Source organism: Streptomyces albus subsp. albus, from assembly GCF_000725885.1.
GTDB classification, from domain to species: domain Bacteria; phylum Actinomycetota; class Actinomycetes; order Streptomycetales; family Streptomycetaceae; genus Streptomyces; species Streptomyces albus.
Map to the genome: position 1 here is coordinate 114,806 of NZ_JODR01000003.1, position 114,133 is coordinate 228,938.

Genomic DNA, 114,133 nt, shown 5'->3' on the forward strand with positions numbered 1-114,133 from the left:
CCAGCCTTACGCCCACGTCCAGCCAGACCCGCAGCCGGTGGGTGTCCTCGCGCACGCCCAGTTCCCGGGCGACGGTCTCCGCGTCGGCGGGCTGCCGCTCCAGCAGCCGCAGCAGGCCGCTGCCCACCGCGCCCGCCAGGAAGGACGCCCGGTACACCGGCATCGCCAGGCGCCGGCCGAGTGACAGCAGCAGCCGGATGCGCGAGTCGCCGGCCACCTTGACCAGGGTCCGCAGCTGGGCGGCCGGCGAGGAGGTGCGGGCGGGTGACGGCGCGTTCATCGAGGGGTCCTCCCGGACGGCTGGGTGGGGTGCGGCCGGAGCCGGTCGCAGACCTCGCGCATCAGGTGCAGCAGGCGGGCGCTGGACGGTCCGTGCAGGAAGAAGTGGTCGCCCGGCAGGTGGAGGCGGGTGAAGGGCCCGGCGCAGCAGGTGTGCCAGGCGTCCACCTGGGCGGCGGTGGCGATCGGGTCGTCGGTCGCGGAGACGGCGGTGACGGGGCAGCGGAGCGGGGCCCGGGGCCGCGCGCGGTACTGCTCGCAGGCACGCAGGTCGGCGCGGAGGGCGGGCAGCCGGCGCCGGAAGTAGGCGTCGGCCGTGCCGCCGCCCGCGCCGAACCCGCCGAGTCCGCCGATGACGGCCCGCAGCTCCTCGTCGGGCAGCAGATGGTCTCGCCGGTCGCCGTACAGCTGCGGGGCGCGGCTGCCGGAGACCACCAGGTGCAGCGGTTCCCCGGCGCCGCGGCGGCGCAGCTCCAGGGCCGTCTCGTAGGCGACGAGGGCGCCCATGCTGTGCCCGAACAGGGCGTAGCCGTGCCGGGTCAGCCCGTGCTCCTGGAGGGCGTCGGCCAGGTCGTGGACGAGGGGGGCCAGCGCGCTGTAGGGGGCTTCCCGCAGGCGCAGTCCGCGCCCGGGCAGCAGCACCGGGACGACGGTCGCACGGGTGCCGAGCCGCTGCTGCCAGCCGTGGAAGACCGAGGGGGTGCCGCCGGCGTACGGCAGGCAGATCAGCGGCACCGTGCCGTCCTGCCGCGCCGCGGTGGCGGCGCCTGGCAGGCCGGGGAACCACGGGCCGGGGCGCCGGTGGTCGCCGGGTGCGGGACGGGTCGGGGTGTCGGGCACGTGTGTTCCCCCGTCAGCCCCGGCCGGGGTCGGCGGCCAGGGCACGGTAGTCGGTCTTGCCGTTGGCGTTGCGCGGCATCCGCTCCAGCCGCACCGCGGAGTGCGGGACCATGTAGGCGGGCAGATGCCGCGCGCAGTGCTGTTTGAGGGCGAGCAGACCGGGCGGTGCCGCGCCCTCCCGCAGCGTGTAATGCAGCACCAGCCGGGCGTCGCCGCCGGTGCCCCGCACGACCACCGCGGCGTCCTGGATGCCGGGATGGCGGAGTGCGGCGGCCTCGATCTCGCCGAGTTCCAGCCGGTAGCCGTTGAGCTTGACCATGCGGTCCTTGCGCCCGTGGTAGACGAGCAGCCCGTCCTGGATGCTGACGACGTCCCCGGTGGGGTGTTCGCCCGCGCGGTGGTGTGCGGCGGCCGGCTCGTGCTCGCGACGCCAGTAGCCGGGGGTGACGCAGTCCCCCGCGACGACGAGTTCGCCGGGCACGCCCTCGGCGGTGATCTCGCCGCCGTCCTCGGCGACCACTCGGAGGCGTGCCCCGGTGACGGGCCGTCCGATGGGCAGCTGTGTACGGGAGGCGGCCAGGTCCTCCGGGCGCACCCGGTGGTAGGTGCACACGTTGGTCTCGGTGGGGCCGTACAGGTTGTACAGGGCCGTGCCGGAGGGCAGCCGCGCGGCCAGCTCCCGCAGCCCGGGCAGGGGGAAGGGCTCGCCCGCGAAGAGCACGTACCGCAGGCTCCGGGCGGTCTCGCGGGTCAGCGCGTCGGAACGGGTGAGCAGCGCCAGGACCGAGGGCACCGAGTACCAGACGGTGACGCCGTGTTCGCGGATGCCCCGGGCCAGCGCGGTCACGTCCCGGGCCTCCGCGTCCTCGACGACCCACACGGCGGCGCCGGCCGACAGCGCGGTGAACAGGTCGAAGGTGGACAGGTCGAAGTTGAAGGAGGCGTGGTTGGAGAACACGTCCCGCGGTCCGACGTCGAACTCGTCGCGCGCCCAGCCGATGAAGGAGGTCAGATTGCGGTGGGAGATCCGCACGCCCTTGGGCACCCCGGTGGAGCCGGAGGTGTACAGCAGCGCGGCGAGTGCGTCCGGGTGGGGCGCGGCGGCGGCTGCCGGGGCGCTCCCCGGGGCGGCGTCGGTGAACGCGGAGAACGTGTGGACCGGCACGCCCGCCGGGAGGTCGGCCGGCGGCGGCTCGGCGTCCGCGACGACGACCGCGCGCAGCGAAGCGGGCAGTCCGGCCGCGCACAGCGCCGCAAGGCGGCGGCCGTCGGTGAACAGGACGACGGACTCGGCGTCGTGCAGGACGGTGCGCACCCGGGCCACCGGCTGGTTGCCGTCCAGCGGCACATAGGCGCAGCCCGCGCGCAGGGCACCGAGGACGGCTTCGACGTAGCGCGGCTGCTTGTCCATCCACACGGCCGCCCGGTCGCCGGGTGCGGCGCCCAGGCGGTCGAGTGCGGCGGCCAGCGCGCGGACGCGTTCGGCCAGCACGCCGTACGTCACCCGTTCCCGGCCCAGCAGCGCCGGCCGGGCGGCCTGCTCGGCGGTGAGCGGCTCGGGCAGCCCGAGCCGCAGCGGGGCGGTGCGGCGGGGCGTCACAGTGGTGGCGGTGGCGGTGGTGTCCGTCATTCCCGGGCCCCTCACTCACCGGCTCCGGGGTGCAGCACACCCGTCTCGCGGCCCGCCTCGACGAAGATGCCGGCGGCCTCGCGCAGGTCCTCGGGCGTGTGCTCGCTGGTGACGCTGACCCGCAGCCGCGCGTCGCCCAGCGGTACGCCGGGGAAGACCACCGTCTGGCAGAACAGGCCCCGCCTGCGCACCGCGCGGCCGAACTCCATGGCGCGGCGCTCGTCGCCCACGACGAGGGGCAGGATCGCGCTGTCGGAGCGCTCCAGGTCGAAGCCGGCCTCGCGGAGCAGCTCGCGCAGCAGGCGGATGTTCGACCACAGCCGCTCCAGCCGCTCCGGTTCCCGCTCCAGCACGTCGAGGGAGGCGATCAGCCCGGCGGCCACCCCGGCGGGGATGTTGGCGGCGAACACATAGGAGTTGGCGTAGAAGCGGAGGTAGTCGATGACCTCCTCGTCACCGACGACGAACCCGCCCATGCCGGCCAGTGCCTTGCTCATGGTGCCCAGTTCCAGGTCGACCCGGCCCTTGAGCCCGAAGTGCTCGGCGGTGCCCGAACCGGTGGCACCCAGCACCCCGGTGGCGTGCGCGTCGTCCACCAGCACCCGGGCGCCGTACTCCTCGGCCAGCCGCACGATCCCGGGCAGGTCGCAGATGTCCCCGTGCATGCTGAACACACCGTCGACCACGACGAGTCTGCCCAGGACACCCGAGCCGGGCTCGGCACAGCGCCGCAGGACCCGCTCCAGATCCTCCATGTCGTTGTGCCGGAAGATCTTGCGGGTGCCGCCGGAGAGCTTGCAGCCGTCCACGATGCTCATGTGGTTGAGCCTGTCGACGACCAGCGCGTCGTAGCTCTTGACCAGTCCGGAGATGACGCCCAGGTTCGCCGAGTAGCCGCCGGGGAAGACGGCGCAGGCCGGGCGCTTCTTGAAGGCGGCCAGCCGCCGCTCCAGCTCCTTGTGCAGCTGGTTGGTGCCGCCGATGATGCGGGAGCCGGTGTGGGTGGCACCGTAGGAGCGCGTCGCTTCGCAGACGGCCTCGACGACCTCGGGATGGTTGGCCAGACCGAGGTAGTTGTTGGACGCGAAGTGCAGGAACTCCCGCTCGCGGCCCTCCAGTTCGTCGAATACGACCGCCTTGTTGGTGCTGCGCGCCCGCATCGGCATGCCGTACCAGTAGAGCCGGTCCTCCTCCCGCTTGCGGCGGTAGGCGGCGAAGGAGCGGGCCTTGGCGAACAGGTCCGGGTCGCGTTCCTCCAGGAAGTCCTTCATGGAGCGCGGGTCCCAGGTGCCGGCCCCGGTCCCGTCGGCCGTGCCGTGGACGGCGCGGAGCGCGTCGAGTTCGGCGGCGAGCTTGCGCAGGGTGGTGGCGGTGACCTCTCCCGTCACGCTGTCGGGCAGCCCGAACGCGTCGGCCACCTCACCCGTGAGGGAGGTGAGGACCACCGAGTCGACGCCCAGTTCGCTCTCCAGGTCGGCGTCCGGGTCGAGCTGGTGGCGTGCGTAGTGGGTGTGCCGCATCGCCGCTTCGACGACGGCCTCCAGGAGCGCGTCTCCTTCGGCCTCCGGAGGGTGGGGGGCCGCGGTGCCGGTGTCCGCGCCGGTGCCGGCGGGCGGGCCGTCGCCGACGGCCTCCCGCACGGCGTCGATCAGCGGGCGCAGCGTGGTGAACTCGCCGGTGGGCCGTTCGGCGAGGCCGAAGTGGTCCTGCACGGAGCCCAGCACGGTCTCCAGGACGATCGAGTCGATGCCCAGCTCGCCCTCGAGGTCGGCGTCCAAGGAGAGCGTGCCGAGGTCGTACAGCGTGTGCTCGGCGACGATCCGCAGCACCTGCTCCTCCACCGGACCGGTCCCCTGCCCGGTCCCGGGCCTGCTGTCGGGTCCGGTCCCGGTACGGCCCGTCATCGCACGCCCTCCTGCTCCGCGCGCAGCCGGTCCACCAGCGCCGCCATGGCGTGCACGGTCGCGAAGTTCTCCGGGGAGACCTCCGGCAGGGGCACGGTGATGCGGAACTCGTCCTGCAGATGGTGCACGAGGTCGAAGATTCCCGCCGAATCGATGATGTTCAGCTCGGTCAAGGGCGTTTCGCTGTCCAGTCCTTCGCTGTCGCCGTCCAGCAGAACCGTGGCGATGTGATTGATGATCGACTGCTCCGTATTCATGGGCGTTCTTGACCGTCCTTGACTCGGAATTCTGGGAATCGCCGCAGCAACAGCCATCGGCCGGTACTCACTCGAAAAGCAGCGGATTCGCGTGCAATACGATGCCACCGGCGGCTTGCACGCCGCTGAGACGGGAATGACAACCGGCTGTCGCTGCCGCACCTTTCCGGCCACACCCCCTGTGACCTGCATCGGGACAGAACCCTTACCGCTGTTCGGACACGGTACGGGGTGGACACGGCGAAGGCCGCTCGGGTAAACAGGCCCTCGTCACTTGCTTCCCTGCTCACTCGCTCGAACTGGTCGACGGCCGCTTCGACGCGGCACGCCCAGCGTGCGGACATCCGAGTGGATCTGTTTTCCGACGCCCCCTCACCCACATTTTTCGGCGTAACCACTCGGCACACCATCGGACCGATTCGGGGGTCGCCACCTCATGCACTCCACAGCGGAGCCGAGCGGCACGACGGAAAAGAACACGGAAACGGCCGGAGAGCCCGTGGCGATCGTGGGGATCGCCGCTCTGCACCCCGAGGCCGGAAACCTCACCGACTTCTGGCGGTTGCTGACCGGCGGCCCGCACGACGCGAACGTCGCGGACGACGCCGACGACGCCGACGACTCGGCCGCCGAGGACGGCGCCGGCCCCGCGGACGGCAGGGACGGCCAAGGCCGCCCGGACACCGTGGGCGGCACCGGCGGCGCGGACAGCGAGGTGCCCGGTCCCGGGCTGGACGGGGTGAGGATCGACGTCGCCCGCTTCCGCATCCCGCCGGCCCAGGCCGGGGCGATGGCACGCCTCCAGCTGCTGATGCTGGAGGCGGCCCGCCGCTGCCTGGAGGACGCCGGCGGCGCGGACCGCGCCCTGGACCGGGACCGCACCGACGTCGTCGTCGGCACCTGCTTCGGACTGGACCGGCAGTACGCCAACGCGCTGCGCGTCGAAGGCCGCCGCTACGCCCGCGAACTGCGGCGGGCCGCCGCCGGCTCGTCCGATCCCCGTACGCGGGAGAACGCCGCGCAGGCCGAGGAGGAGCTGCGCTCGGTGCTGCGCCGGCGGCTGGGTGCCTCCCCGCACGACCGGGTCGGGGAGATGGCCAGCACCATCCCCGCACGGATCGCCTCGGCGTTCCGGCTGCGCGGACGCACCCTCGCTCTGGAGTCCTCCGACGCGACCTCCTTCGTCGCCCTCGCGCACGCGCTGACCGCGCTGCGGGCCGGCGCCTGCGACGCGGTGCTGGTGGTGACCGGGCAGCGCCGGGAGAGCCCGCTGCTGGAGCGCACCCTGGCCGCCAAGGGGCTGGAGCACGGGCTGGGCGAGGGAGTCGGGGCCCTGCTGCTCAAACGGCTGGGCACCGCCGAGCGGGACGGCGACCGCATCCACGCACTGGTGCGCGGCTGTTCCCTCACGCACGAGGCGCGGCCCGGCCCGTTCGGCCGCTCCACCTCCGCCGTACGGCACCGTGCCAACCTGCGGCAGGCCCTGCGCGAGGCCGGCCGGGGCGCGCCCGTCCAGTACGTGGAGCACGCCACTCCGCCTCCCGCCTGGCCCCTTCCGGGCGGCGGCACGGCCGGGCCCGCACGCGGGGAGCTCTCCGCGGACTCCCCCGACGGCTCCCCCGACGAGACCGGCCCGGACCCCCTGATCGGGCCCCTGCCCGCGGCTCCCTCCGCCGAGGGAGCCCCGGCGCAGCCCGGTTCCGCGTGCCCGCACGCGGCGGAGCCTGGTGCGGGCCCCGGCCCCGTACCGTTCGTACGCCGTACGGCCGACCGGCTGGGGCACACCCTGGCCAACGCAGGGGTGGCGGCCGTCAGCACGGTGGCGCTGGCGCTGCGGCACCGCACCGTGCCGGCCGCCTCGCCGGACGCCGGGGCCGTGCCGTGGCCCGCACCCGAGGGCGGGGCACCCCGTCGCGCGGTGGTGGCCGGCTCCTCACTCACGGGGACGGTGTGCCACGTGGTGCTGGAGGAGTACCGGCCCAGGAGGGCCCGGCCCCATGTGCCCGCCCGGCCGGCCGTCGCGGAGCCGGTCGCCGTGGTGGCGCTGGGCGGGCGGTTCGCGGGGGCGCCGGACGCCGGGGCGTTCTGGCGCACCGTGCTGTCCGGGCGGGACGCCTTCGCCCCGTTCGACGAGAACGTGCTGGACAGGGACCTGTTCCACGCGCCCGGGGCGCTCAGCCTCGACAGCAGCTACACCGACCGGGGCGCCGCTGTGCGGGTGCCCGCCACCCCGCCGGCCGGGGTGCGCATGGACCCGGCGCGGTACGCGGCGCTGGACGCGGCACAGCGGCTGGCGCTGACGGTCGCCGCCGAACTGTTCGGACGGCGCTCCCCGGGCGAGGCGGGGCTGAGGGGCCGCCCGGGAATGGTGGCGCTGGGCAGCACTCTGGGGCTGGGCCGGGACCGGCAGGCGCACACCCTCGCGTCCCTCCCCCGCCTGGACGCCGCCGCGTCGGAACTGACCGCGCTCAAGCATCTGTCGCCCCAGGAGTCGGCCCGCCTGCTCGCCCAGGTGCACCGGCGGTATCCGGAGCAGGCCGCCCTCGTCACACCCACCCTGTTCGACGAGGCGCTGGCCAGCGGCAGCGCGGCGCTGATCGCCGGCCAGTTCGGGCTGGACGCGGTTCCGGTGGCGGTGGAGGCGGCCTGCGCCTCGTCGCTGGCGGCACTGGACCTCGCGGTCGGTGCGCTGCGTTCGGGCGCGGTGGACTACGCGGTGGCCGGCGGGGTGGAACTGCCCTGCAACGAGCGGGACCTGGTGCTGTGCTCGGCACTGGGCCTGCTGTCGCACGACCGCATCACCCCGTTCGACGAGGCGGCCGACGGTTTCACACCCGGTGACGGCTGCGCGCTCTTCCTCCTCAAGCGGCTGTCCGACGCCCGCCGGGACGGCGACGAGGTGCTCGGCGTGGTCCGCGGCATCGGCGGGTCCAACGACGCGAAATCGCTGATCGCGCCGGACGCGGACGGTCAGGTCCGGGCCATGCGCCAGGCGTTCGGGCAGGTGGACTTCGCGCCCGCCGACGTGGACTACCTGGAGGCGCACGGCACCGGCACCAAGGTCGGCGACCGGGTGGAGATCACCGCCACCGGTGAGGTGTACGGCGGCCCCCGCCGCTCACGCCCGCTGGACATCGGTTCGGCCAAGTCCTTCTTCGGCCACACCTTCGCCGCGGCGGGCGGCGCCGGTCTGCTGCGCGCACTGCTGGCGATGCGGGCGGGGAAGCTGCCGCCCAACGCCAACCTCGACCGGCTCAACCCCGCCCTGCGGCTGTCGGACATCCCCGCGACGGTCTCGACCCGCGCGGGCGTCTGGCCCCGCCCGGAGGGCCGGCCCCGCAGGGCCGGGGTCAGCTCCTTCGGGACCGGGGGCATCAACTACCACCTGCTCATCGAGGAAGACCTCCCGCACTCACGGACGGACTCCGCATGAACTTCGCTCTCGATCCGGAAACCGAAGAGATGTGCACGGCGCTCTCGGGATTCGCCCGGCACAAGCTGGACCCGCCCGAGCGCTTCGACCCGGACGAGTTCCGGCAGCGCTGGCTGCTGGCCGGCCGGCAGGGCGTGGTGGGCACCACCGTTCCCGAGGAGTACGGGGGGCTGGGTGCGGGCGCGGTGACCGCGGCGGCGCTGATGGAAGCCCTGGGCAGCGGCTGCCGGGACACGGGCTTCACCTTCTCCGTGGGCGCGCACCTGTTCGCCTGCGTCATGCCGATCGTCGAGTTCGGCACCGAGGAGCAGAAGCGGCGGTGGCTGCCGGCCCTCGCCTCCGGCGAGCGCATCGCCGCGCACGGCATCACCGAACCGGAGGCCGGATCGGACGCGTTGGGCATCCGTACCCGCGCGGTCCGTGACGGCGACCACTACGTGCTGAACGGTGAGAAGTGCTTCACGACCAACTCACCCGTCGCGGACGTCTTCGTCATCCAGGCGGTGACCCGGCCCGGCGGGGGCTTCTTCGGCCTGTCGACGTTCCTGGTGGAGGCCGGCACGCCCGGACTGTCGGTCGGGCCGCACTACGACAAGGTGGGGCTGCGCGGCTCGCCGATGGCGGACGTCCACCTGGCGGACGTGCGGGTCCCGGCCGACCGGATGCTCGGCTCGGAAGGCGTGGGCGCCAGCGTGTTCACCGCGTCGATGAAGTGGGAGCGCACCTGTCTGTTCGCCGGGTACCTGGGCGCGATGCGCAGGGTGCTGGAGTCGACGACGGAGTACGCCAGGGAGCGGCGCCAGTTCGGCGCGCCCATCGGCAGCTTCCAGGCGGTCGGCCACCGCATCGTGGACATGCTTCTGCGGCTGGAGTCCGCGCGGCTGCTGCTGTTCAAGGCCGCCGCCGGGATCGACGCCGGCTCCCAGGACGAGGTGGCGCCTGCCCTCGCCAAGCTGGCGGTCAGCGAGGCGGCTGTCCAGCTGGGACTGGACGCGGTCCAGGTGCGCGGCGCTTTGGGCATCCTCGACGGCGAGGCGGAGACGCTGCTGCGGGACGCGCTGCCGTCGCGGATCTTCTCGGGCACCAACGACATCCAGAAGAACAACATCGCCCGCGCGCTGGGCCTCTCCCGCCGCTGAGCGGGGCCCGCGCCCCTGCCCTCACCCTTCCCTCACCAGAGAGCCATTCGCCCGCTCAGGAAACGCGTTCCCCCGGCGGGAGCGCTCCCCTCCGTCAGGAAGAAGGTCACACATGGAGTGCGTCGTCCACCGCATCCGGCTGCGCGAGGCGGCCGAGCACGAGCGGTTCGAGAAGTGGGTGCGGGAGGTGGACTACGCGGCCTGTCCGCAGCTGCCCAGTGTGGTCTCCTTCTCCGTTCATCGGGTCTCGCTCGCGGCGGACGCGCCCGTGCACTACTTCGAGGTCATCCAGGTGACGTCACAGGCCGCCTTCGCGGCGGACGCGGCCGGGGACGTCTTCCGCGGTCTGGAGGCGGAGTTCGGCACGATGGCCGAGGTCGTGGACGAACTGGCCGGCGAGCGTGTCGGCGCGGGGTACGCCGCCGGCTGAACCGCGGCCCGCCCGCCGCCGGCACAGCGGCCAGGGCCCCGACCCGGGATGGCGGATTCCGGGTCGGGGCCCTGACGTGTGCCCGTGCGGGCCGGGGAAGGGAGCGGCCGACGCCGCTCAGGCGGCTGTCAGCAGCAGCACCGCGTTCTGCCCGCCGAAGCCGAAGGAGTTGCTGACGGCGGCCCGCACCTCGCCCTCGCGGGGCGCCTTGGCCACCACGTCGATCTCCGCCTGCGGGTCCTGGCTGTCCAGGTTCGCGGTCGGCGGGACGAGTCCGTGCTCGACCGTCAGCGCGGTGAGGGCCGCCTCGATGGCCCCGGCCGCGCCCAGCGCGTGCCCGAGCACTCCCTTGACCGAGGTCACCGAAGGCCGCTCCCCCAGCACACGGCGGACCAGCCGGGCCTCCGTCACATCGTTGAGCGGTGTGGAGGTGCCGTGCGCGTTGACGTGGTCGATGTCCTGCGGGCCCAGGTCCGCGTCGGCCAGTGCGGCGCGCAGGGCCAGTTCGGCGCCGGCGCCCTCGGGGTCGGGCGCGGTGGGGTGGTGGGCGTCCGCCGAGGCGCCGTAGCCGCTCACCCGGGCCCGGACACGGGCGCCCCGCGCGCGGGCGTCCTCGGGGCGTTCCAGCACCAGTACGGCGGCGCCCTCGGCGAGGACGAAGCCGTCCCGCTGCGCGTCGAAGGGGCGGGAGGCGCCGGTGATGTCGTCGTGGCGGGCGGACAGTGCTCCCATCTGGCTGAAGCCGGTGGCGAGGGAGGGTGTCATGCACGCCTCCGTGCCGCCGGTCACGACCACGTCGCAGGCGCCGCTGCGCAGCAGTTCACGGGCGGTCCCCACGGCGGTGGTACCCGAGGCGCAGGCGGTGGCGGTGACCAGGTTGGGGCCGCGGGCGCCGAGTTCCAGCGCGATGTGCCCGGCGGACATGTTCGGGGCGAGCAGGGGGATGAGGAGCGGCGACACCCGCTCGGGGCCCTGCTCGCGCAGCACGTCGTACTGCTTCTCCCAGCTCGCGGCGCCGCCCAGGCCGCAGCCGAGCACCACCCCCACCCGGGCGCCGTCCCAGGTGTCCGTGTCGAGCCCGGCGTCGGCAACGGCCTCGGCGGCGGCCACGAGGGCGAACTGGTTGCACCGGTCCAGCCGCCACGCCTTGCGCCGGCCGATGAGTGCGGCACCGTCGAAGCCGGGCACCGGGCAGCCGAACCGGGCCGGTACCGCCGCCAGACCGGGCACCTGGGCCGCCGCGGTGCCGGCGGCCTCGCACACGCGCTCCCAGCAGACCGCGGTGCCCACTCCGGCGGCCGTCACCATGCCCACTCCGGTGACGGCCGCGTCGAACGGTTCGCGCGGAGTGCCGGGCATCAGACGCCCACCAGCTTGGACTCGATGACCTTGGCGGCCCGGGCCATGGTGTCCTCCGGGCCCAGCTCGTCGTCGCCGACGGAGACGCCGAACTCCTGCTGCACGGCGAGCGTCAGCTCGACCAGGGCCAGCGAGTCGAACTCCAGGTGGGTGAAGGTGTGGTCGGGCTCCACCTCGTCGGCGCCGATGCCGAAGCCGCTCAGCAGGCCCACGAAACGCTCGTACACATCGCTCATCGTCTTCACTCCGTAGCTTCGGGTCGGTCGTGCGTGCATGCGGTCGGTCGGGGGACGGCGGGCCGGGTGCGCGCCGGGCCGCGGTGCGCGGGGCGGCACGGCGGCCCGCCGGGGTCAGTGCGGGCTGATGCCGGGCCAGTTCAAGGCGGCGGCGCCCCAGGTGAGGCCGCCGCCGAAGGCGCAGGTCACCACGCGGTCGCCGGGGCGCAGCGCACCGCCGGCGGCGGCGTCGGCGAGGGCGAGCGGCACGGAGGCGGCGGCGGTGTTCCCCACCCGGTCCAGGTGCACGTGGCAGCGGGACCGGGGCAGTCCCAGCAGATCGGCGACGGCGTAGAGGATCCGCACGTTCGCCTGGTGCGCGACCAGCAGGTCGATGCCCTCGACGCCCCAGCCGCGGCGCTCCGCCACCTGTCGGGAGGCCGCGGCCATCCGCTCCACGGCGTTGCGGAAGACCTTCTTGCCCTCCATCCGGAAGTACGGGTCGCTCAGGTGGGCGGTCCCGGGCCGCACCGGGTCGCGGGAGCCGCCGGAGGGCACCCGGATCAGGTCGGCGCCGGTGCCGTCGCTGGCGAGCACGAGGGGGCCGAGCGCGCCGGGTTCGTCGGCGGTGCCGGCCCGCAGCACGACGGCTCCGGCGCCGTCGCCGAAGAGGGCGCGGGTGGAGCGGTCGGCCGGGTCGAGGATGCGCGAGTAGGTGTCGGCCCCTACGACCAGTACGGTGCCGGCCAGGCCGGCCGCCAGGAATCCGGCGCCGGTGGCCAGCGCGTACAGGAATCCGGTGCACACCGCCCCCACGTCGAGGGCGGGGACGGTGCCGAGTCCGAGTTCGGCGGCGATCAGCGGCGCGGTGGCCGGGCACGGCCGGTCGGGTGTGGTGGTGGCCAGGATCAGCGCGTCGGCGTGGTCCGTGCCGGCGGATTTGAGCGCCCGCCGGGCGGCCTCCACGGCCAGGTCGGAGGTCGCGGTACCGGGTTCGGCCACGTGGCGGCGCCCGATGCCGGTGCGGGTGCGGATCCAGGTGTCGGAGGTATCCAGTCCGCGGCTCAGCTCCTCGTTGGTGACGATCCGTGGGGGCAGCCAGCCGCCCAGACCGCACAGGACGGGTGTGGGAGGGTGCGCAGACGCCATCGCGGTTCCCCTCAGCGGTCCACGGCCGCCGGCGTCCGGCCGGGCTCCTCGTCACCGGCGCTCTGGTCGTCGGCGACCGACCGGGCGTCGGCGAACATGCCGCGCACCACACAGGCGATGGTCTCCTTGATGACCCGCTCGGCCACCGGGTCGAGGATGCCCGCGAGGCTGGGGATGCCGAAGTCGAAGCCGGCGCGGAAGGTGATCCGCGATCCTCCGCCGTCCCGCGCGGTGACGCGCCATTCGCCGGTGAAGTCCTCGAAGTCGCCGTCCTGCTGGGCGAAGACGATGGTGCCGGCCTCCGGGTCGGCGTGGTCGGTCTCGGTCCAGCGCAGGATGCCGTTGCGGAAGTACACCTCCCAGTCGCTGCTGTCCCCGTGGGTCACCACTGCGCGGATGTCGGGCGCCAGCTGCGGGTAGCGGTCGAAGGCGCGGACCGCGTCGAACGCCTCCCGCGGTGCGGTGCCCGGAAGGTCCATCGTCAACTGAACGCTACGCATGTGCGGTACCGCCTTGCTGGGTCGGGAGGGAACGGGCTGCCTGCGCGCGGCAGGCACGGTCGAACGCCTCGCACAGGAACTCCTCGTCGGAGGGGGTCAGGACGGCCGGCGGGGTGAAGCGCAGCACCATGTGCGAGTTGAGGGAGTGGTTGGCGATGACGCCCTGCTCGATCAGTTCGATGAGCAGTTCCCCGGCCGGTCCGGGTTCGGTGAACTCGACGCCGATGAGCAGGCCGCGTCCGCGTACCTCGCGCACCAGCCCGGCCAGGTGGGTGTGGGCGATACGGCGCAGTTCGGGCAGCAGCCGCTCCCCCAGCTCGTGGGCACGGCCGACCAGACCGTCCTCCTCGGTGGCGGCGAGCGCGCCGCGTACCGCGGCCATGGCCAGGGGGGTGCCGGAGAAGGTGGAGGTGTGCAGGTAGGGGTCCTTGTCGAAGGCGGCGAACGCCTCCGGGGTGGCCACCAGCGCGGAGACGGGCAGCACTCCGCCGCCCAGCCCCTTGCCGGTGAGCAGGATGTCGGGGGTGACGCCTTCGCGGTCGGCACCCCACCAGGTGCCCAGCCGTCCCAGGCCGGTCTGGATCTCGTCGAGGACGAAGAGGGCCCCGTGGCGGCGGCACAGCCGCTCCACGTCCTTGAGGTAGCCGTCCGGCGGGACGATCACCCCGGCCTCGCCCTGCACCGGTTCCAGCACGACGCAGGCCCGGCCGGCGGGCAGGGTCCGCAGCATCTCCTCCAGGGCCGCCGCGTCGCCGTAGGGGACGTGATCGACGCCGGGCAGCAGCGGGCGGAACGGCTCCTGGAAGACGTCCTTGCCGGTGAGGCTGAGGGCGCCGGTGGTCTTGCCGTGGTAGCCCTGGTGGGCGGCCACCAGCCGGTCGCGGCCCAGGGTGCGGGCCAGTTTGATCGCCGCCTCGACGGCCTCGGCCCCGCCGCAGGCGAAGTGGACCCGCTCCAGTCCTCGCGGGGTGCGGGCGACCAGCGCCTCGGCGGCCCGGGCGGCCTGCGGTTCCAGGAAGAGCCGGGTGGCCACCGGGTGCCTGGCCAGTTGCGCCTCGACGTGCCGGACGACGGTCGGGTGCCGGGCGCCCATCAGGAAGACGCCGTAGCCGCCGCAGTTGAGGAAGCGGCGGCCCTGTTCCCCGGTGACCCAGGCCCCTTCGGACTCCAGCTCGACGTGCTTGCCGAACAGCTCGCCGAGGGTGGCCCGGCCCTTGCTCATGGTGGTGCGGTAGAGCCGGATCAGGGTGTCCGCGTCGTCCTGGGTCCCGGCGGGAGCGGCGGCGGCCGGGGCGGAGGCGGGTGCGGAGGTCGGGACGGTCGTCACGAGGCGGCTCCGTGGGAGGGGCGGGCGTCGGCGGCACCGGCGTCGCGGGGCTCGCTCGCGTCCGCGTCGCCGAACAGGGCCCGCCAGGCGCCGAACACCGCGTCCCGGGGCCGTGAACCGCTGCTGATGCTGACGCCCTGGATGTGGGAGGTGCGCAGGATCGGGTAGTTGGCCTCGCCGAAGACGCCTCCGGTCAGTCCGGTGCCGCCGTGGGTGGGCAGGCACGGCAGGAAGCCGATGTGCGAGTCGTTCACCTTCAGCAGGCCGCCGTTGCGGACCCGCGCGGTGAAGTGCTCGACGACGGCGGGGTCGCGGGCCCACAGCGAGTTGCGCAGCCCGTAGGCGTTGGAGTCGACGAACTCGGTGAACAGCCGCAGCAGTTCCTCGTCGGAGGCGGGTTCGGCGACGACGACGGGCAGCAGCGGGAAGAACGTCTCGTGACGTACGGCGTCCATCTCGCGTGCCCCGGCCAGGCCCCGGACCACCAGGACGGTGGGTTCCAGGAAGATGCCGTACGGGTCGCGTGTACCGTCCAGCTGCATCGCGTGCCCGCCGCACAGCACTTCGGCGCCCTTGGCGCGGGCGTCCTCCAGGCACTGGAAGAATTTCTCGTTACGCAGCACGGGGGTGAGCAGGACGTCGGGGTCCCCGGGCCGGCCGGGCCGTATGTGGCGTACCTGCCGGGTGAGTTCGTCCAGCAGCGCGGGCGCGACGTCAGGGTGCACCAGCACCTGATTGGGAATCATGCACAGCTGTCCGGAGCCGTAGAAACTCTCGGTCAGTGCTTCCGCGGCGAGTGCCGCGTCGGCGTCCTTCCAGACCGTCACCACGTCGTTCCCGGCCAGTTCGAGGATCGGTTTCTTGCCGTGTTCGACGCAGCGCTTTTCGAAGGCGATTCCGTTCTCGCTGCTGCCGAAGTAGATGATGTCGTCCACTTCGGGGCTCTCCAGCCAGGTGTTGAGCATCGGCGCGGGATCGCCGCACACCACGTTGAGCACCCCGGCCGGTGCGCCGAGTTCCTCCAGTACCGGAACGACGATCTCCTGGAGCACGTACATCACTCCGAGCGGGCCGCTGCGCGGTGCCCGCACCACCAGCGAGTTGCCGGCCATCAGGGAGGTGACGCCGAGGACGGCGCTGGAGAGCGGGGCGTTCTGCGGAGGGTTGAGGCAGACCACACCGTCCGGCTGCCTGCGCACCTGGAGCCGGCGCTCGCCGTGGGTGAACTCCTGGAGCATCCGCGAGCGGTAGAAGGCGACCGATTCGGGACCGAAGGCGTCCAGCATGCCGGAGACCTGCCAGCGCGCGAGGGGCAGCGGGTGCCCTTCCTGGACGAGCACCCGGGCGATGTCCCGGGCCCGGTCGGCCAGCCGGACGCGGAGCAGTTCCGCGAACCGGACGAGACGGGTGTCCAGTGGCACCGCACACCATTCGGGAGCGGCGGCAGCGGCTGCCTTGACAGCCAGTTCGACGGTTTCCCGGTCCGCCTTTGCGACTTTCCCGACGATGGCGGGCGGCAGTTCCCCGGGTGCGGTCCTGCCCTGCTCCAATTGCCGTTTCAGTCGCAGGCTCGCGAAGACGTCGTCGAGCAGTGACTCGGAATCCAGTACGTAGACCCAGTCGCTTCCGCTCACCTGCTTGCCGTTGACATATGAGTGGTAGGTGCGCGGCGGTTCCGGTTTTCCGGGCCCTGCGGACCGCCACTCGGTTTGCGTACTGGAATCATCCGTACTGCGCACGCCGCTCCCCTTGCGTGTAAGGACTCCGGTCTTCCGGGTGCACCGGCCGAAACGGGACGCGGAATATATTTCCAGTGCTTCCTGATAGGGCACTGAAATCTCGATGACGTCCGGTTCCCGCCCCTTTCCCGGAGGGCGGCCGGAGAGCGAAGGGGACGGCGGCAGGGCAGCGGCCGGACGCGCCCGGCAAGCCGGTCAGCGTCGGCCGTCGGCCGTCGGCCGTCGCTGACCGGTCACCCGGCGTCGGCGCGTGGAGCGGACAGCGGCGGCCGGGGTGACACGGTCCGCCCCGACTGTTATTTTGGTCGCGTGACTAACTTAGTCGTCCGAGCAAGTCGGTGGAGCCGCGCCGGGGCACCGCCCGCACCCCGCGCCCTCGCACCCGCCGCGCCCGGGCGCCCCGCAGCCCGGCACGCGCGAGGCCGGGTGCGCGACCGGCGGAACCGGCCGCGCACCCGGCCTCGGCACGGCGCGCACGGCCCGCCGGCCGTGCGCCACCCCTCACGCCATCAGACTCGGCTCCTGGCGCAGGATCTCCGACAGCCGTGCCTGCATGCCCGGACCCGGCTCCAGCCCGAGGTCGTCGGACAGCTGCCGGCGCACCCTGTGGTAGGCCCCGATGGCGTCCGCCTGCCTGCCGCAGCGGTAGAGCGCCAGCATCAGCTGCTCGCAGAAGCGTTCCCGCAGCGGATAGCGGGTGAGCAGCTGTTCCAGTTCGGGCACCACCTCGCGGTGCTGCCCCAGGGCGGACCTGGCCTCGATGAGCAACTCCCGGGCGATCAGCCGCATCTCCTCCAGGTGGGCGGCGGCTGTGCGGCAGGCGATGCCCTGGCCGGCGTCCGAGAGGGCGGCGCCGCGCCACATCCGCAGCGCACCGGTGAGCTGGGGGATGCAGGCTTCGGGATCGGTCCTCACCCGGCTCCCGAGGTGTTCGACGATCCGCGTGAAGCGGACGGCGTCGATGTTCTCCGCGTCGAGGTCGAGGATGTAGCCGGAACTGGAGGTGCGGATCAGCTCCCGCGCGTACGGGCTCCTGGTCTGCTGCACCAGGGTGCGCCGCAGCCGGGCGATGTGCCCCTGGAGCGTGTTGGCGGCGGTGCGCGGCGGGTTCTCGCCCCACAACTCGTCCAGCAGCTTCTCCCCGGGTACGACCGCGCCTGGGCTCAGGGCGAGGGTGGCGACGATGGCCCTGAGCTTCTCGCCGGGCACCTGCACCGATCCCTCACCGTGCCGGATCCGCAGCGGTCCCAGTATCTCGATGAGCACTCTTCTCCCCGTTCGTCCGTGTCGTGCTGGAGGGGGGCGCGACGCCGTGCGCGGTACGCGTGGGGCGCGGCCTCCCTCATTGAGTTGTGCGAGGCGGGTGGTCGGTTGACAGCGGCGTTCCAGTCGGGCTCCAGCAAGCCACCACCGCGGCCCGGCACACTGGTCGGGCAGGTCGCACCACCCCGCCGGGCCGGGCCGGGAGGCGGTGCGGTCGCAGCACCCCGTGCGGTCAGGAGGCGCGGTGGGCGGCGTGCCGGCCCAGCACCCACAGCCCCACCGTGGCGCACAGCACGAAGGCCGCCCAGACCAGCAGCGTCAGCACCAGACGGCGCCGGCGCTCGCGGCGCTGCCACTCCCCCAGCACACTGTCGAAGGAGCGGTCTACGGGCGGCACTTGCTCCGCGGCCACCTCCAGCGCCTGTTTGAGCCCGTGCACCGTGCGGTCCCTCACCGAGTTCACCTGCGTGCCTCCATGGCCTGTGTGAGGGCGGCGATCCCCCGCGCGGTGTGCGTTTTGACCGAGCCCGCCGAGATGCCCATCGTCGCCGCTATCTCCCTCTCCTGAAGCCCCAGCCAGTGCCGCAGCACCAGTGCCTCGCGCTGCCGGGCGGGCAGGCGCCGCAGGGCTCTTAACAGCGCCCGCTGGTCGTCCCGGAGCAGGGCCGAACTCTCGGCGGAGGCCACCCACTCCGTGCGGGTCACCGCGTTCCGGCGGACGACCTGGAGGTGCCGTATCCGCATGCGGGTCAGATTGCAGACGATCGAGCGCAGGTACGCCTCGGCCTTCTGCGGCGAGCGCAGCTTCCACCACTCCCGGTACATCTGGTAGAAGGCCTCGGCGACGATGTTCTCGGGGTCGTCGGCACCGAGCAGCGCGGCCAGCCTGAGCATGCGCGTGTACCGCTCTTCGAAGAGTTTCGCCAGTTGCCCTTCGCGGGTCGCCTCCGCGTTTTCCGGCCGGGCGCTCTCCTTTCGCCTCCCGTACTCGGCCGGCGACAGCCGCGCCGCGCGGAACACCTCGGCATGGACATGCGGCCTGGCTGATTCCATGAGCAGTTCGCTCCCCCGTGGCCGATTATTGATCGTTGAAACACAAGCGGGGCGGCGGCCTGGTCAACTCCCTGAACCTCGCCCTGCGTCAATCAAATATCTCAGCAATCACCCGTGACGCAAGGAAAATTACTCGTAACCACCGGTATACCGTCGGGGAAGCCGAACGCCGACACCCTGTCGAAGCGCAGCTCATGGCAGCCGCTGACAGTAGAACGCCGCCATGCTTTCGAAGCCTTCGGCACTTACCGCCCGTACCCCCGGAAGGGGGTACGGGGAAAGCACCGGGAAAAGACAGCGACCGCGCTGGGGAAAAAGAAAAACCGCTCAGTAAGTTTTTTCGCGCGACGGCCCCGCGCGGCCCGGTGGGACCCCCGGTCCGCTCCCGCTGCCGGACGGCGGGAACAACCGGCAGCGCGGTGGCCGCCGTCCGCCTCGCCGAGGGCGCACCCGCGGCAGCCCTTCACCCGCCCGGGGAGGGCACACGGCGCCGCCGAACGCACCGGCCCGGGGGCCGTCCCTCAGGCGGCGCGGACCCGGCGGACCACCGGCGACCGCACCGTGCGGGCCGCCGCCGTACCGGCAGGCGGCCCGCACATCCGGTACGGCCGCCGCCACACCCCCTGCGGGCGCAGCGAGAAACCATGCTCCTCCCAGAACCGCCGCCACCAGGGTCGCGATCACGGCGCTCTCAGCCATCAACCCATCCGTCGCTCATAGCGGAACGCTCCGTCCACTGATGTGTTGCGCCCGCGGGCGGCCGGGAGGACACGGATCCAAAGATTCTTCCGTTTCTCCCACTCCCCCGGCCGCCGGCGGTCGCGACGGAAGGGTGCGGCTACGGGGCGAGCGGACCGACGGTCTCGGCCTGCTGCCCGTTCGCACGCTCCCCGTCCGGCAGGGGCCGGGCCGGCGGCAGCGCGTGCGCCGGGTCGTGCACCTCGCCGACGAGCATCTCCAGCACGTCCTCCAGCGCTGCCACCCCCACCACCCGGCCCGCGTCGTCGGAGACGGCGGCCAGGTGCGAGGCGCCGGCCCGCATGGCGGTCAGCGCGTCGTCCAGCGGGGTGCGGGCCCGCAGCGTCGTCATGGGCCGCCACAGCCGGCGCGGCACCGGGCGGTCGCTCTCCTCCAGGTCGAGCACGTCCTTGACGTGCAGATAGCCGAGGAAGCCGCCGTCGCCGGCGCGTACCGGGAAGCGCGAGAACCCGGTGCGTACCGTCAGTTCCTCCACTTCGCGCGGCGTCACGCCCGGCCCCACGGTGACCAGCCCGGTGGTGGGCAGCATCACGTCGGTCAGCGGGCGGGACCCCAGCTCCAGCGCGTCCGCGAGCCGTTCGTGCTCGTCCGCCTCCAGCAGCCCGGCCTGCCGCGAGTCGGCGACCAGCCGGTTGAGCTGCTCGCTGGTGAACACCGCCGCCACCTCGTCCTTCGGTTCGACACGGAAGAGCCGCAGCACGACGGTGGCGCACGCGCCCAGCGCCACCGTCACCGGACGCGTGAGCCGGGCGAAGGCGACCAGCGTGGGCCCCAGCCACAGGGCGGTGCGTTCGGGCGCCGCCATGGCGAGGTTCTTGGGCACCATCTCCCCCACCACCAGGTGGAAGAAGACGACCACGGCCAGCGCGACGACGTACCCGGCCGGATGCACGAGGGCCTGCGGCATCCGCACGGCGTGGAAGACGGGCTCCAGGAGATGGGCCACCGTCGGCTCGGCCACCGCGCCCAGCGTCAGCGAGCACACCGTGATGCCGAACTGGGCGGCGGCCATCATCTGCGGCAGCGTCTCCAGCCCGCGCAGCACCCGCCGGGCGCGGGCGGAGCCCTCGGCCGCGAGGGGTTCGATCTGGCTGCGGCGCACCGAGACGAGGGCGAACTCGGCGCCGACGAAGAAGCCGTTGCCGAGCACCAGCACCGCGGCGAACAGCAGTTGCAGCACGCTCATCGGGCCGCCGCCTCCATGTCGCGGGCGGCCCGCGGGGCTTCGCCCTGTGCTCGGTGCGGGGCGGTGATGCGGACCCGCTCGGCGCGGTGGTGCGCCACGTGCCGTACCCGCAGCTCCCATTCCTGACCGCCGGGCGCCCTCAGCCGCACCGTGTCGCCCGGTGCGGGGATGCGGCCGAGCAGGTCGGCGACGAGCCCCGCCACCGTCTCGTACGGTCCCTCGGGCACCTCCAGCCCGATGCGGCGCAGTTCACCGACCCGGCAGCTGCCGTCCGCCTCCCAGCAGGGGCGGCCGTCCGCTTCGGGCGCCGCGGGGGCCAGTTCGGGCAGTTCGTCGTAGAGCTGCCCGTCGTGCTCGTCGCGCACCTCCCCGACGATCTCCTCCACGATGTCCTCCAGCGTCACGACGCCCGCCGTCCCGCCGTACTCGTCGACGACCACGGCGATGGGCTGTTCACTGCGCAGCCGCGCCAGCAGCGGTCGCACCGGGAGAGTCTGCGGCACCAGCAGCGGCGGCACCGCCACGCGGGCGACGGTGGTGTGCAGACGGCGTTCGGCGGGCACCGACAGGGCGTCCTTGAGGTGCACCATGCCGGTGACCTCGTCGAGCGTCGTGCGGTAGACGGGGAAGCGCGACAGACCGGTGGCGCGGCTGAGGTTGAGCACGTCCTGCGCGGTCGCCCGCGCCTGCAGGGCGCTGACGCGGACCCTGGGGGTCATCACCTGCTGCGCCGTCAGCTCGCCCAGTGCCAGGGTCCGTACGAACAGGTCGGCGGTGTCCTGTTCGAGGGCGCCGGCGCGGGCCGAGTGCCGGGCCAGCGAGACGAGTTCGCCGGGGGTGCGGGCCGAGGCCAGTTCGTCGGCGGGCTGCACCCCGAAGAGGCGGACCATCCGGTTGGCAGCCGCGTTCAGCGCCGCGATGACGGGCCGGAAGAGCCGGGAGAAGAGACGTTGGGGGCCCGCCACGAACCGGGCGACGGCCAGCGGACGGGAGACCGCCCAGTTCTTGGGGACCAGTTCGCCGACGACCATCTGCACGGCCGCGGCGATCAGCATGCCCGCGGCGACGGCGATGCCGTGGACCGCGCCGGGCGGCAGTCCGCAGGCGGTCAGCGGTGCGTCCAGCAGCCGGGCGAGGGCCGGCTCGGCGAGCATGCCGGTGACGAGGGAGGTGAGAGTGATGCCCAGTTGGGTGCCCGACAGCTGGAAGGACAGCTCACGCAGGGCGCGGACGACGGCGCGGGCCTTGCGGTCACCCTGCGCGGCGGCCCGCTCGGCCTCGGGTTTCTCGACGGTGACGAGCCCGAACTCCGCGGCGACGAAGAAGCCGTTGGCGAGGATCAGCAGAAAGGCAACGCCGAGCAGCAGGAGCGGGAGGGTCATGCCGCGCCCCCCGCGGTGGGGAACGCGGCGCACGTACTACAGGACGATCCGTCCATCGCTGGAGGTGGTCACTCCTCGGTTCGCAGGTGCCCGCGAGAGCGCGGGGCGGCTCCGGCCTGTGGAGCCGGTGGGAACAGAGTAGACACTGCCCCTCACCCCGCGAAGACGCGCGGCACCGCGCCGGGGTTCACGTCCGGCTCAGCGCGCCGCCCCGCCGTGGGCCTCCTGCCGGGGGCCGCCCTCGTCGACGAGGGACCGCAGGGCGCGGGCGTGCGCGAGCGCCTGCTGTTTGGCGATGCCGGGCTGGATGCCCATGGCGGGCAGGCTGGTGCCGTCCGACAGGTCGAGCGAGACCCACGGGTCGCCGGGGCGCAACCGCACTCCGAGGACCTGCGCCCAGGCGAGGCGGCGTTTGGTGGTCAGGTTGACGACGGTGATCCCGTCGGCGTCGGCCGTCACCCTCGGCCGGCTCAGCAGCACGAGGACGGCGAGGAACACGGCGCCGGTGAAGACGAAGCTGGCGCGTTCACCGCCGCCCATGTCGAGCATCAGCGCGACGACGGTGAGGGCCACGAACACCGTGAACCCCGCCGTCAGCAGCACCACACGGGTGTGGGTGGGACGGAAGGTGACGGGCAGCGCGGGCGGACGTGAGCTGTCGGTCATGAGCTTGGCTCCGGTCACAGACGGCAGGCGTGGATGCCGGTGGTGAGGATGGCGCGGGCGCCCAGGTCGTACAGATCGTCCATGATCCGCTGGGCGTCGGTGGTGCGCACCATGGAACGGACGGCCACCCAGCCCTGGTCGTGCAGCGGGGAGATGGTCGGCGACTCCAGCCCGGGGGTGAGGGCGACGGCCTCCTCCAGGTGCTCGGCGCGGATGTCGTAGTCCATCATCACGTAGCTGCGGGCGACCAGGACGCCCTGGAGGCGGCGGAGGAACTGCTGCACCTTCGGCGACTGCTCCTCGGTGCCGCTGCGCCGCACGACGACGGCCTCCGACTCCAGGATCGGCTCGCCGACGACCTCCAGACCGGCGTTGCGCAGCGAGGTGCCGGTCTCCACGACGTCGGCGATGACCTGCGCGACACCCAGTTCGATGGCCGTCTCGACGGCGCCGTCCAGGTGCACGACGGAGGCGTCGATGCCCTTGTCCGCCAGATGCTTGGCCACCAGCCCCTCGTAGGAGGTGGCGACGGTCAGCCCGTTCAGGTCGGCCGGCGAGGAGATGGTGCCCGGCTTGGCCGCGAAGCGGAAGGTGGAGCGGGCGAAGCCCAGCGGCAGCAGCTCCTCGGCCCGGGCCCCCGAGTCCAGCAGCAGGTCCCGGCCGGTGATGCCGATGTCGAGCCGCCCGGAGCTGACGTAGATCGCGATGTCGCGGGGGCGCAGGTAGAAGAACTCGACCTCGTTCTCCGGGTCCACCAGGACGAGTTCCTTGGACGCCTTGCGCTGCTGGTACCCGGCCTCATGCAGCATCTCCCCGGCAGGGCCGGAGAGGGAACCCTTGTTGGGGACGGCGATGCGCAGCATGAAGAGGCTTCCTTCGGTCAGTCGTGCGGTGAGGTCGGGGCTGGTGAGCGGCCTTGGCGGCGCTCAGAGGTGAGCGTATACGTCGTCCAGGGCGATGCCCTTGGCCGCCATGAGGACCTGGAGATGGTAGAGGAGCTGCGAGATCTCCTCGGCGGTCCGCTCGTCACCCTCGTGCTCGGCGGCCATCCAGACCTCCGCGGCCTCCTCCACGATCTTCTTGCCGATGGCGTGCACGCCCTGCGCGGCCAGCTCGGCGGTACGGGAGGTCGCGGGGTCGCCGTGGGCGGCCTTGTGCTGCAACTCGGCGAAGAGCTGCTCGAAAGTCTTGTTCGCCATGGTGTCTGCCAGCCTACGCCGTCCCCCGGGCCGCTCAGCGCCAGGGTTCCGCGACCGTGCGGAGCGCCGCCGCGGTGGCCACGGCGGCGGTCACCGCCTCGTGGCCCTTGTCCTCGGTGGATCCGGGCAGCCCCGCGCGGGCCACGGCCTGCTCCTCGTCGTCGCAGGTCAGCACGCCGAAACCGATGGGGACCCCGGTGCTGACGGCCACCTCGGTGAGGCCCTGGGTGACCCCCTGGCAGACGTAGTCGAAGTGCGGGGTGCCGCCGCGGATGACCACGCCGAGGGCCACGATCGCGTCGTAGCCCCGCCCGGCCAGCACCTTGGCGACGACGGGCAGCTCGAAGCTGCCGGGCACCCGCAGCAGGGTCGGCTCGTCGATGCCCAGTTCGCGCAGCGCCCGCAGGGCGCCGTCGACCAGTCCGTCCATCACCTGCTGGTGCCACTGGGCCGCGACCACCGCCACCCGCAGATTGTGGCAGTTCTTGACGGTCAGTTCGGGTGCGCCCTTGCCGCTCACGGTGCTCCTCGTGCGTTGTCGGGTGTCCGGACGGCGGAGGTCCGCGCCCGGGTCGGTGGATGGGGGATCAGGGATCAGGGGGACGGGTGGGTCACTGGCTGCCGCAGGGGGAGGTACGGCCGGCGTCCAGCCAGGGCAGGTCGTGCCCCATCCGGTCCCGCTTGGTACGCAGATAGCGCAGGTTGTGCTCGCCCGCCTGCACGGGCATCGGCTCCCGTCCGGTGACGCGCAGACCGTGCCGGAGCATGGCGGCGGTCTTGTCCGGGTTGTTGGTCATCAGCCGCAGGGAGCGCACGCCCAGGTCGGTGAGGATCTGCGCGGCGGCGGCGTAGTCCCGGGCGTCCGCCGGGAGCCCCAGCTCCAGGTTGGCGTCGAGGGTGTCACGGCCCTGCTCCTGCAGCTCGTAGGCACGCAGTTTGGACAGCAGCCCGATGCCCCGGCCCTCGTGCCCGCGCAGATACAGCACGACGCCCCGGCCCTCCTGCTGGACCCTGGCCAACGACGCCTCCAGCTGGGGGCCGCAGTCGCAGCGCTGGGAGCCGAAGACATCACCCGTCAGGCACTCCGAATGCACCCGGACGAGGACGTCCTCGCCCCCGGCCTCACCGTCTCCCTCCCCGGGGCCGGCGATGTCCCCGGTGACCAGGGCGATGTGCTCCACACCGTCGACGGTGGAGCGGTAGCCGTAGGCGCGGAACTCGCCGTGGCGGGTGGGCAGCCGGGTGGCGGCCTCGCGGCGCACCGTGGGCTCGGCCGAGCGGCGGTAGGCGATCAGGTCCTCGATGGAGATGATCCGCAGCCCGTGCTTGCGCGCGAACGGCACCAGCTCGGGCAGCCGCAGCATGGCACCGTCCTCACCGGCGATCTCGACAATGGCGGCGGCGGGCCGCAGCCCGGCCAGCCGGGCCAGGTCCACGCCCGCCTCGGTGTGTCCGGCGCGGGCCAGCACCCCGCCGGGCCGGGCCCGCAGCGGGAAGGCGTGGCCGGGGCGGACGAAGTCGTCGGCGGTGGCCTCCGCGTCGGCGAGCAGCCGGATGGTGGCGGCCCGGTCGGCGGCGGAGATGCCGGTGGTGACGCCGTGCGCGCCGGTCGCGTCCACGGAGACGGTGAAGGCGGTGCCCATGGACTCGGTGTTGTCCGCGACCATCTGCGGCAGCGCCAGCCGGTCCAGGTCTGCGGCCTCCATGGGGGTGCAGATCAGGCCGCGGCACTCGCTCATCATGAAGGCGACGGTCTCGGGAGTGATCAGCTCGGCCGCCACCACCAGATCGCCCTCGTTCTCGCGGCTCTCGTCGTCCACGACCACGACGGGACGGCCCTCCCCGATGTCGCGGACGGCGTCCTCCACCGCGTCCAGCGCGAGGGCGTACTCCTCCTCGGCGGCGGGCAGCCGCGCGGGGCGCTCGGGGGCCGCGGGTCGCGGGCCTGGGGGCACCTCATACCGGTTCGGCACTGCGGTCATCAGCGGGCTCCTTCCATGCGGTGGGCTTCGGTGGCCGGCATCCGGTCCGGGGTGCGGCCGGTGTGCCGCGACGTCCCGGTCACAGCGCGGCTCCGGCGCCGCCCAGCGCGGGTTCCGGGCGGGCGGCGCGGGCGTCGATGCGGGAGCGCTGCCACCACGAGCGCAGCCCCCACAGGACGAGGCCCAGGTAGACGACGTAGACGAGACCCGAGAAGGCCAGCCCGCTGCGGAAGGCGAGCGGCACGCCCACCACGTCGACCAGCAGCCAGGCGAACCAGAACTCGACCAGGCCCCGGGCCTGCGCGACCATCGCGGCCAGGGTGCCGACGAAGATGTAGGCGTCCGCCCACGGGCTCCAGGAGAGGGCCGGGACGAGGCTGAAGAGGGTGCCGACGGCCACCGTCCCCAGCGCGGTGCCCAGTACGAGGACGCCGCGCTCGCGCCAGGTGGCGAAGCGAACGGCGATGGAACCGTCCTGTGCCTGCTGGTTGCCGCGCCGCCACTGGTACCAGCCCCACAGCGCCACGACGATCACCAGGAGCTGCTTGCCGACGCCGCCGGCCAGGTGCGCGAAGGCGAAGGCGCCGACGAGTATCAGCCCGGACAGCAGCTGGGCTGGCCAGGTGACGATGGAGCGCCGCCAGCCCAGGGCGAGGGCGGCCAGACCGATGGTGTTGCCCAGCATGTCGGACCAGATGACGTGCTGGCCGAAGACGGTGAACGCCTCGGTGTTGAGCCACTGGAAGACGTTCACCGGATCTCTTCCTTCCGCTGCGTCCCGCCGTGTTCCTCCCGCTGCGCCCCGCCGTACGGTGTGGCCGTCTCCCCTGCCGCGCGGGCAGGGGATGCGCCGGCTTTCAGCAGCCGCTCGACGTACTTGGCCAGTACGTCCACCTCCAGGTTCACCGGGTCGCCGGGCTGCTTGGTGCCCAGCGTGGTGAGCGCCAGGGTGGTGGGGATGAGGGAGACGGTGAACCGGTCGTCGGCGGCCTCGACCACCGTCAGGCTGACGCCGTCCACGGTGATGGAGCCCTTCTCCACCAGGTACCGGCCCAGTCCGTCGGGCAGCGCGACGGTCAGCTCGGTGCCGCTGTCCGCGTCGCGGCGGGCCGTGATGGTGCCGGTGCCGTCCACGTGCCCCTGCACCAGGTGGCCGTCGAGCCGGCCGCCGAGCGCCATGGGTCGCTCCAGGTTGACGGGCGAGCCGACGGTCAGCGCGCCCAGGCTGGAGCGGTGCAGGGTCTCGGCCATGACATCGGCGGTGAACTCTCCGTCACCCGTCTCCACGACGGTCAGGCACACGCCGTTGACGGCGATCGAGTCGCCGTGGCCGGCGTCCGCGGTGACGCGTGGTCCGCGCAGCCGCAGCCGGGCCGACTCCCCGTGGTCCTCGACGGCGACGACCCGGCCCAGTTCTTCCACGATTCCGGTGAACACTCAGGACTCCTCGGACTGCTCGGGATGGTCTGACTGCGCGGGCCGCCCCCCTGCGGGCGCCGCCCGTGGCGCGCCGCACACGGCGGTGATCCGCAGATCGGGGCCCAGCCGCACGGTGTCGTTCACGGTGAGCCGCAACGCCTGCGCGAGGGTGCTGATTCCGGCGTCTCCCAGCGCCTGCGGGCCGGCCCCCAGCAGGACGGGGGCGAGATAGCCGACCACCCGGTCGACCAGTCCGGCGGCGACGAACGCCCCGGCGAGAGTGGCGCCGCCCTCCACCAGCACGGAGCGGACCCCGCGCTCGTGCAGGGCCCCCAGCAGCGCCCGCAGGTCGAGCCCGGGCGCTCCGTCGCCGGCGCGGGGCAGCCGCACCAGTTGGGCGGTGCCCTGCGCGGTGCGCAGGGCCGCCTGGAGTGCTGTGGTCTCGGCGTCGTCCGCGACGGCGACGAGAGTGGGGGCCGCGTCGTCCAGCACCCGCGCGCCTTGCCGGACGACGGCGGCGTCGGTGTCCACGACGACGCGGAGCGGCTGGACGGCGCCGGGCACCTTCCGCACCGCCAGGTGCGGGTCGTCGGCGCGGGCGGTGCCGGAGCCGACGAGCACGGCGTCGGACTCGGCGCGCAGCCGGTGCACATCGGCGCGGGACTCGGGGGAGGTGATCCAGCGGCTGGAGCCGTCGGCCGCGGCGGTGCGCCCGTCCAGCGTGGCGGCGTACTTCCAGGTCACGTACGGGCGGCCGTGCAGGACGGAGGTCAGCCATGCCACGTTGCCCGCGGCGGCCTCGTCGGCCAGCAGCCCGCCCTCGACGTCGACGCCGGCCGCGGCGAGCGTGCGGGCACCGCCCTGCGCACCGGGGCTGGGGTCGGGCACGGCGTAGACGACGCGGGCTACCCCCGCCTCGAGGAGCGCCTGTGCGCAGGGGCCGGTGCGGCCGGTGTGGTTGCAGGGTTCGAGGGTGACGACGGCGGTGCCGCCCGCGGCATCGGCACCGGCCTCGGCGAGCGCGTGCACCTCGGCGTGCGGACCGCCGGCCCGCTGGTGCCAGCCCTCCCCCACCGTGCGGCCCTCCCGGTCGAGCACGACGCAGCCGACGACCGGGTTGGGGCTGGTGGAGCCGAGACCGCGCGCGGCGAGCTCGATGGCGCGGCGCATCGCGTCGCGCTCGGCCTGCGGCGCGGCCGGCACTGGGGGGTGGGGGGCCACCGGGTCCTCCTGCCTCTTACGGGCACGGACTCCGGGGCTTCGAAGGACGGATGACGAGCGCGTATCCGGGAGGCCCCCGACGGGAGAAGGCCCCTTCTTCCGGGACTGCCCGGAGGGGCCCGCCGACGGCGGTGTACCGGATGCGGCCCGCCGCGCACTGCCTCCCATCCGGACTTTCACCGTCGGTCCAGGAATCTCACCTGGTCAACCGGCCGCTGGCTGCGGCCGGGTCGCGGACTGTAACCGCCGGTTCGGACTTTCACCGACCCCGGAGTGCGCTGACGTCACTGGTACGCGTCCAGTCTGCCACGCACGGGTGGGGGCTATGCGACCGGAGCCTGTGGGCTGACTCACAGCAGTCCCGCAGGGGCGCACGTGTTCCCTGCGTACGCCCGCGTTCCAGGCCGGCATGAGCCGGGCACGATCAGCAGGCGGGCCACGCACGAGGCGGGTCCGTGCACCGTCCGTGGCCGTTCACCCGGCGCCGTGACACCGGGTGAACGGCCACGGACGGTGACAGACAGCGAGCGGCCGGCGTTGTCACGACGGAACGGCTCACGGGTGCGCAGGGAGACGGCAATGGGCACGGGCGACGACGGAACGCGGCGGGGCGCCGCGGCGGGGGCAGCGGGCACCGAGACGGTGAGGGCCGCCACGGGCGCGCTGGCTCCCGGGCGGGACGTCCCGCCCGGTGACGGCAGGGGCGGTGCGGGAGCGGCGCACCCCCGGGACCGGCCCGGCCGGCGGGTCCGGCACGCCCGGGTGGCCGTCTCCCTCGTCTTCGCCGTGCACGGGACGGCGAGCGGCACCTTCGCCACCCGCATCCCCTGGCTGCGGGAACACCTCGGCCTGAGCCCGGGCTGGCTGGGGCTCGCGCTGGTCTTCATGACGGCGGGCGCCTCCGCCGCCATGCCCCTCTCGGCCCGGCTCGCCCACCGGTACGGCGACCGGCGCGCGCTGGCCGGGGTCTCCGTGGCGTGCTGCGCGGGTCTGGTGCTGCCGCCGCTGGCGCCCGCGCTGGGCTGGCTGTGCCTGGCCCTGTTCCTGTACGGGTGCGGCCTCGGCCTGATGGATGTCGCCATGAACGCGCAGGGCGTGCGGGTGGAGGAGTCGTACGGGCGTTCGGTGATGTCCGGGCTGCACGGGCTGTGGAGCGTGGGGACGCTGGTGGGCGGCGCGGGTGGCGCCCTCGCCGCCCACGCGGGGCTCGACGCGCGGCTCCATCTGGGGCTGGCGGCGCCCCTGCTGGCCCTGGTGGCGGTGGCCGCGGCCCGCTGGACACCCGGCGAGCCCCCGCCGGAGGCGCCCGTTGCGGCCGAGGAGACCACGACGCGGGACGAGGCGGAGGCGCCGCCCCGGTTCGCGCTGCCCTCGCGCGGGGTGCTGGCCATCGGACTGCTCGGCTTCTGCGCGGTGTTCGCCGAAGGCGCCTCGATGGACTGGTCCGGCATCTACCTGGCCGATGTGACCGGTGCGGCGCCGGGGCTGGCCGCCTCCGCCTACACCGCGTTCGCCTGCACGATGGCACTGGCCCGGCTGTCGGGCGACGCCGTGGTGCGCCGCTTCGGGCCGGTGGTGACCGTGCGGACCGGTGGTGTGCTGGCGGCGGTGGGGGCCGCGCTGGTGGTCACCGCCCGGACACCCCCGGTCGCGGTCGCCGGGTTCGCCCTCATCGGCGTCGGCATCGCCGTGGTGGTCCCGCTGTGTTTCGCGGCGGCCGGACGGACGGCGGCCACCGCGCCGGGGCAGGCCATCGCCGGAGTGGCGACCCTCGCCTACGCCTCGGGACTGGCGGCTCCGGCGATCGTGGGATGGATCGCCCAGACGACCTCGCTGTCCGTCTCCTTCGGTGTCGTCACCGCGCTCCTCGTCGGCCTGGTGGCCACCGCGCACGTCCTGCGCACATGAGCGCGCGCATCCCGCACGGCTGAGGCGCTCACCCCGCGCGCCTGGGCGCCGACCGCCCCTCGGCCGGGTCCGGCTCCGCCGGAGGGGACCGATTCCGGCCTCGTCGGACCCGCGCCCCGGGCAGCGGTACGGGGCGCTGTCCCGGCGTGATCGAGCAGTGTTCGGGCCGAACTAGGATGTGGAGCGATCGGAATCGGCCAAGTGGGCGGGAGCAGTGATGGGTGGCGGACTCGGCGTGCGGTGGAAGGTGCACGGCGACGGACGCGTCCCCGCCCCGGGCGCCGTCGTCAGGCCGGACGAACGGCTGTCGTGGCCGCGTACGGCGGGCCTGGGCGCCCAGCACGTGGTGGCGATGTTCGGCGCCAGTTTCGTGGCCCCCGTGCTCATGGGTCTGGATCCGAATCTGGCCATCATGATGTCCGGCTTCGCGACGATGCTCTTCCTCCTCGCGACCCGCGGCCGGGTGCCCAGCTACCTGGGGTGCAGCCTCTCCTTCGTGGGGGTGGCCGCGGTCATCCGCGGGCAGGGCGGCAGCAGCGCCACGGTGACCGGCGCCATCCTCGTGGTGGGCGTCGCCCTCCTCCTCGTCGGGCTGGCCGTGCAGAAGTTCGGGGCGCGGATCATCCACGTCGCGATGCCGCCGGTGGTGACGGGCGCGGTCGTCATGCTGATCGGCTTCAACCTGGCGCCGGTGACGGCGAGCACCTACTGGCCGCAGGACCAGTGGACCGCGCTGCTGACGATGCTGCTGACCGGGCTGGCCGTGGTGTGCCTGCGGGGCTTCTGGTCACGGATCGCGATCTTCCTTGGGCTGGTCGCCGGCTATGTCATGTCGTGGGCCTTCGACCGGATCTTCGGCCGCATCCACGCGCCGGACGCGAGCGGCAGGACGGTGGACCACTGGCGGCTGGATCTGTCCGGTGTGCGCGAGGCCGACTGGTTCGGTCTGCCGTCGGTGCACGGGCCGCATTTCTCGTGGTCGGCGATCCTGGTGGCGCTGCCGGTGGTGATCGCGCTGGTGGCGGAGAACGCGGGGCATGTGAAGGCCGTCGGCGAGATGACGGGCGACCCGCTCGACGACAAGCTGGGCACGGCCATCTCCGCCGACGGGGTCGGCAGCGTGCTGTCCACCGCGGTCGGCGGACCGGCCACCACGACCTACTCGGAGAACATCGGCGTCATGGCCGCCACCCGCGTCTACTCGACGGCGGCGTACTGGGCGGCGGCGTGCTTCGCCCTGCTGTTCGGCCTCTGCCCCAAGTTCGGCGCGGTCGTCGCGGCCGTCCCCGGCGGGGTGCTCGGCGGCATCACCGTCATCCTGTACGGCATGATCGGGCTGCTCGGCGCGCAGATCTGGATCAACAACGGCGTCGACATGCGCAATCCGCTCAATCTGGTGCCGGTGGCCGCCGGCATCATCATCGGCATCGGCAATGTGACGCTGAAGTTCACCGACACCTTCGAGCTGGGCGGCATCGCACTGGGCACCCTCGTCGTCCTCACCGGCTACCACGTCCTCAAGGCGCTGGCCCCGCCGCATCTGAAGACGCAGGAGCCGCTGCTGGACGAGGGCACCAGCGACTACGACGAGAAGAGCTGACGCCGCTCACGGCCCCGGCCGCCAGGGCACGGCCCGCTCGGCGTACCGCGCCCCCTCCACCCGGCAAGCCGGCCGTGCCCGGTGGGATACCACGTGTCCGGCCGGGCCGCATGCGATCGGGCCGGTCTGCGGCGGACGCCGGATTCGCGCGTCCTCCGTCCGGGGGCCCTGCGGTGCGGGCTGCCCGCACCCGGTGCGGCCGGCTGCCACCCTGCGGGACATGACCTTCACGGAGCAGGTGCCCGCGCAGCGCGCGGCGATGTCGGCATCCGTCGCCGAAGTGACGGCCCGGATGCGGCAGATCGGCGCGGCGCTGCCGCGCCAGGACGGTGTGGCCGTCTTCAACCGGGTGTATCTGTCGGTGACCGGGGAACTGGAACGGCGCCTCGCCGCAGGCCACTTCGAGGGCCGGGCCGCCACCGGCGAGCTGGGCACCCGGTTCGCGCGGCGGTTCCTGGACGCGGTGGACGCCGAGGACGCCGGTCTGCGGACGCCCTCGTGCTGGCGTCCGCTCTTCCGCTTCCGGCGCCATCCGTCCGTGCACCCCGTGCAGTTCGCGCTGGCCGGCGTCAACGCGCACATCGGTCATGACCTGCCGCTCGCGCTGCTGGACACCTGCCGGGTGCTGGACGCCCGCCCCGAGGACCTGGAGACCGATTTCGAGCGGATCGGCGAACTGCTGACCGGCCTGGAGGAACGCATCCGGGAGGACCTGATGCCGGGGCCCGACCTGCTGGACGTGGCCGATCCGCTCACCCATCTGATCGGCGCCTGGAGCCTGGAGCGGGCGCGCTGCGGTGCCTGGGCGGCCTTCCGCGGGCTGTGGGAGCTGCGGGCCTTCGGGGAGTTGCTGGAGGAGATGGCCCAGGGCCTGGACGCCACGGTGGGGGTGGCGGGCCGCTGTCTGCTGACACCTCTGTGGCACTGAGCGGGCACCGGGAGCCGGGAGACACCATTGCCGTGCGGGCGCGAATCGCGTAGGCAGGGGACGTCCGGTGCGGAAGTGCCGGACGTGACACGACCCGCGTGCGCGCGTATGGAGGCGAAATGGCACTGCGACTGGGGCTGGGACTGCCACAGACGGGAACGTACGACCTGGCCACCGATGTGCCGGCCGTGGCCCGGGCCGCCGACGAGATGGGCTACGACAGCGTCTGGGTGCTGGAGCGCATCATGCGGCCCGAAGAGCCCGTGGACGACATGTATCTGATCCCGGGTCAGCCCTGGGCGGACTACTTCCGGTCGGTCGCCGACCCGCTGGTCACCCTGTCGCTGGCCGCCTCCGTCACCGAACGGGTCAAGCTGGGATCGGCCGTGCTGGTCGGCCCGCTGCACCAGCCGTTCCTGCTGGCGCGTGCGCTGGGCACGCTCGACGCGGCCAGCGGCGGCCGGATCGTCGCCGGACTGGGCACGGGCTGGTCCCGCGACGAATACGCCGCCGCGGGCGTGGACTACGACTCGCGCGGCGCCGCCCTGGACGAGTTGCTGGACGTGTGCGCCGCCGTGTGGGGACCGGACCCGGTCTCCTACGAGGGCCGGCGCACCCGGTTCACGCCCTCGGCCGTCGGCCCCAAGCCCGCGGGCCGCATACCGGTGCTGCTGGCGGGCAGCACCGACCGGGCGCTGCGCCGGCTGGTGCGGCGGGCCGACGGGTGGCTGCCGTCGATGGTGACCAACGAGCAGGTGGCCGCGGCCCGTGCCCGTATCGCCGAACTGGCCCGCGAGGAGGGCCGGGACCCGGCGGAGCTGACCACCACCGTCCGCGCCTCCGTCAAGCTCACCGACCGCCCGCTGGACGGCGACCGGCGTCCCTGCCAGGGCAGCCTGGAACAGATCGTGGACGACCTTCGCGGGGCCGCCCGGGCAGGGGTGGACGAGGTGCTGCTGGACAACCAGCTGACGTGCGGGAGCGCCCAGGAGCTGATCGAGTCGGCCAAGCAGCTGCGGGAGGCCGTCTCGCAGGCGGGGCTGTAGGGCGGGCCCTCAGTCCTCGGGCAGCCGCACCGGTTCGATCTCGTCGAAGACGTCGCCCGGCCCCGGGTTGGCCGGGTCGGTGGCACCACCCAGGTGCCGCATGACGCCCCAGACGGCGTTGAGGGCGGTCTGCACGGCTCCTTCGGCCCAGCCGGCGGTCCAGGAGATGTCGTCCCCGGCCAGGAAGAGACCGCGCCGGTCGGCGGGCAGCCGCTCCTGCATGAAGTGGGTGAACAGCCGCCGCTGGTAGCGGTAGTGGCCGGGCAGGTTCGCCTTGAACGCGCCCAGGAAGTAGGGCTCGTCCTCCCAGGAGACGGTCAGCGGGTTGCCGGTGATGTGCTTGCGGATGTCCACGCCCGGATAGATCTCGCCCAGCGATTTGAGCATGACCTCCATCCGTTCGTTGGCGTCCAGCGGCAGCCATTTGAGGCTGTCGTCGCACCACGTGTACGACAGGCACATCACCGCGGGCTTGTCGGGCCCGTCGTCCAGCAGATAAGTGCCCCGCGTCATCCGGTCGGTGAGCGTCATGCTCATGGTGTCCCGGCCCGTGCGCGGGTCCTTGTCCAGCCAGAACGGCCGGTCCACCGGCACGAACAGCTTCGAGGACTCCATGTAGTGGGTGCGCTCGACCGCCGTCCAGTGGTCGATGGGCAGCAGCGCGTCGTCGCACTCGATGCGGCTGAGCAGCATCCAGGACTGGGCGGTGAAGACCGCCGCCCGGTAGGTGCGGATGTCGCCCGCCGCGTCGGTGACGGTGATGCGGTTGCCCGCGGTCCGGTGCAGCCGCGTGACCGCCGGGCGGGGCTCGCCGCCGGGGTGGAGCGCGGCCAGGCTGGTGCCCTGCGGCCAGTGGACGAGCTTGCCCGGCGCCCGTTCCCACAGCCGCAGCGGCAGCTGCTGGCAGCCGCCGACGATGCCGCGGTGGTCGTCGTCCGCGCCGGTGTAGACGACGCGGAGGATCTCCAGGATGGAGTTGGGGAAGTCGGTGTCCCAGCCGCCCGTGCCGAACCCGACCTGGCCGAAGATCTCCCGGTGCCGGAAGGAGGAGAAGGCCGGGGAGTCGCACAGGAAGCCGTAGAAGGTCTGGTTGTCCAGCTTCTCCACCAGCGCCGACCAGATCTCCCGGATGCGGGTCACGTCCCGCTCGCGGATGGCGCGCTGCATCGCGGAGAAGTCGGCGCCCTCCTCCAGGCACGCGTTCCACGCCTCCATCACCTGGCGGTAGACGGGCGGCAGGTCCTCCAGGGTGCGGGCGTAGTGGCTCTCACCCTTGAGATCGACCACGGTCGAGGGGGTGTCCGGGGCCAGCGGGTTGGGGAACGGCTTGGTCTCCAGCCCGGTCAGCTCGATGTAGTGCTGGAGCGCGGTGGACGACGGGGGGAAGCGCATGGCGCCCATCTCGGCGCGCAGTGACGCGTCGCCGCCCTCGAACGTCGCCGTCCGCAGCCGGCCGCCGAGCTGGTCGGCCTCGTAGACGACCGGTTTGAGCCCCATCTTCATCAGTTCGTACGCCGTCACCAGCCCGGACAGGCCGCCGCCGATGACGGCGACCTCGGTGCCGTGCTCGGTGGGCGGCACGGCGCCGAGACCCGCCGGGTGCGCGAGGTAGTCGTCGTACGCGAAGGGGAAATCGGGGCCGAACATCGTCAGCGGCGGCTCGGCATCCCTCGGGATACCGCTCCGCTCGGTGCTCTCGCTGTGCTTGACGTTCCTGCTGATCCTGCTGTTCTCGCTGTTGCGCCCGCCCTGCTCGCGGGCGGCGGTGGGCACGGTGGAGGTCATGGGGTGGTGCTCCTGGGGTTCACGGGGTCCGGTCGGTGCGGGACCAGGCCGGGTACAGCTCGGGGCGGCGGTCGGCCAGATACGGGTTGCGCTCGCGGGAGGCACGCAGGGCCGCGGGGTCGGCGTCGGCGAGCAGCAGGGCGGAGGAACTGCCGTCCGCACGGGCCGGCACGGTGCCGTCGGGGGCCGCCAGGCAGCTCAGCCCCGCGAAGTCGAACTCCCCTTCGCGGCCGACGCGGTTGGCGTACGCCACATACAGCTGGCTCTCGACCGCACGTGCCGGTACGAGGGTGGTGGCGACGGTGTCGTACGGCCGCATCAGCGCCGTCGGGACCAGCAGCACGTCCGTCCCGGCCAGGGCGTGCGCCCGGACGGCTTCGGGGAACTCGACGTCGTAGCAGACCAGCAGTCCCAGGGTGAGCCCGTCCAGCTCCGTCTGCACGCACAGGTTGCTGCCCGCCGTGTAGTGCGCGCTCTCGTAGGGACCGTACAGATGTGTCTTGCGGTAGTTGGCGCGAAGGTCGCCCTCCGGTCCGATGAGCTGCACCGAATTGTGGACGGCGCCGTCCTCGCCACGCTCCGGATAGCCGTGGACGACGGCCACGCCGTGGCGGCGCGCGATGGCGGCGACGGCCGCGGGGCCGGGCCCGTCGGCGGGCTGCGCGGCCTCGGCCGGGTCGGCCAGCGCGTAGCCGGTCAGCGACAGTTCGGGCGTCAGCAGCAGACGGGCACTCCGCGCGGCGGCCCGCCGCGCGGCGTCGTCGAGGGTCTCCGGGCCGGGAACCCCGCTCTGGTGAAGGGCGATACGCACATCGACGACGCTACGGAGCGCCCCGCCGGGCGACAAGCCGTCGATCTTGCGGGGCCACCCCCGCTTTGTTGCGCGTGGAGTGGCAGCAGCGGCGATCCGTTGCGCGCTTCCCGCAGGAGGCGCCCGGAAGTGCCGGCCTCCTCACAGCGGAGGACCCGCGTTGTAGCGGCGCAGCAGGGGCGAGAGGACCAGCACCGATTTGGTGCGCTCGACGAACGGCTCGCCGGCGATCCGCTCCAGCACCGTCTCGAAGTGCCGCATGTCCGCGGCGAACACCTGCACCAGCGCGTCGGCGTCCCCGGTGACCGTGGACGCCGACGCCACCTCCGGATAGTGGGCCAGCGCCCGGTGGATGTCGCCCGGCGAGGTACGGGAGCGGCAGTACATCTCGATGAACCCCTCGGTCTGCCAGCCGAGGGCGGCCGGATCGACCCGTACGGTGAACCCCATGATCGCGCCGCGCTCCCGCAGCCGGTCCACGCGCCGCTTGACGGCGGGCGCCGACAGGCCGACCTCCGCTCCGATGTCGGCGTACGTCCGGCGGGCGTCCTCGGCCAGGGCGTGGACGATGCGTTCGTCGAGGGTGTCGAGATCGTTCTGTGGCACGGCGCCAGTAGAACACGGGACGGAACGCGGCAAGGAACAGCGGAAGGGCCTGGTGGGAGCGTGCGGGACGGGAGCGAGGGGTGGCAGGACGCCGAGCCCTTCGTACGGGGTGTGGCCTGGTGGGACGGCGACCGGTGCGTGCGCGCGGACCCGGCCGACAGCGCACGCCTGCCGGTGCAGACGTGGGCGCGGGCGCTGATGCCGGTGGGGGTCCGGCTGGAGTTCACCGCCGACGGCCCCTTCGAGGTGCGCTACCGCACGGGCGCCCTGGGCACGGTGGATGCACTGCGGGAGGGCTGCCGGGCCTGGGAAGTCCTGCGGGACGGTGAGCGGGTGGCCCGCATCCCGGAGACACCGAGCGAAGAGGTACGCGTGCTGCGCGTGGACTGGCCGGGCGGGCAGGGCGTGCTGCATCCGCCGGAGGGGTACGCGCCGGTGCTGCTGGGGGTGCGCGGCGCCCGTCCCGCACCGCGGCAGCCGCGCTGGCTGGTGTACGGCGACTCGATCACCGAGGGCTGGTCGGCCTCGGCGCCGTCCCTGGGCTGGCCGGCCCGCGCCGGCCGCGCGCTGGGCCTGGACACCGTCAACCTGGGCTACTCGGGCTCGGCGCACGGCGAGCCGGCCGCCGCCCAGCAGTTGGCTTCCCTGCCGGGTGACGCCGTCACCGTCGCGTTCGGCTGCAACTGCTGGACGGGCGTGCCCTTTTCGGCGGGCCTGATGGCCGAGACCGTCACGGCGTTCCTCCGCCTGGTCCGCGCGGGGCATCCCCGCACCCCGCTGCTGGTGCTCTCGCCGCTGCCGCGCCCGGAGGCGGAGCGGACGCCCAATCCGCTGGGCGCCACACTGGCCGAGCTGCGCGCCGCCATGGAGGGCGCCGTCCGGGCCCGCCAGACGGCCGGTGACGAGCGGCTGACCCTGCTGTCCGGCGCGGACCTCGTCGGCCCCGAGCATCTGGTGGACGGGGTCCACCCCGACGACACCGGTCACGCCCTGATCGCCGACGCGGTGACCCGCACCCTGCGCCGGCTGCCGCTGCCGCTGCCGCAACGGGGACCGGCCGGCCGCGGTGAGGGCCGTACAGACGGACCCCGAGCCGGGGTGTAATAGTCACAGGTCGAGGGCACCCCTATACTCTGGCGGATGCAGTCCACGACGATCAGGCGTGCCGTCGCCCAGGATGCGCAGCGCCTCACCTCGCTGATCCAGCAGTCCGGCGCCTATGAGGGGCGGTACGCCTCGATCGTCTCGGGATACCGGGTCACGGCGGAGTATCTCGCCCGCCACCGGGTGTTCGTGGCCGTCGACGCCTCCGAGCGGATACTGGGCTTCTACTCCCTCGTGCTGGAGCCGCCGGAGCTGGACCTGGCGTTCGTCGCGGACGACGCGCAGGGGCTGGGCATCGGCCGCCGTCTGATCGGACACATGATCACCCAGGCCGAGGAGGCCGGGCTGACGAGCGTGCGCGTGGTGGCCCACCCTCCGGCGGAGAGCTTCTACCGGCGCATGGGCGCACAGCGCGTCGGGACGGTCGCCCCGTCGCCGCCGAAGGTCACATGGGAACGCCCTGAGCTGCGGTTCGCCGTCCCGGCGACGCCGCGAGCGGTCACAGCCACTCGCTGACGACCGCGACGACGGTCATTCGAAGGCCAGGCCGGCGTGCGGTGCCCGTCGCGCACCACGGCGGCGGGCCGGCACGGGCCGCTCCCGAGCGACGCGGATCAGTAGCGCAGCAGCGCCGCGACACCGTCCGTGCAGCGGACAGGGGGCAGGATCTCGGTGAACGAGGCGCCGCCGAGCACCGCGGACCGCAGCAGGAGCGGCGCCGCCGGGGCGCTGAAGGCCGTCGGGTCCTCACCGAGTGCCGCCGGTTCCGTACCGAGCACGCGCGGGTCACGGCGGGAGGCGAACAGGAGGGGGTCCGCGCTGCGGTCGGCGGCCATCAGCAAGGTCTCCACCCGCCCCTCGGCCAGGGCCTCCTTGACGGCCGGGATGCCTTGGAGCGCCCGGCCGCCGGCCAGCTCTCCCGCCAAGCGCTCCAGCACGTCCTGGTGACGGCGGGCCATGGCCTCGCGCATCGCGGAGTCGACAGCGGCGCGAAGGCTCTCCCTGGCGGAGGCGTCGGTGCGCCCGCCCTCGACGTACACGACCTCCGCGTCCCCCTCCGGCGGGCGGGCACCGAGGTGTTCGCGGAGCAGGCCCACGGCCCTGGGGTCGCCGGCGATCAGCACCAGGGCGGCTCCGACGTCCGCCGCGGCTGCCCGCACGTCGTCGGCCGCCTGCCCGGTGTTCTCGGCCCACAGATTGGCGCTGCGCCGGTGGTAGGAGGCCTGCGCCTCGGCTCCGCCCCGCACCCGGGTGATGTGCAGGGTGCTCCCGTTGAACGTACGCCGCGAAGCCGGCTCCTGTCCGGCGGCCGGATAGGCCTCCACGTCGGCGCCCTCCCGGTCCACCGCGACCACCACGTGCGGCAGTTGGTGATCGCGGTCGATGGCCACGCCCAGTGCGTCGGGCACCGGCAGTACCCGCGCGCTGTCGGCGGCGGGCGGCTCCGCGAGGCTGAAGGCCCCCAGCAGCCGGCCGGCCGAGGCGAACAGCGCCTCGCCCTGCGGGCCGGGCAGTTCCGGAGCGCCGCCGGCCACCTCGTCCAGGACGGACAGATCCGCCTCCTCGGCGCCCTGCTCGCTCAGGGAGCGCCGCGCCGCCCGCCAGCGCAGTTCGATCTGCTTGTCGGCGTCGTGAGCCACTCGCGAGGTGTCCAGATGGACGGAGACGACGGGGGCGTCGCCCTCGTACAGGGGCTGGAGGAACGCAAGGTCCATGGTGGGTCCGGGCACGGCCGCCCTGCCGCCTTTCCTGAGGTTCACCGCAGCGAACAGCACAGTAAAACAGATTTACGGCAAAATCAGTTTTTGTCCGGCCGGCAGGCGCGTCACCGCAGCGGGCGGCGGAGTGGCCGTGTGCCCCCATGCGCGAGGGCCCGGCCAGGAGACGGCCGGGCCCTCGCACCGGGCACCCCGCGCCGGGGCGCGAGCGGGCGTCCGCACAGCGCCGGCGGCGCTGAAGGAACGGTTCACCAACTGGCGTGCAGCGGCTTGCCCTCCGCGTAGCCCGCGGCGCTCTGGACACCGACGACGGCGTGCTCGGCGAATTCCTCCAGGGTGGCGGCACCCGCGTAGGTGCAGGCCGAGCGGACGCCGGCGATGATCGAGTCGATCAGGTCCTCGACACCGGGCCGCGCCGGGTCCAGGAACATCCGGGAGGTGGAGATGCCCTCCTCGAACAGGCCCTTGCGGGCACGGTCGTAGGCGGACTCCTCGGCGGTCCGGTTGCGCACGGCACGGGCGGAGGCCATGCCGAACGACTCCTTGTAGAACCGGCCGTCGGCGGTCTGCTGGAGGTCGCCGGGGGACTCGTAGGTACCGGCGAACCAGGAGCCGATCATCACGTTGGAGGCGCCCGCGGCGAGCGCCATGGCGACGTCACGGGGGTGGCGGACACCGCCGTCGGCCCACACGTGCTTGCCGTACTTGCGCGCCTCGGCGGCGCACTCCAGGACGGCGGAGAACTGGGGCCGGCCGACACCGGTCATCATGCGCGTGGTGCACATGGCGCCCGGACCGACGCCGACCTTGACGATGTCGGCACCCGCCTCGATCAGGTCGCGCACCCCGTCGGCCGCCACGACGTTGCCGGCCACCACGGGGACGCCCGGGTCAAGGGCACGGACGGCACCCAGCGCCTCGATCATGCGCTCCTGATGACCGTGGGCGGTGTCCACGACGAGGGTGTCCACCCCCGCATCCAGCAGCGCCTTGGCACGGGCGGCGACATCGCCGTTGATGCCGACGGCGGCGGCGATGCGCAGGGCACCGCCGGCGTCGACGGCGGGGGTGTAGAGGGTCGCGCGCAGCGCGCCCTTGCGGGTGAGGATGCCCGCCAGCCTGCCGTCCGGTCCGACGGCGGGGGCGAACTTGCGGTGGGCGGCGTCGAGCTGGTTGAAGGCGTCACGCGGGTCGATGTCCGCGTCGAGCACCATCAGCTCGCTCGACATGACCTGAGAGAGCTGGGTGAAGCGGTCGACACCGGTCAGGTCGGACTCGGTGACGACGCCCACGGGCCGCCCGTCCCGCACCACGACGCCGGCGCCGTGGGCGCGCTTGGGCAGCAGCGCGAGCGCGTCGGCGACGGTCTGGGTGGGTGCGAGGGTGATGGGGGTGTCGAGGACGTGGTGCCGCTGTTTGACCCAGCCGATGACCTCGGTGACGACGTCGATCGGGATGTCCTGCGGGATCACCACGAGACCGCCGCGGCGGGCCACGGTCTCGGCCATACGGCGTCCGGCGATGGCGGTCATGTTGGCGACCACCAGCGGAATGGTGGTGCCCGTGCCGTCGGGCGAGGACAGGTCCACGCCCTGCCGGGAGCCGACCGCGGAGCGGTTCGGCACCATGAAGACGTCGTCGTACGTCAAGTCGTACGGGGGCCGCTGATCATTGAGAAAACGCACGTACTTCATTCTCCCACGCCCGCACATCCATGCGACTCCGGCGGATCCGCCGGACTCCACGGGTACCCGTCGTGGCATCGTACGAAGCGGTCACCCACCGCCGGGCGGGCCGCTACGCGCCGTGTCCGCTCGCGCCCGCCGGGCCGGACACGGTCTCGGCCTCCACCGGGGGCGGGGTGCTCCCACTCTCCTCGGCGGCGCCCTCGCGGCGGGCCTTGCGCGCGTCGATGAGGCCCTTGGTCCGGCGCACGACCGGCTCCGTCCAGCGCGCAGTGAGCGGCCCGAAGATCACCAGTATCATCACGTACGCCGTGGCCAGCGGTGTGATCCGCGGATCGGTGCCCGCAGCCAGCCCCGCGATGACGATGGAGAACTCCCCGCGCGCCACCAGCGCCCCGCCCGCGCGCAGTCTGCCCCTGCTGCCCACGCCCGCACGCCCGGCCGCGTACCAGCCGGTGATCACCTTGGTGACGGCGGTGACCAGGGCCAGCACCAGGGCGGGCACCAGCACCGGCGGAATCTGCGAGGGCGCGGTGTTCAGCCCGAAGAAGACGAAGAAGACGGCCGCGAACAGATCACGCAGCGGGGACAGCAGACTGCGGGCGTTCTCCGCGGTCTCCCCCGACAGCGCGATGCCCACCAGGAAGGCGCCGACGGCGGCCGAGACCTGGAGCTTGGAGGCAATCCCGGCGATCAGCAGGGCCAGGCCGAGCACGACCAGCAGCAGCATCTCCGGGGTGTCCGAGCTGACGGCGCGGCTGATGTGCCGTCCGAAGCGCAGCGCCACCAGCAGCACGATCCCGACCGTGCCCACCGCGATGACCATGGCGACGCTCGTCCCGGCCAGTCCGAGCCCGGCCACCAGCGCCGTCAGCAGGGGCAGGTAGAGCGCCATCGACAGATCCTCGATGACCAGGACCCCGAGAATGACCGGCGTCTCCTTGTTGCCGAGCCGGCCCAGGTCGGTGAGGACTTTGGCGATCACCCCGGAGGAGGAGATCCAGGTGACGCCGGCCAGCGCCACCGCGGCCACCGGGCCCCAGCCCAGCAGCAGTGCGGCCACCGCGCCCGGCACCGCGTTCAGGGCGAAGTCCACCAGGCCGGACGGGTACTGCGTCTTGAGACTGGTGACCAGTTCCGAGGCGCTGTACTCCAGACCGAGCAGGAGCAGGAGCAGGATGACCCCGATCTCGGCTCCGACCTCGATGAACTCCTCGCTGGCCGTCAGCGGGAAGAGGCCTCCGTGCCCGAACGCGAGACCGCCCAGCAGATAGAGGGGGATCGGCGAGAGCCCGATGCGGCCGGCGAAGCGGCCCACCAGGCCCAGACCCAGGATGACGGCGCCGAGTTCGATCAGCAGGACGGTGGTGTCGTGCACGGAGGGCCTTTCAGTTGTCCAGCGGCTTTGCCATGGCTCAGGTGCCGGAGATGATGCGGGTCAACTCGTCCACCCCTTCCCGGGTGCCGACGGCGACGAGGGTGTCGCCCGCCTCCAGCCGGAAGTCGGGGCCTGGTGAGGGCACGGCCCCGGTACGTCGGAGGACGGCCACGATGGAGGCGCCGGTCCTCGTCCGCGCCCGCGTCGCGCCCAGTGGCTCCCCGCTGTAGGGGGACTGGCCCGACATCGGGATACGGGCGGTGACCAGGTCGATCTCCATCTCGCAAGTGCCCAGCCTGGGATTCTCCCCCGGGGCCAGGATCTCGGCGAGGGACTCGGCCTCCTCCCGGTCGAGCTGCACCGTGCCCTGACAGGCGTCCGGGTCGTCCTCGTCGTAGAAGCCGAGGAACCTGCGGCCGTCCTGATGGGCCACGACGGAGATGTGCCGTCCGTTCCGGGTGGTGATGTCGTACTGCTTGCCCAACCCCGGCAGCTTGGTGCTCTTGGTCGTCATGGCGTGCTGCCCTTCTGGGAACCTTCCATGAGGTCTGCGTGGCTCCTGCTACCTAGCGGCGGTACTGTCCGGGTCCGTACGCTCCAACGCCGGACGGGGTCCCGGTTCTTCCTCGTTCAGCAGCCAGTCGGCGGCTGCCGTGTCGGTCACCAGGCTGGTGACCAGTCCGGAACGGAGCACCGCGCCGATCGCGGCGGCCTTGCGGTGGCCTCCGGCGATGGCGACGACCTCCGGAATGCGGCGGAGGCGTTCGGCCTCGACCGTGATGCAGCGCTCGCCCAGGTCCCGGCCGATCCGCCGGCCCCGCGCGTCGAACAGGTGCGCGGACATCTCGGCGGCCACGCCCAGGGACGAGTAGTGGTCGCGCTCCTGCGGGCTGAGCATGTCGTGCACCGTGGAGATCCCCGGCTCCCAGGAACCGATGGAGACGGCGGCGACGGTGACCTTGTCGAAGTACTCGAAGGCGCGCGCGATACCGGTCTGGTTGCGCAGCGCCGCCGCGGTGGCGCTGTCGGGCAGCAGCATCGGCGCGTAGATGGGGTGCGCCTCACCCCCGGCGACCTCGGCCGCCCGCCGTACGGCCTCCACCGATCCGCGGTCGGCCGTCCCAGCGTCGTAGACCCCCGTCAGCTGCACGACAGTGCACGGCGGAAGCTGACGGAGCGCGGTCGCCATATGGATGGTCGAACGCCCCCAGGCCAGCCCCAGGACATCGCCGTCGGTGACCAGCTCGCCGAGCAGATCGGCGGCCACCTCGCCCAGATTCTCCGGATCGGCGGCGTCGTCCACCGCCTCGGTGGGCGACTCGACCACGACGGCGTGCCGCAGCCCGAAACGGGCACGCAGCGCGTCGGAACGCTCCGCGTCGAGTTCCGCGGGCACCCGGATCTCGATCCGGACCAGGTCACGCTCCAGGGCGGTCTCCAGCACCCGGGCCACCTTGAAGCGGCTCACCCCGAACTCGTCCGCGATCTGGATCTTGGATTTGCCCTCCAGGTAGAAGCGGCGGGCCATCGCCGCCGCCTGCATGAGCTCGGCGGGTCCCATTCGCGTGGCTCGCCCCGACGACACCGCTCTCACCTCACTGTCTTGCCGTGTCCGCGCTGCTGGCACTGACGCGCCGCGCGTTCATCCTTGCAGATCCCCCGACTTTCGTGACCGTGGTCACCCAGCGTTCATCTCAGCTCTCCCGAGCCGGACCTCCCGCCGCAGCCGCCCGCTCCGCCTGCCGGCGCAGCGCCCGCACCGCCTCCGCCGGGTCCTCGGCGCCGTAGACGGCCGAACCCGCCACGAACACATCCGCGCCGGCCTCCGCGCACCGCTCGATCGTGGCGGCGGAGACACCGCCGTCCACCTGCAGCCACAGTTCGAGACCGTGCTTGTCGATCAGCTGCCGGGTACGGCGGATCTTCGGCAGCATGATGTCCAGGAACGCCTGCCCGCCGAACCCCGGCTCGACCGTCATCACCAGCAGCATGTCCAGCTCGGGCAGCAGGTCCTCGTACGGCTCGATCGGGGTGGCCGGCTTGAGCGCCATCGAGGCGCGGGCACCCTTGGCGCGGATCTCCCGCGCCAGCCGCACCGGGGCGGCGGCGGCCTCCGCGTGGAAGGTGACCGAGCCGGCCCCGGCCTCCACGTACGCGGGCGCCCAGCGGTCCGGCTCCTCGATCATCAAATGGCAGTCCAGCGGAATGTCCGTGGCCGCCCGCAGCGACTCGACGACGGGCGCGCCCAGGGTCAGATTGGGCACGAAATGGTTGTCCATGACATCGACATGGAGCCAGTCGGCGCCGTCGGCACCGCCGACGCGCCGCGCCTCCTCGGCGAGACGCGCGAAGTCGGCGGACAGGATGCTGGGGTTGATCTGAGCCATGGTTACCAGTATTCCGTGTGAGCGTTCGAGGTGATGACGCGCGGTGGGGCGGGCGGAGCCTGCCCGGGCGGATTAGGCGGTACGGCGCAGCAGCGCGAGGTACATCGCGTCGGTGCCGTGCAGATGCGGCCACAACTGCACGTCCGGCCCGTCGCCCAGACCGGGCACCCCGGGCAGCAGCGGACGGGCGTCCACCAGTTCGGCGGCCGGACCCTGCGGCTCCCTCTCCAGGCCGCGCAGCACGTCGTCCACCACGGCGCGGGTCTCCGCCAGATGCGGCGAACACGTCACATAGGCCACGACACCACCGGCACGGGCCGCCGCCACGGCCTCGCGCAGCAGTCCGCGCTGCAACGGCGCGAACCCCGCCAGATCCTCCGGCCGGCGCCGCCAACGCGCCTCCGGCCTGCGGCGCAGCGCCCCCAGCCCGGTGCACGGCACGTCCACCAGCACCCGGTCGAAGCTGCCCGGCCGCCACACGGGCCGCGTCCCGTCCGCGCTGACCACGGACCACGGCCCCGGATTGCCCTCCAGCGCACGCGCGACCAGCCGGGCCCGGTGCGGCTGCTTCTCCGCCGCCAGCAGCGCGGCACCCCGCCGGGCCGCCAGCGCACCGAGCAGCGCCGCCTTGCCCCCGGGCCCCGCGCACATGTCCAGCCAGCGGGAGTCCGCACCCTCCAGCGGCGCGTCGGCCAGCGCCAGCGCCACCAGCTGGCTGCCCTCGTCCTGCACCCCGGCCCGGCCCTCGCGCACGGCGTCCAGCGCGCCGGGCTCGCCGCCCTCCGTCATCCGCACCGCGTACGGCGACCAGCGGCCCGGCACGGCGTCGGCACCCGTGCCGGTCAGCTCCTCGGTGGTGGCCCGTCCCGGCCGCGCCACCAGCGTCACCTCGGGGCGCTCGTTGTCGGCCGCCAGCAGCGCGGTGATCTCCTCACGGCCGCCGCCGAGCGCGTCCCACAACGCGGACACCACCCAGCGCGGATGGGCATGCCACAGCGCCAGATGCTCCTCCGGGTCCTCGTCGTAGGGCGGCGCGACCCGCTCCAGCCAGCCGTCGAGATCGTCGGCCGTGATCCGGCGCAGCACCGCGTTGACGAACTTCGCCCGCCCGTCACCCAGCACCACCCGGGCCAGCTCCACGGTGGCGCTCACCGCCGCGTGCTGCGGAATACGGGTGCCGAGCAGCTGGTGGGCCCCCAGCGACAGCACGTCCAGCACGGGCGGGTCCACCTCGCGCAGCGGCCGGTCGACGCATTCGGCGATGATCGCGTCATAGGTGCCCTGGCGGCGCAGCGTGCCGTAGACCAGCTCGGTGGCCAGCGCCGCGTCCCGCGCGTCGAGACCGCCTTGCGCAGGGTCCTTCTCACGGGCCTTGCGCAACAGCGGGGGCAGCACCAGATTCGCGTAGGCGTCACGCTCGTCGACCGCGCGCAGCGCCTCGAACGCGAGGATGCGGACCGGGTCCTTACGAGGCCGCCGGTACGGCTTGCCGGGCCTGCCGCCCCTGCGGGATTGGGTGCTCACTGCTGAAGGTGCTCCGCTGGATGAGGGATCAAGACCTCCACCCTACGACCCCGCACGGCTGTCCCCGACCGCCGCCCGCCCTCGCCCGTACCGAGGGGGCGGGCCGGGGGCCGGCCGCTCTCCCATGGGGGCCGGGCCCCGGGCCTCCGCCCCCCCGGGAGGGCGGACATCGCTGTACCGGGGCGGCTGTGCCGTCGCGGTGCCCGTCCCCGCGGAGCGGCGCTCCGGGACCGGTCCCGGAGCCCGACCCGTCACCGGAGAAGGGTCACGCGTCGAACCGGGCGCCCGCCTCGATCCGCGTGCCGCGGGCCCAGTCCGCGGCCCGCATCGGCTTCTTGCCCTGCGGCTGCACCCACTCCAGCTCGACCGGGTGCGACCCCGTACCCACATGCACCGCGTTCTTGCCCACGCGCAGCTCGCCGGGCGCCGGCCCGTCGCCCTCCGCGCCGTCCGCCACCGGCGGCATCAGGGAACGGACCTTGAGCCGCTCGCCCCGGAAGACGGTCCACGCCCCGGGTGCCGGTGCGCAGGCCCGCACCACCCGGTCGACCCGCAACGCGGGCGCGGTCCAGTCGATCCGGGCGTCCTCGACGCTGATCTTCGGAGCGAGGGAGACTCCCTCCTCCGGCTGCGGCACCGCCTCCAGGGAACCGTCCTCGATGCCGTCCATGGTGGCGGCCAGCAGCCCCGCACCGGCGAACGCCAGCCGGGTCAGCAGGTCACCGCTGGTGTCCCGGGGACGCACCTCCTCCGTCACCACGCCGTAGACCGGGCCGGAGTCGAGCCCCTCCTCGATGAGGAAGGTGGTGGCGCCGCTCATCTCGTCCCCGGCCAGCAGCGCGTGCTGCACGGGGGCCGCACCACGCCAGGCCGGCAACAGCGAGAAGTGCAGATTCACCCAGCCCTTGGGCGGCACGTCGAGAGCGACGCGCGGCAGCAGCGCACCGTAGGCGACCACCGGACAGCAGTCCGGACCGATCTCGCGCAGCCGGGACAGGAAATCCTCCTCCCGGGGCCGGGCGGGCTTGAGGACCTCGATCCCCGCCTCCTCCGCCCGCTGGGCGACCGGGCTGGGCACCAGCCGCCTGCCGCGTCCCGCCCGCGCGTCGGGCCGGGTGACCACGGCGACGACCTCGTGCCGTTCGGAGGCGATCAGGGTGTCGAGCGCGGGAACGGCGACCTCGGGGGTGCCTGCGAAGACGAGCCTCATCGGTGGCGAACTACCTCTCACACGGGGAAAGACAGCCCAGTTTACGGTCAGCAGGCCGCCCGCACCCCAGGGGGCGTACGGGCTTCCACGCGCCCTGCCCGAGCCTCTTCCGCGCCCCCGCACCGTGACCAGAAGCCCTCCCATGGCGTTGGTCAAGTCAGATTGACCGAATCGAGTGCCGCTTCGCCCAGGCACCGCGGCCTCGCTCCGTTCCCTCCTCCCGAGGGCTTCGCACAGCCACACACCCCATCCAGCACCACAGCTGAACAGCCCAATGTCAGCCGGTTCGAGAGGCTTCTTCATGGCCGACCACGCAACCCACGACGCCCAGGCGCGGGCCAGCCTGCACCTTCTGGTGCGGGACATCGAGCGGGTCCGCCGGCAGGTGGACGCGCTGCGCACCCTCACGGCGCAGCTCGGCAACGTCTATCGCCCGCGGCGCACCGGCCCGTCCACGGGCTTCGTCGTCTACGGCCGGGCCCCGGCACCGACCGTGAGACTCGCCCAGGAACTCCGCGACAGCGTCGAGACCCTGGTGACCGCGGCGGTGGACTTCGACCGCTCGCTCGGCTTCTCCTGGGACGCCGTGGGCTCGGCGCTGGGGGTCACCAAACAGGCCGTGCACCGCAGGTACGGCTCCGCACGGCGCGCCGCCCCCCGCAACCCCGAGAACGCCGAGGCCGCGGCGCCGGCCCGCCAGCCCGAGCCGGTTCCCGCCGGGACCCGCACGCTCCCCGCCGTACCGGCACGGCCCTCGGTGCCGGCCGCCCGTTCCATTCCCGCGCAGCCCCCGTCGCCCTCCGGGTACGACCCGCGTCACGACCGTCATGACCGGCACGACCCGCGGAACGACCCACGGCACGAGGCCCGGCACGACCCGCGGGCCGAGGCGGCCCGCCGGGATCCACGCGCCGGCGCGCTGCCCGCCCCCCGCAACGGCTGACGCCTCCCGGCCGGCAACACCCCCTGCCCGGTGCCCTCCGCACCGGGCAGCGCCGTGCCCGGAAGCCGCCGGCCGCTGCATCCACCGAGCCGCCGCCACCAGCCGCCGACCGCCAACTGCCGTTCGTCGAACACCGACCGGACGGCCCGGGCCGGCGCCCAACCACCGACCGGACGGCCCGGAACCGGCCCCCAACCACCCTGCGGCCACCGACCACCCGCCCCCATCCGGGAGGGCCGCGCTCAGCCGATGTCGAGGGGATCGACGCGGACGTGCGGTACCGGGCCCTCCCGGCGTGCCAGCCGTCCTGCCAGAGCCGTCTTCAACGCCGCCGCCAACGGTGCCCCACTGCCTCGCGGCACCCGCACCAGCGCCCGCTCCCACAGTTCACCGGGCGGCGGGTCGCCGGGGCGGCGGGGGCGCCCCGGCTCCACCACCGGCAGCGGGACGGGACCCAACACCTGTGCCCCCTCCGGGAGTCCGGCCTCCTGCGCGGAGGTCAGCAGCGCCTCGACGGCGTCGGGCGGGCCGGTGACCGCCGCCATCCGGGAGACCGGCGGGAAGCCCAGCTCCGCCCGGTCGGCCAGCTCCCGCAACGCGTGCCCGGCCGGGTCCCAGCGCACCAGGGCCTGCACCGGCCGCATCCCCTCCTCGGCCACCAGCACCACCGTGCCGCCCTCACCCTGCGGACGCACCAGCGAGGCGGCCCCCATCCAGCGGCGCAGCGCCTCCTCACCGGCCCGCAGGTCCGGGCGGCCCAGCAGTGCCCACCCGTCGAGCAGCAGCGCCGCCGCGTACCCGTCGCCCTCCGGCACCGGCTCAGCGCCGGGTGTGGCGACGACCAGTGCGGGGCGCCCCGGCACCGACTCAAGGATGTGCTCCCCGCCCGACGTCCGTACGGGCACCGACGGAAAGGCGCGGCCCAGTTCCTCCGCCGTCCGGCGGGCCCCGATGACGCTGCCGCGCAGCCGGGTGCCCGCACACATCGGGCAGCGCCACTCCGGTGTCTCCCGGGCACACCACGCGCACCGCAGTGCCGTGCCCTCTCCCGTGGCCTGGAGGGGGCCCGCGCAGTGAGCGCAGCGCGCCGGCTCCCGGCAGCGCTCGCACACCAGCCGCAGGACGTAGCCCCGCCGGGGCACCTGGACCAGCACCGGGCCCCGCTCCAGCGCGTCCCGCGCCGTGTGCCACGCCATGCTGGGCAATCTGGCGCTGCGCGCCGCCGGGTCCCGGCCTTCGTCGCCCTCGGCCGCCGTACGCACCCGGGGCATCACCGCCCGCACCGTTTCCCGGTCGGCCGCCAGCGGACGCGCGAATCCCGACTCCACCAATTGCGCCGCCTCCACGGTGCAACCGTGCGCCCCCAGCAGGAACGCCGCCTGTTCGGTGACGGCACGCTGGATCAGCACCTCGCGGGCGTGCGGCTGGGGGGCGCGCTCCTCGCTGTGGCCGCTGTCGCCGTCCTCCCAGATCGCGGCGAGCCCGAGCCTGCGCACCGGTGCGAACATCGCCGCGCGGGTGCCCACCACGGCGCGCACCGCGCCCCGGCTGACGGCCAGCCAGCGGCGGTACCGCGGCTCGGGCCCGGCGTCGGCGGTCAGCAGGACGTGCTGCCCCTCCCCGACCAGGGCGGTGAGCGCCGCGTCCACCCGCGCTGCGGACTTTCCGTCGGGCAGGACCGCCAGTGCGCCTCGCCCCGCCGCCAGCGTGGTGGCCATCGCCCGGGCCAGTTCGTCCGCCCAGCCGTGCGGTCCGGGCAGCGCCGTCCACACCGCGCGGGGCGCCCCCTTCCCCGCGAGCGCCTCCAGGAAGGCGGGCCCCTGCGGATAGCGTGTCCAGCCGCCCGGCGCCGGTGGCTGCGGTCTGGGCGGGCGACGCGGCGAGGGCTGCTTCTCCACTCTGGCCCGGCGCGGCGGCACCGCGAGCTGCACGACGTCGGCGAGCGAGCCGGCATAGCGGTCGGCGACCGCCCGGCACAGCTGGAGCAGTTCCGGGCCGAGGACCGGCTCCGGTGAGAGCACTTGGGCCAGCGGGGCGAGCCGCCCGGTGAAGTCGGTGTCGGCCCGGCGCTCCACGATGAACCCGTTGATCAGTCCCCCGCCCTCGCGGCGTCCCTCCCGTTCCCCGGCGCCGAACCGCACCCGGACGCGGACGCCCGGCTGGGCCTCCTCGTCCATCGCCGCGGGGACGGCATAGTCGAAGAACCGGTCGAGATGGGCCAGGCCCTTGTCGACCAGGACACGCGCCACCGGCAGCCGTGCGGCGAGCTCCGCGCCCCGCCATGTGCGGGGTTTGGCCCGGGGGCGGCGGGCCTTGTGCTCCCGTACCGTCTCCCGGATCAGCGCCAACTGTTCCGGCTGCCCTTGCGGCTCCTCGCTCTCGGCGTCGTCCCTGCTCACGGGGCCAGTCTCGCAGACCGCTCCGACACCGGAGCCGTTCCCGGCAGCGGCATCCGCACCGCCCCGTCCGCCGCAGCCGGGCATGCTCACCGCGTCACCGTCGGTGTGCCGGCGGGCTTTCCCGCGCCGGCGCGTGGGCTCTTGGACGGCAGTGTGACGTCGCGCATGGAGACCAGCGCGGCCACGGCGAGCAGTCCGCCCACGGCACCGGCCCAGGCGACGGTGTGGCCGAGCGCCTCACCCAACGCGGCCACGCCCGGGCCGCCGCCCGGATGCCCGCCGGGACGGCCGTCCGTCGGGGCCGGGGCCGAGCCGCTTGTGGCGCCGAAGGCCGCCGACCGGCGTACGAGCAGCGTCTGGGCAACCGCCAGGCCCACCGCACCGCCGAGTTGTTTGGTGAGGGCGGCGCCCGCCGTCGCGGTTCCCATGTCGGCGCGGGGAACGGCGTTCTGCGTGGCGATGGTGAGTCCTCCCATGGCCGGGCCGGTGCCGAGCCCCGCGAGCAGCAGCCACAGCCCGGTCAGCGGCGGGGGCGTCGTCGGCCCCAGGGCGGCGAAGGAAGCCGTGCCCAGGGTGAGCAGGCCCGCGCCCGCCAGAAGAACGGGTTTGGTGTGGCCGCTGCGCAGGATCAGGGCGGCCGTCAGCCGGTTGCCCAGCGTCATGCCGATGAGGAGGGGCAGCAGCATCAGCCCGGAGACGGTCGCCGAGTATCCCCGCACATGCTGGAAGTAAAGCGGTGTCAGGATGCCCAGCGGCAGGGCTGCGGCCTGGAAGAAGAAGCCGGCGGTGAGCAACGCCCCGTACGAGTGGTGGGTGAACAGCCGCAACGGCAGTACGGGTACAGCGGCGCGGCGTTCAACCGGAACGAGGGCGACAAGGAGCAGCAGGCCGACGGCGAGCGTGCCCGCCACGGCAGGATCGTCCCAGCCGACCGGCCGCCCCGCCTGCGCGTTCCCCTTGAGGCTCAGCCCGATGAGTACCAGGGACAGCCCGGCCGTCAGCAACCCGATGCCCGCTACGTCCAGACACCGGCTCTGCTCCGGGTGGTCGGAAGGTCTGTGCTCCGGCAGCACTCTGAGCAGGACGTAGGCGGCGGCCAGGCCGAGTGGCAGGTTCAGCCAGAAGGCCCAGCGCCAGTCGGCGTGGTCGGCGAGCAGACCACCGATGAGAGGTCCGCCGACCATGCCGACGATCATCATTCCGGCGAGTGCCGTCTGCATCCGCAGCAGCCCGCCGCCGCGTTCCGGTGGAAAGAGATCGCGCAGCAACGCCATGCCGAGCGTGAGCAGCGCACCCGCCCCCAGCCCCTGTGCGGCACGGGCTATCACCAGCGCCGACAACGTGCCGGCGAACCCACAGGCCAGCGAGCCGACGAGGAAGAGCGTCAGCCCGCCCAGCAGCAGTCTGCGCCGGCCGTACAGATCCGAGAACCGGCCGTAGACGGGCACGCTGACGGAGGACGTCAGCAGGTAAGCGGTGACCAGCCAGACGTACCAGGACGAGCCGTCCCCGAGCTGCTCGACGATGCGCGGCAGCGCGGTACCGACGACCGTGCCGTCGAGCATGGCGAGGAACGCGCAGCCCAGCAGAGCGCAGGCCACCAGACGGCGACCGGGCCGCCCCAGCGTCGCATAGGGGTCCGCTCCCCCGAGGACGGCGACGCCGCTCACCCCGCACCGCCCCGCTCGTCTCCCCCGGAGGTGACCGCGCCGTTCAGGAAGAGGTCCACGAGCTCTTCATCGTCCAGCGGCTGCGACGCGACCAACCTTCCGGCGCTCATCAGCATCAACTGGAAGAGGTCGGCGAGCCGTTCGGGCTCGAGGCGCAGCACGTCCCGGTCGGGTTCCAGCAGCGCGGCGAGCGCCGCACGGGGTGCGGCCAGCCCTTCCTCGCGCTGTCGTCGGCCCTCCTCCATGTCCTCGGCATCCGAGATCCGGGCCGCCTTTCCGACGGGGGCCAGCGCCCCGGCCACATCCCCTATCCGGTTCATATAACCGCGCATGACCTCGGCCGCTTCCGTCAGCCGGCTCCGCAGAGGCTGGTCGAGGGCGATGCCCTCCAGGTGCGCGACAGTGTCGTCGGGCCGCAGCGCCTCCTCCATGCACGCCGCCAAGAGTGCCTCCTTGTCGGTGAAGACCCGGAAGATCGTGCCCTCCCCGATCCCCGCCGCCCGCGCGATCTTCGCCGTGGTGACCAGCGGTCCGTACTCGATGACGAGCGGCAGCGCAGCCGTCACGATCATCGCCCGTCGCTGTTCCGCGCTCATCGCAGGCGCCCTGCGCCTGGCCTGGGACTCGTTCATGCACCCATCGTACGGAGTGAGCACTCACTCCGTCAATGAGTGAGCCCTCACTCCCGACGCCGTCTCGACGGCCCCCCGCTCTCACTGTTGCCTTCTCGAAGGGGAAACGGGAAACGCCCCTCACGCCTTGTTGGTCCGGGCACGCGCGACCCAAGCTGGTTGCTGCGAGGGCGGCTTGCCCGGAGCGGAAGAGACGGAGGTCAGCAATGCTCCAGCAGGCTCAAAACGCCCCGCGGTCGTCCCGGTTCGGGCCCGAACTGCGCCGCCTGCGTACGGCCAGAGGAGTCACTCTCGGAGGGCTCAGCGCCCTCGTGCACTACAGCAAGAGCCAGCTGAGCAAGGTCGAGCGGGGCCTCAAGGCCCCCTCCTCCGATCTGGCCCGCTTGTGCGACAACGCCCTCAAGGCCGAGGGCGCCCTCATCTCACTTGTCCCGCCGGCCCGTTCCGCTTCAGCACCGGCACCGGCACCAACACCGGAGCACTGTGCCGCGACGGAAGCGGAAGAAAGCGAGTTCTGGCTGATGCAATTCGATCCGACCGGCTCCGCCTGGTTCCGTCCGGTGGCCCGTCGCAGTGTGATGGCGGCGGGAGCGGCAGGTGCCATGGCCCTCGGGATGCCCGCCGCCCCGGCTCAGGGGCACACACCGGGCTTCCTGTCGCAGGCCCGCTCGCTCTTCTACCGGGCGATGGGCCAGACCACTGCTCCCGGCCTCGTTCTCCCGGCCTTGGTGGCGCAGACACACGCGCTCCGCACCCTGGCGGAACGCACCGAACCGCCCCTGCGGCGGGACGCGTTCGTGCTGGCCTCCCGCTACGCGGAGTTCGTGGGCTGGCTGGTGCAGGAGACCGGCGACGACCGCGCTGCCCTGTGGTGGACCGATCTCGCGGTCCGGACGGCACGCCGGGGAGGCGACGAGGGCCTGGCCGCCTACGCACTCGTACGCCGGGCGCTGGTCGCCTTCTACGCCGAGGACGGTTCCACGACGGTGGGTCTCTCGCGCCGGGCTCAGGCGGCGGAGCCGCAGGAGCGCATCGCCGGGCTGGCCGCACAACAGGAGGCGCAGGGATACGCGCTTCTGGGCGACCACTCCGCCTGTATGAAGGCCCTCGACCGGGCCCGTGCGCTGCTGTCCCAGCCGGACCGGTCGGGCGCACCGGTCATCGGCACCACGAATCTCAGCGATCCGGTTTCCATGATCACAGGCTGGTGCCTCCACGATCTGGGCAGGCCGCAGCGCGCGGCGGAGATCCTGGACGAGCAGGTCTCACGGCTGCCGGCGCACGCACTGCGCACCCAGGCCCGCTATGGCGTACGGCGGGCCCTCGCCCACGCCCAGGCGGGTGAGATCGAGCACGCCTGCACGCTGACGGAGCGGCTCCTCGACACGGTGGACACGGTCGGTTCGGCGACCGTGCGTACCGATCTGCGCCGCCTCGCCCGCGTCCTGGCACGTCATCCCTCCGTGAGATCCGTACGCGAGCTCGACCACAGGCTCACCGCCTCGCTGCACATGTGACGCACTCCGCACGCGGCACCGGAGTGCCGGTGCGCGCTGCCGTCTCCTCCTACCACCGACGGAAAGGAAGTACCGCGTGTCCCGTACCGACATCCTGGTCAACTACCGCACCAGCGACGAGCCGGCCAGTGCCCGTCTCATCGCCGACGGTCTCGCCGCGTCCTTCGGTAAGGACCGGGTCTTCTGGGACCACGAATCCATCGGCGCCGGGCGGCAGTACCCGGAGCTGCTGCGCACCGCCGCCCGGACCTGCCGGGTGCTCGTCGTCGTCATCGGCGAGAGGTGGCTCGAGGCGCGCGACGCCCGCGGCCGGCTACGGCTGGAGAACCCGGACGACTGGACCCGGAGGGAGATTGTGGAAGTCCTGGACCGCGGGGCACACGTCATCCCCGTCCTGGTGGCTCCTCGGACATCGCCGCTGGTCCGCGCGGAACTCCCCGATGGTCTCGCGGAGCTCGCGGATCTCCAGTTCCGGCAGTTCAACCCGCGGACGAGGGACCAGGACATCGCCACGCTCTGCCGCGACCTCGCCGAGCTGTTGCCCGGCGCCGCCACGGACCACGGCCCGGCCGCACCAACCGCTCCGGCCGCGCCGTCGGCCACCAGCACCCGCAACATCGTCGAAGACACCGGGCAGGGCTCCATCACCGTCCAGGCCAGGGATGTCTCCGGCTCGCTCGGCTCTTTCGTGAGCAACCCGCAGGGGCCGGTGCACACGGGCTCAGGCGCACAGCACAACACCACGCACAACAACACGACGCATCACAACACCACGCATGCCGGCTCGCACAACGTCAACTTCCACGGCGACCGCGTCAATTACGTCGCGGGAACCAACAACGGCGGTATGCACCAGGGCGGGGACACGGGCAACGCCGGGCCGGCGGAGGGAGACGGCACCCGGTGAACGAACAGCCCCACACACGGGTCACCGATCCCTCCGGGAACGTCCACACCGGGAGCGGACCCCAGTACAACAATTCGCATCACTATTACGGCTTGAGGATCGATCACTCAGCGCTGAGCGTGTCCACGAAAAAGGCGACACAGACACTCGCGCCCGATGACCTCTCCCGCTTGCGGCGGCATTTCGTTCCTCCCTCCGGCCTGGGGACCGCCAGGGCGAAGCTCTCCGAGCGCGGAACGGTCCTGCTGTGCGGCGCCCCAGGATCGGGGCGCCGCAGTGCCGCTCTGATGCTGCTGTGGGAACCGCATCGCGGTCCGGGACGTCTGCATCAGCTCGACGAGCAGGACACGGAGGCGAACGGTTCCGTCCTGGACACCGACCAGATCGAGGCCGAGGACCGTATGCTGCTCGATCTGACCTCCGCCGACGACGACCGGGTCCGCCAACAGCTCAGCGCACTGCCGCACTTCCGGGCGGCGCTGCGGGAGCGGGGGGCCTCGCTGGCGATCGTGATGGACTCCCGTCAGCGTCAGCTGGTGCCCGCGGAATTCGCCTCCTTCGTCGTCGAGGTCGAAAACCCAGAGCCCTTGCGGGTGCTGAAGAGGACGCTCTTGTACGAGGGTGTCGAACCGGACGCCCGGGAGTGGGAAGCCCCGCGTCTCACGGCGTTCCTCAGCAGTGCGGGAACCGGCACGGTCGCGGAACTGGCCGCCGCCATCCTGCACGAGCGGCAGCACGGACGTCCTGCCGATACCTTCGCCCTCTGGCGTGACCGAGCACTGGCCAAGCTCGCGCCCCTGGAACGAAAAGAGGTCGTCGCACGGATCGAGCGGCTGCTCGGCGGGACGGACGCGGCGCTGGTGCTGACGACGGCGCTGCTGCCGGGTGCACGCGCGGACTTCCTGGAGTCGGCCGCGGAGGACATGCTGGCCGTCCTGCGCCACCCGGCCGACGACCAACCGGTCCTCGGCCGGACCGCCCTCACGACCCGGCTGGACGCGTTCGACGCCCGGCTGGGCGAGGGCAACCGCGTGGAGCTGTCCGACGGCTTCGCCGCCGCCGCCCGCGACTACTTCTGGGACAACTACCCGGCTCTGAGGCATCAGCTCGTGCCCTGGGCGGAACGTACGGTGAGTGCCCCCGCACTCGCCAAGGAGGAGCGCTACGCGTTCGTGGACCGCTACGTGGAGCAGTGTCTGCGCGTCGGAACACCCGAGCCGGTGCAGGATCTCGTCGACAGGTGGACGCGGCCCGACAGCACGCAGGCCGAGGCGTCGATGGCCGCGCGTGCCCTCACCCTCGGTGTGCTGGACCGACGGCACGGCTCCTGCTTCCGCCGCCAGATCTACGACTGGGCACGGAAGCCCGGACTGCAACCGGCCCGGGCGCACGTTCTGATCGGGGTGTGCCGGGGAGCCCTGGCGGCGTCCTACCCGGACCAGGCCGTGACCAGGCTCCTGCACCTGGCACGCCGGCAGCGGGGCACTGCGGCGGGCGAGGCGCGCGACAAGTTGCTCGAGCTGACGGGTGAGGACGCCCGGCTGTACCGGCGGGCCTTGTCGGCACTCGTCGGCGACGCGGGCGCCCCGCAGCCCGTCGACTCCCGGCTCTTCATCGCCCTGGCCGCGCCGGAACGGCTCACCGCCCCGCGGGACGGCGCACCGGCCCTGATCCGCGGCCGACGAGTGAGGGAGCAGTTGTCCGAGGGGTGGCGCCGGGCGTTCACCCAGCTGCCGGCCGAGGCGTGGAGGCGGCGACTGGCCGACTGGCTGGACGAGGCCGCGCGCAGCCCGGCCGAGCGTGAGGCGCTGCTCCACGTTCTGGTCGGCTCGTGCGGTCCGCAGGGCTCCGCGCTGACCGATCTGTACGGCGCCGTGCGGAAGTGGGCGTCCGCTGCGGCGGACCGCTCCTGCGTGTTCGACGCCTTCTGGGAGGCGTGCGCGGCAGCGCTGGGGCTCGAACCCTCGGTGACCGGGCGGGAGGCGCGGGTATGAGTTCGGGACACAGGACAGCGACAGCCTTTCTCACGGTGCTGGCCGGGCTGCTGGTGCTGATCCTCGGCCTGCTGGGAAGCTGGCCACTGTGGGCGTGGTCGGCGGCGCTCGTGGGCGTGGTGTGTGCGGGCATCGTCCTGGCGAAGGTGGCAACGCCCCGTCCGCACCCGCTGGCACAGCAGTACGACACCGAACCGGATCTTCCGGTCCCGCCTCCGGAACGCCGGGCACAGAAGATCAGGGAGGTGTCCCTGCGCAGTGCGCTGCCGGACTACGAATTCCTCTTCTCGGCGACGGTCCGCTGGTGTCCGCTGCCCGAGCCGCCGAACGCGCCCGCCATCAACCCGGCCGGCGTCGCCGTGAGCGCCCTGCTGGAGCGGGCCGAAGAGCTCACACGGCAGTTCCCGCCGCACCGGCACTCGCTCGCGCAGCACCAGCTGAACGGCGCGCTCGGCACCATGCTCCCCGACCCGACCGGCCGTCTCGACGTGATGGCGGAGGATGTCTCGCTGGTCCTGGCCGAGGCCGACGCGGAGCGGCTCAGCCGGCTGTCGACCGTCCGCAAGGAGCAGGCCGTGTGGGAGCACGAACGCAAGGCGGAGTGCGACAAGCGCGCCTATCTGGGTGACGATGTGCTCAAGGACACCGGCAGCGCCGTGGTGTGGTGGCTTGCGAAGAACGACGACCAGATCAAACGCGCCGTCGACGACATCGGTGTCCTGGCACAGCTCTCGTCCGCCGCCAACAACGAGGACGTGCCGGAACTCTTCCGGCACATGGTGCCCTACCCGGTGCCCACCCCGGAACAGGAGCATGTCAAAGATCCGTTCCCCGCCCCGGGAACCGACGGGAGCCCGTTCTCGCACGCGTACGCCAACGACGCGCCCGGTGTGTTCGGCCACTCCGTCAACGGCTCCTCCGCCGCGACCACTGCCTCGGCGACGGACCTGCTGGGCCTGCTGCTGGAGCGGCTGGGGTTCGAGCCCGGCGACGACCGGGCCTCCATGGTGGCCCGAAGCGTGGCACACGTCGTGCGCGCCTCGGGTGGAAGCGCCACGGCGCAGGACATCCTCGACACCTTCGACCCCCCGGCTTGGGAGGACAAGGAGGCCCGGCAGGGCAAGGAGTCCCGACAGGACGAGAAGCCCCGGCAGGACGGGGAGGCCCGGCAGGACGAGAAGCCCCGGCAGGACGAGAAGCCCCGGCAGGACGGGGAGCCCCGGCAGGACGGGGACAACAGTGAGGGCGGGCAGAACGGAAAGCGCGGGGAAGAACCGGACGAGGACCCGCCGGCCACTGTCCGCTCTCCCGTCTGATCCGGCCGCCCCGGCATACGGAAGACCCGGCACCCCGCCAGCATGGGGTGCCGGGTCTCCGGCATGGTCAGGTGCCCGGTGCGGGCGGGAGGGCTAGAGCCCGACCGCCTTGCGCAGGGCGTCCACCCGGTCGGTGCGCTCCCAGGTGAAGTCGGGCAGCGCACGGCCGAAGTGGCCGTACGCGGCGGTCTGCGCGTAGATCGGCCGCAGCAGGTCGAGGTCGCGGATGATCGCTGCCGGGCGGAGGTCGAAGACGTCCGAGATGGCCTGCTCGATCTTCTCGACGTCCACCGTGGCGGTGCCGAAGGTCTCCACGAAGAGGCCGACCGGCTCGGCCTTGCCGATGGCGTAGGCGACCTGGACCTCGCAGCGGGAGGCCAGGCCGGCGGCCACCACGTTCTTGGCGACCCAGCGCATGGCGTACGCGGCGGAGCGGTCCACCTTGGACGGGTCCTTGCCGGAGAAGGCGCCGCCGCCGTGGCGGGCCATACCGCCGTAGGTGTCGATGATGATCTTCCGGCCGGTGAGGCCGGCGTCGCCCATGGGGCCGCCGATCTCGAAGCGTCCGGTCGGGTTGACCAGCAGCCGGTAGCCCTCGGTTTCCAGCTTGATCCCCTCGTCGACCAGGGCCTTCAGCTCCGGCTCGACGACGAATTCGCGGATGTCGGGTGCCAGCAGGGAGTCCAGGTCGATGTCGGCGGCGTGCTGCGAGGAGACCACGACGGTGTCCAGCCGCACGGCCTTGTCGCCGTTGTACTCGATGGTGACCTGGGTCTTCCCGTCGGGGCGCAGATACGGGATCGTCCCGTTCTTGCGGACGGCCGACAGCCGCTCGGAGAGCCGGTGCGCCAGCGTGATGGGCAGCGGCATGTACTCGGCGGTCTCGTCGCAGGCGTAGCCGAACATCAGGCCCTGGTCGCCGGCGCCCTGCTCGTCGAGTTCGTCCTCGTCACCCTCGACACGGCGCTCGTAGGCGGTGTCGACGCCCTGCGCGATGTCGGGCGACTGGGCGCCGATGGACTCCGAGACGCCGCAGGAGGCGCCGTCGAAGCCCTTCTTGGAGGAGTCGTAGCCGATCTCCAGGATCTTGTTGCGGACGAGCGTGGAGATCGGCGCGTAGGCCTTGGTCGTCACCTCTCCGGCCACGTGCACGAGGCCGGTGGTGATCAGCGTCTCGACGGCGACCCGGGAGTGCGGGTCTTCCTTGAGGAGGGCGTCGAGGATCGTGTCGCTGATCTGGTCAGCGATCTTGTCAGGGTGACCCTCGGTCACGGATTCCGAGGTGAACAAGCGGCGCGACACATCGCTCCCTGGGGTTGCAGCGGCTGCTGGCTGAGCATGGGGCGGACCGGTCGGGGGCTGCGCCCAAGCACGGTCCGCGGCCAGTTTATCCATCTCCGCCTGCATCCAATCACGGACTCTCGAACTCCGAGACGACCACGAGCCCCTCGATCCGAACTCCAGCACCAACCGAAGATGACCGGAGATCCGGACAAGTCGGGGCGTGTCGGGTGCCCGGATTGCCCGTCAAGAGCGCCTTTCCGGCCCCGTTCGACCAATTCCGGCCCAGTCGGGGGACAGCCGTGTCCGGCGGCACATTCCCCCGCGCGCCCCCCTTGAGGGTGCCCCCGGAGCACCCCGCTACCGCTTCCCGGCCCGGCGGGGGATCAGCCGGACACCGCGTCACGCTCTCCGGAAATCGGACGAAGCACCCGGATAACGGACGGAGCGGGAGGGGATGGAGTGGTTTCCCGCCCCGACGGTACACCCCTCCTGGTCACCCGGCGTGACCGCTTCGCCGCGTCAGCGTCCGCGGAAAGGCCCCGCGCGGGCGGCCCCCGCCTCACCCGGGCGGGGGCCCGCGGAACTCAGGAGGGCGAACCGCCGGCGGGGAGACGCGCCGCGATCAGGTCCCAGACGGTGTCCGCCAGTGCTTCCTTGGGGCCGTACGGGACCGGCGTCTCGGTGCCGTCCGCCCCCAGCACGACGGCTTCGTTCTCCTCCGCGCCGAAGGTCTTGCTCTCCCCCACCTCGTTGACGACGAGGAGGTCGCAGCCCTTCGCGGCGAGCTTGGCGCGGCCGTGGGCGAGGACGTCGTCGGTCTCGGCGGCGAACCCGGCCACGACCTGCCCTGCGCGGAGCCGGGCGGCGGACAGTTCCGCGAGGATGTCGGGGTTGCGGACCAGAGCCAGGGGTTCCGGTTCCTGGCCGTCCTTCTTCTTGATCTTTCCGGTGGCGTAGACGGCGGGCCGGAAGTCGGCGACGGCCGCGGCCATCACCACGGCGTCCGCGTCGGCGGCGGCGCGCAGGACGGCCTCCCGCAGCTCGACGGCGCTGCCGACGCGGACGACGTCCACACCGGCCGGGTCGGGCAGGGCGCTGTTCGCGGCGACCAGCGTCACCCGGGCCCCGCGCGCGGCGGCGGTCCGGGCGAGCGCGTAGCCCTGCTTGCCGCTGGAGCGGTTACCGAGGAAGCGCACCGGGTCGAGGGGTTCGCGGGTGCCGCCGGCGCTGACGACGACGTGGCGGCCCGCGAGATCGGTGGCCGCGCCCGCCGCGCCCCGGGCCAGCACCCGGCGGCAGACGTCGAAGATCGCGTCGGGGTCGGGCAGCCGCCCCTTGCCGGTGTCCTTCCCGGTCAGCCGGCCCACGGCGGGCTCGATGACGACGGCACCGCGGCGCCGCAGCGTGGCGACGTTCTCCTGGGTGGCCGGGTGCTCCCACATCTCGGTGTGCATCGCGGGTGCGAAGACGACGGGACAGCGCGCGGTCAGCAGTGTGTTGGTGAGCAGGTCGTCGGCGAGCCCGTGGGCGGCCTTGGCGAGCAGGTCCGCGGTTGCGGGTGCGACCACGACGAGATCGGCGCTCTGTCCGATGCGTACGTGCGGGACCTCGTGGACGGACTCCCACACCTCGGTCGCCACGGGGTGCCCGGTCAGTGCCGACCAGGTGGCCGCGCCGACGAAGTGCAGCGCCGCTTCGGTGGGCACGGCCCGCACGTCGTGGCCGCTCTCGGTCAGCCGCCGCGCCAGCTCGCACGCCTTGTACGCGGCGATACCGCCGCTGACACCGAGTACGACCTTGGGCCTGGCCTTCCGGCCGCCGGCCGTCTCGTCCCCGGCCGCCGTCTCGTCCCGCTGCTGCGTCACTCGTTCCTCTCCCCACGCGCGTCGCTGTGGCCCCGGTGGCACACAGGGATATGACACACCAGGGGCCCGGCAGCCGCGCTGCCGGGCCCCTGGTGGAAGTGGCGCCGACCGGCCTACTGGGCGACCGGCGGAGCCTCGACGGACTCCGAGGTGAGCAGGCCGGCGTTGATCTCGCGAAGCGCGATGGAGAGCGGCTTCTCGTGCACGTGGGTGTCCACCAGCGGGCCCACGTACTCGAGGAGGCCCTCACCGAGCTGCGAGTAGTACGCGTTGATCTGGCGCGCGCGCTTGGCCGCGTAGATCACGAGGCTGTACTTGGAGTCGGTGGCCTCGAGCAGCTCATCAATCGGCGGGTTGATGATGCCCTCGGGCGTGGTGATGGAAGAGGACACTCTCTGCCTTCCGAAGGGTGAATAGAGGAGGAATCGATGTGCGCGCCAACGCTGCGACGTCGTGCTGGATGGTACGAGGCCGGGCGCTGCGAGGCCGATCGATACGCATCGAGATCAATCGATACGCATCAAGGCTAGCAGCTCGGCGCTGACCTCCTCGACGGAGGTGTTGACCAGGGTCCGGTCGAACTCCGCCTCGGCCGCCAGCTCGGTGCGGGCCGCCGCGAGCCGCCGTTCGATGACCTCCGGCGGCTCCGTCCCGCGGCCGGTCAGCCGCCTGACCAGCTCTTCCCAGCTGGGCGGGGCGAGGAAGACGAGCTGCGCCTCGGGCATGGACTGCTTGACGAGCCGGGCCCCCTGGAGGTCGATCTCCAGCAGGACCGGCTCCCCGCGCTCCAGGTGCTCCAGCACCGCCTGGCGGGGTGTGCCGTAGCGGTTGCCCGCGAATTCGGCCCACTCCAGCAGCTCGCCGTTGGCGACCAGCTTGTCGAACTCCTCGTCGTCCACGAAGAAGTACTGCACTCCGTGGCGCTCGCCCGGACGGGGCTTTCGGGTGGTGGCGGAGACGGAGAGCCAGACCTCCGGATGGGCCTTGCGCATGTGCGCGACGACCGTGCTCTTGCCGACCCCGGAGGGACCGGAGAGCACGGTCAGCCGCGACGTGCTGACCGGGGGTGCCGGGGTCTCCCCCCGGGGAACTGCAGAACTCATGCAGCGATTATCCCGGTTAACGGGAGTGCCTGAGACCTCAGGCGTGCGTCCCGCCGAACTCCTTCTCCAGGGCGGCGATCTGGTTGGAGCCGAGGCCACGGACCCGGCGGCTCTCGGAGATCCCGAGACGCTCCATGATCTGCTTGGCGCGGACCTTGCCGACGCCGGGCAGGGACTCCAGAAGAGCCGAGACCTTCATCTTGCCGATCACGTCGTTCTTCTGGCCCTGCTGGATGACCTCGTGCAGGGACGCGCCGGAGTGCTTGAGCCGGTTCTTGACCTCGGCGCGCTCCCGGCGAGCCGCGGCGGCCTTTTCGAGCGCGGCTGCGCGCTGTTCAGGGGTAAGGGGCGGAAGAGCCACGCCTACGTCACCTCGGATGTCGAACTGTCGGATACGGATCGGTGAGGAACCTAGTCACTCCCCACCTGCGGAGCAATGAGCAACGCGCCTGTTCGCGGTGCTCTCGACGGAGACTAGCGGGCGGGAGCGCAGGAGTCAGCGAGAACAGACGAAAAGTCCTGGTCAGCCTCGCTCGACCAGGACATTTCTGGACATAGCAGACCCAATTTTTACAGCTCCACTACGTCCGTGGCCCGCCGCCGGCCGCGATCAGTCCAGCGCGGCGCGCACCTCGTCGGCGAAGCGGGCCGCGGAATCCCGCAGTCCGCTTGGGTCGGGTCCGTGACGAAGCACACCCCGGCTCACACTGGGCACGACATTCCGGACAGCTGGCCCGAAGACCGCCGGCAGATCCGCCGGGGTCGCGCCCTGCGCCCCGATCCCCGGCGCCAGCAGCGGGCCGTTCACCGCCAGGTCGAAGGAGGACAGGTCGCCGAGCGTCGCCCCGACCACCGCCCCGAAGGACCCCAGCGGCTCGGCCCCCGCATTGTGCTCCGCCAGATGGCGCAGCATGGTGGCCGCGACCGTCGTGCCGTCGTCGCGGACCGCGCGCTGCACCTCCCGGCCCTCCGGGTTGGAGGTGAGCGCCAGGACGAACAGCCCGGCGCCGCTCGCCTCGGCCGCCTGGAGTGCCGGGGCCAGCGCGCCGAAGCCGAGGTACGGGCTGACGGTGAGGGCGTCCGCGAACAGCGGGCTGTCCGCGTCCAGGAAGGCGGCGGCGTAGGCGCCCATGGTGGAGCCGATGTCGCCCCGCTTGGCATCCATGATCACCAGTGCGCCGGCCGCCCGTGCCTCGGTGACGGTCCGCTCCAGTACGGCCACGCCGCGCGAGCCGAACCGCTCGAAGAACGCCGCCTGCGGCTTGAGGACCGCCACCCGGTCGGCGAGCGCCTCCACCGTCGTGCGGCTGAACCGCTCCAGGCCGGCGACGTCGTCGTCCAGGCCCCAGTCGTGCAGCAGCGAGGCGTGCGGGTCGATGCCGACGCACAGCGGGCCGCGGGCGTCCATGGCGCGGCGCAGCCGGGCGCCGAAAGGTTCCGGGGCGCTCATGCGGCACCCTCCTTCGCGTGCTGTGCGCGGTGGTCGGCGCCGACCGCCTCGGCGAGCGTGGCGTAGGGGCTGGCCGCCAGCAGGGCGGCGAGGCCCTTGTGCATCCTGCGCATCCAGAAGGGGCCCTCGTACAGGAACGCCGTGTAGCCCTGCACCAGCGTGGCCCCCGCCAGGATGCGGCGCCACGCGTCCTCGGCGGTGGTCACACCGCCGACCCCGACCAGCGTCAGCCGGTCCCCCACCCGGGCGTACAGCCGGCGCAGCACCTCCAGGGAGCGGTCGTGCACCGGGGCCCCGGACAGACCACCGGTCTCGGCGGTCAGGGCGGAAGGGGAGCGCAGCCCCAGTCCGTCGCGGGCGATGGTGGTGTTGGTGGCGATGATGCCGTCCAGTCCCAGTTCGACGGCGAGGTCGGCGACCGCGTCGATGTCCTCGTCGGCGAGATCCGGGGCGATCTTGACGAGCAGCGGGACGCGGCGCGTGGTCACCACCCGGTCGGCGGCCTCGCGGACGGCGGTCAGCAGCGGCCTGAGCTGGTCGGTGGCCTGGAGGTTGCGCAGTCCGGGCGTGTTGGGCGAGGAGACGTTGACGACGAGGTAGTCGGCGTGCGGGGCGAGCGCTTCGGCGGAGGTGACGTAGTCGGCCGCCGCCTCGGCCTCGGGCACCGCCTTGGTCTTGCCGATGTTGACGCCGACGGTGGTGCGGAAGACGGGCCTGCGGGTCGCCAGCCGGCGGGCGACCGCCGCGGAGCCCTCGTTGTTGAAGCCCATCCGGTTGATCAGGGCCCGGTCCGGCACCAGGCGGAAGAGCCGCTTCTTCGGGTTGCCCGGCTGGGCGCTGCCGGTGACGGTGCCGACCTCGACGTGGTCGAAGCCGAGCATCGCCAGACCGTCGATGCCCTCCGCGTTCTTGTCGAACCCGGCGGCCAGACCGAGCGGGCCGTGCATACGGCGGCCCAGGGCCTCGATGCGCAGTTCCTTGTGGCGGGGGGCGAGGACGGCTGCGGCGTACGTGCGCAGGACGGGGATGCGGGCCGCCGCGCGGATCCAGGAGAAGGCCAGGTGGTGGGCCTGCTCCGGGTCCATCCGGCAGAAGACGGTGCGGAAGAGGAGTCCGTACATGGAGGTGATGGGTTCCTGTGGTGGTCAGGGCCCCGCCCCGCCCCCTCGGCGGGGACGGGGCGGGGGCCGCCCGGCCTGGGGGCGGCGGGGGCGGGGACGGGCTCAGCTCTCGCGGGCGGCGATCAGGTGCTCGGCGTGCTCCTGGAGGGAGCGGACGTTCACCTCGTCGCGGGCCATGGCGTCGATGCCCTGGACCGCTGCGGCCAGTGCCTGCACCGTCGTCAGGCACGGCACGGCGCGGGAGACGGCGGCGGTGCGGATGTCGTACCCGTCGAGCCGTCCTCCGGTGCCGTACGGGGTGTTGACGATCAGGTCGACCTCGCCGTCGTGGATGAGCTGCACGATCGTCGGCTCGCCCTGCGGGCCGGGGCCCTGGCTGTGCTTGCGCACGAGGGTGGCGTTGATGCCGTTGCGGCGCAGCACCTCGGCGGTGCCGGAGGTCGCCAGCAGTTCGAAGCCCATGGCGACCAGCTCCCGCGCGGGGAAGATCAGCGCCCGCTTGTCGCGGTTGGCGACGGAGACGAAGGCGCGGCCCTTGCCGGGCAGGGCCCCGTACGCGGCGGCCTGCGACTTGGCGTAGGCGGTGCCGAAGACGGAGTCGATGCCCATGACCTCGCCGGTGGAGCGCATCTCCGGGCCGAGGACGGTGTCCACGCCGTGCCCCTGCACGTCCCGGAAGCGGTTCCAGGGCAGGACCGCCTCCTTGACGGAGATCGGCGCGTCCAGCGGCAGGTCGCCGCCGTCCCCCTCGGCCGGGAGGAGGCCCTCGCCGCGCAGCTCGGCGATGGTGGCGCCGAGCGAGATGCGGGCGGCGGCCTTCGCGAGCGGTACGGCGGTGGCCTTGGAGGTGAAGGGCACGGTGCGGGAGGCGCGGGGGTTGGCCTCCAGGACGTAGAGGATGTCCCCGGCCATCGCGAACTGGATGTTGATCAGGCCGCGGACGCCCACGCCGCGGGCGATGGCCTCGGTGGAGGTGCGCAGCCGCTTGATGTCGTAGCCGCCCAGGGTGATCGGCGGCAGGGCGCAGGCCGAGTCGCCGGAGTGGATGCCGGCTTCCTCGATGTGCTCCATGACGCCGCCCAGGTAGAGCTCCTGGCCGTCGTAGAGGGCGTCCACGTCGATCTCGATGGCGTCGTCGAGGAAGCGGTCGATGAGGACGGGGTGCTTCTCGATCAGGCCTGCGTGGCGCTCCAGGTAGGACTCCAGGGAGGGCTCGTCGTAGACGATCTCCATGCCCCGGCCGCCCAGCACGTAGGAGGGGCGGACCATCACCGGGTAGCCGATCTCGGCGGCGATGCCCTTGGCCTGCTCGAAGGAGAAGGCGGTGCCGTACTTGGGCGCGGGCAGCCCCGCCTCGGTGAGCACCCGGCCGAAGGCGCCGCGCTCCTCGGCCAGCTCGATGGCCTCGGGCGAGGTGCCGACGACGGGCACGCCGTTGTCCTTGAGGTCCTGGGCCAGGCCCAGCGGGGTCTGGCCGCCGAGCTGGACGAGGACACCGGCGACGGGTCCGGCCTGCTGCTCGGCGTGGACGATCTCCAGGACGTCCTCCAGCGTGAGCGGCTCGAAGTAGAGCCGGTCGGAGGTGTCGTAGTCGGTGGAGACGGTCTCCGGGTTGCAGTTGACCATGACGGTCTCGTAGCCGGCGTCGCGCAGGGCGAAGGAGGCGTGGACGCACGAGTAGTCGAACTCGATGCCCTGCCCGATGCGGTTGGGGCCCGAGCCGAGGATGATCACCGCGGGCTTCTCGCGGGGGGCGACCTCGGTCTCCTCGTCGTAGGAGGAGTAGAAGTACGGCGTCTTGGCGGCGAACTCGGCGGCGCAGGTGTCCACCGTCTTGTAGACGGGGCGGACACCGAGGGCGTGCCGCACCTCGCGCACCACGTCCTCGCGCAGCGAGCGGATGGCGGCGATCTGGGCGTCGGAGAAACCGTGCCGCTTCGCCTCGGCGAACAGTTCGCGGCTCAGCTCGGGGGCCGCGGCGATCTCGTCCGCGGTCTCCTTGATCAGGAAGAGCTGGTCGACGAACCAGGGGTCGATCTTCGTCGACTCGAAGACCTCCTCCTGGGTGGCGCCGGCCCGGATGGCGGCCATGACGGTGTTGATCCGGCCGTCGGTGGGGCGGGCGGCCCGCTCCAGCAGCTCGTCCTTGTCGCCCAGCTCGGCCACCGGCGTGGCGAAGTCGAACTGGCTGCCCTTCTTCTCCAGGGAGCGCAGCGCCTTGTTGAACGCCTCCGTGAAGTTACGGCCGATGGCCATGGCCTCGCCGACCGACTTCATGGTGGTGGTGAGGGTGGGATCGGCCGCCGGGAACTTCTCGAACGCGAAGCGCGGGGCCTTGACCACCACATAGTCGAGCGTCGGCTCGAAGGAGGCCGGGGTCTCCTGGGTGATGTCGTTGGGGATCTCGTCCAGGGTGTAACCGACGGCCAGCTTCGCAGCAATCTTCGCGATCGGGAAGCCGGTGGCCTTGGAGGCGAGCGCGGAGGAGCGGGAGACGCGGGGGTTCATCTCGATGACGACGACCCGGCCGTCCTCCGGATTGACGGCGAACTGGATGTTGCAGCCGCCGGTGTCCACCCCCACCTCGCGGATGACGGCGATGCCGATGTCGCGCAGGACCTGGTACTCGCGGTCGGTGAGCGTCATGGCGGGCGCGACGGTGATCGAGTCACCGGTGTGCACACCCATCGGGTCGAAGTTCTCGATGGAGCAGACGACCACGACGTTGTCCATCTTGTCGCGCATCAGCTCCAGCTCGTACTCCTTCCAGCCGAGGATGGACTCCTCCAGGAGCACCTCGGTGGTCGGCGAGAGGGTGAGGCCCTGCCCGGCGATGCGGCGCAGCTCCTCCTCGTTGTGCGCGAAGCCGGAGCCGGCACCGCCCATGGTGAAGGAGGGCCGGACGACGACCGGGTAGCCGCCCAGCTCCTCGACGCCGCGCAGCACGTCGTCCATGGAGTGGCAGATGTAGGAGCGCGCGGACTCACCGTGGCCGATCTTGCGGCGCACGGCCTCGACGACCTCCTTGAACTGGTCGCGGTCCTCGCCCTTGTGGATGGCCTCGGGGCGGGCACCGATCAGCTCGACGCCGTACTTGTCCAGCACACCGGACTCGTGGAGGGAGATCGCGGTGTTGAGCGCGGTCTGGCCGCCGAGGGTGGGCAGGAGCGCGTCGGGGCGCTCCTTGGCGATGATCTTCTCGACGAACTCGGGGGTGATCGGCTCGACGTAGGTGGCGTCGGCGATCTCCGGGTCGGTCATGATGGTGGCCGGGTTGGAGTTGACCAGGATCACGCGCAGGCCCTCGGCCTTGAGCACGCGGCACGCCTGGGTGCCGGAGTAGTCGAACTCGGCGGCCTGCCCGATGACGATCGGGCCCGATCCGATGACCAGGACGGACTGGATATCGGTGCGCTTAGGCACGCTGGTCCTCCATGAGGGTGACGAAGCGGTCGAAGAGGTAGGCGGCGTCGTGCGGACCCGCTGCCGCTTCGGGGTGGTACTGGACGCTGAACGCGGGCTTGTCGAGCAGCCTCAGCCCCTCGACCACCCCGTCGTTCAGACAGACGTGCGAGACCTCGGCACGGCCGTACGGGGTGTCGCTGACCCGGTCGACGGGTGCGTCCACCGCGAAGCCGTGGTTGTGCGCGGTCACCTCGACCTTGCCGGTGGTGCGGTCCTGGACCGGCTGGTTGATGCCGCGGTGGCCGTACTTGAGCTTGAAGGTGCCGAAGCCCAGCGCCCGGCCCAGGATCTGGTTGCCGAAGCAGATCCCGAACAGCGGGGTGCCACGCTCCAGGACGCCGCGCATCAGCTCGACGGGATGGTCGGCGGTGGCCGGGTCGCCCGGGCCGTTGGAGAAGAACACCCCGTCGGGGGCGATCGCCTCGATGTCCTGGGCGGTGGCGGTGGCGGGCAGTACGTGCACCTCTATGCCGCGCTCCGCCATCCGGTGCGGGGTCATGCCCTTGATGCCCAGGTCGACGGCGGCCACGGTGAACCGCTTCTCGCCTATCGCCGGGACGACGTAGGGCTCCTTGGTGGCGACCTCGCCGCACAGGTCGGCGCCCTTCATCGCGGGCGCCGCCTGGACGCGGGCCAGCAGGTCGGCCTCGCTGTGCGCGGCGGCCTCGCCCGAGAAGATGCCCACCCGCATGGCGCCGCGCTCGCGCAGGTGGCGGGTGAGGGCGCGGGTGTCGACCCCGCTGATGCCCACCACGCCCTGGTTGCGCAGTTCCTCGTCGAGGGTGCGGGTCGCGCGCCAGTTGGAGGGGGTGCGTGCGGGGTCGCGCACCACATAGCCGGCCACCCAGATGCGGGCGGACTCGGGGTCCTCGTCGTTGACGCCGGTGTTGCCGATGTGCGGGGCCGTCATCACGACGACCTGGCGGTGGTAGGAGGGGTCGGTCAGGGTCTCCTGGTAGCCGGTCATGCCGGTGGAGAACACGGCCTCGCCGAAGGTCTCCCCCACCGCCCCGTAGGCCCGTCCGCGGAAGGTGCGGCCGTCCTCCAGGACGAGAAGGGCGTCCTTCGCCGTCGTATCCGTCGCTCCCCTGGCGGAGGTCGTCATCATGCGCCTTCCTCGTGGTGCTGCTGTGTGGCCGCGACGGCGTCGTCGCCACTCATTGCGTTGATCTTCTCGACCCACGCGGCCTGCTCGGCCGAGCGGTCGAAGCGGAATCCGGAGTCCAGCCGCCGTCCGCCGTGCTCCCAGGTGACGACCAGCAGGCCGCCCTCGGTGAGCACCTTGCCCGCGATGCCGGTGTCCAGCCGGGCGCCGCGCAGCCGGTCGGCGGGGACGAAGAAGTCCGCGGCGCCGGGCCGGGCGACGTCCAGTCCGCGTGCGGTCAAGGTCAGCTCGGCACGGCTGCGGGTGCCCAGGCCGTGGGCGACGATCCGGTCGAGCCACTGTCCCGCGCTGGTGGAGCCGTGGTAGCGGCCGGCCGCCGTCAGCAGCGGCTCGCCGGGCTGTTCGGGCCGCTGGGGCAGTTCGGGAAGGTCACCCTGGAGGGTGCCGCGCCACTTCCAGCCCTGGCGCATCAGCCAGTACAGCAGCGCGATGAACAGCACCAGACCGACGACCCAGCCGATCCGGGCGGCCCAGTCGGTGACTTCCTGCGATTTCTGGGCGGCCACGAAGGCGACCGCCGGGTGGTTCAACGTGCTCACACCAATGTCCCGTCCACAACCGTCGCGCGGCCCCGCAACCAGGTGTGGGTGACGCGTCCGGGCAGCTCACGGCCCTCGTAGGGGGTGTTTGCGCTGCGGGAGGCGAAGCCCGCGGGGTCCACCCGTCCACGGTAAGCCGCGTCGACGAGGACCAGGTTGGCTGGCTCGCCGGGTGAGACGGGGCGGCCGTGGCCGGCCAGCCGGGCGATGGCGGCGGGCCGCTGCGACATGCGGTCGGCGACCTGCGCCCAGTCCAGCAGCCCGGTCTCGACCATGGTGTGCTGCACCACGGACAGGGCCGTCTCCAGCCCGACCATGCCCATGGCGGCGGCGCCCCACTCGCAGTCCTTGTCCTCGTGCGGGTGCGGGGCGTGGTCGGTGGCCACGCAGTCGATGGTGCCGTCGGCCAGCGCCTCGCGGAGCGCCATCACGTCGGCCTCGGTGCGCAGCGGCGGGTTGACCTTGTAGACGGGGTCGTAGGAGCGCACCAGCTCGTCGGTGAGCAGCAGGTGGTGCGGGGTGACCTCGGCGGTGACGTCCCAGCCCTTGGACTTGGCCCAGCGCACGATCTCCACCGAGCCGGCCGTGGACAGGTGGCAGATGTGGACGCGGGAGCCGACGTGGGCGGCCAGCAGCACATCCCGCGCGATGATCGACTCCTCGGCGACGGCGGGCCAGCCCGCCAGGCCCAGCTCGGCCGAGACGGTGCCCTCGTTCATCTGGGCGCCCTCGGTCAGCCGGGGCTCCTGAGCGTGCTGGGCGACGACACCGTCGAACGCCTTCACGTACTCCAGCGCCCGCCGCATGATCACCGCGTCGTCCACGCACTTGCCGTCGTCGGAGAAGACCCGCACCTCGGCGGCGGACTCGTGCATGGCGCCCAGCTCGGCCAGCTGCTTGCCCTCCAGCCCGACGGTGACGGCACCGACGGGGCGCACATCGCAGTAGCCGTGCTCCTTGCCCAGCCGCCACACCTGCTCGACCACGCCGGCGGTGTCCGCGACGGGGAAGGTGTTGGCCATGGCGTGCACGGCGGTGTAGCCGCCCTTGGCGGCGGCCCGGGTGCCGGTCAGCACCGTCTCGGAGTCCTCGCGGCCGGGCTCGCGCAGGTGGGTGTGCAGATCCACCAGGCCCGGCAGCAGGATGCGGCCCTCGGCCTCGACCACCTGGGCGCCGGGCGCCTCGATGCCGCGGCCGATCTCCTGGATCGTGCCGTCGGCCAGCAGTACGTCCTGCGGCTCGCCGCCCAGCACCCGCGCGCCGCGGATCAGCGTCTTGTCGTCCGGCTCGGTCATCTCAGTGGTTCTCCTCTGTACGGGACTCGCCGACGTGGGGGCGGCGTGCGGCGCCGCTCTCCGGGGCGGGTGCGGGGCGGGCCGGCTCGGCGCCGCCGAGCAGCAGATACATCACGGCCATCCGGATGCTGACGCCGTTGGCGACCTGTTCGACGGCGGTGCAGCGGGGCGAGTCGGCGACCTGCGCGGTGATCTCCATACCGCGGTTCATCGGACCCGGGTGCATCACGATGGCGTGCTCGGGCATCCGCGCCATGCGCTCGCCGTCCAGGCCGTAGCGGCGGGCGTACTCACGCTCGGTGGGGAAGAAGGCGGCGTTCATCCGCTCGCGCTGGACGCGCAGCATCATCACCGCGTCCGTCTTGGCCAGTACGGCGTCCAGGTCGTAGGAGACCTCGCACGGCCACCCCTCGACACCGATCGGCAGCAGTGTCGGCGGTGCGACGAGAGTGACGTGCGCGCCGAGGGTGGAGAGCAGATGGACGTTGGAGCGGGCGACGCGGCTGTGCAGGATGTCGCCGACGATCGTGATGCGCCTGCCGTCGAGCCCGGCCCCCTCCTCGCCGATGAGGCGGCGGCGCATCGTGAAGGCGTCCAGCAGTGCCTGGGTGGGGTGTTCGTGCGTGCCGTCACCGGCGTTGACGACCGAGCCGCCGATCCAGCCGGAGGTGGCCAGCCGGTGGGGGGCGCCCGATTCGCCGTGCCGGATGACGACGGCGTCGGCGCCCATGGCCTCCAGGGTGAGCGCGGTGTCCTTGAGGGACTCGCCCTTGGAGACGGAGGAGCCCTTGGCGGAGAAGTTGATGACGTCCGCCGACAGCCGCTTGGCGGCTGCCTCGAAGGAGATCCGGGTGCGGGTGGAGTCCTCGAAGAAGAGGTTGACGATGGTGCGACCGCGCAGGGTGGGCAGCTTCTTGATCGGCCGGTCGGCGAACCTGGCCATCTCCTCGGCGGTGTCGAGGATGAGGACGGCGTCGTCGCGGGTGAGGTCGGCGGCCGAGATGAGGTGACGCTTCATCTGTTGCCTGGAGCCTTCCTGGGTGGGAGGGAGATCGTCTCGGGGGCCGCGAGGGGCCGCGGGGCTCCGCGCGTGGGCGTACGGTGCCGGGCTTATCCGCCCGCATCCCCCGAAAGCGGGCACGCGAGGGCGCGGGGCACACCGGTGCGGCGCTCCGTGCGCCGGTGCGGCAGGGGCGGGTGGGGCGGATACGCGTCGGCGGGGTGCGGGCGGTCAGCCCGCGGGGGCCGTGCCGTGGCGGAAGCGGTCGGCCCCGGCACTGTCGGCGGCGTCCTCGCGCAGCCCGAGCAGCACGCCGTCGTGGCCGTCCTCCTCGGTCAGCTGCACCTTGACGGTCTCGCGCTGGGACGTGGGCAGGTTCTTGCCGACGTAGTCGGCGCGGATGGGCAGCTCACGGTGACCGCGGTCCACGAGGACGGCGAGCTGCACCGCGCGGGGCCGCCCGATGTCACCGAGGGCATCGAGCGCGGCACGGATGGTGCGGCCGGAGTAGAGCACGTCGTCGACGAGGACGACGAGCCGTCCGTCCACCCCTTCGGCCGGGATCTCGGTGCGGGCCAGGGCGCGTGCGGGGCCCAGGCGCAGATCGTCCCGGTACATCGTGATGTCGAGCGATCCGACGGGGATCGCGCTGCCGGTGATCTCCTCCAGCTTGGCGGCCAGCCGCCGGGCGAGGAAGACACCGCGGGTGGGAATGCCGAGAAGCACCACGTCGCCGGCGCCCTTGGCGCGTTCGACGATCTCGTGGGCGATGCGGGTGAGCACCCGCTTGATGTCCGGCGCCTCCAGTACGGGGCGCGCGGGTTGCAGGTTCGCGCTGCTGTCGTCCATGAAAACCGGACCTCCTTCCCCGCCTCACGGGACGGGCCTTAAAGGACGTCTGTCTGTCGTTGCTCAACGCTACCAGGAGGCGTGCGGAAGTCGGCGCGGGGGCCGCACCAGCCGTCTGGACCCCCTCGGCTTGACGCGGCACATTACGCTGCGTAACCTCACAGTGAGTTACGAAGAGCGCGGCGCAGCGATGCGTGCGGCGCAGCCGCTCAGCGAGAAACAGCGTCCGGGGAGCCATATGTCCAGCGAATACGCCAAACAGCTCGGAGCCAAGCTCCGCGCCATCCGCACCCAGCAGGGCCTCTCCCTCCACGGTGTCGAGGAGAAGTCCCAGGGCCGCTGGAAGGCGGTCGTGGTGGGCTCGTACGAGCGCGGCGACCGGGCCGTGACCGTGCAGCGCCTCGCCGAGCTGGCCGACTTCTACGGGGTGCCGGTGCAGGAACTGCTGCCGGGCACCACTCCGGGCGGGGCCGCCGAGCCGCCGCCGAAGCTGGTGCTCGACCTGGAGCGCCTGGCCCACGTCCCGGCCGAGAAGGCGGGTCCGCTCCAGCGGTACGCGGCGACGATCCAGTCGCAGCGCGGGGACTACAACGGCAAGGTCCTCTCCATCCGCCAGGACGACCTGCGCACCCTGGCCGTCATCTACGACCAGTCGCCGTCCGTGCTGACGGAGCAGCTGATCAGCTGGGGCGTCCTCGACGCCGACGCACGGCGGGCCGTCTCGCACGAAGAGGTCTGAGACACCCGGTGCCACGACGAAGGGGGTGTCTCCTCACCGTCCGGTGAGGAGACACCCCCTTGTCGGTGTCGGGCGTCGGGCGCGGTCACCGCTTCAACGTCGGCTTCAGCTCCTTGAGCCGGCCCAGGAGGCCGTTGACGAAGCCCGGCGACTCGTCGGTGGAGAACTCCTTCGCCAGCTGGACGGCCTCGTCGATGACGACGGCGTCCGGCACGTCGTCGACCCACAGCAGTTCCTGGACGCCGAGGCGGAGGATGCTGCGGTCCACGTCGGGCATCCGGTCGAGCGTCCAGCCCACCGCGTAGGTGGAGAGCAGCTCGTCGATCCGCGCGGCGTTCTCGGCGTACCCCTCGACCAGGGTCATCGCGTACTCGGAGACCGGCGGCTGCCGGCTGTCCGTGCGTGCGAGCCGCAACCAGTCCGCGAGCACGGTGCGCACGTCGGCGCCGCGCTGGTCGGCCTCGAAGAGGATCTGGAAGGCGCGCTTGCGGGCCTTGTTGCGTGCGGCCACGGTTAGCTGTTCACCCGGCCGAGGTACTCGCCGGAGCGGGTGTCCACCTTGATCTTCTCGCCGGTGGTGATGAAGAGCGGGACCTGGATCTGGTAGCCCGTCTCCAGCTCGGCGGGCTTGGAGCCGCCGGTGGAGCGGTCGCCCTGGACGCCCGGCTCGGTGTGCTTGATCGTCAGCTCGACGGCGGCCGGCAGCTCGACGTTGAGGACCTCGCCCTCGTGCATGGCGACCGTGGCGTCGAAGCCCTCGATCAGGTAGTTGGCCGCGTCGCCGACGGTCTTGCGGTCCACGTGGAGCTGGTCGTAGGTCTGCATGTCCATGAACACGAAGTAGTCGCCGTCCATGTACGAGAACTGCATGTCCCGTCGGTCCACGGTGGCCGTTTCGACCTTGGTGCCCGCGTTGAACGTCTTGTCGACGATCTTGCCGGACAGGACGTTCTTCAGCTTGGTGCGGACGAAGGCGGGGCCCTTGCCCGGCTTGACGTGCTGGAACTCGACAACGGACCAGAGCTGGTCGCCGTCGAGCTTGAGCACCATGCCGTTCTTGAGGTCGTTCGTGGAAGCCACGGTCGCGGAATCTCCTGAGACTGCTGCGGAGACCAAAGCGGCTGCCGCGCCTCCGCGGCCCGTGGGCCCCTCCCCCTGGGGGAGCTAGAGGGCGAGCAGCTCCTTGGTCGTGATGGTGAGTAGCTCGGGTCCGCCGTCCGCTTGCGGGCGGACGACGAGCGTGTCGTCGATCCGGACGCCGCCCCGGCCCGGGAGATGGACCCCCGGTTCGACGGTGACCGGCACACAAGCGTCCAGTTTACCCACGGCCCCCGGCGACAGCCGAGGGTCCTCACCGATTTCCAGCCCCACACCGTGGCCCGTGGACTCGCCCAGCGCCGTGCCGTGGCCGGCCGCCGTGAGCACCTGGCGGGCCGCGCGGTCCACCTCCTGGCACTCCGTACCGGGCTCCAGCGCCTCCCGCGCCGCGCGCTGAGCGGCGAAGACGAGGTCGTACAGTTCGATCTGCCACGCCTCCGGGGCGGTGCCGATCACGAACGTGCGCCCGATCTGGCAGCGGTAACCACGGTAGCGGGCACCCAGCCGTACCGAGAGGAAGTCCCCCTCCTCCACCCGCCGGTCCGTGGGCCGGTGCCCGGGCAGACCCGCGTTCGGCCCGGTGGCCACCGAGGTGGGGAAGGCCGCGCCCTCCGCCCCGTGGTCGATCAGGCGGCGCTCCAGTTCCAGCGCCAGGTGCCGCTCGGTGCGCCCCACCAGGATGGATTCCAGCAGCTCGCCGAGGGCCTGGTCGGTGATCTCGGCCGCGACGCGCAGCGCGGAGATCTCCTCCTCGTCCTTGACCACCCGCTGCTGTTCGACGGCCGGTCCCAGGTCGGCCAGGTGCAGTGAGGGCGCGGCGGCCGTCAGTGCCCGGTGCCGGGCGACGGTCAGATGGTGCTCCTCGACGGCGAGCGCCCTGGCGCCGCCGCGCTCGGCGAGCCGGGCGGCGGCCACGGCGGCGTCACCGTCCGTACCGGCCTCCCCGCGGGCGGCCGGGGAGCCGGGCGCCTCGACACCCAGCTCGCGCAGATCGTCGGCAGGATGAGCGCCGTTGGCGGGGCCCTCGCCCGGCGCCGAGACGAGGGTGTCGTGACCGTCCGGACCCAGCAGCAGCACGCTGCCCGGGGCCGCACGGCCGGTCAGATAGCGGACGTTGGCCGGACTGGAGACCAGCACCGCGTCGGCGGGACCGTCGTGGGCGGTGCTCGCCGCACAGCGGTCGCGCAGCCTCGCGCGGCGGGACACATGCACCTCGGACATATGCCGAGGGTACGCAGCGCCGGGCGCGGGGGCCGGGTGGACACGGCCAGCCGGGCGACGGGGCGGCGGCCGGGCCGGGCGGCGGGTGTGCCGCCCGGCCCGGTCACCAGCTCACGGGGGAGGCGAGACTGCGCGCGACCACGTTGTCGAGCATCCGTGCCGTGCTGGCCACGTCCTGCCGGGAGTTGTCGATGATCGGCAGTCCGGAGCTGTACCAGCCGGCCATCCGGCCGTGGATGTGCGCCACTTCCTCGTCGGCGAGCCGTCGGTTGCCGGTGCGCTCCGCGTTCCGCTCCAGCACCACATCGAGGCCGGGCAGCAGCACCACGGGGATGAGGCCGGGGCCCACGTGCCGCTTCCAGCCGCCGAGCCCGATCACGGGCCAGTCGGGGAAGACGGCGTCGTCGAGGATGCAGGAGATGCCGTTGGCCAGGAAATTACGGGCGGCGAAGCCGCAGGTGCGGCGGGCGAGGCGGTACTGGGCCTCGGAGTTCTCGTTCCAGCCCGTCTGCGGGTCGGCGAAACCGGAGCGCACCCACTCACGGACGTCGTCCAGGCTGATGTGGGCCGTGGGCACGGCCCGGTGGTCGGCCCAGTAGCGCGCCACCGTGGTCTTGCCCGCGCCGGCCGGGCCGATCAGCAGCACCGCGACGGCGGCGCGCGTGGCGTCCAGCTGGGCCGGGGTGGCGTCCGGGGCCGGTATCTCGACGGGGCCGCCCGGGGGCAGCTTCACATGGCCGGTCGCCTCCGCCGGGGGCATGCTGCCGCCCGGCTGCTGCGGCGCCCCGTGCGGCGGGGCGGGTGCGGCCGGCGGACGGGCCGGGACGGGCTGCTGGTGCGGGTGCCCGGTGTGCTGCGGGTGCTGGTGCGGAGGCGCCGGCGGCTGCGGAGGCGGCTGGGGTGCCGGCGCCTGGGGGTGCGGATGCGGGTGCGGGGGGTGGGGCGGAGGGAGCTGGGCGTGCCCCTGCGGCGGGGAAGGCGGCGTGTGCCCGGCCGCCTCGCCGGCCTGCGGGGACGGTGCGTGACCGGGCCACTGTGCCCCGAAGCCTCCATAGGCGCCTTGGGCACCTGCGTGCTGCATCCGGACCCCAACTCCGTCTCCGTGTGCGGGCGCTGGCGGCGGACGCCAACGCCGGGTGCTGTACTGAGCGTTCGACCACTGACGGTACCTCCCCCGCCCGTCACGGTGTGAACGGCCGGGTCCGCTCCGCAGTGCCCGACGCACGAAGGCGGCCCGCGGTTCCCGTCGTGCGGGACACCGGGGCCGCCCGGGTTCCGGAGGGGCCGGGGAGCCGGCTCAGGCGGCGATCTCGGCGTGCGCCGCCAGCAGCATCGCCGGGTCGGGGCTCTCCAGGACGGCCGGCTTGGCCAGGCCCTCCAGCACGATGAAACGCAGCCGGTTGCCGCGCGACTTCTTGTCGACCTTCATCGTCTCCAGCAGCTTGGGCCACTGGTCACCCCGGTAGGTGACGGGCAGCCCCACCGACTCCAGCACCGCGCGGTGCTGGTCGGCCGTCGCGTCGTCCAGCCGGCCCGCGATCCGGCCCAGCTCGGCGGCGAAGACCATGCCCACGGAGACGGCCGCGCCGTGCCGCCAGTTGTACCGCTCGTTCTTCTCGATGGCGTGGCCCAGCGTGTGACCGTAGTTGAGGATCTCGCGGCGGCCCGACTCCTTGAGGTCCTCGGAGACGACCTCGGCCTTGACGCGGACGGACCGCTCGATCAGCTCGGCGGTGTGCGGCCCCTGCGGGGTGCGGGCCGCGGCGGGATCGGACTCGATCAGCTCCAGGATGGCCGGATCGGCGATGAAGCCCGCCTTGATGATCTCCGCGAGCCCGCTGACGTAGTCGTGCACGCCCAGCGACTCCAGCGCCGCCAGGTCGCACAGCACACCGGCGGGCGGGTGGAAGGCACCCACCAGGTTCTTGCCCTCGGCGGTGTTGATGCCGGTCTTCCCGCCGACGGCCGCGTCCACCATGCCCAGCACGGTCGTGGGCACGGCGATCCACCGCACGCCGCGCAGCCAGCTGGCCGCCACGAAACCGGCCACGTCGGTGGTGGCCCCTCCCCCGACGCCGACGATCACATCGGTACGGGTGAAGCCGGACTGGCCCAGTGCTTTCCAGCAGTAGGCGGCGACCTCGGCGGTCTTGGCCTCCTCCGCGTTGGGGAGCTGGACGGCGATGGTCTCGTAGCCCTGCCCGGCCAGGTCCTCGCGCAGCGCCTCGCCGGTCGAGGCCAGCGCCTCGGGGTGCAGCACGGCGACCCGCTGCGCGGCCTCCCCGATGAGGCCGGGGAGTTCGCCGAGCAGCTGCCGGCCGACGAGCACGTCGTAGGGTGCCGTGCCCGCGGTACCGCCGACGGCGATACGGGTCACGGCGGGGTCCTGGGTGGTCATTGCTGCTTCTCCGGCTGGGGGGACGGGTTCTGCGGCTGGGTGGAGGGGAGGCCGAGCGCGGCGAGGATCTCGTCGGCGACCTCCTCGGGGGTGCGGTCCTCGGTGCTGACGACGACGCGGGCCACCTCGGTGTAGAGCGGCCGGCGCTCCTCCATCAGCTTGCGCCACTGCTGGCGCGGGTTGATCACGAGCAGCGGGCGCGGGGCGTCGAGGCCGACGCGTTTGACGGCCTCGTTCACGCCCATCTCCAGGAAGACCACGGGGTGCCCGGCCAGCAGGGCCCGGGTCTCCTCGGCGAGCACCGCGCCGCCGCCCAGGGAGAGCACGCCGGTGTGTTCGGCCAGCGCGTCCCGGACGGCGGCCCGCTCCAGTGCGCGGAAGTGCGGTTCACCCTCGTCCAGGAAGATCTCCGAGATGGGCTTGCCCGCCGTCTCGACGATGTCCTGGTCGGTGTCGCGGCACTCCACACCGAGGCGTTCGGCCAGGAGCGCGCCGACGGTCGACTTGCCGACCCCCATGGGGCCGACGAGCACCACGACGGGCCCGGTCACTTGATCTCCAGGTTGTCGAGGAAGCCGCGCACGTTGCGGCGGGTCTCGGTGACGCTGTCACCGCCGAACTTCTCCGCCACGGCGTCCGCCAGCACCAGCGCCACCATGGCCTCGGCCACGATCCCGGCTGCCGGTACGGCGCACACGTCCGAACGCTGGTGGTGCGCCTTGTCCGGCTCACCGGTGCGCACGTCCACCGTGGCCAGGGCCCGCGGCACCGTGGCGATCGGCTTCATCGCGGCCCGTACGCGCAGCAGTTCGCCGGTGGACAGGCCGCCCTCGGTGCCGCCGCTGCGCCCGGAGGCGCGGCGGATGCCGTCGGGGGTGGTGACGATCTCGTCGTGCGCCTGGGAGCCGGGCACCCGCGCCAGATCGAAACCGTCCCCCAGTTCCACACCCTTGATGGCCTGGATGCCCATGAGCGCGCCGGCCAGCCGCGCGTCCAGCCGCCGGTCCCAGTGCACGTGCGAGCCCAGGCCGACGGGCACCCCGTGGGCGACGACCTCGACGACACCGCCGAGGGTGTCGCCGTCCTTGTGGGCCTGGTCGATCTCGGCGACCATCGCCTCGCTCGCCGAGGCGTCCAGGCAGCGCACCGGATCGGCGTCGAGCCGCGCGACATCCTCCGGGTTCGGGACCGCCCCGTACGGCGCCTTGGCCGCGCCCAGTTCCACGACGTGGGAGACGATCTCGACACCGGCGGTCTCCCGCAGGAAGGAGCGTGCGACCGTGCCGAGCGCGACCCGGGCCGCGGTCTCCCGCGCGGAGGCGCGCTCCAGGACGGGACGGGCCTCGTCGAAGCCGTACTTCTGCATGCCGGCCAGGTCGGCGTGGCCGGGACGGGGGCGGGTGAGCGGGGCGTTGCGGGCCAGCGACTCCAGTTCGGCGGGGTCGACCGGGTCGGCCGCCATGACCTTCTCCCACTTGGGCCACTCGGTGTTGCCGACCATGATCGCGACCGGTGAGCCGAGGGTCCGCCCGTGGCGTACCCCGCCGAGGAAGGTCACCTCGTCACGTTCGAACTTCATCCGGGCGCCGCGGCCGTAACCGAGGCGGCGACGCGCCAGCTCGTCGGCGACCATGTCGGTGGTCACCGGGACTCCGGAGGGCAGGCCCTCCAGGGTCGCCACGAGTGCGGGGCCGTGCGACTCCCCTGCGGTCAGCCAGCGCAACCTGCTCAACGGTGCTCCTCTCGGCCGCCTTGCGGCCCGTCCACTTTCCTGGGACCGATCCTCCCATGCCGGGCGGTCCCGCCCGCTCGCCCCTTCCCGTTTCTTTCGGGGCGCGGGTGCCCCGCGGCGGGGTCAGCCCGCGCGGGAGCGCAGCTCCTGCTCGCCGGCGGCCCGCATGGCGGCGAGCGGCGCCGGCCGGCAGCCGGTCATCAGCTCGACCTGGAGCACCGCCTGGTGCACCAGCAGGTCGAGACCGCCCAGCACCGGGCCGTGCCAGGCGGCGGCCAGCGCTGTCGGCCAGGGGTCGTACAGCACGTCGAAGAGGGTGCCGCCGGTGGCCGGTACCGCCTGGGCGAGCCCGTCGGTGGCGCCCGAAGGCGTGGTGGAGATGACCAGGGGAGCGCGCAGCCCCTCGGCCGCCCGCGCCCAGTCGGCCGTACGGACCTCGACCCCGAGCCGTTCGCCCCACCTGCGCATCTGGCGGGCCCGCTCCTCGCTGCGCACATAGGCGGTGACCTCGCCCTTGCACACGCGGGCGAGGGCGGCCAGCGCGGAGGAGGCGGTGGCGCCGGCGCCCAGCACGGTGGCGGACTCGACGCTGTGGACCCCGCGCTCCTCCAGGGCGGCGATCATGCCGGGGATGTCGGTGTTGTCGCCGCTGCGGCGCCCGTCGGGACCGAAGACGACGGTGTTGACGGCCTCCACGGAGGCGGCCGTCTCGCTGATGCCGTCCAGCAGCGGGATGACGGCCCGCTTGAGCGGCATGGTCAGCGACAGCCCGGCCCAGCTCTCGTCGAGGCCGGCGAGGAAGCCGGCGATACCGTCCTCGGTCACCTCGTGGCGCTCGTACGTCCACCCGTCGAGACCCAGCTCGGCGTAGGCGGCGCGGTGCAGCACCGGGGAGAGGGAGTGCGTGATCGGGGAGCCGAGGACGGCCGCACGCCCGGTGGTCCGTGAGGGGGAGTGTGGCATCAGCCGCCGTTTCCCTTCTTCTTGCGCTGTTCGGTGTTGAAGTCCTCGACGTTCTTCTGGTGCTCGGACGCACTGTCGGTGAAGCGGGTGTCGCCCGGCTTGACCGTCACGAAGTACAGCCAGTCGCCCGGGGTGGGCTTGAGCGCGGCCTCTATGGCCTGGTGCCCGGGGTTGCCGATCGGTCCGGGCGGCAGACCCTTGTGCAGATAGGTGTTGTACGGCGAGGGGTACTTGGTGTCCGCCACCGAGACGTCGAGGGTGGAGCGGCCCATCGCGTAGTTGATGGTGGAGTCGAAGCCGAGCGCCATGTCCTTGTCGAGCCGGTTGTAGACGACCCGGGCGACCTTGCCGAACTCGTGGTCCTCCTGCGCCTCCGCCTGCACCAGGGAGGCGATGGTGATGATCTGCTCGGGCGTCTTGTCGAGCTTCTTCGCCGCGTCCTCCAGCCCGGCCTTGGCGTACTCGGCCTCCGCCCGCTGCACCATCTTGCGCAGCACGTCCTCGGGCTTGCTCTTCTCGCCGACGCTGTACTTGGAGGGGAAGAGGAACCCTTCCGGCTCGCCGTGCGCCCATTTCGGCAGCCCGATGTCACCCGAGGTGGCGGCCTTCTTGGTGGTGCCCTCGGGTACCTCGAGCTTCTTGTCGATCTCGTCGTAGATCCGGGAGGCCCGCCAGCCCTCGGCGATGATGATGCCGTTCTGGCTGGAGGGGTCGAGCATCATCGCCACGGCGCTGGCGCCGGACATCCGCTTGCGGAGGATGTAGGTGCCCGGCTGGATGCTCCGTGACTTCTGGTTGTCGTCGGCCGCCTCCACGAAGGCACCAGGGCTCCTGACCACGCCGGCCTTGTGGAGCACCCGGGCCATCTCGCCGAGGGAGGCGTGGTCGGGGATGTCCACCATGACGTTGCCGGTGCCTTCGCCCTCGTAGTCGGGCGAGGAGGCGAAGTGGGACTGGTAGAAGCCGTAGCCGACGTAGCCGACGACCCCGACGCCGGCGACCAGCGCGGCCGAGATCACCAGGCCGCAGCCACGCCCGCGTCTGGCCGCGGGGCCGCCGCGGCGGTCCCGGCGGCGTGCGCCGTCGGCGTCGTCCTCGTACGGGTCGTCCTCCTCGGCCCGGTCGTCGTCACGGTCCAGGAAGAAGGCACGTTCGCCCTGGTCCGGGCCGGGGTCCCAGCCGGTCTCCGGGTCGGCCCCCGGTCCGGGCTCCTGCCGGGGGTCGGGCACGGGAGCGCCCGCCTGCTGCGGCTGCTGGTAGGCGCCGGGCGCGGGGTGCTCCTGCCGGGCGTAGGGGGCGGGGTGCTCGCCGGTGCCCTGTGCCGGGCCGCCGTGGTAGCCGCCCGCCGGGTACTCGCCGGTGCCGTACTCCCCCGCCGGGTACTCACCGGTCGGGTACTCCCCCACCGGGTACTCCCCGGTCCCGTAATCCCCCGCGGGGCGCCGGCCCGTGGCGTACTCACCCGTCGGGTACTCCCCCACCGGGTACTCGCCCGTTCCGTACTGCCCGGCACCCTGCTGCCCCACGGGGTACTCGCCGGTCCCGTAGTCCCCCACCGGGTACTCGCCGGTCCCGTAGTTCCCCGCGTGGTGCTGACCCGTGGCGTACTCACCCGTGGCGTACTCGCCCGACGGGTAGTCCCCCGTGCCGTAGGGGTCCACGCCGTGCCCGTACTGCTGCTGGGCGCCGGTGTCGTAGGGCGCGTGCCCGTACTGCTGCTGGGCACCGGGGACCGCCTGCGTCGCCTGCCCGCCGGTGTGCCAGCCCCCGTCGTACTGCTGCTGGTAGGGGTGGTGGTGCTGTTGGGGTTGCTGCTGCTCGATGTGCTGCGGGTGGCCGGTGTGCTGCTGCTGAGGCTGCTGCCAACCGTCCTGGTGCCCAGGCCGTTCGGCCCCGCCCCATTCCTGATCCCCGTAGAGGGGGTCATCAGGGTCCCACGGATGGGAGCCCTGGCCCCGGCCATACTCAGTCATCGATCCCCTTGAGACGCGAGAGCGGCAGCCGGTCCGCCACCGGACGCCCGGCCGCGGGCCCATGCTGGACCAGGCGGTGGGAGCGGGGCGAACGATGGTCGGCGGCTGCCGTGTCGCGCGGAACGTTACCGTACGGCCATCAGGCAGCCGCTTCCACGCACTGCCCCGGCGGCCGGCCGGACACCCGTTCGGTCTCCAGCGCGTTCTGGAGGATCACCACCGCCGCCGCCTGGTCGATGCGCGCACGCCCCTTCTTGGCGCTGACCCCGGAGGCCCGCATCCCCTGGGCGGCGGTCACCGTGCTCAGGCGCTCGTCGACGAGCCGCACCGGGACCGGTGTGATGTTTTTCGCGAGCTGCCGGGCGAACTCCCGGACCTTGGCCGCCGCCGGGCCCTCCCCGCCGTTCAGCGAACGGGGCAGCCCGACGACCACCTCCAGCGGCTCGTACTCCCCGACCAGCGCGGCGAGCCGCCGCTGCGCCGCCGGGATGTCACGGCCCGGCACCGTCTCCACCGGGGTGGCCAGCACCCCGTCGGGGTCGCTGCTGGCGACCCCGATCCGGGCGTCCCCCACGTCCACGGCCAGCCGCCTGCCACGCCGGAAGGCGGCCGGCTCCGCAGCGCCGGCCGCGTCCATCAGGCGTTACCCCCGGCCTCGGCGACCAGGCGCTCCACCGCGGCCACGGCCTCGTCCACGGCCTCCGGGTTCTGGCCGCCGCCCTGGGCCACGTCCGGCTTGCCGCCGCCGCCACCGCCCAGCGTCTTGGCGGCGGTACGCACCAGATCACCGGCGCGCAGCCCGGCCTCGCGGGCACCCTCGTTGGTGGCGATGACCGTCAGCGGGCGGCCGTTGGTGACGGTGAACAGCGCCACCACACCAGGGCGGCTGCCCAGCCGCTGCCGCACGTCCAGCACCAGGGTGCGCAGATCGTCCGCCGTGGTGCCGTCGGGCACCCGGGCGGCGGCCAGCGCGATGCCCCGCACGTCCTTGGCGCCGTCGGCGATCCCGCCCGCGGCCTGGAGGACCTTCTCCGCGCGGAACCGCTCGATCTCCTTCTCGGCGTCCTTGAGCCGGGTCAGCATGCCGGAGATCCGCTCGGGCAGCTCCTCGGAGCGGCCCTTGAGCAGCTCGGTGAGCTGGGAGACGACGGTGTGCTCACGGGCGAGGAACTTGTAGGCGTCCACACCGACCAGCGCCTCGACGCGGCGCACGCCGGAGCCGATGGACGACTCGCCCAGCAGCTTGACCAGTCCCAGCTGCGCGGTGTTGTGCACGTGGGTGCCGCCGCACAGCTCCTTGGAGAAGTCGCCGATGGTCACCACACGCACCGTCTGGCCGTACTTCTCACCGAACTCCGCCAGCGCGCCCTGCTTCTTGGCCTCGTCGATGCCCATGTACTCGGCGTGCACGTCCAGTTCCCGCGCGAGCACCTCGTTGATCTTCTGCTCGACGTCGGTGAGCACGGTGCCGGGAACGGCGGCGGGCGAGCCGAAGTCGAAGCGGAAGCGGCCGGGGGCGTTCTCCGAACCGGCCTGCGCGGCCGTCGGGCCCAGCGCGTCGCGCAGCGCCTGGTGGGTCAGGTGGGTGGCGCTGTGGGCGCGGGCGATGGACCGGCGCCGGTCCACGTCGATCCGGGCGTGCACGGCGGAGCCCACCGTGACCTCGCCGACCTGCACGACGCCCTTGTGCACGCTGACGCCGGGCACCGGCTGCTGGACGTCACGCACCTCGATGACGGCGCCGCCGTCCAGCTTGATGCGGCCGGTGTCGGCCTGCTGGCCGCCGCCCTCGGCGTAGAACGGGGTGCGGTCCAGGACGACCTCGACCTCGTCGCCCTCGGTGGCGGCAGGCGAGGAGACGCCGTCCACCAGCAGGCCGACGATCGTGGCCTCGCCGGAGGTGTCGGAGTAGCCGGTGAAGTCGGTGGTGCCGGCGGTGTCGGCGATCTCGCGGTAGGCCGACATGTCGGCATGGCCGGTCTTCTTGGCCTTGGCGTCGGCCTTGGCGCGCTCCCGCTGCTCCTTCATCAGCCGGCGGAAGCCCCGCTCGTCCACCGAGAGTCCCTGCTCGGCGGCCATCTCCAGGGTGAGGTCGATGGGGAAGCCCCAGGTGTCGTGGAGCAGGAACGCCTTGTCGCCGGAGAGCACGCTGCCCCCGGACTGCTTGGTCTCGGCGACGGCGCTGTCGAGGATGTTGGTGCCGGCCTTCAGCGTCTTGAGGAAGGCGGCCTCCTCGGCGAGCGCGACGGTCTCGATGCGCTTGCGGTCGCTGATCAGCTCGGGGTACTGCTGGCCCATCGTCTCGATGACGACGTCGATCAGGTCCTGCACGACCGGGCCGGTGGCGCCCAGGATGCGCATGTTGCGGATGGCGCGGCGCATGATGCGGCGCAGCACGTAGCCGCGGCCCTCGTTGCCGGGGGTGACACCGTCGCCGATGAGCATGACGGACGTGCGGATGTGGTCGCACACCACGCGCAGCGACACATCGCTCTGCTCGGCGTCGCCGTAGGCGACACCGGTCAGTTCGGTGGCCTTGTCGATGACGGCGCGCGAGGTGTCGATCTCGTACATGTTGTGCACGCCCTGGAGGATCATCGCCAGGCGTTCCAGGCCGAGACCGGTGTCGATGTTCTTGCTGGGCAGCTCGCCCAGGATCTCGAAGTCCGTCTTCGTGGAGCCCTCGCCGCGCTCGTACTGCATGAAGACGAGGTTCCAGATCTCCACGTACCGCTCGTCGTTGACGGCCGGGCCGCCCTCGCGGCCGAACTCCGGCCCGCGGTCGTAGTTGATCTCCGAGCAGGGTCCGCACGGGCCGGGGACGCCCATCGACCAGTAGTTCTCCTCCATGCCCAGGCGCTGGATGCGCTCGGTGGGCACGCCGACGACATCGCGCCAGATGCGCTCGGCCTCGTCGTCCTGCTCGTAGACGGTGATCCACAGGCGCTCGGGGTCCAGTCCGTAACCGCCCTTGTCCTGCGGGGTGGTCAGCAGCTCCCAGGCCAGCTTGGCGGCGCCCTCCTTGAAGTAGTCCCCGAAGGAGAAGTTGCCGCACATCTGGAAGAAGGTGCCGTGCCGGGTGGTCTTGCCCACCTCTTCGATGTCCGGGGTGCGCACGCACTTCTGGACGCTGGTGGCACGCGGCCACGGCGGGGTGACCTCGCCCAGGAAGTACGGCTTGAAGGGCACCATGCCCGCGGGGACCAGCAGCAGCGTCGGGTCGTCTGCGATCAGCGACGCCGACGGCACGACGTGGTGCCCCCGCTCCTCGAAGAAGCGCAGCCAGCGGCGGCGGATTTCAGCCGACTCCATCAGTGGTCCTCATTCCGGTCGTTCGGGTGGGTGGGATCGGGCTGCTCGCCCGGGCCGTCGGCCCGGACGGTGCCCAGCTGCCGCACGGTCTGCTGCCGGGGCAGCGCGGAGGGCTGCCGCCTCGCGGCGACGGCCCGGCGGGCGGGCAGCGCCCGGGGCCGGGCACCCTCGTCGGGTGCCGCCAGGCCCAGCGCGTCCTTCAGTTCGCTCTCGCGCTGCACCATGCCCGCGCGCACGTCCTGGGCGAACTCGCGGAGCCGGTGGCCGCCTTCGACGGCCTTGTCGGCGGCGCGGAGCGCCAGCGCGTCGGGGGCGAGGCTGCGGATCTTGCGCTGCACCTTGGTGGTGGCCCAGACACCGGCGGCTGCGCCGGTGGTGAACCAGAAAGCTCGGCGGAACATGTGCGGTTCAGCCCCTTCCGCGCTTGCGGGCGCCGCGCCGGGCGGCCGGAACGGTACGGCCGACCACGACCCTGCGGGCCCGGGAGTCGTCCTGGGTCTCGCCCTGCCTGCGGCCCAGCGCCCGCCGTACGCCGTAGCCGAACGCCGCGACCTTGACGAGCGGGCCGCCGAAGGCGGTGGAGACGGTGGAGGAGAGCGCGGAGGCGTTCTGGGTGACTTCCTGGACGTCCGAGGCGATGGCGTCGACACGGTCGAGCTGGGTCTGTGCGGAGCGGACGGTCGCGGACGCCTCACCCAGGAGGGGGACCGCCTGTTCCGTCACGCCCGTCACCAGCTTGGTCGCCGCCTTGAGCGTCTGGGCGAGCCTCACCAGCACCACGGCGAGGAACGACACCAGGATCGCCCAGAAGACGGCCACGAGGAGGCCGGCCACTTCTCCACCGGACACGCTGCACCGCTTCCCTTGAATGGTCATGGGGTCGGCCGCCGCTCGCCGGGTGGCCGACCGCGGCGGCGTATGAGGTACCGACCTTATCGCGCCCGGCCACCGCCTCCGTACCGCATTCCGCGCGGGCCGCGCCCCGGGTCCGTCGGGCCATGCGGACCGTGCCGCCGTCCCGCCGTTCCGGCCCGGGAACGCCGCGGCCCGCCGTGCCCGCACCGGATGGGCCGGTGCCGGACAGGCGGGCTGCGGAATGCCGGGTGCGCGGCGGCAGGTCAGCGGGCGTAGTACTCGACGACCAGCTGCTCGTCGCAGATCACCGGGATCTCCTTGCGGTTGGGGTCCCGGTCCAGGCGGAAGGCGAGCGCCTGGAGGTTCACCTGGAGGTAGCGCGGCGTCTCGCCCTCGGGGGCGTAGCCACCCTCGCGGGCGACCTGGAAGGGGTGCTTGTCACGGCTGCGCTCGCGGACCGTCACCACGTCGTCGGGACGGACGCGGAAGGACGGCTTGTCGACCTTGCGGCCGTTGACCGCGATGTGGCCGTGCACGACCATCTGGCGGGCCTGGTAGATGGTGCGGGCGAGACCGGCCCGCAGCACGAGCGCGTCCAGCCGGCGCTCCAGCTCGATGACCAGAGCCTCACCGGTCTTGAGGTCCGTCTTGCGGGCACGCTCGTAGGCGCGGCGCATCTGGCTCTCGCTGATGTCGTACTGCGCGCGCAGGCGCTGCTTCTCCAGCAGACGGACCTTGTAGTCACTGTTCTGCTTGCGGCCCCGGCCGTGCTCCCCGGGCGGGTAGGGGCGCTGCTCGAAGTACTTGACGGCCTTCGGGGTCAGCGCGATGCCCAGGGCGCGCGACTTCTTGACCTTGGGACGCGACTGGTTCACGTTGAACGGACCTCCGTGTAAGTTAGGTGAGCCTTACCTTAGCTGAGGAGTACGTATGTTTCGACCTGGGATTTCCCTGCCTGGCGAGCACGCCGAGGGGGAACAGCCGCGTCCCGTGGAAGACGTCCGCCGGCCCTCGGCCGCCGAACGTGTACGAACCCTCGCACAGTCAAGCGTATCGGCCCTGCTCACCATTCCCGGCACCGAGCAGGGCGCCCCGCAGCCGGCCGCCGACCTGATGCGGACCCGCACGGTCGGCCCCGAAGGAGACGTTCTGCTGCTGGTTCCGGCCGACTCGGTGGAGGCCCGCGCCTGCACCTGGGCCCAGGACGACGACCTCGCCGCCGTGATGGAGATCACGGATGTGGCACCCGTCTCGGTGCCCCACCGCGTGCGGGGACGCGCCTGGATCGCCGGCTGGCTCACCCCCGTCCACGGCGCGGACCGGGCCGCCTGCGCCCGGCTCCTGGCCCAGGCCGCACCCTCCGCGCCCGCCCCCGGCGACTCCCGCCAGGTGCTGCGTCTGGAGGTCGGCGAGGCCTACGTGGACGATCTGTGGGGCGCCGAGGACGTCGAACCCGACGCCTTCGCCGCCGCCTCCCCCGACCCCCTGGCGCGGCACGAGGCCGAACTCCTCCAGCACCTCGCCGCCGCCCACTCCGCGCAGATCCGCGACTTGTGCGCCTGCCAGGAGTGGGAGCAGGCCGTCCCCGTGGCCCTCGACAGGTTCGGACTCCGCGTACGCGGCTGGAGCGCCGAGGGCTCCTGCATGGACGCCCGCTTCGAGTTCCCGGAGCCCGTCGGCAGCGTGGACGAGCTCCGCCACGCCATGCACGCCCTGTTCAGCGCGGGCTGAGCCCTCCGTACCGGGCCCGGAGCGGTCCGCCCGCGTCCGCGCGGGGAGGGCCGCTCCCGGCTAGTCCGGCTCGCCCCGCAGCCGGGCGCGGACGCGTTCGGCGACATCCGCGTACCGCGCCTCCGCGCCGTACCGGGTGGGCTCGTAGTACCGCTTGCCGTGCACCGCGTCCGGCGCGTACTGCTGGGCCGCGATCCCGCCGGGCAGGTCGTGCGGGTACTGGTACCCCTTGCCGTGCCCCAGCTTCTGCGCGCCCTTGTAGTGGCTGTCCCGCAGGTGCGCCGGCACCGGTCCGGCCAGACCGGCCCGTACGTCGGCGAGCGCGGCGTCGATCGCCATGTACGCCGCGTTCGACTTGGGCGCCAGCGCGAGCGCCACCGTGGCCTGCGAGAGGGTGATCCGCGCCTCCGGGAAGCCGATCATCGCGACGGCCTGGGCGGCGGCGACGGCGGTCTGCAGGGCCGAGGGATCGGCGAGGCCCACGTCCTCGCTCGCGGAGATCATCAGCCGGCGCGCGATGAACCGGGGGTCCTCGCCCGCCTCGATCATGCGCGCCAGATAGTGCAGCGCGGCGTCCACGTCGGAACCGCGGATCGACTTGATCAGGGCGCTCGCCACGTCGTAGTGCTGGTCACCGGCCCGGTCGTACTTGACGGCCGCGCGGTCCACGGCCTCCTCGACGGTGGCCAGCGTCACCGTCGTCTCCCCCTTGGCGAGGGCCGCGCCCGCGCCCGCCTCCAGGGCCGTGAGCGCCCGTCGCGCGTCCCCGCCGGCGATGCGCAGCAGATGGTCCTCGGCGTCCTCGGGCAAGGTCACCTGCCCGGCCAGCCCGCGCTCGTCGGCGACGGCACGCCGCAGCAGCCCGCGGATGTCGTCGTCGGTCAGCGGCTCCAGCGTCAGCAGCAGGGAACGGGACAGCAGCGGGGAGATGACCGAGAAGTACGGGTTCTCGGTGGTGGCGGCGATCAGCGTCACCCAGCGGTTCTCCACGGCGGGCAGCAGGGAGTCCTGCTGGGCCTTGCTGAAGCGGTGGATCTCGTCCAGGAACAGGACGGTGTCCTTGCTGTACGCACCGGAGGAGCGGCGCGCCTCGTCGATGACGGCGCGGACCTCCTTGACCCCCGCGGTGATCGCCGACAGCTCCACGAACCGCTTGTCGGTGGCCTTGCTGACCACATAGGCGAGCGTCGTCTTGCCGATGCCGGGCGGCCCCCACAGCATCACCGAGGACGGCCCGGCCGGTCCGCCGCCGCCCTCGCCCACCAGGCGGCGCAGCGGAGATCCGGGGCGCAGCAGATGCTGCTGGCCCACCACCTCGTCCAGGCTGCGCGGGCGCATCCGTACGGCGAGGGGGCTGGCGGACGGGTCCTTGGCCTGGCGGTCCTCTGCTGCTGCGGTGAAAAGATCGGGCTCCACGTCGGAAACCCTAAGTCAGCCCTCCGACAAACGCCGCCCGGCCCGTCCCGGCCGGTCTGCGCCCCGGCGGCCCGCGGCGAGCGCGCTTCTCAGCTGGTCCAGAAGTCCCACCAGCGCGTCAGCACCAGGATGCCGATCACGCCGATGTGCAGGACGGGGAGCACCCAGGGGAACTCGTCGGCGAAGGAGCGCACCCCCGCCGGGGCGGGCAGGAAGCCGCTGCGGACGTTGTGCGCGGTCACGTACCAGAACATGATGATCGTGGCGACCCAGGCCAGGGAGCACCACAGGCACAGGTTCCCGATGTTGTAGAGCGACTGGTACTGGAGCCAGGTGACGAAACCGACGCCGAACAGGCAGCCGGCGTTGAAGGTCAGCCAGTACCAGCGGGGGAACGTCGCACGGGTCAGCAGTGTGACGCCGACGCAGATGACGATGCCGTACGCCACGAGCCCGATCATCGGGTTGGGGGCGCCGAAGGCGGACGCCTGGTCGCTCTGCATGATGTTGCCGCAGGAGACCACGGGGTTGATGCTGCACGCCGGCTTGAAGTTCTTGTCCTCCAGGAGCTTGAACTTGTCCAGCGTGATGACCCAGGCGGCGAGCAGCCCCGCGGCCCCCGTGACGATCAGCATCCAGCCGAACGCCCGGCTGGCGCCGACGGCACCCCCCTTCGCTGTGTCCGCAGCCGCGTGCGCCTCGTCGGGGGGTGCCGTCGTCGTCATAGCCTTCTTCGTCCCGTCATCTGGTCCATGGCCGGTACGGGGCACATTCTGCCCCAACTGGCCGTCCCGTCACCGCAGCTCGGTCTGCACTTCGGCCACCACCCGATCGAGTGCGACGGACTTCTGTTCGCCGCTGTCCAGGTTCTTGAGCTGGGCCACGCCCTCGGCCAGATCGCGTTCGCCGAGCAGCAGTGCGAAGCGGGCCCCGGAGCGGTTGGCCGACTTCATCGCGTTCTTCATGCCCTTGCCGCCGTAGGCGAGGTCGGCCGCGACCCCCGCCCGGCGCAGCCCGGTCACGACGTGGAACAGCCGGCGCCGCGCCTCGTCGCCGATCGGCACCGCGAACACCTCGGTGGGCCGGGCCAGTTCCAGCTCGATGCCCTCCGCCTCCAGCGCCAGCACCGTACGGTCCACGCCCAGCGCCCAGCCGACGGACGGCAGCGCCGGTCCGCCGATCATCTCGGAGAGGCCGTCGTACCGGCCGCCGCCGCCGATCGCGGACTGCGACCCGAGACCGTCGTGCACGAACTCGAAGGTGGTGCGCGTGTAGTAGTCCAGGCCGCGCACCAGGCGCGGGTCGTCCTCGAACGGGACACCGGCCTCGGTCAGCAGGGTGCGCACCTCCTCGTGGAAGGCCTTGCACTCCTCGCACAGGTGGTCGCGCATCATGGGCGCGTCCGCGAGCTGCCGCTGGACGCTCTCCCGCTTGTCGTCCAGCACCCGCAGCGGGTTGATCTCGATGCGGGCCCGGGTGTCCTCGTCCAGGTCCAGGCCGCGCAGGTAGTCCTGGAGCGCCGCCCGGTAGGCGGGCCGGCAGGTGCGGTCGCCCAGCGAGTTGAGCAGCAGCCGGAAGCCGCTCAGCCCGAGCGAGCGGTAGGCGTCGTGGGCCAGGACGATCAGTTCGGCGTCCAGCGCCGGGTCCTCGGTACCCAGCGCCTCCGCGCCGACCTGCGAGAAGTGCCGGTAGCGGCCCTTCTGCGGGCGCTCGTAGCGGTAGTACGAGCCCGAGTACCACAGCTTCACCGGGAGGTTGCCCGCCTTGTGCAGGTTGGCCTCCAGCGCGGCGCGCAGCACCGAGGCGGTGCCCTCCGGCCGCAGGGCCAGCTCGGTGCCGCCCTTGGTGGTGAGGGTGTACATCTCCTTGGTCACGATGTCGGTGGACTCGCCGACACCGCGTGCGAACAGCTCGACGCTCTCGAACCCGGGCGTCTCCACGTAGCCGTAGCCGGACCTGCGCAGCGGCGCGGCGATGGCCTCGCGCACCGCCAGATACGTCGCGGAGTCGGGCGGCAGCAGATCGTAGGTGCCCCGGGGGGCCTTGAAGGTGCTCACGTCGCTTCTCGTCACAATCCTCGTCGCGGGGAGGCGGCCGGGCCCATGCCGCCGCCTCCCGGGCCGTGTTCCGCCACCTGCCTCAGGAAGGGGTTGGTGGCGCGTTCACGGCCGATGGTCGTCTGGTGCTGGTGCCCGGGCAGGACCACGGTCTCGTCCGCGAGCGGCAGGCACACGCGGGCCAGGGACCGCAGAATCTCCTCCGGGTCGCCGCCGGGCAGGTCGGTGCGTCCGATGGAGCCGGCGAACAGCAGGTCGCCCGAGAAGAAGACCGGCGGTACGTCGGCCTGTTCGGGCATCCGGAAGGTCACCGACCCCTTGGTATGGCCGGGCGCGTGCGCGACGGTCAGCTCCAGGCCCGCCAGGTTCAGCGTGGTGCCGTCGGTCAGTTCGCGGAGGTCGTCGGGCTCGCCCACGGCCAGTTCGCCCATCAGCGGCTGCCCGATGGTCATGCCCAGCGCCTTCTCCGGGTCGCTCATCATGTAGCGGTCGTCCGGGTGGATCCAGGCGGGCACGTCGTGCGCACCGCAGACCGGTACGACCGAGGCGACGTGGTCGATGTGGCCGTGCGTGAGGAGCACCGCGACCGGCTTGAGCCGGTGTTTGGCGACGGCCTCCGCGACCCCTTCCGCGGCCTGGTGGCCCGGGTCGATGATCACGCACTCCTCACCGGCGGCGGGGGCGACCAGATAACAGTTGGTCCCCCAGGCCCCGGCGGGGAACCCGGCAACGAGCACGATCGTCCTTCATTCGTCCGACAGCGGGCAGTGGTGAAGCGGTCGAGCAGGCGCTTCACCGCTCAGGCACCTCAGCCTACCGGCGCCGGTACGCACGGGGCGAACCCATGGGCGGGGCGTATACGGTACGTGAGGTCCGCAGGTGCGACGCCCCGACGACGCCTCTCAGAAGCGACCCTCACCGACGCCTCGAAGGAGACGAGACCGTGGTCAGCAGTGAGCAGCGCAGAAAGCAGCTCGCCCGTGAGAAGTACGAGCGGTACCTCAGGCGGCGGGAGGCCGCACGCCGCAAGGCCCGGATCCGCAACGGGCTGATCGCCGTCGGTGTGGTGCTGGTGCTGGCCGCGGGGGGCGCGTACGCGGCCTCCGGCGGGCTGAACGGGGACAAGGAGAAGAAGGACGAGGCGGCGCCCAAGGCCCCCGACCCGTCGGCCACCAGCAAGGCCCCCGACCCCTGCGACAAGCCCGCGAAGGGCAAGCCGAACGGCAAGCAGTGGAAGAAGGAGCCGGCCATGACGGTCGACAAGTCGGCCTCCTACACGATGGAGCTGAGCACCACCTGCGGTGACATCCCCATCGAGCTCGACGCCGCCGAGGCGCCGCACACGGTCAACTCCTTCGCCTTCCTGGCCGGTGAGAAGTTCTTCGACCACACGCCCTGCCACCGGCTGACCGATCTGCCCGAGCCCCAGCCGCTGCACGTGCTCCAGTGCGGCTCCCCCGACGGCAACCCGGCGGGCGGCCCCGGCTACAAGTTCGACGACGAGAACCTCAAGGGCGCCACCTACCCGGCGGGCACCGTGGCGATGGCCAACAGCGGGCCGGACACCAACGGCAGCCAGTTCTTCCTCGTCTACGAGGACAGCAAGCTCCCGCCCCGCTACACACCGTTCGGCAAAATCTCCGCTTCGGGCATGAAGGTGCTCAAGAAGATCGCCAAGGCGGGAGTGGCATCGCCGCAGGGCGACGGCATGCCCAACGCCACTGTGGTGATCGACAAGGCTACGGTCCGTAAGTCCTGACGGACCTGGAAGGGCCGGCCCGCCCGTCCGCCGCCCGAGCCGGGCAATTCGCCCCTCGCCGGATGCGGACAGCGCGGGCGCCGGTCGCCTATGTTGGCTGTGACGAGAACCGTGGACGATGCCGGGGGGCCACAACGCCCCTGGCGGGCATCTTGTGGAGGAGGCGCTGTGAGCAGCGACCCGTGGGGCCGCGTCGATGACGCGGGGACTGTGTACGTGCGTACGGCGGACGGCGAGAAGGTCGCCGGCTCGTGGCAGGCGGGCTCGCCCGACGAGGCCCTCGCCTACTTCAAGCGCAAGTACGACGGTCTGGTCGTGGAGATCGACCTGCTTGAGCGCCGGGTGAACACCACCGACCTGTCGGCCAAGGACGCCACGGCCGCGATCGAGCACCTGCGTGAGCAGGTCGACGCGCACCACGCCGTCGGCGACCTCGAGGCCCTGCGCACCCGACTGGACAGACTGACCGAGACGGTCGGCAAGCGCCAGGAGGAGCGCAAGGCCCGCAAGGCGCAGCAGTCCCAGGAGGCGCGCCGTGCCAAGGAGGACCTGGTCGCCGAGGCCGAGCAGCTCGCGCAGAGCGACCAGTGGCGTGCCGCCGGGGAACGGCTGCGGGCACTGGTCGACTCCTGGAAGGGCCTGCCCCGGCTGGACCGCAAGACGGACGACGAGCTGTGGCACCGCTTCTCGCACGCCCGCTCGGCGTTCTCCAAGCGCCGCAAGGCCCACTTCGCGCAGCTGGACGCGCAGCGGGAGGAGGCGCGGCGGCGCAAGGAGAAGTTGGTCGCCGAGGCCGAGGCGCTCTCCGGCTCGCGGGACTGGGGCCCCACCGCCGCCAAGTACCGCGAGCTGATGCAGGAGTGGAAGGCGGCCGGGCGGGCCCAGCGGGAGCACGAGGACGACCTGTGGGCCCGTTTCCGGGGCGCGCAGGACGTGTTCTTCCAGGCCCGGGCCGAGGTCTTCGCGGAGCGCGACAGCGAGCAGCGCGAGAACCTGGCCCGGAAGGAGGAACTGGCCGCCGAGGCGGAGAAGCTGCTGCCGGTCACCGATCTGAAGGCCGCGCGGAGCGCGTTCCGCGCCCTCAACGAGCGGTGGGACGCCATCGGCCATGTGCCGCGGGACGCCCGGCCCCGGGTCGAGGGCCGGATGCACGCCGTCGAGCGGGCGATCCAGGAGGCCGAGGAGGCCGAGTGGCGCCGCACCAACCCCGAGGCGCGGGCCCGCGCCGAGGGGCTGACCGGTCAGCTCCAGGACGCCGTCGACAAGCTCAAGGCCCAGATCGAGAAGGCGCGTTCGGCGGGCAACGCCGCCAAGGCGGCCAAGCTGGAGCGTGAGCTGGAGGGTCGCCAGGCCCTGCTCGACCAGGCCCTCAAGGGTCTGCAGGAGTTCGGGGGCTGAGCTGCGGCCGGGAGGGGGTGGCCGAACGCCGCGGCCGGGGCCGCCCCTCCCGGCAGCCGCCTCCCCGGGCCGGCACTGCCGTGGCGGCGGCCTTCCGCGAGCTTTCGCCGTCCTGCGCCCTGCGCACCGTCGCGGGACCGACGATGGCGGCCTCTCCCGGCAGCAGGCCAACAGGCCCGGGCAGCCGCGGAATCCGTCGTGACGGCCGCCCGGGCAGCAGTTACGACGGGCGCCGGGCCGAGGTCACGCGATAGACGTCGTAGACGCCCTCCACACCGCGCACGGCCTTCAGCACGTGCCCCAGGTGCTTGGGGTCGCCCATCTCGAAGGTGAAGCGGGAGATGGCGACGCGGTCGCGGGAGGTCTGCACCGCGGCGGACAGGATGTTGACGTGCTGGTCCGAGAGCACCCGTGTGACGTCGGACAGCAGCCGGGACCGGTCCAGCGCCTCGACCTGGATGGCGACCAGGAAGACGGACGACTGGGTGGGTGCCCACTCCACGTCCAGGATGCGCTGCGGCTCCCGGGTGAGGGAGTCGACGTTGACACAGTCGGTGCGGTGCACCGAGACACCGTTGCCGCGGGTGACGAACCCGATGATCGGGTCCCCCGGCACCGGGGTGCAGCAGCGGGCCAGCTTGACCCACACGTCGGACCCGGCGCCCTTGACGACGACGCCCGGGTCGGCGGTCGAGCGCCGGCGGGTCCCCCGGGCCGGCATCGGCGGCGCCGTCTCGGCGATGTCCTCCTTGGCCTCGTCCTCGCCGCCGAGCGCCTGCACCAGCTTGTGGCAGACGTTCTGCGCCGAGACGTGGCCCTCCCCGATGGCCGCGTAGAGCGCGGAGATGTCGGGGTAGCGCATCTCGTGCGCGAGGGTGACCAGCGAGTCCCCGGTGAGGATGCGCTGGATGGGCAGGTTCTGCTTGCGCATGGCCCGCGCTATGGCGTCCTTGCCCTGCTCGATCGCCTCGTCCCGCCGCTCACGGGTGAACCAGGCGCGGATCTTGTTGCGGGCACGCGGCGACTTCACGAAGTTCAGCCAGTCCCGGGAGGGGCCCGCACCCGGCGCCTTGGAGGTGAAGACCTCCACCGTGTCGCCGTTGTCCAAGGTGGACTCCAGCGGCACGAGGCGCCCGTTGACGCGCGCACCGATGGTGCGGTGCCCGACCTCGGTGTGCACCGCGTACGCGAAGTCGACGGGCGTGGCCCCGGCGGGCAGCGCTATCACATCGCCCTTGGGGGTGAAGACGAAGACCTCGTTACGGGACAGGTCGAACCGCAGGGACTCCAGGAACTCACCCGGGTCCTCGGTCTCCTTCTGCCAGTCGAGCAACTGCCGCAGCCACGACATGTCGTTGATCGTGTCGTCGGCGGCGCCGCCCTTGCCGCTGCTCCGTGGCACGTCCGTGCGCACCTTGGAGGCGCCGGCGACGGCCTGCTGCTTGTACTTCCAGTGCGCGGCGATGCCGTACTCGGCACGGCGGTGCATGTCGAAGGTGCGGATCTGGAGTTCGACGGGCTTGCCGCCGGGGCCGATGACCGTCGTGTGCAGCGACTGGTACATGTTGAACTTGGGCATCGCGATGTAGTCCTTGAACCGCCCCGGAACCGGGTTCCAGCGGGCGTGGACGGTGCCCAGCGCGGCGTAGCAGTCGCGCACGGTGTCCACCAGGACGCGGATGCCCACCAGGTCGTAGATCTCCGCGAAGTCACGGCCGCGGACGATCATCTTCTGGTAGACGCTGTAGTAGTGCTTGGGCCGGCCGGTGACGGTGGCCTTGATGCGCGCGGCCCGCAGATCGGCCTGGACCTCGTCGGTGACCAGCGCCAGGTACTCGTCCCGCTTGGGCGCCCGCTCGGCGACCAGCCGGACGATCTCGTCGTACATCTTGGGGTAGAGGATCGCGAAGGCGAGGTCCTCCAGCTCCCACTTGATGGTGTTCATGCCGAGCCGGTGGGCGAGCGGAGCGAAGATCTCCAGCGTCTCGCGGGCCTTCTGCTCCTGCTTGGACCGCCGCAGGAAGCGCATGGTGCGCATGTTGTGCAGCCGGTCGGCCAGCTTGATGACCAGGACACGCGGGTCCTTGGCCATGGCGACGACCATCTTGCGCACCGTCTCGGCCTGCGCCGCCTCACCGAACTTGACCTTGTCCAGCTTGGTGACGCCGTCCACCAGGAGCGCCACCTGGTCGCCGAAGTCACGGCGCAGTGTGTCGAGGCCGTACTCGGTGTCCTCGACGGTGTCGTGCAGCAGGCCCGCCATCAGGGTGGCCGGGTCCATGCCCAGCTCGGCCAGGATGGTGGTCACGGCGAGCGGATGCGTGATGTACGGATCGCCGCTCTTGCGCTTCTGGCCGCGGTGCCAGCGCTCGGCCACCTGGTAGGCGCGCTCGATCTGGCGCAGCGTCGAGGACTCGATCTTGGGATCGTTGCTGCGGACTATCCGCAGCAACGGCTCCAGGACGGGATTGAACGGGCTGGAGCGCTGCACCCCGAGGCGGGCCAGACGGGCGCGTACGCGGTTGGAGGAGCCGGAGCGGCCCGAGACCCCGGAGACGGCCCGCGCGGGGGCCACACGGTCCTTGGAGCCGTTCTCGGCGCCCTTCCCGCCACGCGCGGAGGCGCTGCGGGGCGCGGCCCCGGACCGGGCCGCCGTGTCCGCGGCGCGGGAGCGGCCCCCGCCCGAGCTCTTGGCAGGCAGCCCGTCGTCGGCCGCGGCACCTGACCGGCGCTGGGCGGCCTCGCCCGCGGCCTTCGCCTCCTGACGCCGCCGCTGGGCGGCGGTGAGCTGCTGGGCCTCGTCTGGCAAGAGCACTCCTCGATGGACCGCAGGTCGGACTGCCATGGTAGCCACCCGGGCCGCCCGGGCCCTCCCGGAGAGGGCGGGCGCGGTACAGGAGAGGCGGCCACCCGTTCATGGTGAACGTATCGGGTGGCCGCCTTATGCCGCTGCGCCCCGCGTCAGGGTGTGCCCGGACTGTGACCCGGCCGCCGGGAGGGGCTGGCGGGTCAGACGGCGATCAGGGCGTCCAGAGGGGCGCCGGCCAGGGCCCGCTCGACCCTTTCCCGGCCGCCGAGGAACCCCAGCTCCAGCAGGACCGCCAGCCCCACGACCTCGGCCCCGGTCCGCCGCAGCAACTGCACGGAGGCCTCGGCGGTGCCGCCGGTCGCCAGCACGTCGTCGATCACCAGGACGCGGTCCCCCTCGGCCAGCCCCTCGGCGTGGACCTCGATCCGGGCGCTGCCGTATTCGAGGTCGTAGGACTGGGAGAGCGTGGCCCCGGGGAGCTTGCCCGCCTTGCGTACGGGCACGAAGCCGACCCCGGCGCGCACGGCCGCCGGGGCGCCCAGGATGAAGCCGCGCGCCTCCAGGCCGACGATCTTGGTGACCCGCTGCTTGGCGGCGATGCCCGCCAGCACGTCGGTGAGGACGGAGAACGCCTGCGCGTCGGCGAGCAGCGGGGTGATGTCCTTGAACATCACGCCCGGCTTGGGGTAGTCCGGCACGTCGTGGATGCGGCTGGCCAGCAGCTCCCGCACATCGGCGGGAACCTGCGGGCCGGCCGGGGACGCTGCCGGGGGTTGGGTCGTGCTCACCGGTTCACCTGCGCTTTCCGGACGGCTTCCCGCGCCTGTTGCGCGAGGAGGGCTGCCGCCGCTGTCCGCCGACCGCGGCGGCGGGCCGCCCGCCGTCGCCGGGACCGGCGGCGGAGGCGTCGTCGCCGTCGTCCGGCTCGTCGCCTGGTTCATCGTCCTGTTCGCCGTCCTGCTCGTGCGCCTCCCGCTGGGCCGCCTTGAGGCGCTTGGTGTGCACCCGGCGGGCCAGCGCCTTCATCTGGGGAGTGCGCTCCTTGAAGTCGGCGACCAGCGGAGTGGCGATGAAGATCGAGGAGTAGGCACCGGCCGCGAGACCGACGAACAGGGAGAGCGCGATGTCGTTGAGCATGCCGCCGCCGAGCATGCCGCCGCCGATGAACAGCAGTCCGGCGACCGGCAGCAGCGCGACGACCGTCGTGTTGATCGACCGCACCAGCGTGCCGTTGATGCTCCGGTTCGCGATCTCGCTGTAGGTGAACTTCGTCTGCTTGGTGACGTTCTTGCTGCTCTCCCGCAGACCGTCGAAGACGACGACCGTGTCGTAGAGCGAGTAGCCGAGAATCGTCAGCAGACCGATGACCGTACCGGGCGTCACCTCGAAGCCGACGAGGGAGTAGACACCGACGGTGATGGTGAGGTCGTGGATGAGCGCGATCAGCGCGGCCAGCGCCATCCGCCACTCGAAGGCGATGGCGAGATAGATCACCACCAGGATCATGAAGATCCCCAGGCCCTGCCACGCCTTGTTGGCGATCTGCTCGCCCCAGCTCGGTCCGACGAGCTGGGCGTCGATCTTCTCCGCGTCGACCTTCAGCTCGTCGGCCAGCTCCTCCTTGACCTTCGTGGAGGTCTTGGTGTCGACCTGGGCGATCTGGATGCGCTTCCCGCCGTCGCCGAGCGCCTGGACGATGGCGGTGTGGCCGGAGACCTTCTCGGCGGCCTCGGTGGTCTGCTGCACGGAGGCCGTGGTCTTGGGCGTGGTGAAGACCGCGCCGCCCTCGAACTCGATGCCCATGTTGAGGCCGCGGACGACCACACCGACGATCGCCGTGATGGTGATCAGGATGGAGACGCCGTACCAGATCTTGCGGTGGCGGATGAAGTCGTAGCCGACCTCACCGCGGTAGAGCCGGGCGCCGAGAGTACCGAGACGGGACATCTCAGGCCTCCTTCGTGTCGGTGCTGACGGTACGACGGCCGCGTCGCAGCGGTGGCTTGGCTCCGAGCCGCTTGGGATCGAGGCCGGACCAGGGGTGCCCGTCGGCGAAGAACTTCCTGCGCGCGAGCAGCGTCATGACCGGCTTGGTGAAGAAGAACACCACGACGACGTCCAGCGCGGTGGTCAGGCCCAGCGTGAACGCGAAGCCCTGCACCTTGCCGACGGTCACGATGAACAGCACCGCGGCGGCGAGGAAGGACACGAAGTCGGAGACGAGGATGGTGCGCCGCGCCCGCGGCCAGGCCCGCTCGACGGCGGGCCGCAGCGTACGACCCTCACGCACTTCGTCCCGGATCCGTTCGAAGTAGACGATGAAGGAGTCGGCGGTGATACCGATGGCCACGATCGCACCGCAGACGGCCGGCAGGTTGAGCGCGAAGCCCATCGCCGGACCCAGCAGCGTCATGATCGTGTAGGTGAGGATCGCGGAGGCGATCAGGCTGACGATGGCGATCAGCGACAGACCGCGGTAGTAGACGACGAGGTAGACGACCACCAGGGCGAGGCCGATGGCTCCCGCGATCAGACCGGCCGTCAGCTGGTCGCTGCCCAGCGCGGCGGTGACGGTGGTGACGTCGGATTCCTCGAAGGAGAGCGGCAGCGCACCGTAGGAGAGGATGTTGCCCAGTTCCTCGGCGGACTGCTGGTCGAAGCTGCCGGAGATCTCCGCGTTGTTGGTCAGCCGCTCGCGCACGGTCGGCGCGGACTGGACCTCACCGTCCAGCGTGATCGCGAACTGGTTCTGCGGCTGCGGCTTGCTCATCAGCTTGCCGGTGATGTCGCCGAACTGGTCGGAGCCCTTGTCGCTGAACGACATCTGGACGATCCACTGGCTGCGCTGCTGGTCGAAGACCGCCTTGGCCTTGCTCACGTTCTTGCCCGGAACGGCGACGGGACCGAGCGCGTACTTGATGGGGTCCTTGGCGTCGCAGGCGACGATCGGCTCGGAGTTCCTCGTGTTGGCGGCCTTCTCGCTCGCCTTGGCCCGGGCTTCCTTGGTGGAGCAGTCGAGGGCGTTGAGCTTCTTGGCCAGATCGGCCGGGACACCCGGCTGCTGCGGCTGCTGAGTGGGCGGCGGGCTCTGCTCGCCCGACTTGCTGGGATCGGGGCTGGGGCTCTTGTCCGCCGGGTCGTTCTTGGCGGTCAGGCCCTCGGTGACGGCTCGGCCCTGCTGGCCGGCCCCCTTGCCGGCACCGTCGGAGTCGCCTTGCTTGTCTCCGGAGGCGCCATCGGGACTCTTCCCGTCGTCGCCTCCGGACCCCTTGCCGTCCGAACTGCCGGCCTTCTCCCCCCTGTCACCGCCTTGTCCCGGGCTCTTGCCCGTACTCGGCGACTTGGAGGAGGACGACGGCGTCGGTGTCGGCTGCCCCTTGTCCACCTGGGCCAGCGTCAGCACCGGGCGGAAGGAGAGCTGCGCGGTGGTGCCCACCTGCTCACGCGCCTGCTGGGAGTTGGTGCCCTTGGGGATGTTGACGATGATGTGCCGGTCGCCCTGGGTCTGGACCTCGGCCTCCGACACACCGAGACCGTTGACACGCCGCTCGATGATGCTGACGGCGGTGTCCATGTTGGTCTTGTTGATCGCGTTGGGCTTGCCCGGCTGGTTCTTGGCCTCAAGCGTGATGCTGGTGCCGCCCGCGAGGTCGATACCCAGCCGCGGGGCCTTGTGACCGGAGGCGAACATGCCTCCGACCAGGCCCCCCATGACCAGCAGAATGAGCACGAGGGAGCGCCATGGCCTCCCCTTGGCGCCGGAGGCCCTGCGCCCCCTTTTCGGTGCTGCCACCTTGTCGTCTCTCCCTGTCCAACCGCCCGTGCCGCCCCGCGAGTTCGGCCGGGCGCGGCACAGCGGCGCGCGAAGTGGTCTGTGACGTGCTACGCCGCCAGGTCCCTGATCGGTGACCCGGCGGCGCTGACCCTACTTGGAGTCGGCGTCTTCGTCCCGCTTGGCGTCCTTCGCCTCGGCGGTGTCGGCCTCGGCCGCCTCCGCCTCCGGCTTCTCGGAGCCCTTGGCGGCGTCCGCGTCCTCGGCGTCGGCGGCGGGCTTCTTGCCGAGGTCCAGCTTCGCTTCGGAGGGGGTCTCCTCGGACTCGGTCAGCGAGGAGGCGTCGTCCGGGACCACGGTGTCGACGTCGAAGTCCTCACCTTCCGGACCGTTGGTGATGCGGTCGAACTCCTCGTCGGTCAGGACCGCGCCGATGGCGTTCTTGGCGAAGAGCGCGTGCGTGCCCGGCTCGATCTCCAGCAGGACGGTGTCCTCCCGGATCTCCTTCACGACGGCGTACATGCCCCCGATGGTCCGGATGCCCGTGCCGGGCTGCATCTGGTCACGCATCTGCATGGCCTGACGCTGCTTCTTCTTGGCGGAGCGGGTCATCAGGAACATGGCCCCGATGATCACGATGAACGGGAGCAGAGCAATAGGATCCACGGCGGAAGATATTCCTTCGCATGGCCGCGTCTCAGCGGCCTGGGTATTCGGGGTGGGCAGGCCTCCGCGGAGGGAGGGCGTCGGCGGAGTCTAAGCGAGCCTCCGCCGATGGAACAACGTCAAGCATGGCACCGAGGTTCCTGGCCCGACGAGTCTCCGCGCCGTCACGCTCCGAACAGGCCCTGTTGCCCAGGTCCTCCGGAAGCCCCCCGCGCGGACTGCTGGGGCGGGGTGAGCCCCATGTGAGCCCATGCGGCGGGCGTGGCGACGCGACCACGGGGAGTGCGGGCCAGCAGTCCCTCACGGACGAGGAACGGCTCGGCCACCTCTTCCACTGTCTCACGCTCCTCACCAACCGCCACGGCCAGCGTGGAGAGGCCCACCGGACCGCCGCCGAAGAGCTTCAGCAGCGAGCCGAGCACCGCGCGGTCGAGCCGGTCGAGACCGCGCCCGTCCACCTCGTAGACCTCCAGGGCGGCGGCGGCGATCTCCTTGGTGATGACACCGTCCGCCTTCACCTGGGCGTAGTCCCTCACTCTGCGCAACAGGCGGTTGGCGATACGCGGTGTTCCCCGGGAGCGGCCGGCGATCTCCACGGCGCCCTCCGCGTCGGTGTGCACCTCCAGCAGCTGCGCCGAGCGGCGCACCACTTGTTCCAGCTCTTCCGGCTCGTAGAACTCCATGTGCGCGGTGAACCCGAAGCGGTCCCGCAGCGGCGGGGGCAGCAGCCCGGCCCGGGTGGTGGCGCCGACGAGAGTGAAGGGCGGCAGTTCCAGCGGGATGGCCGTGGCGCCCGGTCCCTTGCCCACGACCACGTCGACTCGGAAGTCCTCCATGGCCATGTAGAGCATTTCCTCGGCCGGGCGGGACATCCGGTGGATCTCGTCCAGGAAGAGCACCTCTCCCTCCTGGAGGGAGGAGAGGATCGCGGCGAGGTCGCCGGCGTGCTGGATGGCGGGGCCCGAGGTGATGCGGATGGGGGCGCCCATCTCGGCGGCGATGATCATCGACAGGGTCGTCTTGCCGAGTCCGGGCGCACCCGACAGGAGCACGTGGTCGGCGGTGCCGCCGCGGGCACGCGCCGCCCTCAGCACCAGGTCGAGCTGTTCGCGGACCTTCGGCTGGCCGATGAACTCCGCCAGTTGCTTGGGGCGCAGCGCGGCCTCGACCGCCTGGTCCTCACCGTCCGCATAGGCGTCGACGAGACGTTCCTCCGAACTCATGGCGTCACCGGGCCCGGTTCAGCGTCTGAAGTGCGGCCTTCAGCAGCACACCCACATCGGGCGTGCCGCCGCCTTCCTCGGCCTGCGGCGCCACGGCCGCGACCGCGTCGTCCGCTTCCCGGCCGGCGTACCCCAACCCGACGAGGGCGGCGTGCAGTTGCTCCCGCCAGCCGGGCGGGCCCGCGGCAGCCGCCCCGCGCGAGGCGGGGACCGCGCCCGAGGGTGCCCCGAGCCGGTCCTTCAGCTCCAGCAGCAGTTTCTGCGCACCTTTCTTCCCGATGCCCGGCACCGCTGTCAGTGCCTTCTCGTCCCCGCCGGCGACGGCGGTGCGCAGGGCGTCGGGGCTGTGCACGGCCAGCATGGCCTGGGCCAGCCGGGGCCCCACCCCGCTCGCCGTCTGCAACAGTTCGAACACCTGGCGCTCGTCGTCGTCGGCGAAGCCGTAGAGGGTCAGCGAGTCCTCGCGCACGACGAGCGACGTGGCGAGCCGGGCGGGCTCGCCGATCCGCAGGCCGGCCAGGGTGGCCGGCGTGCACTGGACCGCCATCCCGACCCCGCCGACCTCGACCACTGCCGAGTCGGGGCCGAGCGCGGCAACGGGTCCGGAGACGAAGGCGATCATCGAACGGTGCCTTTCCTGCGCTGCGAACGGTGGGCGGAGACGGCCTGCTGGGCGGCGACCGCCTCCTGGAGGCGGTTCTTGGCCGGGCCCCGCCAGATGTGGCAGACGGCGAGGGCGAGCGCGTCCGCCGCGTCGGCGGGCTTGGGCGGTCCGGCGAGCCGCAGTACGCGGGCCACCATCGCGCCGACCTGGGCCTTCTCGGCGCGGCCCGAGCCGGTGACGGCGGCCTTGACCTCGCTGGGGGTGTGGAGTGCGACCGGCAGCCCGCGCCGGGCCGCACAGAGCATCGCCACGGCGCTGGCCTGCGCGGTGCCCATCACCGTGCGGACGTTGTGCTGGCTGAACACCCGTTCAACGGCCACCGCTTCGGGGCGGTGGGTGTCCAGCCATTCCTCCATGCCGCGTTCGATGAGCACGAGCCGTTCGGGGACCTCCGCATCGGCGGGCGTACGGATCACGCCGACGCCCGCCATCGTCAGCGGCCGGCCGGCGACGCCCTCCACCACGCCGATGCCGCAACGGGTCAGCCCCGGGTCCACCCCCAGCACGCGCACGGCCTCTCCCCTTCCCGGTGTACCCGTCTTGATGTTCCCGCAGGTTATCGGGAACCACCGACAGAGCCGGCGGACCCGGCGGCGGCAACAGCACCGCCGGGCGTGTCCGGAGCGGGTGCCCGAGTGCGGGGGCACGGCCGTGTACCGGGAGGGACACCGGCCGGGCACGGCCGGCACGGGTCGTGCGCGGGTCATGCCCGATGCGCCACGCCGCGCTGCCCGGCCGGGCAGCGCGGCGTGGCGACGGTGACGGTGACGGCCGGGCGGTTACGCGTCGACCTTCGCCATCACGTCGTCGGGCACGTCGAAGTTGGCGAAGACGTTCTGCACGTCGTCGCTGTCGTCCAGCGCGTCGATCAGCTTGAAGATCTTGCGCGCGCCGTCCTCGTCCAGCTCGACCTGCATGCTCGGCACGAAGCTGACCTCGGCCGAGTCGTAGTCGATCCCGGCCTCGACCAGCGCGGTGCGCACGGCGACCAGGTCGGTGGCCTCGCTGATGACCTCGAAGTTCTCGCCGAGGTCGTTGACCTCCTCGACGCCCGCCTCCAGCGCGGCCTCCAGGACGTCGTCCTCACTGCGGCCGTTCTTGGGCACGATCACGACGCCCTTGCGGTTGAACAGGTAGGAGACCGAACCCGGGTCGGCCATCGAACCGCCGTTGCGGGTCATGGCGACACGCACGTCGGAGGCGGCACGGTTGCGGTTGTCGGTCAGGCACTCGACCAGGACGGCGACACCGTTGGGGCCGTAACCCTCGTACATGATCGTCTCGTAGTCGGCGCCGCCGGCCTCCAGGCCCGCGCCGCGCTTGACCGCGCTGTCGATGTTCTTGTTGGGAACCGACTGCTTCTTCGCCTTCTGGATGGCGTCGTACAGGGTGGGGTTGCCATCCGGGTCGGCGCCGCCCATCCGCGCCGCGACCTCGATGTTCTTGATCAGCTTCGCGAAGAGCTTGCCGCGCTTGGCATCGATCACGGCCTTCTTGTGCTTGGTGGTAGCCCACTTAGAGTGGCCGGACACAGCCTCGCTCCTTCACAGTCCCAACTTCTCTCGACGCGGGAATCCTACCGTCAGCAACTCAGTGTGCTGACCGCACCATCTGTGTGAACAGTGCGTGCACCCTGTGGTCGCCCGTCAGCTCCGGGTGGAAGGCCGTGGCCAGCAGATTGCCCTGCCGGACGGCCACCGGATGCCCGTCGAACGTCGCCAGCGTCTCGGCCGCCGCACCCGTGGACTCCACCCAGGGGGCCCGGATGAAGACGCCCTCGACGGGTCCGCCCTCGACGGCGGCCATCTCGACCGCCGCCTCGAACGACTCGTTCTGGCGGCCGAACGCGTTGCGACGGACGATCATGTCGATTCCGCCGATGGTCTCCTGCCCGGAACGGGGATCGAGAATCTTGTCGGCCAGCATGATCATGCCGGCGCAGGAACCGTACGCGGGCATCCCCGCGGACACCCGCTCACGGAGCCGGTCCATGAGGCCGAAGGTGACGGCGAGCTTGCTGATCGTGGTCGACTCGCCGCCGGGGATGACCAGGCCGGCCACGTCGTCCAGTTCTTCGGGCCGCCTGACGTGTACGGGGTCGGCACCCGCAGCGCGGAGGGCTGCCAGGTGCTCACGGACGTCGCCCTGGAGGGCGAGCACACCGATGGTGGGGTCGGTCATGGTGGTGTCCTTCTCGATGGTGCCCACTGCCGGTGGGCGGTGGCCGGCCGGGTGCGCCGTCCCGGTGCCCGCCGGGCGCTGGTGCGCGGCGGGCACCGGGACGGCGGAGCCGTCACCAGCCGCGGTTGGCGTACCGCTCGCCCTCGGGCAGGGTGTCGCAGTTGATGCCGACCATGGCCTCGCCGAGCCCGCGGGAGGCGTCGGCGATGACCTTCGGGTCGTCGTAGAAGGTGGTGGCCTTCACGATGGCGGCGGCGCGCTTGGCCGGGTCGCCGGACTTGAAGATGCCGGAGCCGACGAAGACGCCCTCCGCGCCGAGCTGGCGCATCAGCGCGGCGTCGGCGGGGGTGGCCACGCCGCCCGCGGAGAAGAGGACGACCGGCAGCTTGCCCGCCACGGCGACCTCCTTGACCAGCTCGTAGGGCGCGCGCAGCTCCTTGGCCGCGGCGTACAGCTCGTTGTCGTCCAGGACGGTCAGCTTGCCGATCTCGTTCTTGATCTGGCGCATGTGGCGAACGGCCTCGACGACGTTGCCGGTGCCTGCCTCGCCCTTGGAGCGGATCATGGCCGCGCCCTCGGCTATCCGGCGCAGCGCCTCGCCGAGGTTGGTGGCACCGCAGACGAACGGCGTGGTGAAGGCGAACTTGTCGCTGTGGTTGACCTCGTCGGCGGGGGTGAGGACCTCGGACTCGTCGATGTAGTCGACGCCGAGCGCCTGCAGGACCTGGGCCTCGACGAGGTGGCCGATGCGGGCCTTGGCCATCACCGGGATCGAGACGGCCTCGATGATGCCCTCGATCATGTCCGGGTCGGACATCCGGGCCACGCCGCCGTCCTTGCGGATGTCGGCGGGCACCCGCTCCAGTGCCATGACGGCCACGGCGCCGGCGTCCTCGGCGATCCTGGCCTGCTCGGGGGTGACGACGTCCATGATGACCCCGCCCTTGAGCTGCTCGGCCATGCCCCGCTTCACGCGGGCGGTGCCGGTCTCGGGCTGCGGAGCGGCGGACTGCTTGGCGGTGGACGGAGTTGTCACGTTCGACCTCGCTGACGGCGATGAGGGGATGTACGGACGGACCCCGGCGGGTCCGTCCGCCACTGTCCAGGACCACCGCCACCGGCGAAAAGGGCCAATTGTGGTGCTGTGGCCTGCCGTGGCCCGCTCCCGGGGCGCAGTGGCCCCTTGCCGGCTCCCGAACGGGCCGCTCGGCCCCGCCGGTCAGTGCCCGCGTATGCGTCCTCCCCGGTGGACTCCGCCGGTCAGTCCTCGCCCCTTTGCCCACGGTCGGCGCCGTCCTGTCCCCGGTCGGTGCCTTCCTGCGCAGGGTCGGTGCCGCCCGGCTCCCGGTCCGCGCCGGTGTGGCCCCGGTCGGCGAGCGCCAACGGGGGTTCGTCGTCCATCTCGAAAGCCATCGGGAACGCGGCGTGGCCGGCCAGCCGCAGCCAGCGGACCGTGCGGTGGCTGCGCAGGGCGCGGGCCGCCCGCACCGCGTCGTTGTGGAAACGGCGGGCCATCGGCACCCTGCGCACGGCGGCACTCAGCTCCTGCGCCGTCTCGGTTCCGCCGGGTGCCGCCCGCACCGCCTCCAGCTGGGCGGGGTCGGCGAAGACGGCGCGCAGCGTCTGGCTCAGTTCGCTCTCGGCGACCTCACGGTGCTCCTCCTCGGCCTGCCGTGCGTCGTGCGCCGCCTGGTAGAGCACCATAGAGGAGGCCGGATCCAGCACGCCGGCGGTGGCCAGTTCCTGCGCGATGGAGGCGCGCCGCAGCAAGGTGGCGTCGAGGGCGGCCTTCGCGGCGTCGATCCGCGCGTGCAGCCGGTCCAGACGGCCGGCCGTCCAGCTCAGGTAGACGCCGACGAGCAGCAGCGCGACGACGATCCAGATGGCGGTGGTGAGGGTCGGCATCGTCACTGTGGGTCCTCGGGGTGTCGGTCCGCGGTGTCAGGGTGCGCGAGTCAGTCGCGGGCCAGGCCCCAGCGCGCGCGCAGCCCGGTGCGCTCGTCCGGGGCGACGGAGGCGGCGCCGTCGGTGACCGTCTCGTACACGGCGAGGATGTCGGCGCCGACGGTGCTCCAGTCGAACCGCCGCACGTGGCGGGTGCCGCGCTCCCGCAGCCCGGCGCGGCGTCCGGGGTCGGTCAGCAGGCGCACGGCGGAGGCGGCCAGCGCATCGGCCCGGCCGACGGGGAACAGTTCGCCGGCCTCTCCCCCGTCGAGCACCTGCTCGAAGGCGTCCAGGTCGCTGGCGAGCACGGGCGCCCCGGCGGACATGGCCTCGACGAGGATGATGCCGAAGGACTCGCCGCCGGTGTTGGGCGCCACGTACAGGTCGACGCTGCGCAGCAGCCGGGCCTTGTCCTCGTCGCTGACCATGCCGAGGAACTCGACGCTGCCGCGCATCTCGCGGGGCAGACCGGCCACGGCCTCCTGCTCGTCGCCCCGGCCGGCGACCAGCAGCCGGGTGCCGGGCGCCTGGTCGAGGATGGCGGGCAGCGCCTTCATCAGGACGGGGAGGCCCTTGCGGGGCTCGTCGATCCGGCCGATGAAGCCGATCGTGTGCCCCTCGGGCCCGCCCTGCCACTCCTGTTTGGGCTCGGCGTCGGCGAAGAAGCCGACGTCCACTCCGTTGGGGATGGTCACCGCGTCGCCGCCCAGGTGCTCGACCAGGGTGCGGCGCGCGTACTCGCTCACCGCGATCCGGGCGCTGATCTTCTCCAGCGCCGGCTGGAGGATGGGATAGGCGGCGATCATGGCCCGGGAGCGCGGGTTGGACGTGTGGAAGGTGGCCACGATGGGCCCTTGCGCCGCCCAGCAGGCCAGCAGGGACAGCGAGGGGGTGGCCGGTTCGTGGATGTGCAGGACGTCGAAGTCGCCCTCGTGCACCCACCGGCGCACCCGCGCCGCCGACAGGAAGCCGAAGTTCAGCCGCGCGACCGACCCGTTGTAGGGAACGGGGACGGCGCGGCCCGCGGAGACCACGTAGGAGGGCAGCGGCGTCTCGTCGTCGGACGGGGCCAGCACGGACACCTCGTGGCCCAGCCGGATCAGATGTTCGGCCAGGTCACGCACGTGGAACTGGACGCCGCCGGGCACGTCCCAGGAGTAGGGGCAGACAACGCCGATCCTCATCCGCGCCCCTTCACGGCCGCGGCGGGATCGAGGTCGGCCAGCCAGAAGCGCTGGAGCATGTGCCAGTCCTGGGGGTGCGCGGCGATGCCCGCGGCGAAGACGTCGGCCAGCTTCTGGGTCATGGCCGCCACGCGCTCCATCCGGCCCTCGATACCGGGCACCGGGATCGGCTCGTGGACCCGTGCCCGCATGGCCGGGGAGGCGTCGTCGTACCAGAGCGTGACCGGCATCAGGGGGGCTCCGGTCTGCTGCGCCAGCAGGGCCGGGCCGGCCGGCATCCGTGCGGCCTCGCCGAAGAAGCTGACCTCGATGCCGGTGGCCGACAGGTCGCGGTCGGCGACCAGGCACACCAGGCCGCCCGCGCGCAGCCGCCGCGCCAGGGTGCCGAACGCGGTGGCGCCGCCGTGCGGCAGCACCTCCATGCCCAGGCTCTCGCGGTAGGCGACGAACCGGTCGTAGAGGCTCTCCGGCTTCAGACGCTCCGCGACGGTGGTGAAGGGCGTCCGCACGGCGGTCACCGCCCAGGCGCCGGCCAGGTCCCAGTTGGCCAGGTGCGGGAGCGCCAGTATCACGCCGCGCCCGGCGGCGAGCCCGTCGGTCAGATGGTGCAGCCCCTCGACGGAGACGCTGCGCAGCAGTTGCCCCTCGCTGTAGGACGGCAGCCGGAAGGACTCCATCCAGTAGCGCATGTACGAGCGCATCCCGGCGTGCGAGAGGCGCCGCAGCTGTGCGGGCGAGGCGTCGGGCACCACCCGGGCCAGGTTGGCCTCCAGCCGCCGGACGCCCTTGCCGTGCCGCCGCCACGCCTGGTCGGCGATCCGGCGGCCGAGTGCCTGCGCCGCCGGTTCGGGCAGCTTCTTGACACCGGCCCAGCCCAGTCCGTACAGCGAGTCGGTCAGCTGGTCCCGCAGCTCGCTCACGCGGTCCTCCCCTGCTCCTCGGCCTGTGCCACCTCGGCGGCCTCCCGGCGTACCGTCACCACGCGCTGGCCGAGGGTGACGGCGCTGCCGGCCGCGACGACCCACAGCGCGATCGGCAGCAGCACGCCGATGTGCGGGACGCCGAAGGTGGTCTCGAAGCCCGAGAAGCCGGCCAGCACGAGGGTGATCACCAGTCGCTCGGCCCGTTCCACCAGCCCGTTGACGTTCACCGGCAGCCCGATGCTCTCGCCGCGCGCCTTGGTGTAGGAGACGACCTGGCCACTGGCCAGACAGAAGATCGTCACCGCGCACAGCAGCAGGCTGTCGCCGCGCCCGGCGTACCACAGCGCGATCCCGCCGAAGACGGCCGCGTCCGCGACCCGGTCGAGTGTGGAGTCCAGGAAGGCGCCCCAGCGGCTGGAGCGGCCCAGCTGGCGGGCCATGTTGCCGTCCACCAGGTCCGAGAAGACGAACAGGGTGATGACGACCGTGCCCCAGAAGAACTCCCCCATCGGGTAGAAGACCAGGGCCCCGGCCATCACCCCGCAGGTGCCGACCAGGGTGACGACGTCGGGGCTCACCCCCGCACGCAGCAGCATCGCGGCGAAGGGGGTGAGGACACGCGTGAAGAAAGCACGCGCGTACTTGTTCAGCATGACCGTCCCTGATGCGTCGAGGGCGAGCCGGATGACGGTGTGGCCACCGGGTGGCCCATCGTAGTCACGCCCCGCCGACGCACGGCGCACACGGTCGGGTAGTGCCGCGTTCCACGTATGGACGCCTCACGGCAGCGGTGGAAAGCTCGGAGGAACCGGTGGTCTTCGCGACCCCTCGGCCCCTCCAGCGTGCTCCATCAGGTGACGACGGAAGGCGGACAGATGGCCGGCAAAGCGAACGCACACTCCGGAGCCGCCGGCAGGGCAGCGGCGGCCGACCACCCCTCGGCGCTGCGGAACGTGGTGCTGGTCGGCCACAGCTCCGCCGGCAAGACGACCCTGGTGGAATCCCTGGCGCTGGCCTCGGGCGCGATCAGCCGGCCGGGCCGGGTGGAGGACTGCACCACGCTCTCCGACCATGACGAGATCGAGCACCGGCAGCAACGCTCCGTGCAGCTGTCCTGGGTGCCGCTCACCTGGAACGGCATCCGGATCAACCTTCTGGACACCCCCGGGTACGCGGATTTCGTCGGGGAACTGCGGGCGGGTCTGAGGGCGGCGGATGCCGCCCTCTTCGTCGTTTCGGCCGCGGACGGCGTGGACGGCGCCACCCGTCTGCTGTGGCGGGAGTGCGCCGCCGTGGGCATGCCCCGCGCCATCGTCGTCACCCATCTCGACGCGGCCGGCGCCGACTTCGACGAGACGACCCGGGCGTGCCGGCGGGAGCTGGGCGGCGACGACCCGGACGCCGTGGTCCCCCTCTATCTGCCCGCGCACGGCGAACGCCGCGCCGACGGCAGCGCTCCGGTCACCGGTCTGATCGGACTGCTCACCCGGCGGCTGTTCGACCACACCGACGGGACCCGCACCGAACGCGACCCGGACGAGGCCCAGCTGCCGCTGCTCGCACAGGCCAGGAACCGGCTC

General features: G+C 72.5%; 102 protein-coding genes, 1 pseudogene and 1 riboswitch (2 of these 104 cut by a window edge). Of the genes and pseudogenes, 19 read left to right on the plus strand and 84 right to left on the minus strand.

What is annotated here, in order from left to right:
* The 5 genes in view from IO40_RS0103870 to IO40_RS0103890 are tightly spaced (at most 13 nt apart) and all read right to left on the minus strand, a layout consistent with a single transcriptional unit that may run on beyond the window.
* A protein-coding gene (locus IO40_RS0103870; protein ID WP_030406855.1) for an SAM-dependent methyltransferase crosses the window boundary here: on the minus strand, positions 1–280 show its 5' end (the start). It extends 788 nt beyond the left edge of the window; the window shows 280 of its 1,068 coding nt (coding positions 1–280); its start codon is at positions 278–280; the stop codon falls past the left edge of the window.
* Positions 277–1,119, minus strand: coding sequence for a thioesterase II family protein (locus IO40_RS0103875; protein ID WP_016467641.1), 843 nt, complete (start codon positions 1,117–1,119; stop codon positions 277–279). Before IO40_RS0103875 ends, IO40_RS0103870 begins: the two co-directional genes overlap by 4 nt.
* 13 nt (positions 1,120–1,132) lie before the next feature.
* Complete coding sequence (locus tag IO40_RS0103880) at positions 1,133–2,749, minus strand: D-alanine--poly(phosphoribitol) ligase (protein WP_041968494.1); 1,617 nt, start codon at positions 2,747–2,749, stop codon at positions 1,133–1,135.
* Positions 2,750–2,760: 11 nt separating this feature from the next.
* Positions 2,761–4,653 carry an aminotransferase class I/II-fold pyridoxal phosphate-dependent enzyme gene (locus IO40_RS0103885; RefSeq protein WP_031174881.1) on the minus strand — a complete coding sequence of 631 codons (1,893 nt, stop codon included), beginning with the start codon at positions 4,651–4,653 and terminating at the stop codon, positions 2,761–2,763.
* A complete protein-coding gene (locus tag IO40_RS0103890; protein ID WP_016467644.1) occupies positions 4,650–4,910 on the minus strand; it encodes an acyl carrier protein in 261 nt (86 codons plus the stop codon). The genes IO40_RS0103885 and IO40_RS0103890 overlap by 4 nt, the downstream gene beginning before the upstream one ends.
* A 499-nt stretch (positions 4,911–5,409) precedes the next feature.
* Here IO40_RS0103890 and IO40_RS0103895 point away from each other — a divergent pair, with 499 nt between their 5' ends.
* The 3 genes from IO40_RS0103895 (at position 5,410) to IO40_RS0103905 (ending at position 9,912) form a co-directional block, all read left to right on the plus strand.
* Positions 5,410–8,343, plus strand: coding sequence for a polyketide synthase (locus IO40_RS0103895; RefSeq protein ID WP_324604490.1), 2,934 nt, complete (start codon positions 5,410–5,412; stop codon positions 8,341–8,343).
* Entirely contained in the window at positions 8,340–9,482 is a 1,143-nt protein-coding gene (redW, locus tag IO40_RS0103900) for an L-prolyl-[peptidyl-carrier protein] dehydrogenase (RefSeq protein ID WP_016467646.1), read from the plus strand. The genes IO40_RS0103895 and redW overlap by 4 nt, the downstream gene beginning before the upstream one ends.
* Before the next feature lie 112 nt (positions 9,483–9,594).
* Positions 9,595–9,912 (plus strand): hypothetical protein, encoded by a 318-nt coding sequence (locus tag IO40_RS0103905; RefSeq protein WP_016467647.1) that lies wholly within the window; start codon positions 9,595–9,597, stop codon positions 9,910–9,912.
* A 117-nt stretch (positions 9,913–10,029) separates the two neighbouring features.
* Here IO40_RS0103905 and IO40_RS0103910 read toward each other — a convergent pair whose 3' ends face one another.
* The 19 genes from IO40_RS0103910 to ribD form a co-directional block, all read right to left on the minus strand.
* Positions 10,030–11,271, minus strand: a complete 1,242-nt coding sequence (locus tag IO40_RS0103910; protein ID WP_016467648.1) for a beta-ketoacyl-[acyl-carrier-protein] synthase family protein — start codon at positions 11,269–11,271, stop codon at positions 10,030–10,032.
* Positions 11,271–11,507 carry an acyl carrier protein gene (locus IO40_RS0103915; RefSeq protein WP_016467649.1) on the minus strand — a complete coding sequence of 79 codons (237 nt, stop codon included), beginning with the start codon at positions 11,505–11,507 and terminating at the stop codon, positions 11,271–11,273. The genes IO40_RS0103910 and IO40_RS0103915 overlap by 1 nt, the downstream gene beginning before the upstream one ends.
* A 114-nt stretch (positions 11,508–11,621) precedes the next feature.
* Positions 11,622–12,635, minus strand: a complete 1,014-nt coding sequence (locus IO40_RS0103920) for a beta-ketoacyl-ACP synthase III (protein WP_016467650.1) — start codon at positions 12,633–12,635, stop codon at positions 11,622–11,624.
* Positions 12,636–12,646: 11 nt separating this feature from the next.
* Positions 12,647–13,135, minus strand: coding sequence for a type II toxin-antitoxin system RatA family toxin (locus IO40_RS0103925; protein WP_016467651.1), 489 nt, complete (start codon positions 13,133–13,135; stop codon positions 12,647–12,649).
* Complete coding sequence (locus tag IO40_RS0103930; protein WP_016467652.1) at positions 13,128–14,462, minus strand: aspartate aminotransferase family protein; 1,335 nt, start codon at positions 14,460–14,462, stop codon at positions 13,128–13,130. The genes IO40_RS0103925 and IO40_RS0103930 overlap by 8 nt, the downstream gene beginning before the upstream one ends.
* On the minus strand, positions 14,459–16,096 hold the full coding sequence (locus IO40_RS33105; RefSeq protein WP_225842035.1) for an aldehyde dehydrogenase family protein: 1,638 nt from the start codon (positions 16,094–16,096) through the stop codon (positions 14,459–14,461). The genes IO40_RS0103930 and IO40_RS33105 overlap by 4 nt, the downstream gene beginning before the upstream one ends.
* A 606-nt stretch (positions 16,097–16,702) precedes the next feature.
* Complete coding sequence (locus IO40_RS0103940) at positions 16,703–17,467, minus strand: AfsR/SARP family transcriptional regulator (protein WP_016467654.1); 765 nt, start codon at positions 17,465–17,467, stop codon at positions 16,703–16,705.
* A gap of 229 nt (positions 17,468–17,696) precedes the next feature.
* Positions 17,697–17,927: a hypothetical protein gene (locus tag IO40_RS0103945; protein ID WP_016467655.1), complete on the minus strand. Its 231-nt coding sequence runs from the start codon at positions 17,925–17,927 to the stop codon at positions 17,697–17,699.
* On the minus strand, positions 17,924–18,517 hold the full coding sequence (locus tag IO40_RS0103950) for a sigma-70 family RNA polymerase sigma factor (RefSeq protein ID WP_016467656.1): 594 nt from the start codon (positions 18,515–18,517) through the stop codon (positions 17,924–17,926). Before IO40_RS0103950 ends, IO40_RS0103945 begins: the two co-directional genes overlap by 4 nt.
* Before the next feature lie 838 nt (positions 18,518–19,355).
* Entirely contained in the window at positions 19,356–20,462 is a 1,107-nt protein-coding gene (locus tag IO40_RS0103955) for a hemolysin family protein (protein ID WP_016467657.1), read from the minus strand.
* Positions 20,459–21,844, minus strand: coding sequence for a hemolysin family protein (locus tag IO40_RS0103960; RefSeq protein ID WP_031174885.1), 1,386 nt, complete (start codon positions 21,842–21,844; stop codon positions 20,459–20,461). Before IO40_RS0103960 ends, IO40_RS0103955 begins: the two co-directional genes overlap by 4 nt.
* Before the next feature lie 198 nt (positions 21,845–22,042).
* Entirely contained in the window at positions 22,043–22,510 is a 468-nt protein-coding gene (locus IO40_RS0103965; RefSeq protein ID WP_016467659.1) for a PH domain-containing protein, read from the minus strand.
* A 14-nt stretch (positions 22,511–22,524) separates the two neighbouring features.
* The gene (gene hisG / locus IO40_RS0103970) at positions 22,525–23,373 is read right to left on the minus strand and encodes an ATP phosphoribosyltransferase (protein ID WP_016467660.1); all 849 of its coding nucleotides are present in this window, start codon (positions 23,371–23,373) and stop codon (positions 22,525–22,527) included.
* Between the two features lie 63 nt (positions 23,374–23,436).
* Positions 23,437–23,709: a phosphoribosyl-ATP diphosphatase gene (locus IO40_RS0103975; RefSeq protein WP_016467661.1), complete on the minus strand. Its 273-nt coding sequence runs from the start codon at positions 23,707–23,709 to the stop codon at positions 23,437–23,439.
* A gap of 34 nt (positions 23,710–23,743) precedes the next feature.
* Positions 23,744–24,229, minus strand: coding sequence for a 6,7-dimethyl-8-ribityllumazine synthase (gene ribH / locus IO40_RS0103980; protein ID WP_016467662.1), 486 nt, complete (start codon positions 24,227–24,229; stop codon positions 23,744–23,746).
* 91 nt (positions 24,230–24,320) lie between these two features.
* Positions 24,321–25,691, minus strand: coding sequence for a bifunctional 3,4-dihydroxy-2-butanone-4-phosphate synthase/GTP cyclohydrolase II (locus IO40_RS0103985; protein ID WP_016467663.1), 1,371 nt, complete (start codon positions 25,689–25,691; stop codon positions 24,321–24,323).
* A gap of 79 nt (positions 25,692–25,770) precedes the next feature.
* Positions 25,771–26,445, minus strand: coding sequence for a nicotinamide mononucleotide transporter family protein (locus IO40_RS0103995; protein ID WP_016467664.1), 675 nt, complete (start codon positions 26,443–26,445; stop codon positions 25,771–25,773).
* On the minus strand, positions 26,442–27,128 hold the full coding sequence (locus IO40_RS0104000; RefSeq protein ID WP_016467665.1) for a riboflavin synthase: 687 nt from the start codon (positions 27,126–27,128) through the stop codon (positions 26,442–26,444). Before IO40_RS0104000 ends, IO40_RS0103995 begins: the two co-directional genes overlap by 4 nt.
* The gene (gene ribD, locus IO40_RS0104005) at positions 27,129–28,280 is read right to left on the minus strand and encodes a bifunctional diaminohydroxyphosphoribosylaminopyrimidine deaminase/5-amino-6-(5-phosphoribosylamino)uracil reductase RibD (protein WP_041968507.1); all 1,152 of its coding nucleotides are present in this window, start codon (positions 28,278–28,280) and stop codon (positions 27,129–27,131) included. It lies immediately after the preceding gene.
* Positions 28,281–28,481: 201 nt separating this feature from the next.
* A riboswitch (FMN riboswitch) is annotated at positions 28,482–28,612 on the minus strand.
* 298 nt (positions 28,613–28,910) lie between these two features.
* Between ribD and IO40_RS0104010 the strand changes: the two genes are divergently transcribed.
* From IO40_RS0104010 to IO40_RS0104025, 4 genes are all read left to right on the plus strand, one after another.
* Complete coding sequence (locus IO40_RS0104010; RefSeq protein ID WP_016467667.1) at positions 28,911–30,239, plus strand: MFS transporter; 1,329 nt, start codon at positions 28,911–28,913, stop codon at positions 30,237–30,239.
* Between the two features lie 217 nt (positions 30,240–30,456).
* A complete protein-coding gene (locus tag IO40_RS0104015) occupies positions 30,457–31,839 on the plus strand; it encodes a uracil-xanthine permease family protein (RefSeq protein ID WP_016467668.1) in 1,383 nt (460 codons plus the stop codon).
* Positions 31,840–32,059: 220 nt separating this feature from the next.
* Complete coding sequence (locus tag IO40_RS0104020) at positions 32,060–32,767, plus strand: DUF5995 family protein (RefSeq protein ID WP_016467669.1); 708 nt, start codon at positions 32,060–32,062, stop codon at positions 32,765–32,767.
* Between the two features lie 119 nt (positions 32,768–32,886).
* A complete protein-coding gene (locus tag IO40_RS0104025) occupies positions 32,887–33,813 on the plus strand; it encodes a TIGR03619 family F420-dependent LLM class oxidoreductase (RefSeq protein WP_016467670.1) in 927 nt (308 codons plus the stop codon).
* A gap of 9 nt (positions 33,814–33,822) precedes the next feature.
* On the opposite strand, the gene IO40_RS0104030 is transcribed toward IO40_RS0104025, so the two are convergent.
* The 3 genes from IO40_RS0104030 to IO40_RS0104040 form a co-directional block, all read right to left on the minus strand.
* Positions 33,823–35,460: a flavin monoamine oxidase family protein gene (locus tag IO40_RS0104030; RefSeq protein ID WP_041968506.1), complete on the minus strand. Its 1,638-nt coding sequence runs from the start codon at positions 35,458–35,460 to the stop codon at positions 33,823–33,825.
* A 157-nt stretch (positions 35,461–35,617) separates the two neighbouring features.
* Positions 35,618–36,409, minus strand: a complete 792-nt coding sequence (locus IO40_RS0104035) for a carbon-nitrogen hydrolase family protein (RefSeq protein ID WP_016467672.1) — start codon at positions 36,407–36,409, stop codon at positions 35,618–35,620.
* Between the two features lie 141 nt (positions 36,410–36,550).
* Positions 36,551–37,015, minus strand: a complete 465-nt coding sequence (locus tag IO40_RS0104040; RefSeq protein WP_016467673.1) for an Lrp/AsnC family transcriptional regulator — start codon at positions 37,013–37,015, stop codon at positions 36,551–36,553.
* 60 nt (positions 37,016–37,075) lie between these two features.
* Between IO40_RS0104040 and IO40_RS0104045 the strand changes: the two genes are divergently transcribed.
* Together IO40_RS0104045 and IO40_RS0104050 are read left to right on the plus strand one after the other, a co-directional pair.
* Entirely contained in the window at positions 37,076–38,119 is a 1,044-nt protein-coding gene (locus tag IO40_RS0104045) for a GDSL-type esterase/lipase family protein (RefSeq protein WP_031174887.1), read from the plus strand.
* Positions 38,120–38,155: 36 nt separating this feature from the next.
* Positions 38,156–38,635 carry a GNAT family N-acetyltransferase gene (locus tag IO40_RS0104050; RefSeq protein ID WP_016467675.1) on the plus strand — a complete coding sequence of 160 codons (480 nt, stop codon included), beginning with the start codon at positions 38,156–38,158 and terminating at the stop codon, positions 38,633–38,635.
* A gap of 98 nt (positions 38,636–38,733) precedes the next feature.
* Here the strand turns inward: IO40_RS0104050 and IO40_RS0104055 are convergent, their stop codons facing one another.
* The 8 genes from IO40_RS0104055 to fmt form a co-directional block, all read right to left on the minus strand.
* The gene (locus IO40_RS0104055) at positions 38,734–39,834 is read right to left on the minus strand and encodes a baeRF2 domain-containing protein (protein ID WP_016467676.1); all 1,101 of its coding nucleotides are present in this window, start codon (positions 39,832–39,834) and stop codon (positions 38,734–38,736) included.
* Positions 39,835–40,085: 251 nt separating this feature from the next.
* Positions 40,086–41,531 (minus strand): GuaB1 family IMP dehydrogenase-related protein, encoded by a 1,446-nt coding sequence (locus IO40_RS0104060; protein WP_199789890.1) that lies wholly within the window; start codon positions 41,529–41,531, stop codon positions 40,086–40,088.
* Positions 41,532–41,634: 103 nt separating this feature from the next.
* Complete coding sequence (locus IO40_RS0104065) at positions 41,635–42,900, minus strand: cation:proton antiporter (RefSeq protein WP_016467678.1); 1,266 nt, start codon at positions 42,898–42,900, stop codon at positions 41,635–41,637.
* Between the two features lie 37 nt (positions 42,901–42,937).
* Entirely contained in the window at positions 42,938–43,414 is a 477-nt protein-coding gene (locus tag IO40_RS0104070; RefSeq protein WP_030406833.1) for a cation:proton antiporter regulatory subunit, read from the minus strand.
* Positions 43,415–43,462: 48 nt separating this feature from the next.
* Positions 43,463–44,461 (minus strand): sugar-binding transcriptional regulator, encoded by a 999-nt coding sequence (locus IO40_RS0104075; protein WP_016467680.1) that lies wholly within the window; start codon positions 44,459–44,461, stop codon positions 43,463–43,465.
* A 133-nt stretch (positions 44,462–44,594) separates the two neighbouring features.
* Entirely contained in the window at positions 44,595–45,287 is a 693-nt protein-coding gene (gene rpe / locus IO40_RS0104080) for a ribulose-phosphate 3-epimerase (protein ID WP_016467681.1), read from the minus strand.
* A 72-nt stretch (positions 45,288–45,359) separates the two neighbouring features.
* Positions 45,360–46,811: an RsmB/NOP family class I SAM-dependent RNA methyltransferase gene (locus IO40_RS0104085; protein WP_016467682.1), complete on the minus strand. Its 1,452-nt coding sequence runs from the start codon at positions 46,809–46,811 to the stop codon at positions 45,360–45,362.
* A 265-nt stretch (positions 46,812–47,076) separates the two neighbouring features.
* Positions 47,077–48,021, minus strand: a complete 945-nt coding sequence (fmt, locus tag IO40_RS0104090) for a methionyl-tRNA formyltransferase (RefSeq protein ID WP_016467683.1) — start codon at positions 48,019–48,021, stop codon at positions 47,077–47,079.
* A gap of 301 nt (positions 48,022–48,322) precedes the next feature.
* Here fmt and IO40_RS33110 point away from each other — a divergent pair, with 301 nt between their 5' ends.
* Positions 48,323–48,964, plus strand: a complete 642-nt coding sequence (locus IO40_RS33110) for a hypothetical protein (protein WP_030406831.1) — start codon at positions 48,323–48,325, stop codon at positions 48,962–48,964.
* 242 nt (positions 48,965–49,206) lie between these two features.
* On the opposite strand, the gene IO40_RS0104100 is transcribed toward IO40_RS33110, so the two are convergent.
* The 3 genes from IO40_RS0104100 to IO40_RS0104110 form a co-directional block, all read right to left on the minus strand.
* Complete coding sequence (locus IO40_RS0104100; RefSeq protein WP_031174890.1) at positions 49,207–51,363, minus strand: primosomal protein N'; 2,157 nt, start codon at positions 51,361–51,363, stop codon at positions 49,207–49,209.
* Positions 51,364–51,449: 86 nt separating this feature from the next.
* Complete coding sequence (locus tag IO40_RS0104105) at positions 51,450–53,033, minus strand: MFS transporter (RefSeq protein ID WP_031174891.1); 1,584 nt, start codon at positions 53,031–53,033, stop codon at positions 51,450–51,452.
* Positions 53,030–53,665, minus strand: a complete 636-nt coding sequence (locus tag IO40_RS0104110) for a TetR/AcrR family transcriptional regulator (protein WP_033228387.1) — start codon at positions 53,663–53,665, stop codon at positions 53,030–53,032. Before IO40_RS0104110 ends, IO40_RS0104105 begins: the two co-directional genes overlap by 4 nt.
* Before the next feature lie 206 nt (positions 53,666–53,871).
* Here IO40_RS0104110 and IO40_RS0104115 point away from each other — a divergent pair, with 206 nt between their 5' ends.
* From IO40_RS0104115 to IO40_RS0104130, 4 genes are all read left to right on the plus strand, one after another.
* Positions 53,872–55,182, plus strand: coding sequence for a helix-turn-helix domain-containing protein (locus tag IO40_RS0104115; RefSeq protein WP_031174892.1), 1,311 nt, complete (start codon positions 53,872–53,874; stop codon positions 55,180–55,182).
* Between the two features lie 76 nt (positions 55,183–55,258).
* Entirely contained in the window at positions 55,259–56,089 is an 831-nt protein-coding gene (locus tag IO40_RS0104120; RefSeq protein ID WP_041968493.1) for a toll/interleukin-1 receptor domain-containing protein, read from the plus strand.
* Positions 56,090–56,376: 287 nt separating this feature from the next.
* Complete coding sequence (locus tag IO40_RS37495; protein WP_031174894.1) at positions 56,377–58,083, plus strand: hypothetical protein; 1,707 nt, start codon at positions 56,377–56,379, stop codon at positions 58,081–58,083.
* A complete protein-coding gene (locus tag IO40_RS0104130) occupies positions 58,080–59,399 on the plus strand; it encodes a hypothetical protein (RefSeq protein WP_137016973.1) in 1,320 nt (439 codons plus the stop codon). The genes IO40_RS37495 and IO40_RS0104130 overlap by 4 nt, the downstream gene beginning before the upstream one ends.
* A 93-nt stretch (positions 59,400–59,492) precedes the next feature.
* Here the strand turns inward: IO40_RS0104130 and metK are convergent, their stop codons facing one another.
* The 13 genes from metK to pyrR form a co-directional block, all read right to left on the minus strand.
* The gene (gene metK / locus IO40_RS0104135) at positions 59,493–60,701 is read right to left on the minus strand and encodes a methionine adenosyltransferase (protein ID WP_016467692.1); all 1,209 of its coding nucleotides are present in this window, start codon (positions 60,699–60,701) and stop codon (positions 59,493–59,495) included.
* Between the two features lie 566 nt (positions 60,702–61,267).
* Positions 61,268–62,548, minus strand: a complete 1,281-nt coding sequence (coaBC, locus tag IO40_RS0104140) for a bifunctional phosphopantothenoylcysteine decarboxylase/phosphopantothenate--cysteine ligase CoaBC (protein ID WP_016467693.1) — start codon at positions 62,546–62,548, stop codon at positions 61,268–61,270.
* A gap of 113 nt (positions 62,549–62,661) precedes the next feature.
* The gene (gene rpoZ / locus IO40_RS0104145; protein ID WP_016467694.1) at positions 62,662–62,940 is read right to left on the minus strand and encodes a DNA-directed RNA polymerase subunit omega; all 279 of its coding nucleotides are present in this window, start codon (positions 62,938–62,940) and stop codon (positions 62,662–62,664) included.
* Positions 62,941–63,054: 114 nt separating this feature from the next.
* Positions 63,055–63,651, minus strand: a complete 597-nt coding sequence (gene gmk, locus IO40_RS0104150; RefSeq protein ID WP_016467695.1) for a guanylate kinase — start codon at positions 63,649–63,651, stop codon at positions 63,055–63,057.
* Between the two features lie 37 nt (positions 63,652–63,688).
* Positions 63,689–64,012, minus strand: a complete 324-nt coding sequence (locus tag IO40_RS0104155; RefSeq protein WP_016467696.1) for an integration host factor — start codon at positions 64,010–64,012, stop codon at positions 63,689–63,691.
* Positions 64,013–64,261: 249 nt separating this feature from the next.
* Entirely contained in the window at positions 64,262–65,101 is an 840-nt protein-coding gene (gene pyrF, locus IO40_RS0104160; RefSeq protein ID WP_016467697.1) for an orotidine-5'-phosphate decarboxylase, read from the minus strand.
* Positions 65,098–66,222, minus strand: coding sequence for a quinone-dependent dihydroorotate dehydrogenase (locus IO40_RS0104165; RefSeq protein WP_016467698.1), 1,125 nt, complete (start codon positions 66,220–66,222; stop codon positions 65,098–65,100). Before IO40_RS0104165 ends, pyrF begins: the two co-directional genes overlap by 4 nt.
* Before the next feature lie 102 nt (positions 66,223–66,324).
* Positions 66,325–69,645: a carbamoyl-phosphate synthase large subunit gene (gene carB / locus IO40_RS0104170; RefSeq protein WP_016467699.1), complete on the minus strand. Its 3,321-nt coding sequence runs from the start codon at positions 69,643–69,645 to the stop codon at positions 66,325–66,327.
* A complete protein-coding gene (carA, locus tag IO40_RS0104175; protein WP_030407916.1) occupies positions 69,638–70,792 on the minus strand; it encodes a glutamine-hydrolyzing carbamoyl-phosphate synthase small subunit in 1,155 nt (384 codons plus the stop codon). The genes carB and carA overlap by 8 nt, the downstream gene beginning before the upstream one ends.
* The gene (locus IO40_RS0104180; protein ID WP_016467701.1) at positions 70,792–71,391 is read right to left on the minus strand and encodes a PH-like domain-containing protein; all 600 of its coding nucleotides are present in this window, start codon (positions 71,389–71,391) and stop codon (positions 70,792–70,794) included. The genes carA and IO40_RS0104180 overlap by 1 nt, the downstream gene beginning before the upstream one ends.
* Positions 71,388–72,686 (minus strand): dihydroorotase, encoded by a 1,299-nt coding sequence (locus IO40_RS0104185; RefSeq protein ID WP_016467702.1) that lies wholly within the window; start codon positions 72,684–72,686, stop codon positions 71,388–71,390. The genes IO40_RS0104180 and IO40_RS0104185 overlap by 4 nt, the downstream gene beginning before the upstream one ends.
* Before the next feature lies 1 nt (position 72,687).
* Positions 72,688–73,704, minus strand: coding sequence for an aspartate carbamoyltransferase catalytic subunit (locus IO40_RS0104190; RefSeq protein WP_016467703.1), 1,017 nt, complete (start codon positions 73,702–73,704; stop codon positions 72,688–72,690).
* Positions 73,705–73,917: 213 nt separating this feature from the next.
* Positions 73,918–74,535 (minus strand): bifunctional pyr operon transcriptional regulator/uracil phosphoribosyltransferase PyrR, encoded by a 618-nt coding sequence (pyrR, locus tag IO40_RS0104195; protein WP_016467704.1) that lies wholly within the window; start codon positions 74,533–74,535, stop codon positions 73,918–73,920.
* A gap of 238 nt (positions 74,536–74,773) precedes the next feature.
* On the opposite strand from pyrR, the gene bldD reads away from it, so the two are divergent.
* Entirely contained in the window at positions 74,774–75,274 is a 501-nt protein-coding gene (gene bldD / locus IO40_RS0104200) for a transcriptional regulator BldD (RefSeq protein ID WP_030407913.1), read from the plus strand.
* Positions 75,275–75,359: 85 nt separating this feature from the next.
* On the opposite strand, the gene nusB is transcribed toward bldD, so the two are convergent.
* The 14 genes from nusB to rpsD form a co-directional block, all read right to left on the minus strand.
* Positions 75,360–75,785, minus strand: a complete 426-nt coding sequence (gene nusB / locus IO40_RS0104205; RefSeq protein WP_016467706.1) for a transcription antitermination factor NusB — start codon at positions 75,783–75,785, stop codon at positions 75,360–75,362.
* Between the two features lie 2 nt (positions 75,786–75,787).
* On the minus strand, positions 75,788–76,354 hold the full coding sequence (gene efp / locus IO40_RS0104210) for an elongation factor P (protein WP_016467707.1): 567 nt from the start codon (positions 76,352–76,354) through the stop codon (positions 75,788–75,790).
* Between the two features lie 84 nt (positions 76,355–76,438).
* Positions 76,439–77,593 (minus strand): aminopeptidase P family protein, encoded by a 1,155-nt coding sequence (locus IO40_RS0104215; RefSeq protein ID WP_031174896.1) that lies wholly within the window; start codon positions 77,591–77,593, stop codon positions 76,439–76,441.
* Between the two features lie 103 nt (positions 77,594–77,696).
* The gene (locus IO40_RS0104220; RefSeq protein WP_078565625.1) at positions 77,697–78,674 is read right to left on the minus strand and encodes an AAA family ATPase; all 978 of its coding nucleotides are present in this window, start codon (positions 78,672–78,674) and stop codon (positions 77,697–77,699) included.
* A 216-nt stretch (positions 78,675–78,890) separates the two neighbouring features.
* A complete protein-coding gene (gene aroB, locus IO40_RS0104225; protein ID WP_016467710.1) occupies positions 78,891–79,991 on the minus strand; it encodes a 3-dehydroquinate synthase in 1,101 nt (366 codons plus the stop codon).
* Positions 79,988–80,542: a shikimate kinase gene (locus IO40_RS0104230; protein ID WP_016467711.1), complete on the minus strand. Its 555-nt coding sequence runs from the start codon at positions 80,540–80,542 to the stop codon at positions 79,988–79,990. Before IO40_RS0104230 ends, aroB begins: the two co-directional genes overlap by 4 nt.
* Positions 80,539–81,723, minus strand: coding sequence for a chorismate synthase (aroC, locus tag IO40_RS0104235; RefSeq protein WP_016467712.1), 1,185 nt, complete (start codon positions 81,721–81,723; stop codon positions 80,539–80,541). The genes IO40_RS0104230 and aroC overlap by 4 nt, the downstream gene beginning before the upstream one ends.
* 123 nt (positions 81,724–81,846) lie before the next feature.
* A complete protein-coding gene (locus IO40_RS0104240; protein WP_031174897.1) occupies positions 81,847–82,686 on the minus strand; it encodes a shikimate dehydrogenase in 840 nt (279 codons plus the stop codon).
* Positions 82,686–84,659 carry an endolytic transglycosylase MltG gene (mltG, locus tag IO40_RS0104245; RefSeq protein WP_016467714.1) on the minus strand — a complete coding sequence of 658 codons (1,974 nt, stop codon included), beginning with the start codon at positions 84,657–84,659 and terminating at the stop codon, positions 82,686–82,688. The genes IO40_RS0104240 and mltG overlap by 1 nt, the downstream gene beginning before the upstream one ends.
* 139 nt (positions 84,660–84,798) lie before the next feature.
* Positions 84,799–85,296 carry a Holliday junction resolvase RuvX gene (gene ruvX, locus IO40_RS0104250; RefSeq protein WP_016467715.1) on the minus strand — a complete coding sequence of 166 codons (498 nt, stop codon included), beginning with the start codon at positions 85,294–85,296 and terminating at the stop codon, positions 84,799–84,801.
* Positions 85,296–87,971 carry an alanine--tRNA ligase gene (gene alaS / locus IO40_RS0104255; protein WP_030407907.1) on the minus strand — a complete coding sequence of 892 codons (2,676 nt, stop codon included), beginning with the start codon at positions 87,969–87,971 and terminating at the stop codon, positions 85,296–85,298. The genes ruvX and alaS overlap by 1 nt, the downstream gene beginning before the upstream one ends.
* A complete protein-coding gene (locus IO40_RS0104260) occupies positions 87,971–88,372 on the minus strand; it encodes a DUF6167 family protein (protein ID WP_016467717.1) in 402 nt (133 codons plus the stop codon). The genes alaS and IO40_RS0104260 overlap by 1 nt, the downstream gene beginning before the upstream one ends.
* A gap of 7 nt (positions 88,373–88,379) precedes the next feature.
* The gene (locus tag IO40_RS0104265; RefSeq protein ID WP_016467718.1) at positions 88,380–88,847 is read right to left on the minus strand and encodes a DUF948 domain-containing protein; all 468 of its coding nucleotides are present in this window, start codon (positions 88,845–88,847) and stop codon (positions 88,380–88,382) included.
* 242 nt (positions 88,848–89,089) lie between these two features.
* Positions 89,090–89,701 carry a 30S ribosomal protein S4 gene (gene rpsD, locus IO40_RS0104270; RefSeq protein WP_016467719.1) on the minus strand — a complete coding sequence of 204 codons (612 nt, stop codon included), beginning with the start codon at positions 89,699–89,701 and terminating at the stop codon, positions 89,090–89,092.
* A 55-nt stretch (positions 89,702–89,756) separates the two neighbouring features.
* Between rpsD and IO40_RS0104275 the strand changes: the two genes are divergently transcribed.
* The gene (locus tag IO40_RS0104275) at positions 89,757–90,557 is read left to right on the plus strand and encodes a DUF2470 domain-containing protein (RefSeq protein ID WP_016467720.1); all 801 of its coding nucleotides are present in this window, start codon (positions 89,757–89,759) and stop codon (positions 90,555–90,557) included.
* A gap of 60 nt (positions 90,558–90,617) precedes the next feature.
* Here IO40_RS0104275 and IO40_RS0104280 read toward each other — a convergent pair whose 3' ends face one another.
* The 4 genes from IO40_RS0104280 to IO40_RS0104295 form a co-directional block, all read right to left on the minus strand.
* A complete protein-coding gene (locus IO40_RS0104280; RefSeq protein ID WP_030407904.1) occupies positions 90,618–91,973 on the minus strand; it encodes a replication-associated recombination protein A in 1,356 nt (451 codons plus the stop codon).
* 89 nt (positions 91,974–92,062) lie between these two features.
* Complete coding sequence (locus IO40_RS0104285) at positions 92,063–92,698, minus strand: vitamin K epoxide reductase family protein (protein ID WP_016467722.1); 636 nt, start codon at positions 92,696–92,698, stop codon at positions 92,063–92,065.
* A 69-nt stretch (positions 92,699–92,767) separates the two neighbouring features.
* A complete protein-coding gene (gene hisS, locus IO40_RS0104290; protein WP_031025553.1) occupies positions 92,768–94,030 on the minus strand; it encodes a histidine--tRNA ligase in 1,263 nt (420 codons plus the stop codon).
* An 11-nt stretch (positions 94,031–94,041) separates the two neighbouring features.
* Positions 94,042–94,767 (minus strand): MBL fold metallo-hydrolase, encoded by a 726-nt coding sequence (locus IO40_RS0104295; RefSeq protein WP_016467724.1) that lies wholly within the window; start codon positions 94,765–94,767, stop codon positions 94,042–94,044.
* Positions 94,768–94,973: 206 nt separating this feature from the next.
* On the opposite strand from IO40_RS0104295, the gene IO40_RS0104300 reads away from it, so the two are divergent.
* Complete coding sequence (locus IO40_RS0104300; RefSeq protein ID WP_016467725.1) at positions 94,974–95,789, plus strand: peptidylprolyl isomerase; 816 nt, start codon at positions 94,974–94,976, stop codon at positions 95,787–95,789.
* Between the two features lie 168 nt (positions 95,790–95,957).
* Positions 95,958–97,187, plus strand: a complete 1,230-nt coding sequence (locus tag IO40_RS0104305; protein WP_031174899.1) for a DUF349 domain-containing protein — start codon at positions 95,958–95,960, stop codon at positions 97,185–97,187.
* Between the two features lie 220 nt (positions 97,188–97,407).
* Here IO40_RS0104305 and IO40_RS0104310 read toward each other — a convergent pair whose 3' ends face one another.
* The 15 genes and pseudogenes from IO40_RS0104310 to pgsA all read right to left on the minus strand — a co-directional run bounded on the left by IO40_RS0104310 (position 97,408) and on the right by pgsA (position 113,206).
* Entirely contained in the window at positions 97,408–99,996 is a 2,589-nt protein-coding gene (locus IO40_RS0104310; RefSeq protein WP_016467727.1) for a RelA/SpoT family protein, read from the minus strand.
* A 200-nt stretch (positions 99,997–100,196) separates the two neighbouring features.
* Entirely contained in the window at positions 100,197–100,784 is a 588-nt protein-coding gene (locus tag IO40_RS0104315; protein WP_016467728.1) for an adenine phosphoribosyltransferase, read from the minus strand.
* A 4-nt stretch (positions 100,785–100,788) separates the two neighbouring features.
* Complete coding sequence (gene secF / locus IO40_RS0104320) at positions 100,789–101,943, minus strand: protein translocase subunit SecF (RefSeq protein ID WP_016467729.1); 1,155 nt, start codon at positions 101,941–101,943, stop codon at positions 100,789–100,791.
* Position 101,944: 1 nt separating this feature from the next.
* Positions 101,945–103,789, minus strand: coding sequence for a protein translocase subunit SecD (secD, locus tag IO40_RS0104325; protein WP_016467730.1), 1,845 nt, complete (start codon positions 103,787–103,789; stop codon positions 101,945–101,947).
* Between the two features lie 132 nt (positions 103,790–103,921).
* Positions 103,922–104,434 (minus strand): preprotein translocase subunit YajC, encoded by a 513-nt coding sequence (gene yajC, locus IO40_RS0104330; protein ID WP_016467731.1) that lies wholly within the window; start codon positions 104,432–104,434, stop codon positions 103,922–103,924.
* Positions 104,435–104,598: 164 nt separating this feature from the next.
* On the minus strand, positions 104,599–105,657 hold the full coding sequence (gene ruvB, locus IO40_RS0104335; protein WP_016467732.1) for a Holliday junction branch migration DNA helicase RuvB: 1,059 nt from the start codon (positions 105,655–105,657) through the stop codon (positions 104,599–104,601).
* A gap of 4 nt (positions 105,658–105,661) precedes the next feature.
* Complete coding sequence (gene ruvA, locus IO40_RS0104340; protein WP_016467733.1) at positions 105,662–106,279, minus strand: Holliday junction branch migration protein RuvA; 618 nt, start codon at positions 106,277–106,279, stop codon at positions 105,662–105,664.
* Complete coding sequence (ruvC, locus tag IO40_RS0104345) at positions 106,276–106,833, minus strand: crossover junction endodeoxyribonuclease RuvC (RefSeq protein WP_016467734.1); 558 nt, start codon at positions 106,831–106,833, stop codon at positions 106,276–106,278. The genes ruvA and ruvC overlap by 4 nt, the downstream gene beginning before the upstream one ends.
* A gap of 267 nt (positions 106,834–107,100) precedes the next feature.
* Complete coding sequence (locus tag IO40_RS0104350) at positions 107,101–107,853, minus strand: YebC/PmpR family DNA-binding transcriptional regulator (protein ID WP_016467735.1); 753 nt, start codon at positions 107,851–107,853, stop codon at positions 107,101–107,103.
* Between the two features lie 58 nt (positions 107,854–107,911).
* On the minus strand, positions 107,912–108,502 hold the full coding sequence (gene pdxT, locus IO40_RS0104355; protein WP_016467736.1) for a pyridoxal 5'-phosphate synthase glutaminase subunit PdxT: 591 nt from the start codon (positions 108,500–108,502) through the stop codon (positions 107,912–107,914).
* Between the two features lie 112 nt (positions 108,503–108,614).
* Complete coding sequence (pdxS, locus tag IO40_RS0104360; RefSeq protein WP_016467737.1) at positions 108,615–109,538, minus strand: pyridoxal 5'-phosphate synthase lyase subunit PdxS; 924 nt, start codon at positions 109,536–109,538, stop codon at positions 108,615–108,617.
* A 329-nt stretch (positions 109,539–109,867) separates the two neighbouring features.
* Positions 109,868–110,407 (minus strand): annotated as a pseudogene (locus IO40_RS0104365) (hypothetical protein); the annotation flags it as partial.
* Between the two features lie 50 nt (positions 110,408–110,457).
* Entirely contained in the window at positions 110,458–111,630 is a 1,173-nt protein-coding gene (locus IO40_RS0104370) for a glycosyltransferase family 4 protein (protein ID WP_016467739.1), read from the minus strand.
* On the minus strand, positions 111,627–112,550 hold the full coding sequence (locus IO40_RS0104375; protein ID WP_016467740.1) for a phosphatidylinositol mannoside acyltransferase: 924 nt from the start codon (positions 112,548–112,550) through the stop codon (positions 111,627–111,629). The genes IO40_RS0104370 and IO40_RS0104375 overlap by 4 nt, the downstream gene beginning before the upstream one ends.
* Positions 112,547–113,206, minus strand: a complete 660-nt coding sequence (pgsA, locus tag IO40_RS0104380) for a phosphatidylinositol phosphate synthase (protein WP_016467741.1) — start codon at positions 113,204–113,206, stop codon at positions 112,547–112,549. The genes IO40_RS0104375 and pgsA overlap by 4 nt, the downstream gene beginning before the upstream one ends.
* A gap of 222 nt (positions 113,207–113,428) precedes the next feature.
* Between pgsA and IO40_RS0104385 the strand changes: the two genes are divergently transcribed.
* Positions 113,429–114,133: the beginning of an elongation factor G-like protein EF-G2 gene (locus IO40_RS0104385; protein WP_031174901.1), read on the plus strand. The gene runs 1,503 nt beyond the window's last position; the window shows 705 of its 2,208 coding nt (coding positions 1–705); it begins with the start codon at positions 113,429–113,431; its stop codon lies beyond the right edge, outside the window.

Excerpts from the sequence above, each read along its gene's own strand:
- IO40_RS0104215 (WP_031174896.1), bottom strand. The coding sequence starts at position 77,593 with ATGTCCGAGGTGCATGTGTCCCGCCGCGCGAGGCTGCGCGACCGCTGT.
- IO40_RS0104115 (WP_031174892.1), top strand. The coding sequence starts at position 53,872 with ATGCTCCAGCAGGCTCAAAACGCCCCGCGGTCGTCCCGGTTCGGGCCC.
- hisG (WP_016467660.1), bottom strand. The coding sequence starts at position 23,373 with ATGCTGCGCATCGCCGTCCCCAACAAGGGTTCCCTCTCCGGCCCTGCC.
- IO40_RS0103925 (WP_016467651.1), bottom strand. The coding sequence starts at position 13,135 with ATGCGTAGCGTTCAGTTGACGATGGACCTTCCGGGCACCGCACCGCGG.
- IO40_RS0104010 (WP_016467667.1), top strand. The coding sequence starts at position 28,911 with ATGGGCACGGGCGACGACGGAACGCGGCGGGGCGCCGCGGCGGGGGCA.
- IO40_RS33110 (WP_030406831.1), top strand. The coding sequence starts at position 48,323 with ATGGCCGACCACGCAACCCACGACGCCCAGGCGCGGGCCAGCCTGCAC.
- ribD (WP_041968507.1), bottom strand. The coding sequence starts at position 28,280 with ATGCGCCGCGCCATCGAGCTCGCCGCGCGCGGTCTCGGCTCCACCAGC.
- IO40_RS0104055 (WP_016467676.1), bottom strand. The coding sequence starts at position 39,834 with ATGGACCTTGCGTTCCTCCAGCCCCTGTACGAGGGCGACGCCCCCGTC.
- mltG (WP_016467714.1), bottom strand. The coding sequence starts at position 84,659 with ATGACTGAGTATGGCCGGGGCCAGGGCTCCCATCCGTGGGACCCTGAT.
- IO40_RS0104025 (WP_016467670.1), top strand. The coding sequence starts at position 32,887 with ATGGCACTGCGACTGGGGCTGGGACTGCCACAGACGGGAACGTACGAC.
- IO40_RS0104240 (WP_031174897.1), bottom strand. The coding sequence starts at position 82,686 with ATGCCACACTCCCCCTCACGGACCACCGGGCGTGCGGCCGTCCTCGGC.
- bldD (WP_030407913.1), top strand. The coding sequence starts at position 74,774 with ATGTCCAGCGAATACGCCAAACAGCTCGGAGCCAAGCTCCGCGCCATC.
- IO40_RS0103890 (WP_016467644.1), bottom strand. The coding sequence starts at position 4,910 with ATGAATACGGAGCAGTCGATCATCAATCACATCGCCACGGTTCTGCTG.
- IO40_RS0103975 (WP_016467661.1), bottom strand. The coding sequence starts at position 23,709 with ATGGCGAACAAGACTTTCGAGCAGCTCTTCGCCGAGTTGCAGCACAAG.
- IO40_RS0104265 (WP_016467718.1), bottom strand. The coding sequence starts at position 88,847 with ATGACCATTCAAGGGAAGCGGTGCAGCGTGTCCGGTGGAGAAGTGGCC.
- alaS (WP_030407907.1), bottom strand. The coding sequence starts at position 87,971 with ATGGAGTCGGCTGAAATCCGCCGCCGCTGGCTGCGCTTCTTCGAGGAG.
- pyrR (WP_016467704.1), bottom strand. The coding sequence starts at position 74,535 with ATGGACGACAGCAGCGCGAACCTGCAACCCGCGCGCCCCGTACTGGAG.
- IO40_RS0103950 (WP_016467656.1), bottom strand. The coding sequence starts at position 18,517 with ATGGAATCAGCCAGGCCGCATGTCCATGCCGAGGTGTTCCGCGCGGCG.
- IO40_RS0104020 (WP_016467669.1), top strand. The coding sequence starts at position 32,060 with ATGACCTTCACGGAGCAGGTGCCCGCGCAGCGCGCGGCGATGTCGGCA.
- aroB (WP_016467710.1), bottom strand. The coding sequence starts at position 79,991 with ATGACCACCCAGGACCCCGCCGTGACCCGTATCGCCGTCGGCGGTACC.
- IO40_RS0103955 (WP_016467657.1), bottom strand. The coding sequence starts at position 20,462 with ATGAGCGTGCTGCAACTGCTGTTCGCCGCGGTGCTGGTGCTCGGCAAC.
- IO40_RS0104030 (WP_041968506.1), bottom strand. The coding sequence starts at position 35,460 with ATGTTCGGCCCCGATTTCCCCTTCGCGTACGACGACTACCTCGCGCAC.
- IO40_RS0104260 (WP_016467717.1), bottom strand. The coding sequence starts at position 88,372 with ATGTTCCGCCGAGCTTTCTGGTTCACCACCGGCGCAGCCGCCGGTGTC.
- secF (WP_016467729.1), bottom strand. The coding sequence starts at position 101,943 with ATGTCCCGTCTCGGTACTCTCGGCGCCCGGCTCTACCGCGGTGAGGTC.
- IO40_RS0104165 (WP_016467698.1), bottom strand. The coding sequence starts at position 66,222 with ATGTACGGACTCCTCTTCCGCACCGTCTTCTGCCGGATGGACCCGGAG.
- IO40_RS0104220 (WP_078565625.1), bottom strand. The coding sequence starts at position 78,674 with ATGCAGCACGCAGGTGCCCAAGGCGCCTATGGAGGCTTCGGGGCACAG.
- IO40_RS0104110 (WP_033228387.1), bottom strand. The coding sequence starts at position 53,665 with ATGAACGAGTCCCAGGCCAGGCGCAGGGCGCCTGCGATGAGCGCGGAA.
- IO40_RS37495 (WP_031174894.1), top strand. The coding sequence starts at position 56,377 with ATGCTGCTGTGGGAACCGCATCGCGGTCCGGGACGTCTGCATCAGCTC.
- pgsA (WP_016467741.1), bottom strand. The coding sequence starts at position 113,206 with ATGCTGAACAAGTACGCGCGTGCTTTCTTCACGCGTGTCCTCACCCCC.
- ruvX (WP_016467715.1), bottom strand. The coding sequence starts at position 85,296 with ATGGACGCGGCCGGCGCTGCGGAGCCGGCCGCCTTCCGGCGTGGCAGG.
- IO40_RS0103885 (WP_031174881.1), bottom strand. The coding sequence starts at position 4,653 with ATGACGGGCCGTACCGGGACCGGACCCGACAGCAGGCCCGGGACCGGG.
- ruvA (WP_016467733.1), bottom strand. The coding sequence starts at position 106,279 with ATGATCGCCTTCGTCTCCGGACCCGTTGCCGCGCTCGGCCCCGACTCG.
- gmk (WP_016467695.1), bottom strand. The coding sequence starts at position 63,651 with ATGAGTTCTGCAGTTCCCCGGGGGGAGACCCCGGCACCCCCGGTCAGC.
- fmt (WP_016467683.1), bottom strand. The coding sequence starts at position 48,021 with ATGAGGCTCGTCTTCGCAGGCACCCCCGAGGTCGCCGTTCCCGCGCTC.
- IO40_RS0104070 (WP_030406833.1), bottom strand. The coding sequence starts at position 43,414 with ATGACGACCAAGAGCACCAAGCTGCCGGGGTTGGGCAAGCAGTACGAC.
- pdxT (WP_016467736.1), bottom strand. The coding sequence starts at position 108,502 with ATGACCGACCCCACCATCGGTGTGCTCGCCCTCCAGGGCGACGTCCGT.
- IO40_RS0104060 (WP_199789890.1), bottom strand. The coding sequence starts at position 41,531 with ATGAAGTACGTGCGTTTTCTCAATGATCAGCGGCCCCCGTACGACTTG.
- IO40_RS0104285 (WP_016467722.1), bottom strand. The coding sequence starts at position 92,698 with ATGACGACGACGGCACCCCCCGACGAGGCGCACGCGGCTGCGGACACA.
- IO40_RS0104185 (WP_016467702.1), bottom strand. The coding sequence starts at position 72,686 with ATGACCGAGCCGGACGACAAGACGCTGATCCGCGGCGCGCGGGTGCTG.
- rpe (WP_016467681.1), bottom strand. The coding sequence starts at position 45,287 with ATGGCTCAGATCAACCCCAGCATCCTGTCCGCCGACTTCGCGCGTCTC.
- IO40_RS0104370 (WP_016467739.1), bottom strand. The coding sequence starts at position 111,630 with ATGAGGATCGGCGTTGTCTGCCCCTACTCCTGGGACGTGCCCGGCGGC.
- IO40_RS0103965 (WP_016467659.1), bottom strand. The coding sequence starts at position 22,510 with ATGACCGACAGCTCACGTCCGCCCGCGCTGCCCGTCACCTTCCGTCCC.
- IO40_RS0103985 (WP_016467663.1), bottom strand. The coding sequence starts at position 25,691 with ATGACCGCAGTGCCGAACCGGTATGAGGTGCCCCCAGGCCCGCGACCC.
- IO40_RS0103880 (WP_041968494.1), bottom strand. The coding sequence starts at position 2,749 with ATGACGGACACCACCGCCACCGCCACCACTGTGACGCCCCGCCGCACC.
- IO40_RS0104050 (WP_016467675.1), top strand. The coding sequence starts at position 38,156 with ATGCAGTCCACGACGATCAGGCGTGCCGTCGCCCAGGATGCGCAGCGC.
- IO40_RS0103920 (WP_016467650.1), bottom strand. The coding sequence starts at position 12,635 with ATGGCGTCTGCGCACCCTCCCACACCCGTCCTGTGCGGTCTGGGCGGC.
- IO40_RS0103910 (WP_016467648.1), bottom strand. The coding sequence starts at position 11,271 with ATGCCCGGCACTCCGCGCGAACCGTTCGACGCGGCCGTCACCGGAGTG.
- ruvB (WP_016467732.1), bottom strand. The coding sequence starts at position 105,657 with ATGAGTTCGGAGGAACGTCTCGTCGACGCCTATGCGGACGGTGAGGAC.
- IO40_RS0103960 (WP_031174885.1), bottom strand. The coding sequence starts at position 21,844 with ATGACCCTCCCGCTCCTGCTGCTCGGCGTTGCCTTTCTGCTGATCCTC.
- pyrF (WP_016467697.1), bottom strand. The coding sequence starts at position 65,101 with ATGAGCGCCCCGGAACCTTTCGGCGCCCGGCTGCGCCGCGCCATGGAC.
- IO40_RS0104015 (WP_016467668.1), top strand. The coding sequence starts at position 30,457 with ATGGGTGGCGGACTCGGCGTGCGGTGGAAGGTGCACGGCGACGGACGC.
- IO40_RS0104075 (WP_016467680.1), bottom strand. The coding sequence starts at position 44,461 with ATGGGACCCGCCGAGCTCATGCAGGCGGCGGCGATGGCCCGCCGCTTC.
- IO40_RS0103915 (WP_016467649.1), bottom strand. The coding sequence starts at position 11,507 with ATGAGCGATGTGTACGAGCGTTTCGTGGGCCTGCTGAGCGGCTTCGGC.
- IO40_RS0103905 (WP_016467647.1), top strand. The coding sequence starts at position 9,595 with ATGGAGTGCGTCGTCCACCGCATCCGGCTGCGCGAGGCGGCCGAGCAC.
- IO40_RS0104275 (WP_016467720.1), top strand. The coding sequence starts at position 89,757 with ATGTTTCGACCTGGGATTTCCCTGCCTGGCGAGCACGCCGAGGGGGAA.
- IO40_RS0104190 (WP_016467703.1), bottom strand. The coding sequence starts at position 73,704 with ATGAAGCGTCACCTCATCTCGGCCGCCGACCTCACCCGCGACGACGCC.
- redW (WP_016467646.1), top strand. The coding sequence starts at position 8,340 with ATGAACTTCGCTCTCGATCCGGAAACCGAAGAGATGTGCACGGCGCTC.
- IO40_RS0104130 (WP_137016973.1), top strand. The coding sequence starts at position 58,080 with ATGAGTTCGGGACACAGGACAGCGACAGCCTTTCTCACGGTGCTGGCC.
- carA (WP_030407916.1), bottom strand. The coding sequence starts at position 70,792 with ATGACGACCTCCGCCAGGGGAGCGACGGATACGACGGCGAAGGACGCC.